The following is a 115,343-nucleotide window of genomic DNA, read 5'->3' as shown; positions in this document are numbered from 1 at the left end:
ATCTTTCTCGCGTGACTTTTTGGTTGGGTTAATAGCGGTTTGCAGAGCGCCCATCTCGCCACGTTTTTTGTCGATGAGGTAGAACTCAAGTTCTAAGGCAACGCATGGGTACTGATCTTTAGCGTGCAGTTTATCGAGCATGTCTTCGACGATATTACGAATGAATAGCGGACTTGGTTGCTCTGCTGTCTCATCCATCATACTTAACAGTATCTGGCCGACTGACTCTTTTGCTGTTGGCATCAGTGTGTCAGCAACAGGGAAACAGATGTTATCCGGCTCGCCTAGGTCTTCACCTAACCCTGCGCTCTCTACCACATTGCCTTTAGTATCGAGAGTAATAGTAGACAGCGGTAGTGCTACCCCTTTCGTTAGCTTCTCTAGCGCATTGACTGGGATTCTTTTGCCTCTTGGCGTGGCATTGATATCGGTGAAAATGAGATCAACAAACTCGATGTTGGGCCATTTTTGTCGAAAATTTTTAACTTCCTGTAGATACGATTCCATTGAGTTCTCCAACTAGCCTCTGTACAGCAAACCTAAAGCAACAAAAAATAAACAACTGAGTTGTATTGATAAGACTAAAGTCTAAAGATTTTGTTTTATTTGCTTAAAATACAATGGTTTATTTTGATTTTCTTTCAAGTTGTAAATTTTTTGAAAGATGTTTTTGTTAACTATTTGTAACAGCTGATCGGTTTTTGCTCAATATAATGAGCAAAATTAGCCGTTTTTTTGACCAAAAAAGAGGCGTTGGTCACGATTTGGTCAGAATATCGAACATCGGTGTTGATAATTTTGTACATGGTTTGTAGTGTGAGTGTTAAATAAATCGAGCACGGAAGTAACATGTCTACACAAAGCAAACCCATTATTGGAATTGTTAGCTGCGCGAAAGAGTTGGGTGGTTATCAAATACAAGCCGTTAATGACTTCTATCTAGCGGCAGTAAAAGATTTTGGCGGGTTGCCGCTGATGTTGGCGCCAGATATGTCGAGTGAAGATATCGAACGAATCCTTGAGATGTGTGATGGCTTTTTATTTCCGGGCAGTCACTCGAATGTTGCGCCACACCACTACAACGCGACGCATCAAGAGGCAAAGAAAGATGAAGCGCGCGACGAGCTCTCTTTTTCATTACTGCGCAAAGCCATTGATAAAGACATCCCATGTTTAGGGATCTGCCGTGGCTTTCAAGAGATGAATGTGGCGCTGGGCGGTTCGTTAAATCCGGCGGTTCACGATTCCGGCTTTAATGATCATCGAGAGATCCAAGTCGATGACTTTGAAGAGAAATACGCACCATCACATGCGGTACTGGTGCAAAAGCAGAGCCTTTTTGAAAAATGGCTGACAGAGAATCACTGGGAAACCACGGTCTTTTTTGAAGTGAACACCCTTCATAATCAAGGTGTTGACCAATTGGCTCCGCAACTGCAAGTGGAAGCGAAAGCCCCCGATGGTTTGGTGGAAGCATTTAGCCTTCCAGGACAAAAATTCTTTGTTGGCGTGCAGTGGCACCCAGAATGGAAAGCGAAAACCAATCATTTCTCACAAATTTTGTTCAAAGAATTTATGATGGCTGCCTCTCTATAAGTTAGGAGCCAGATAAATGGACAATCAAGAGATTGGTAAAAATATTGTTCAGTTACGAAAAGAACATGGATTGTCACAACGAGAATTAGCCGAGCGAGCTGGCATTACACATAGTGCTATCTCCTCTATTGAGAACGCTAAGGTCAGCCCTTCAGTGAGCTCGTTGCAAAAAATAGTGAACGTTTTTTCTTTGTCGCTATCGGAGTTTTTCACCTTTGAAAAGCCAGCCAGTGATGAAGTAAAGGTTGTCGTTACCCCTGATGAGTTGGTGGAGATGGGCAGTGAGTCCGTTTCAATGAAGCTAGTCACCAACGGCAGTAAAGAGCAGGTCATCGGGTTTTTAATCGAAGAGTATGCCCCACATGGCACGACTGGTGCGGCAGAAATTAAACATGAAGGCGAAGAGATCGGAACCATTCTTGAGGGTGAAATCACGCTTGAGTATAAAGACCAATCTTACGTCCTTAAACAAGGCGAGTCGTACGTCATTGATACAACTCAGCCGCATAAGTTTACAAATCACACAGACAAGGCTTGTCGAATGATAAGCGCGCATACGCCAACCACATTCTAAGTGGGCCTTGCCTTGTTGTGATAACAAGGAGAGCGTATGAAAACCCAGGAACAATGGATTGAATTACAAAACAGTCTAAACATCGAAAATCGAGCATTTATTAACGGCGAGTATACTCTTGCCATCAGCGGTCAAATGCTTGATGTCATCAACCCAGCAACGGACGAAACGCTTACAGAGATCGCTCGTTGCCAAGAAGAAGATGTTGATCTTGCGGTAACATGCGCTCGTCAAGCCTTTCAAGCAGGTGAATGGAGCAACAGCGCCCCATCTCATCGTAAAGCTGTCCTAAGCTTATTCGCTGATCTCATCGATGAACACCGTGAAGAGTTAGCGTTACTGGAAACGCTCGATACCGGTAAACCTATCAATCACAGCGTCTCTACCGATATCCCGGGCGCAGCAGGCTCTTTACGCTGGTACGCTGAAGCGATTGATAAAGTCTACGGTGAAGTCGCGCCAACCGAAAAAGATGTTCACGCCTACATCTCTCATCAACCTATTGGTGTTGTCGCCGCTGTGGTTCCATGGAACTTCCCTCTATGGCTAGCCTGTTGGAAGCTCGGCCCTGCGCTCGCGGCTGGTAACAGCGTTATTCTAAAACCATCAGAAAAATCTTCTTTAACTGCGATCTTCCTTGGCAAGCTTGCCAATCAAGCGGGTCTTCCTCGTGGCGTATTCCAAGTTATTACTGGCTTTGGTCATGAAGCTGGGGATGCGCTAGCTAAACACCATGATGTTGATTGCATTGCCTTTACCGGTTCAACCCGAATCGCTGGTCAGTTAATGGTTCGTTCTGGTGAGACCAACCTAAAACGCGTCTTTGCAGAGGCGGGTGGTAAGAATGCCAATATTGTCTTTGAAGACTGTGACGATCTTGACCGCGCAGCCGCTGAAACGGCAGGTGGTTGCTTCTATAACCAAGGTGAAGTGTGTGTTGCAGCAACTCGATTGCTGGTTCATGAAAGCATTAAAGATCAGTTTGTTGAGAAGGTGATTGAAGCGTCTAAAGCCTTCACGCCAAAAGACCCAATGGACACCACTTGTTCTATGGGCGCGCTTATCGATCAAGGGCATAAAGCCAAAGTGTTGGAGTACATCCACCTTGGTCAAACTGAGGGTGCAACACTGCGCTGCGGTGGTGATGTCGATGGCAAAGGTGCGTTCGTTGAGCCAACCATTCTCGACAACGTAGACAATAAAATGCGTGTCGCTCAGGAAGAGATTTTTGGCCCTGTGTTGTGCGTGATTCCTTTCAAAGATGAGCAAGAGGCGATTGCCATTGCTAACGATTCTAAATATGGCCTAGGTGCCGCTCTTTGGAGCAGCAATATTAATCGTGTTCACCGTGTGGCTAAGCAGCTTCAAGCGGGTTCAGTCTGGGTCAATAACTACAACGAAGGTGACATGACTGTCCCATTTGGTGGATTCAAAATGAGTGGTAACGGCCGTGATAAGTCACTGCATGCCATTGAAAAATTCACAGAAACCAAAACGACTTGGATTCGCCTACACCCTTAAGCCTGCTGACGAATAACAAAGGAATAAAGCAATGAATAAGCATACGGACTCGTTTTACGCGCACTCAGTACCAAACATGCCAGATTTCCCACAACTTCAAGACAACATCGAGTGTGATGTATGTGTAGTTGGTGCCGGTTTCTCTGGTTTATCTTCAGCACTGCATCTGGCAGAGAAAGGCTTCAAAGTGGTAGTGCTAGAAAGTGCGAAAGTCGGTTTTGGCGCAACCGGTCGCAACGGCGGTCAGATCGTTAACAGCTACAGCCGAGATGTTGATGTGATTGAAAGCCGTTACGACCAACCTCAAGCTAAAGCTCTGTGTGACATGATCTTTGAAGGTGGCGACATCATTCGTGGCCTTATCGATAAGTACGATATCGAATGTGATCATAAGCGCGGTGGCCTATTTACAGCACTAAACAAAAAGCAGCTCGCTGGCCTAGAGCACCATAAGAAAAACTGGGAGCGCTACGGTAATGACCAACTGACTCTGCTTGATGCCAATGAGGTAGAAGCGGCAGTCGGTACTCAGGTTTACACTGGTGGTCTGCTTGATATGCGTGGTGGTCACATCCATCCGCTAAAACTGGCTCTCGGTGAAGCAGCAGCGTTTGTCTCTTTGGGGGGGCAAATTTTCGAACAGTCTGCAGTAACCTCGCTAGAGAAGGGCGTAAACCCTGTGGCTAGAACGGCTCAGGGCAGCGTGAAGTGTAAATATCTAGTGTTGGCAGGTAACGCGTATCTTGGTGGTCTTGCACCGAATATCAGCAACAAAGCGATTCCGTGTGGTACCCAAGTGGTGGCGACAGAGCCGCTGACTGACGAGCAACTTAAGCAAGTACTGCCAAGCGACTACTGTGTTGAAGACTGTAATTATCTACTGGATTACTTCCGCCTAAGTGCTGATAAGCGCCTGCTGTTTGGTGGTGGCGTAGTGTATGGCGCACGTGATCCAGAGAATATCGAAGCCTTGATTCGTCCTAAGCTAGAGAAGGTTTTCCCTCAATTGAAAGGGATTAAGATTGATTACACTTGGACGGGTAACTTTCTGCTAACTTACTCGCGTATGCCTCAGTTCGGCGCATTCGACGACAACATCTACTACCTACAAGGTTACAGCGGCCATGGCGTCACTTGTACGCACCTTGCAGGCAAACTATTGGCGGAAGCCTTAACCGGACACGCAGAGCGATTTGATGCTTTCGCAGCATTGAAGCACTATGCCTTCCCGGGCGGTCGCCACTTCCAAATCCCATTCACGGCAGTGGGTGCAGCGTATTACAACCTAAGAGACAAACTGGCTATCTAATCCAGACACAGATAAGGAACATCGAATGAGTAGAGTAGTGAAATTTGCAGCCTTACAACTGACTAAGAGCTGGGATCTGGAAGATAACCTGAACAAAGCCAAGCAGGCGATTCGTGAAGCCGCGAGCAACGGTGCCAACGTAATTCTCCCACAAGAGCTGTTTGCGGCGCCTTACTTCTGTAAGAAACAAGAAGCGAAATACTTCGAGTTGGCAGAAGAGACAGAAAACTGCTTACTGATTAGAGAGATGAGCGCTCTCGCTAAAGAGTTGGGCGTTGTGATCCCAGTGAGCTACTTTGAAAAATCGGGTAACACCTTTTTTAACTCGTTAGTGATGATCGATGCGGATGGCACGGTACTCGACAATTACCGCAAGTCACACATTCCAGATGGACCGGGTTACAGTGAAAAGTACTACTTCAGCCCTGGTGACACTGGCTTCAAGGTTTGGAAGACTAAGTTTGGCACTTTCGGCGCCGGCATCTGTTGGGATCAATGGTTCCCAGAATTGGCTCGCAGCTTAGCTCTGCATGGCGCAGAAGCGATCTTCTACCCAACCGCGATCGGTAGCGAGCCACAAGACCCAACCCTAGATTCACGTGACCATTGGCAACGCACGATGCAAGGCCATTCAGCGGCCAACTTGGTACCTGTGATCGCGTCAAACCGCGTGGGTACTGAACTGGACGACGGCATTGAAACGACCTTCTACGGCTCATCTTTCATCACTGATCATACCGGTGGCAAGCTTGCTGAAGCTCCACGTGAAGGTGAAGCGATTATCTATGCAGAAGTCGATTTGGCCGCAACGGCGCAGGCTCGTCACTCATGGGGTTTATTCCGTGACCGTCGACCAGATCTGTACGGCAGTGTAGGCAAACTGGCGGTATAAGGGGGCACTATGCAGCTATCAACCACGCCTCGACAAGATGGCTTCTACTTTCCGGCTGAGTTTCAACCGGTGAGTGAAGTGTGGCTTGCTTGGCCAGAGCGAAAAGACAATTGGCGTGAACAAGCGCAGCCTGCACAGCAGACCTTTGCTCGCATTGCCAACGCGATTTCGGAAGTGACCAAGGTGTGCGTGGCAGTTAGCTGTAAACAGTTTGATAGAGCTCGTGCTTTGCTTCATTCCGATATTCGACTGGTCGAAATCCCGTACAACGATGCTTGGATGCGCGATATAGGACCAACGGTGGTAGTGAACGAGCAAGGCGTGCGCCGTGGCATCAGCTGGCAGTTCAATGCATGGGGCGGGGATTACAACGGCTTGTATGACAACTGGCAGCAAGACGATTTAGTGGCGAGTTCGGTGTGTGACATCATTGGCCTTGACTACTATCGAGCTCCGTTTGTTCTGGAAGGCGGCGCCATTCATACCGACGGCGAAGGCACCCTGTATACCACGCAAGAGTGTTTGCTTAGCCCAGGCCGCAACCCTGAGATGAGTCAGCAACAGATAGAAGCGAGCCTTAAGGAGTATCTTGGCATCGATAAAGTTATCTGGTTACCAAAGGGGCTGTTTAACGACGAGACCGACGGTCACGTCGATAATCTGATGCACGTTATTGCGCCGGGTAAGGTGGTGCTGAGCTGGACTGATGATCCAAGTGACCCACAGTTCGAGCTATCACGCCAAGCAGAATATGCACTTAAGTCGCAGACCGATGCTCAAGGTAGAAGTATCGAAGTGATCCGCTTGCCGTTGCCGGGGCCTTTGCACTACAGCGAAGTTGAAGCCAACGGTGTCGATAAGAGTGAAGGCATGGTGCGCGATGCGGGAGAACGCCTAAGTGCCTCTTATGCAAACTTTCTTATCGTAAATGAGTATGTCTTTTTACCTTTGCTCGATGATACAACCGACTCGCAAGCGATAGAGATACTGCAACAGGCAATGCCTGAACATCAGGTGATTGGGATCCCATCACGTGAAGTGTTATTGGGTGGTGGCAACATTCACTGCATTACCCAGCAGATCCCCGCTTAGCCATCATCAATTAAAATTACTAATAGCCGCGGATGACTGAATCAGTCAACAGAGAGCGGCATTGTTTAGCTGTCAAAAGGAATCACCATGCAACAAATTAACAACCAAACATTGCTGTCGTTTATGGTGTCGGACCAAGAGCAGGGCATTGCTGTCACTAACCCTGCTACTGGTGAAGTGTTGGGTTATGCCCCAGTCTCTTCAGAGCAAGCCATTTTAGATGGTGTTGAACGCGCGAGTGTCGCGCAAAAAGAGTGGGCGGCAATGCCTGCAAAAGCACGCGCAGCTCTATTGAACAAGTGGTATCAACTGCTGCTTGAAAACAAAGAAGACCTTGGCCGTTTAATGACGCTAGAGCAAGGTAAGCCTCTAGCCGAAGCGCAGGGTGAAGTGCTCTATGGCGCGAGCTTTATTGAGTGGTTTGCTGAAGAAGCCAAGCGTACATACGGCGAAACGATCCCTGCCCCAAGTGGTGATAAGCGCTTAGTTACGATTAAGCAGCCAATTGGTGTTGCATGTGCAATTACGCCTTGGAACTTCCCAATTGCGATGATCACTCGTAAAGCAGGGCCTGCACTGGCTGCGGGTTGCAGCTTCATCGTGAAGCCATCTGACTCGACCCCGCTGTCTGCGTTCGCTGTCGCTGAACTTGCGTACCAAGCGGGCATTCCGCGCGATGTATTGCAGGTGACTCTGGGAGAAAGTTCTCGCCAGATCGGTGCGATTTTTACTTCTCACCCACTGATTCGTAAGTTCTCGTTTACGGGCTCAACTCAAGTGGGTAGTGTTCTGATGCAGCAGAGTGCACACGATATTAAACGCACCTCAATGGAACTGGGCGGCAACGCGCCATTTATCGTGTTTGATGACGCAGATATCGACGCAGCCGTAGCGGGTGCGATGGCCTCTAAGTTCCGCAATGCAGGTCAAACGTGTGTGTGTGCGAACCGATTCTATGTTCACAGCAAAGTCTACGATGAGTTCGTGACTAAATTTGATGCAGCGGTTCAGCAGCTCAAGGTCGGCAATGGCTTAGACGAAGGCGTGAATATTGGACCTGTGATCAGCGAGTCAGCGAAAGCGGGCATCCAAGCTCTGATTGATGGTGCAATCGAGCAAGGTGCGCAGCCAGTTTCGGAAGTACCGAATCTTGATGGCCTGTTCATGCAGCCGGTCGTACTCAAGAACGTAACTCATGACATGCACATTGTCTCGCAGGAGATCTTTGGCCCTGTCGCACCTGTGATTGCATTCGATAATGATGAGCAATTGATTGAGATGGCTAACGACACTATCTACGGCCTCGCATCGTACTTCTACAGCCAAAACATCCATCGCGTTTGGAAGATCGCTGAAGCGCTCGAGTACGGCATGGTCGGCATTAATGAAGGTATGATTTCTACCGAAGTGGCTCCGTTCGGTGGGGTAAAACAGTCTGGTATCGGACGTGAAGGGGCAAAACAAGGTATCGATGAGTACATGGACATCAAATATCTCTGCTTTGGCGGCAACTAATTTAAGGACAAAACAATGACAAACCAACAACTACACCAAAGAAGAAGCCAAGTAATCGCTCAAGGTATGGGCGCACTTTACCCACTTTACGTTGATAAAGCAGAGAACGCCCATGTGTGGGACGTAGATGGCAATAAATACATCGATTTTGCTGCAGGCATTGCGGTAACCAATACCGGTCACTCAAACAAACGCATCAGTGAAGCAGTGAAAGCGCAGCTGGATAACTTCTCCCATACCTGTGCGATGGTAACACCTTACGCTTCGTTCGTTGAACTGGCGGAAAAGCTGACTGAGCTTGCGCCGGGTGAGTGCCAAAAGAAAGCAATCTTCCTAACTACGGGCGCAGAGGCAGTAGAGAACGCAGTGAAAGTGGCACGTGCTCATACTGGTCGTAGTGGCGTTATCGCATTCAAAGGTGGTTTCCACGGTCGTACTAACATGACAATGGGTCTGACAGGTAAAGTTGCACCATACAAAGCGGGCTTTGGTCCTTTCCCGAATGAGATCTTCCATGCACCATACCCAAATGCCTTCCATGGTGTGAGCACCGAGCAGAGCCTACAAGCGCTTGAAGACCTGTTTGCATGTGATATCGAGCCATCACGCGTAGCGGCTATCATCTTTGAACCTGTGCAAGGCGAAGGGGGCTTCTACAAAGCACCTGCTGAATTCGCACAAGGGCTACGTGAAGTGTGTGATAAGCACGGCATCATGCTCATTGCTGACGAAATCCAAACTGGCTTTGCGCGTACTGGTAAAATGTTTGCTACGGAATACCTAGGCATTGAACCAGACATGATGACTATGGCAAAAGGCATCGCAGGCGGTTTCCCTATCTCTGCTGTGGTAGGCAAAGCGGATGTGATGGACTCGGCCCTGCCGGGTGGCCTTGGTGGTACATACGCAGGTTCACCGCTAGGTTGTGTTGCGGGTCTTGAGGTTCTTAAAATTATCGAAGAAGAGCAGCTGTGTGCGAAAGCGATGGGCATTGGTGAGGTGGTTAATGCTCGTATGACTAAGCTTCAAGAGTCTGTACCTGCAATTGGTGAAATCCGTACTACGGGTGCGATGATGGCGATTGAGTTTGCTTGTCCTGAAACGGGCAAACCTCTGCAAGATCTCACTAAGGCCGTTATTAGCAAGGCACAAGAGAATGGCTTAATTCTGCTGTCTTGTGGTGTGAAAGCGAACGTAATTCGCTTACTGCCACCATTGACGATCGAGTCTGAGGTTCTTAGCGAGGGTTTGGATAAGCTCGAGAAGATCATTCTTGAAGTCGCGTAACTCAAGTTATTCATTTTAATTCAGAAAGAGCACCATTGAGTGCTCTTTTTTTGTGCGGATTTACAATGTAAATGGGACTTTTCATGAGTTGCCTAAGGTTTTTGGTTTCTAGAATATCTTTGCTCGCTGAGCACCTCTCTGTTGAATTAAATTTTTTTCTGCAAAGGTGCGTAGGGGAATTCAAAAAACACCCTGTTAAAAGGGCTTCTAGGTGCCTTAAATTGGCGATTTTGGGGTATTTTAAATGTTTGTTTTTAAAGGTTTTTAAAGTCGTGACTTGGTAGTGAACCAATGTTACGTTTCGGGGACGCAAATAAGGAGCGGCCATGAAAACCAAAAACCACACTTATCATCAGCACGATTTCTCTCATCAAGACCTTAGTTATTTGGCTTTTGAGTCCTGCACTTTTTTGGAGTGTAACTTTCATAGCGCTCAGCTAAAAGAAACCACGTTTAAACATTGTAAGTTTATTGAGACTTCCGACATGGAAGGGTGTCAGTTTAATTTTGCTGATCTGAGAGATGCGAGTTTTCAAGACTGTAAGCTCGCGATGGCCAACTTCAGTAATGCCAATTGCTTTGGTATTGAATTCAGGAACTGCGATCTAAAAGGCGCGAATTTCCATCGTGCTAACTTTGCCAACTACGTGACGCAGAAAGTCTTCTTCTGCTCGGCTTATATCACAGGCTGTAATTTGTCCTATACGAACCTAGAGAGCGCCAACTTAGAAAAATGTGAGCTGTTTGAAAACCGCTGGATAGGCGCACATTTGGTGGGAGCGTCGATGAAGGAGTCGGACTTGAGCCGCGGTGTTTTTTCAGAAGATGCTTGGACTCAATTTAGTTTCCAAGGCGCAAACCTATGTCATGCTGAGCTAGAGGGGCTTAACCCGAAAAGGGTGGATATGACAGGTGTTCAAATCGCAGAATGGCAACAAGATCAATTGCTTGAAGCTATGGGTATTGTGGTGATGCCGGACTAAACGTGCTGTGGCTAGTCTAAAATGAGCGACTTAAGCGCTCATTTGAGTTAGAAGCCTGCTAGTTAGAAACCTGCTAGTTAGAAACATTGTTGTGATAGTCAGGCTCAGACAGATTTTCAGCAAAGCCTATCTCACCGATGATATACAGAGCACTGCCAATCGCATCGAGAGTTTCATTAGAGTTTCTTTCAGGCACGTTAACTACAGTGATGTTGTCGAAATCATTAGAGGTCGAGTTGGTATCGAAAGAAGCGTAGTCGTTACACACTATGCTTTGGCAATCATGATGCTGCTCTGGTGCAGTGGGTAAGTTTTGAGTCGTTAGGTTCTGAATTGGTAGGTTTTGAATCGAATTGATATCAAATCCCCCCGGGTTTTCTGCACTTGAGCTGCCTGCACTTGAACCCTCTGTGCTTGAAGTTCCTGCACTTAGGGCGTACCCAGAATATACCAGCAACAACGGTGCAATCACTTTGATCATAAAACCTTACTCCATTCATCAGTCACGCCAATGATAACCAAAGCTAGTTTGAATTGCACAGTGTTTTTTATAAGTCGTGTTTTGCATTGTTTAGAGTCGAACAACCTAACGACTATCAACCAAAACTCCGACGCTAAGGTCGGAGTTTTGGTTAATAACGAAGTAATACCATCACGATATTAGCCAATGCTATCAATATGAATCACCACTGAATCGGGGCGCCAGTATTCGAATTCACAGTCCATTAATTCGCCGTCTTGCTTGTAGTTGACGCGGCAGATCTTCAAAACCGGTTGCCCCTCTGAGAGATTGAGTGCCTTGGCGACATGAGCGGGTGCAGAGGTGGGTATCACATCAAATCGAGAACGCTGAGTTTCGTAACCGTAGTTTTTCTTGTAGATATCGGTGAGTGACATCTTGAGATCGTGCGAGAGGATCTCAGGAAACAAACTTGCTTTAAGTACGTTCTCCACAAACAGCACTACTCTTCCGTCGATGTAGCGCAGCCGTTCAATGACATGAACTGGTGTGATGCTTTCCACTTTCAATGCCTTGGCATATTCACCAGCGGCCATTTCTGAGCGGGTATTGATAAGACGAGTCTCTGCAATTCGATTCTGATCGCGAATCATTTGATGAAAGTGAGAGCGAGATAGGGGGTTGTATCGGATACGCTCAGGAGAGACAAACCAACCGCGTCTATCCTCGCGATAGATTAGCCCCTCGGTCTCAAGAGAGATAAGCGCGTCTTTGAGCGTGATGCGAGTGGTAGCAAAGAGCTCACTGAGTTCTCTTTCTGAAGGAATCTTTTGCCCCTCTTTATAGATCCCAGACTGGATCTGTTCGCGGATACTGTTTTTGATTTTTCCTAATTGTGTCTCTGAATGGCTGTTGCCCGGCATTCTCATTGCTGATCTAGTCCATGATTCCTTGTTGTTACCAGTATAAGTCGGCTGTTTAACAGTAATGTGACAACAGGTTCTGGTTAAAAGTCGGACTGTTGAAACAGTTCTGCCATATAAATGCATTTGAACTGTCAAATAAGTTGCCATAAACCGTAACAATCCGCCTCTAGCATACAAAGTGAACTTACTGACCTAGTCCAGAAGGATAGAGACAATGAAAACTTTGCTTTGCCGTTCAACGCTATCACCATCAAAACTGATTGGCGCAACCTTGATGACAGCGACCATTTCAATGCCAGCGATGGCGAATGATGCTGACTTAGACGCACTAGTAAAAGCCGCTCAAAAAGAGGGCGCGGTTTACAGTGTGGGTATGCCAGATAGTTGGGCAAACTGGAAAGACACTTGGGCGGACCTAAAGGAAAACTATGGCCTAAAGCACCAAGACACTGATATGAGCTCGGCGCAAGAGATCTCAAAATTTGAGGCAGAGAAGCGCAATGCAACTGCTGATATTGGCGATGTGGGCTTTGCTTTTGCTCGCGTTGCAGTGAAGAAAGACGTGACTCAACCCTACAAACCATCAACTTGGGACGACATTCCTGAGTGGGCGAAAGACAAAGATGGCCACTGGGCCCTAGCTTACACGGGAACTATCTCATTCATCTCAAACAACAATCTAGTCAAAGACGCGCCTAAGACATGGAGTGATCTGCTTGAGGGTGACTACAAGGTGACGGTCGGTGATGTAGGTGTTGCCGCACAAGCAAATAACGCAGTACTAGCAGCCGCGTTTGCTAACGGTGGTGATGAAAGCAACCTAAAGCCCGCGATTAAGTTCTTTGGTGAGCTAGCGAAACAGGGTCGTCTGTCTTACACCGATCCAAATATGGCGAACCTAGAAAAAGGTGAAGTTGAAGTAGCGATCATGTGGGACTTCAACGCACTGAACTACCGCGACAAGATTGACCGTGAGCGTTTCAGTGTCAACATCCCTCAAGATGGCTCTGTTATCTCGGGTTACACCACCATTATCAATAAATACGCGAAGAACCCTAACGCGGCGAAGCTTGCTCGTGAATACATCTTCAGCGACCAAGGCCAAATCAATCTAGCTGAGGGTTACGCGCGCCCAATTCGTACCAACATCACTCTGCCTCAATCAGTACAAGACAAGCTTATTGCGAATGAAGAGTATGGCAATGTTCACCCTGTGACTGATTTCTCTGCATGGGAAAAATCAGCACGTCGTCTGCCACGTCAATGGCAAGAAAGCGTTCTGATTCACCAGCAATAATCCCCACTTGAGTAAGAGAATAAATCATGAGCAATAAGGTTATCCTTGTTGTTCTAGATGGACTGAATTATCAGGTAGCCCGCAATTGCATGGGCTACCTGAATGGTCTTCTAGAACTGAGTCACTCGTCCAGTAATCAGAGTGATTCACAAAGCCCATTGCAAGGAAAAATGCGCGCGACGCTTTATCCGATGCAGTGTGAACTGCCTTCTATGTCGCGCCCACTTTATGAGTGCATCCTTGCTGGGGTTCGCCCTGTGGAGAGCGGCATCGTTAACAACCAGATTGTGCGCCTCTCCAATCATGAGTCGATCTTTAGCTTGGCAAAAGCGCAGGGCAAAACCACTGCTGCTGCAGCATATTACTGGGTGAGCGAGCTTTATAATCGTGCGCCATTCAATCCGGTTCGCGATCGTTTTACTCATGACGAGAGTTTGAACATTCAACACGGCTGCTTCTACCACTGGGACCATTACCCAGATGAGGCGCTGTTTCTGGATGCAGAGCACTTGCGCTTAACGTATCAGCCAGATTTCTTGTTGATCCACCCAATGAATATTGACGATATGGGCCACAAGCATGGACTGGACTCTCGCCAGTATCGCAATAGTGCGCGTGGCGCTGATATCTTCCTATCGAACTACATAAAAGGTTGGATCGAAGATGGCTATCAAGTGATTGTGACCAGCGATCACGGCATGAACGACGACCTTTCTCACGGTGGTATTCTGGCTGAAGAGCGTGAAGTCCCATTCTTTGTGATTGGTGACAAATTCACGCATCAAGAGTGTCAGGTAAAACAGACCGATATCTGCGGCACTGTGTGCCAACTCCTTAATTTAGAACACAATAAATCTTACACTCAGGAATTGTTAGCACTATGAGCAGTCCTGCCATTACCCAAAAATCGAATTCACTAAACGCAAACGCGTCGAAACCTAAGGCCTCTTCTTGGTTCAAACGCTTTAAGCCCGCTTTATGGTTGGCGCCGTTTGCGCTGTTCTTCTATCTGTTTCAGCTAGCCCCTATGGTTTGGGTACTGATTAACAGCTTCTTTTACGACGGCGAGTTGTCGTTCGAAAACTACACCGAGGTGTTTGATTCTGCTTTCATGATGCAGGCCTTTGGTAATAGTTTGTGGCTGTCCGTGTGGTCGAGTGTGTTTGGCCTAGCGATTGCTACCTTATTGGTTTCTTCTCTGCGTCGCGTTGACTGTAAAATTCGCGACGGCGTGATCGCCTTTACCAACATGAGTAGCAACTTTGCCGGTGTACCACTCTCTTTCGCTTTCATCATCATCCTTGGTACCAACGGTGCGATAACCTTGTTGCTGAAGCAATATGGTCTATTGGGAGAGTTTGACCTCTACGGAAAGTGGGGCTTATTGGCGATCTATATCTACTTTCAAATTCCACTGGCAGTGTTGCTGTTATACCCAGCGTTTGATGCGTTGAGCGACGATTGGCAGGCAGCGTCTGCATTGCTTGGTGCGAAGACGTGGCAGTACTGGCTTAAGGTTGGTTTGCCTGTGCTATCTCCAGCGCTATTCGGCACTTTTATTATTCTGATCGCCAACGCGATAGGTGCTTACGCCAGTGTCTATGCACTCACTTCAGGTAACTACAACGTCATTACTATTCGAATCGCGAGTCTGGTATCTGGAGACCTGTTCCTTGAACCAAATCTAGCCGCTGCAATTTCTGTGATTCTGATGGCGATGCTGGCATTTATCACCGTGATTAACCAATGGCTTATCAGTAAGAGTTATGCAGGGAAGAAAAGCTAATGCAAAACGTTAATACTCGCTTTCATAAAACGGTGGTTTTCTCGATCGTTGGCATCATGATGATTCCAATTCTTGCCACGTTCGTTTACTCGCTGTCATCACGTTGGGGAGCTACTATTCTGCCAGATGGTTTTACTCTGGATTGGTACGTTAGCCTACTGACGGACCCTCGCTTCCTACAAGCGTTTGGTCGTTCACTGTTTATCTGTATCGCGGCATTAGCACTGAGTGTGGTGCTGATTCTTCCGGCAATATTTGTGGTGTTCTACTATTTCCCGAAACTGGATAAAGTAATGAATATCATGATCTTATTGCCGTTCGCTGTGCCACCTGTGGTCTCTTCGGTTGGCCTGCTACAGCTGTATGCCGACAGTGAAATTGCACTTATCGGCACACCTTGGATCTTGATTGGCACCTACTTCACCATTGCTCTGCCATTCATGTATCGCGCAATCGCTAACAGCTTTCAGGCGATCAATTTGCAAGATCTGATGGACGCTGCGCACTTACTCGGTGCGAGCACCACTAAGGCTTTCTTGTTGATTATTTTACCGAACCTGAAGAAGGGCTTGATGGCTTCTCTGTTCCTATCGTTCTCGTTCCTACTGGGAGAGTTCGTGTTTGCTAACATTTTGGTTGGAACACGCTACGAGACGCTACAAATCTATCTATACAACATGCGTCAGACCAGCGGCCACTTTACTTCAGCTTTGGTGATGACCTACTTCCTATTCATTTTCTTACTGACTTGGATGGCAAGTCGTTTTAGCCGTGGAGTCAAATAATGAGTTATGTAAACGCACACAATCTAACGAAAAGTTTCGGTGACAACACCGTTTTTGAAGACATTCAATTCACTATCGAGAAAGGTGAGTTTATTACCCTGCTTGGGCCAAGTGGTTGTGGTAAATCAACCCTGCTACGCAGCTTGGCTGGGCTAAACCCAGTCGATGATGGCCAAATCTGGGTCAATGGTGAAGACATCACCCACCAAGCGCCACAGCAGCGCGGCATCGGTATGGTTTTCCAATCCTATGCATTGTTTCCAAACATGACGGTGGAGGGAAACATCGCCTTTGGTTTGAAAATGAAAAAGCTGGCTGGCGACGAAATCAAACGTGAAGTAGCAAAAGTGATTGAGCTGGTGGACTTGAAAGGTAAAGAAACCTTCTATCCACATCAGTTATCAGGTGGTCAGCGTCAACGCGTCGCTTTAGCGCGTGCTCTGGTGGTGAAGCCACGTATTCTGTTGCTTGATGAACCGCTATCGGCATTGGATGCCAAGATCCGTAAGCACCTTCGTCAGCAGATCCGTGATATCCAAAAAGAGATGGATCTGACGACTATCTTTGTTACTCACGATCAGGAAGAGGCGATGATCATGTCCGATCGCATCTTCTTGATGAACAAAGGTGAGATCGTTCAGGCAGGCACACCTGAAGAGATCTACACTCAACCTGCCAATGAGTTTGTCGCTGGCTTTATGGGACACTACAACTTAGTACAAGCGAACAAAGCTAAGCAGTTGTTTGATATCGATACCGACTGGAAGGTCGCGATACGTCCTGAATCTATTTATGTCAAAGAGCAGGGAAGACAATACGGTGCACATATTTCAGCGCCAAAAACGGGTACGATCCGTAATCATCAGCTGCTGGGTAACGTGATTCGCTATCAAGTTGATGTGGATGAGTGTGAGCTCACTGTCGACCTATTAAATCGCTCTTCTGAGCGTCTATTGGCTAACGGTAGCCAACTAGAGTTGCTATTTAATCTAAACGAAATTCAGCCTGTGAGAGCCTAAAATGTCTAAGCCTTTGTATGTATTTGATATGGATGAAACCCTAGTCAACGGCGATGCTGCGATGATGTGGAATGAGTTCTTAGTCGAAAAAGGTATTGCGAGTGATGCAAGTTTTGTTGAAGAAGATCAGCGCCTTATGGGGCTTTACACCCAAGGTAAGCTGGATATGGAAGATTACCTAACATTCGCCATGCAGCCGCTTGCTGATATGACGACACAACAAGTGAATGCCTTGGTTGAGGAGTGCGTTGACACTAAAGTTCTACCTAATCTGTTCAAGCAGACTCTGCCATTGATAGAACAGCTAAAGCGCGATGAAATCGACATGTTGATCATCTCTGCCAGTGTGACTTTTTTGGTTGAAGTCGTAGGGCGTAAACTTGGCATTCCAGAGGCTCTCGGTATCGATCTGGTCGAGAAGCATGGCCGCTACACATCCAAAATAGAGGGCGTTCCGAGCTATCGAGAGGGTAAAGTGACGCGCTTAGAGCAGTGGATCGCTGCACAACCGACAACTTACTCAGGGGTTCATTTCTACACTGACTCGATCAATGATCTGTCTCTTTGTGAGTATGCGGATTATGCGTATTTGGTGAACCCATGCCCACGATTGAAGGCATTGTCAGATAGACCGAATTGGCAGATTCTGAATTGGGACTAGCGGCGATTGTGGTCGATTGAACAAAAAACTCCGACATTAGGTCGGAGTTTTTGTTTTGGGTGAGCGGTAAACTTAATATCTCGTCAATTGCTTTTAGGACGTCAACTTCATTCTCAAAATGAGAAAATCGCATCCAGTGTCGCTAACTTTATGAAATTAAACGACTAAATTTTAGGCACCATACTTGCTCTCTTCTACTTTACACATTTACAGTCAGTTGAGAGGGAAGATAATGAGAATATGGAATCCACTGGTTGCGGCAGGCTGCATGGTTCCCAGCCTAGCACTTGCATTAACAACGTCCGATTTTACTTTTGAATCTGGAGCAGACAGCTCAAATTACTCTGCCTTAGGTAAGCCCAACGATACCTATTCGATTGCCGGAACATTGCCTCATGACACGCTAGACAACGTCTATTCGATGTTGCCTGAAGGAACTTATATCAACAGCGCCTTCATCGCACCAGAGCGTTACTCTAATATTGATATTGATGACGAATTGGGTGGTGCCGAGTTCGCATCGGCAAAAATCACTTTTTTGAATGAAGGAGCGGGTTATCGAAACGCGCTCGGTTACTTTGTCTACGATACCAACAACCCGCCAGCTTCAATTGACGACATTACAGCGCATACCATCGTCTTTCCGAACACTTCAAAAGCCCCAGATGGTGAAATGGTCGAAGGTGACACCATCGACTTAGGCGTCGAATTGACCGCGGGTCAAACCCTCGCCTTCTTTGTAGTTCCCAATGGTTGGGGGTGGTCGGGTTCATACAATAACATTGCTTCACTTGGTAATTGGGGCACCCCTTTCTACAGTTACTCTGAACTTAACCCTGAGAACACGGCAAGTCTGCGAAGACATAATGTGGCCTTTATCGACACTGAGAATGAGTTCTTCGTATTGGGCTTTGAAGACCTAAAACGTACGGGGGGCGACCATGACTTTAATGACCTGTTGTTCACGGTTGAAGTGACTCCGTTTACTGCGGTGGATGGGGTTAACCCAGACGGTTCAACAGACTCAAAATATGAGCCATTGGTGCAGCAAGACAGCGACATCACCATCACCTCTGTTTATCCAAGTGGTAGTGATTATGCGACCATCGCATTCGAGGACAGATGGCCGTTGATGGGTGATTACGACTTCAATGATGTGGTGTGGCGTTACCAAATTACAGAGCAATTGAATGGTCAGCGTGAACTGAAAAACATCAGTTTTGACTATACGCTGCAAGCAATGGGAGCAGGCTTCTCAAACGGCTATGGTATCCATCTTCCGGGCGTTGACCCTAGTAACATTGCTAATGCGACTCTGACCCGTAATGGTGTTGCGGTTAGTCATTCGATTGTAAAGCAGGGTACTAGCGATGCAGTATTGATTGTTTCTGAGGACCTTAAAGAGGATCTTCAGAACCTAGGTGAACTTACTGAAAGTTGCACATTCTACAGAACACAAACCGACTGCTTGGCCACACAAAATGCTGGCGCATTGCAGTACCAACTCTATGTTGAGTTCACGACCCCAGTGTCGCGAGACATTGTCGGTTATCCACCTTACGACTCGTTTATTTTTGCTGCTCAATACATGTATCACGGTGACTTTACGAGCGAGGCTCCTGGGTTCACATGGCAGACTCATTTGAAGCAGTTCTCGGGTACCAGTGACATGAACAATGCTTTCTTCAATACCCATGATGATAAGTCTGACAATGTTGCGTCGTTTACCACTGAAAACAATATGCCGTGGGCGATAAACATTCGTGACGAGTGGGATCATCCGATTGAATACACAGACATTTGTGAGGCCTACCTAACCTTTGATGACTGGGTAGAAGCAAGCGGAGAAAACCATGGTGAGTGGTACAAAACCGCTGTAGAAAACACTTCAGTATCAGCAACGGGCGAATAAGGAGAGCATCATGAAAACATCTATCAAGTTAATTAGCCTACTTTCCATTTCAGCCCTGACTGCATGTGGTGGCGGAGGAGGTGGAGGTGGTGGCTCAACGGCTCAACCTGCTACCGCTCAAGATATTGTTGCCCAACGTGACTTTTCGTTTGATGTGGGTGAGAAAATTACCTTGTCGATCGATTATTCAGGGTCAACTAAGGGAGCGCTGCACCTCTATTCAGAAGCGGCGTTCGTAAAAGCTGATGGTGAAGTGATTCCAGATCCGGTTTCGCGCATTACTACGATCTACCCAGATCTTACTGGCGAGGTCGAACTTGAGATCAATACGAATTGGGACTCGCTATATGTGCGCTGGGTACCAATGGCCAGTAGCGAATCAGAGCAAACTTGGAGTATTCCTTTAGGGCAGCCGAGTAACAGTTACCACCTTACATTCTAACCTCCCATGATTTAACTCTAAATCACGCGGAGAGTGCCATTGGCTACTCTCCGTTTTTTATATCATTTATTTTCAAGGTCATCTGTTTTCGACTCTTTCTATTTTCAAGCCTCAAGTCTTCCCCTTTTTTCTGCTCATCTATTAAACAATCTTGCCTAAAACTATCGAGCAATAAACATCACACCTCAAATCTTTTGGATATTTATTTAGTGGGCGAATGATTGTATAACCTATTGTTTTAGTGCTTATTTTTGTTGTTTTTGCGTTTGTTTTGTAATTGCTTTGTTAAAATAATCATTTGAACCCTAACTAGTTTTCTGTCATTTTATAATTAATCGAACGTTCAATTAAAAATAAAAGGACCCCAAAATGCCCAAGGTAGGGATGCCAGATATCCGAAAACCGCAACTCGTACAAGCCACAATGGCGGTGATCGATCGTGTCGGTTTGCATTCGGCCAGTATCGCTTTGATCAGTAAACAAGCTGGCGTATCGACTGGGATCATCAACCACTATTTTGGTGGTAAGCATGGGCTGCTTGAAGAAACGATGCGCGAAATCTTGCGCCAATTGTCGGTCACTATCACTAAAGCTCTAAAAGAGTTACCCGCTAACGCACATCAACAAAGAATCAACGCCATCATCAACGGCAATTTCGAAGGCTACCAAGCAGAGAACAAGGTCGCGAAGACTTGGTTGGCGTTTTGGTCTTACTCAATGCACGACGCTCAGCTTAAAAGGCTGCAGCGTGTAAATGAAAAACGTCTTATTTCTCATTTGCTTATTGAACTAAAGGCACTTTTGGAGCCTGAGCAAGCTGAGTTAGTGGCGCATGGTATTGCATCGCTTATTGATGGCATTTGGCTACGTGGGACGCTCAACCCTGAAGGCATAGATGCCAACAAAGCACGCGCAATCATCAATGATTATCTCGACAAGCAGCTGACGTTTTACTCTCTGAATGTCGATTAACGCGTTTAACACCCGTAATTTTGAATGGGCCAGCTGAGCCTAAACATAAACTAAGTCAGAAACTCACATGGAAATGAACACTTTATACATAGATGGAAAAACGGTGGCTGCTACGTCTGGGGAAACCTTTGTCAGCACTAACCCTGCCAATGGTGAACCTATTGCGATCATTGGCCAAGCGTCTCAATCAGACCTTGAACAAGCGGTCGAATCGGCGAAGCGCGGCTTTGCTGTATGGTCTGCTATGAGTGCCGTGGAACGCAGTCGCATTTTGATGAAGGCGGTAGAAATACTTAGAACACGAAACGATGACCTTGCAAAGCTTGAGGTTGCTGATACAGGCAAGCCATTGCAGGAAGCGATTGAAGTGGATGTGGCCTCTGGCGCTGACGTAATTGAGTACTACGCAGGTCTTGCTCCGACTCTGCAAGGTGAGCAACAACCCCTGAGCGAAAGCCAGTTTTTCTATACCCGCCGCGAACCTCTGGGTGTGTGTGCCGGTATAGGTGCTTGGAACTACCCAATTCAAATCGCAATGTGGAAGTCGGCACCTGCATTGGCCGCGGGCAATGCAATGGTGTTCAAGCCTTCAGAAGAAACTCCCCTTACCGCACTAAAATTGGCTGAAATCTTTACCGAAGCGGGTCTACCAGACGGTGTGTTTAACGTTGTTCAAGGCGATTACCGAGTTGGTCAAATGCTGACGGCTCATCCAGATATTGCCAAAGTCTCTTTCACGGGGGAAACGGGTACAGGCAAAGCGGTAATGGCTGATAGTGCAAAGACGCTTAAGTCTGTCACCATGGAGCTTGGCGGTAAGTCGCCAATGATTATCTTTGATGATGCCAAGCTCGATGATGCGGTATCTGCCGCGATGGTGGCTAACTTCTACACCCAAGGTGAGGTGTGTACCAATGGCACACGAGTTTATGTGCATGAAAATATCTACCAAGAGTTTGTTGACCAGCTCAAGGCGCGTACAGAAAAGCTTGTGATTGGTGACCCGATGGACATCGAAACGCAAATCGGTGCGCTCATCTCCAAACAGCATCTGTCTAAAGTCCTTGAAGCGATTGAGACGGCTAAGCAGTCTGGCGCAACTCTGCTGACTGGCGGCTATCAAGTGACTGACAATGGGCTAGGTAATGGCAATTTTGTTATCCCAACCGTATTCGTCGATTGTGACGATGACATGCCTCATGTTCAGCAGGAGATCTTCGGCCCTGTCATGTCAGTGCTCAAATTCACCGATGAAAACGATGTGATTCGCCGTGCCAACGACACCCACTATGGCTTGGCTGCGGGGGTATTTACGCAAAACCTATCTCGTGCCCACCGTGTGATTCATCAAATGCAGGCTGGAATTTGCTGGGTAAACACTTGGGGTGACTCACCAGCAGAGATGCCAGTTGGTGGCTATAAGTTATCGGGGATTGGTCGTGAGAATGGCCCTGAAACCCTACTTCACTACACCCAAACCAAGAGCATTCTTATTGAGCTAGGCGACTACGCCAGCCCTTATGCATAACGCTTAACCTCTCACGGAGAACAGAACATGGAACAACGCTACGATTATATTATCGTCGGCGCGGGTTCGGCCGGCTGCGTGTTGGCCGATCGGCTCACAGCAAGCGGTCAACATAGCGTGTTATTGCTGGAGGCTGGTGGTACGGATAAGAGTATTTTTATCCAGATGCCGACGGCTCTTTCTTACCCGATGAACACCGAAAAGTACGCTTGGCAATTTGAAACTCAGCAAGAGTCTGGGCTCGATGGACGTCAGTTACACTGCCCACGCGGTAAGGTTTTGGGTGGCAGCTCGTCGATTAACGGCATGGTTTACGTGCGTGGTCATGCGTGTGACTTTGACGAGTGGGAAGAGAAAGGCGCAGCGGGTTGGAACTACCAAGCGTGCTTGCCTTATTTCCGACGCGCAGAAACATGGAATCAGGGCGGCGATGAGTACCGCGGTGACAATGGTCCTTTAGGAACCTGTAACGGCAACGACATGGCGATGAACCCGCTCTATCAAGCCTTTATCGATGCCGGCAAAGATGCGGGTTACCCAGAAACCAAAGACTACAACGGCTATCAGCAAGAGGGCTTTGGTCCTATGCACATGACGGTAGACAAGGGTGTGAGAGCCTCAACCTCTAACGCGTATCTACGTCGTGCATTAAAGCGCTCTAACCTGACGCTCATTAAAGGCGTGGTGGTTCGTAAGGTATTGCTAGAGCAAGAGTCTGACCAATTGAAAGCGACAGGCGTTGAGTTTGAAAAGTCCGGCAAGATTCAAACCGCTTCGGCTTCAAAAGAGGTGATCTCTTCGGCGGGGTCTATCGGTTCAGTTCAGTTACTTCAGCTATCTGGGGTTGGGCCAAAAGCAGTGCTTGAAAAAGCGGGCGTAGAGCTTAGGCATGAACTCAGCGGTGTCGGTGAAAACCTGCAAGACCACCTCGAAGTCTACTTCCAGTATCACTGTAATGAACCGATCACGCTCAACAGCAAACTCGGTTTAGTCAGCAAAGGCATGATTGGTGCGGAGTGGATTTTGACTCGCAAAGGGCTTGGAGCGACCAATCACTTCGAATCTTGCGCCTTTATCCGCTCTCGAAAAGGTCTGAAGTGGCCGAACATCCAATATCACTTTCTGCCTGCAGCGATGCGTTACGACGGCCAAGCGGCCTTTGATGGTCATGGTTTCCAAGTCCATGTTGGTCCCAATAAACCTGAGAGTCGCGGTACTGTCGCAATCACATCGGCTGACCCACATGCCAAACCTGAAATCATTTTTAACTACATTTCGACAGAGCAAGACCGTCAAGACTGGCGTGACTGTATTCGTCTGACGCGTGAAATCCTCTCTCAACCTGCGATGGATAAGTTCCGTGGAGAAGAGATTCAGCCGGGGGCAGATGTCACCTCTGATGAAGCGATCGATGAATGGGTAAAACAGAATGTCGAGAGCGCGTATCACCCGTCTTGCGGCTGCAAAATGGGCGCAGATGACGACCCAATGGCGGTTCTGGACGAAGAGTGTCGAGTGCGCGGTGTCGCTAACCTACGTGTGGTCGATTCGTCGGTATTCCCAACTATTCCCAACGGTAACTTGAATGCGCCAACCATTATGGTGGCAGAGCGCGCTGCGGATTTCATATTGGGTAAAACGCCACTGGCTGCAGCAGATGTACCCGTTTGGATTGCGCCTCAATGGCAAGAAACTCAGCGTGAAAATGAACCGTTAAGAGCCTTAGCCGACGAAACCTAATTACAAATCGAGAGTCGGTCGTGAATAAAGGCCGCAAAAAAGTATGAGTCAGAAACCACATCGACGTGGTGAAAAGGAAGAATAAAAGGAATCACTATGACAATTATCCGTACCGTGACCAAAAAGACAGTGGCCGCTAGCGCGATGAGCCTATTGGCATTAAACGCTTATGCAGCGGTTGAACCTCAACAGTGTGAGAACGTGCGCTTTGCTGATGTCGGCTGGACCGATATTACCGCAACGACGGCAATCACCACTGAGCTCCTAAAAGGATTGGGTTATCAGACCAAGACAGACCTGCTTTCTGTGCCTGTGACTTACTCTTCAATGGCTAACGGTGACATTGACGTTTTCCTTGGTAACTGGATGCCAACGATGGAAGGCGATATTGCTAAGTACCGTGAAGTGGGAACCGTGGAAACTGTGCGCGCTAATCTAGAAGGCGCGAAGTATACGCTGGCGGTTCCTAAGTATGTTTACGATGCTGGTGTGAAGAGCTTCGCCGATCTCGCTAAGCACGCAGACAAATTCAAAGACCGCATCTACGGCATTGAGCCGGGCAACGATGGCAACCGTTTAATCCAATCGATGATCGACTCAGATGCTTTCGGTCTGAAAGACTTCAGTCTGGTTGAATCAAGTGAAGCGGGCATGGTTTCACAAGTGTCTCGTGCGGCTCGTCGCAACCAATGGATCGTCTACTTGGGTTGGGCGCCGCATCCAATGAACAGCAATGTTGAGATGGAGTACTTAGACGGTGGTGACGACTTCTTCGGTCCAAATTACGGTGGCGCTAATGTTTACACTAACGTACGCGCAAATTACCTGTCTGAGTGTTCAAACGTCGGTCAGCTCCTGCAAAACCTAGAGTTCACTCTAGAGATGGAAAACGAGCTGATGGAAGCGATTCTTAACCAAAACGTTCAACCAAACAAAGCAGCTCAGCAGTGGCTTAACAGCAACCCACAGCAAGTGGAAGCGTGGCTTAAGAACGTGAAAACGCTCAAGGGCGATTCAGCTCAAGACGCTGTATCAGCATACCTAAAGCAAGTGAAAGCGTAATTAGAAGGAAATGGTGAGTTGCGTTAGCAGCTCACCATAGAAAAGGCAATATTGTGAATTTTATTACCGACAACAAAATCCCAGTGGGTCAATGGATGGAAGCTGGCGTCGACTGGCTAACCATCAATGCGGCAGGGCTGTTTGATGCCATCTCTATTTTTCTAGAGACGGTTATTCTGTTTCTGGTTGATGTGTTTAAGTGGATGCCACCGGCTCTACCGATTTTAATTACCGCGGCTCTCGCGTGGTACCTGCATCGTAAGATCTCACTGGTGGTCTTTGTTGTGGCGGCGCTGCTGACCATTCTTAATCTTGGCTACTGGCAAGAAATGCTGGAAACCTTTGTCCTCGTCTTTGCTGCGACAACGATTTCCGTATTAATTGGCGTTCCAGTGGGCATCATGGCGGCGCATCGTCCATGGCTCTATACCGTGTTAAGGCCGATCCTCGATTTGATGCAAACCGTGCCAACCTTTGTTTATCTGATCCCAACCTTAGTGCTGTTTGGATTAGGGATTGTGCCGGGGCTTATCTCGACCATTATCTTTGCCATCGCAGCACCGATCCGTTTGACTTATCTCGGAGTAACCAAGGTGCCAGAAGAGCTAATTGAAGCGGGTAAGGCGTTTGGCGCGAGTCGAATGAAACTGCTAATGAAAGTTGAGCTGCCTGCGGCTCTGCCAAGCATCATGGCTGGTGTCACTCAGTGCATTATGCTGTCGCTGTCGATGGTGGTGATTGCAGCGCTAGTAGGTGCGGATGGTCTAGGAAAACCAGTTGTACGCGCGTTGAATACAGTGAACATCTCTCAAGGCTTTGAAGCGGGTTTAGCGATTGTTCTCGTAGCGATCATCCTTGACCGATTGTGTAAAACGCCGAACCAGAAGGAGGCTTAATCATGAGTCATGACAAGCAAAAAATGGATGCGATTACCATTAAAAACCTCGATGTTGTGTTCGGTGACAATACCCAATTAGCACTTGAGAAGCTCGACCAAGGTAAGTCTCGTCAAGAGATCATCGATGAGACAGGCCAGGTAGTTGGGGTCGACAACGTGTCCTTGAATATTCAAGAGGGTGAGATTTGTGTGTTGATGGGATTATCCGGTTCTGGAAAGTCGTCACTGCTGCGCGCGGTTAATGGCTTGAACCCAATCAGCCGTGGCTCACTGGAAGTGAAGGATGGCGACAAACAGGTCGATCTTGCCCAGTGTGATGAAACGACGTTACGCCACCTTCGCACTCATCGCGTGTCTATGGTGTTTCAAAAGTTTGCTCTTATGCCGTGGCTTACCGTTTTAGATAACGTGGCGTTCGGGCTAGAGATGCAAGGCATGGCGAAAGACGCACGCCGAGCGAAAGCGCGTGAGCAGCTAGAAATGGTGGGTCTTGCAGAGTGGGAAACCAAGTTTCCACACGAGCTATCAGGGGGTATGCAGCAGCGTGTTGGTCTGGCGCGCGCGTTCGCGATGGATACTGACATTCTGCTGATGGATGAACCGTTCTCTGCGCTTGACCCGTTGATTCGTGCTCAGCTACAAGACGAGCTGATTACTCTACAGAACAAGCTTAATAAGACCATTTTGTTCGTCAGTCATGATCTCGATGAAGCCCTTAAAATCGGTAACAATATTGCGATCATGGAATCCGGCAAACTGATTCAACATGGTAAACCAGAAGAGATCGTACTTAAGCCGAAAACTGAGTATGTGAAGGACTTTGTTGCTCATACAAATCCATTGAACGTGCTCAAAGGGCGATCTTTAATGCAGCCTCTTGAGTCGCTAGAGCAGCAAGACGATAGCTGGAAAGTGTGCGCGAGCAAAGATGTGTGGGTAGAGCAAGTTGAAGGGGCGATCACCATTAAGGGAGAGAATGACCTTAACCTACATACATGGCAGGCGTCAGATTCGGATGAGCTTGATCTTGAGCCGTCAACCTTAGTTGTTGCCAGTCCTGAAATTGGTATGCGTGACGCAATCAAACTCAAACAACAGAGTGATTACCCAATCTTGCTGGTGGAGAACAAACAGTTGGTGGGCATTTTAGATGACAGCGAGTTCTATAGCGCGTTGACGGGCAATTTTCAGCTCAATAATGCGGCTTAGAAAATCGAATCTCCAGTCGCTAATCGGTAAATGAGAGAGCTCGAAATGGTTGTCTCATTTACCTCACAGTTATGTATCAATCGTGCTCTACCCTATGTGATTTCACAAAACTGCCACGCGACGCAGGTTTAGGGTTTGAGAAAAGATTGAGAATAGTCTGAACATAAGTACAATGCGGAAAAATCAATGAAGTAATCTATTAATTTACAGTGGAATTTCCATCTTGCTGGTAGCATAAAGGCGATGGTTTTCTTTGCATTGTAAAATCACTCACAGCATATAAGAACAAAGGTCTGCATCTTGGACAAACATGACGAAATCCTGGTCGCTATTCGCCAAATTATTCGCGCTATCGATTTACACTCGAAGAAGCTGAGTAAAGAGTATGGTTTGACTGGCCCTCAATTGATTTTAATGAGAGCAATCCAAGAGATGGGCAATGTGACGATCAAAGAGCTATCGAATCACACCAATGTGAGTCAGGCAACGACGACTACCATCATCGACCGTCTTGAGCAGAATGGTTATGTGCAACGTGTACGTAGTGTGTCGGATAGACGTAAAGTTCATGCGAATCTAACCGAAAAAGGTCAAGATCTGCTAAACAGTGCACCACCGCCACTTCAAGATAATTTTGTTAATAAATTCCAGAACTTAGAGCCATGGGAGCAGAGTCTACTTCTTTCTTCTATGCAGCGTATCTCTTCGATGATGAACGCAGAGGATATTGATGCTGCGCCAGTTCTTCAGCTCGAAGGCATCACAAATACTGTCAAAACGGACGAGTCAGCGAAATAACTAACTGAAGTATCAAGCTGAAGTAACTGTTTCGATTCGAATACAAGACCACGCATTTGAGCGTGGTCTTTTCGTTGGTGTTGAGTCTGTTCGGCTATTTATTCTTTGTCTCTTGTCGGTTCTGGAACTTAGCAATCAGACCTAATACATCGTCCTCGGTGACAGGCGTTCCATAGTAGTAACCTTGCAGGTAGTTACAACCCAAGCGAGTGAGGAAAGTTTCTTGCTCTCTGGTTTCGACTCCTTCAGCAACCACCTTAAGAGAGTAGTTTTTCGCGAGGCGATACAACACATTCACCATCTCTTGCTTGGATGGGTTGTTATTGAAGATCTGATCAACAAAGGATTTATCGATCTTTAGGGTATCGAACGGATAACGAATCAATTGGTTGAAAGAGGTAAAGCCAGTACCAAAATCATCGATGGCTAAGTCCACCCCAATCTTTTTCAGATCAAATAGCACGTCTAATTCAGTGGTTTCGTCAGGAACGAACGCCGTTTCTGTAACCTCGAATTCGATATTCTCGGCAGGGACTCCAGTGCTGATTAGCATACGATTGACGTCGGCAGGAAAGCCCGGAGACATTAATTCTAAACTGGAGATATTAATGGCAAATTTGAGTGAACTGTTTCCTCTGTCGATGAGTCTTTTGGCGGCCATCAAACCATTACTGATAACCCACATATCGATATCGCGGATAATGCCTGTACGTTCAGCACAAGGGATGAACTCATCCGGACCGATATTCTGCTTGGCTAGCTCAGGGCAGCGCAGTAGCAGTTCGAAACCACGTAAGGTTTTAGAAGGCGCATTGATTATGGGCATGAAAGAGAAGCAGAATCCGTCTTCGTTGAGTGCTTTAAGTAACGTCTGCTCGATAAGTTGCTCTTTGGCGACGACTTCTTCGAGATCGGAGTTATAAAAGTAGTGGCGAGCCTCAGACTCTTTCGCCACATACATGGCTCTATCTGCTTGAATCATTAAAGAGTCAGTAGTGAGGTTCTCATTGTGTTCATTGATTTCAACTACACCCAAACTGATACCTACGCGATAGCGTTGATCCCCAAGGAAAAAGTTGGATTCGAACTGCGCTTCAATGCTTTCAAGTACGCTCAGAATATCGGACAGGCGAGTTATGCCGTAGGTGTATATCGCGAACTCATCGCCACTGAGTCGAGCAAATAGGTAAGATTGAAACAGGCGGCCCCGTGAGCGTTGTAAAATTTGTTGAGTTGAGGATGCAAAGCGTACTAAGAGCTCATCACCTGCATCGTGACCATAGTTGTCATTCACAGCCTTAAATTTATCGAGGTCGATGTAGATAAGGTAGCTGGTACCGTGATGATCTTCAGAGAGTAGCCTTTTTAGGTTCTGCATGAAGAAAGTACGATTATCAAGACCAGTAAGCGCATCGGTTTCCACAAGGGTTTTGACGCGTTCAAATACCGATTGATAGCTTGGATCTAATGGGTCTTCCTTGTTTGGTTGAGCATCTTCATTGGGTTTTAGTGCATTGAGTTCTCTAGTGTATGCCTGAAGGGGCTGTAGCACCTGTCTATAAAATAGAAAGTAGCCGCCACTAATTAGGAACAATGTAATGGCTAAGGTAACGCCCCCTATCGAAATCTTGGCTTGGTTGAGTTGGCTTTGGTAATTTTCAGGGAAAACATGCAGGGATGCTGAGATGAAAGGGTCCATGTGTTTGAAAGCGACGCCGTCAGAGAAGTCCACTTCCATTTTCATCGCATGGTTATCGAAGGCGTGATAGTTAGTGAGCGCAACCACTAACGGTTCCGCCTCGTGGGGTGAAAATATGCTTCGTTCTTGGCCTGTTAGAAAGCGGTAGTCAAAAGAGAACCCGAAGGGTAGCTGTTCCTTCAACGTCGCTTTGAAGCCGTCGAATACAGAAATTGGTAATATGAGTACTGCAATGCGGTCCTGGTAGCCTTCCAAAGTGTGAGCGGTAACAGCGTATAGCTTGCCATCGATGATCGAGAGCTTTTCTGAGTTGTTTGGATCAGTGAGGTAGGTGCGACCCGTATCGAGAAACAGCTGGTTCGATTGATGTTCTAAAGTTTGCACTGAGCTCGCAATGAGGTTGGAGTGTGAATCGATGATAGCAAATGAGTAGGAATTGTTGGTGTTGTAATCAAACCGTGTGCTACTAAGCTGTGTATCGATCGATGCAAACGCGTCGTAGACTGTTCGATTCAAGTCTGCGCGTTTTATAAAACTCTCTCTTTCCGCGATGTTGTTCAAGAAGGCTTTTTGATCCCTAAGCTCTTCTCCCATCTGCTTAACGACAAATTCAAGCTGTACACACCATTTACTTACGATTTGGTTTTTTATTTGCTTTTCGTAAGACAGGTAGTAAGCAATGCCACTTGAGAAGACAATGATGAAAATGGCGGGTATAAAAATGCGAGCGGCCTTGTTCGTTAAATCCATATAACACTCCAATCTCCCAGTCGTACTCCAAGGTTACTGACTGTTATGCTACTTTGCACATAATTGAAGTTAGGTTAGATCTCCGACCTTTGCAAAGGGATTTGAGAGAGAATTTAAGTCCGTGACTGAATATCACGTTTCTACTGTTTGAATTGTAAAGATAATAGATAGATTTATTAATTTTCAAAGTCTTATGGTACTTGGCTTGTTCAAGTAAGTGACTTTAATATCGGCTTTCGGAGTGTGTTTGAAAATTAAGTTGCCTTTCATTGGTGAGAGTTAAGCCTATCTCATTAAACTTATTAACTGCTGCAAGCGACTCTTTGATTTGGCGGGGCATTTTATAAAACCCCGCAGTGTAACTATGTTACTTTTGAGGGATACGCAACTCATGTAAATAATCGTATTTGTAATCATCCGAAGTACGTTTCTGTTCGTATACAGAGCAGTTAACTTTGACGGAGTCTTTATGTCGGCAAAAGAAAGAAATATCCCAACCCATAGAATTTCACGTTTCGGTAAGTTTGCGTCGCTGGCGACTCGTGTTGCCGGAAACGTACTAACTGAAGGGACAAAGCAAATCGTGCAAGGTAATCGGCCGAAAGCGCGCGACTTATTGCTGACACCACAGAATATCGGCCGTCTCACCGAGCAGCTTGCACATCTTCGAGGAGCGGCAATGAAGCTTGGTCAAATGCTGTCGATGGATGCCGGCGATGTTCTTGAACCGGAACTTGCGGACATACTAAGTAGGCTGCGCTCGGATGCGGACCCTCTTCCTTCCAAACAACTGAATCAGGTTTTGGAAAATTCACTAGGATCTGATTGGAAGTCGGAATATATCGCTTTCAACTTCAAGCCTATCGCGAGCGCCTCAATTGGACAGGTGCATCAAGCGTACAGTGACGCGGGTGATAAGTTGGCGGTGAAGGTGCAATATCCTGGCATTCGCAAGAGTATTGATAGCGATGTCGATAACGTTGGCACCTTGTTAAAAGTTGTCGGATTGATTCCCGAATCAGTGGATTACAAAGGCTTGTTGGAAGAGGCAAAAAAGCAGCTGCATGATGAAGCCGACTATCAACGAGAGGCGCAATTCGCGATACGTTACCATCAAGCGTTGCAGGCCGATGCTCATTTTGTTGTACCGAAAGTTCATCTACCGAGTTCTTCTGATGCAGTGCTTGCAATGGAGTTTATTGAGGGGCGATCGGTCGAATCGGTAGAGCATGCGTCACAGGAAACGCGCAATTTTGTTATGACGAGTCTGCTTGAGCTGCTGTTTAAGGAACTATTTGAACTCAAGATGGTGCAAACCGATCCTAACTTCGCTAACTATCTCTTCAATGAAAAAACTAACCAGATCGGCCTGCTTGATTTTGGAGCGACGCGAGAATACAGCGACAAATTCAGTAACGGCTATCGTCAGGTGTTTCGCTCTGTGATTGAAGGCGATGAAATAGGTCTTAATCGAGCTTTGGAAGATATAGGCTTCTTTAGCGACACCATTGTTGATAGCCAACGACAAGCGGTATTGAACCTCGTGAAAATGGCCTGTGAGCCTATGCTGGTCGAAGGTGAGTATGACTTTAAGGGCAGTGACCTTGCTAAGCGACTGCGAGAGGCGGGAACGATTTTGAGTATGGAGCAAGAGTATTGGCACACGCCTCCAGCTGACGCCTTATTCCTGCACAGAAAGATTGGAGGCATGTATCTGTTGGCTGCGAGAATTGGCGCCAATGTTAACATCCGACAGCTGGTTGCCCCTTATCTAAACAGCTGATAGCGGTACAAGTTGACGTGGCTGTTGGTGAGGTATCGAGAGTCGAGTAAAAAGTAAAAAGCAAAAAGGCCAGAACCTAACAGGATCTGACCATTCTTTGTTTAGCGTTTTACTTGCTCTACAATTTCGCGGGTCAAGCGAGCAACCTCGTCCCATTGCTGGCTGTCTACCAATTTCTTATCCACCATCCATGTGCCTCCGCAAGCAAGCACTTCTGGCACCGCTAAATAGTTATCGATGTTACCTGGTGTAATTCCGCCCGTTGGCATCAGTCGGATATTACCGTATGGACCAACCAATGACTTGACCATGTTAATGCCACCAGAAGCCTCTGCAGGAAAAAATTTAAGTGTTGTTAATCCCATTTCTAGAGCAGCCTCGACGGTGCTTGGGTTGTTCACCCCAGGGATAATGTCGATACCAATCTTTTGGCAAACCTTAACTGTATTTGGGTTAAAGCCAGGTGACACGACAAAGGTTGCGCCCGCCTCTTTAGCAGCCAAAGCTTGCTCACCATTGATGATAGTCCCAGCGCCGATAAGCATGTCAGGTTGCGCTTCGCGCAGTAGGCGAATGGCCTCAACCGCCGCGTCAGAGCGGAAAGTGACTTCAGCTACTGGTAGACCGTTTTCTGCTAACACTTTGCCGAGTGGAATAATATCTTGCGCGTTGTCGATGGCGATAACTGGAATTACTTTTAGTGCTTTTAATTGATCGTTAATAGTTGGCATGAGTTTATTTCTCGATAAGAGTAGAAAGATTGTCTGTGATAGATTGTGGGATTATTGCCCCATGATGCTGGATGACTAACCCAGCCAGCGCGTTACCATGTTGACACGCTTGTGCAACGCTTCCACCTGTTAGGTAACGTGCAAGGAATCCACCATTAAATGAGTCACCCGCAGAGGTCGTATCAACCACGTTGGTTACCGGTGTTGTTGGGATAGAGACAGGATCTTGGTTTGGATTTTCGCTGATCAAGCAGCCCTCAGAGCCCATCTTAACGACTACGATTTGTACGCCGAGTTTATGCAGTCTAGCAATTGTGTCTTGGGGCGTTTTGTCTTGCCAAATCAATTGTTCGTCATCGAAGGTAACGAGTGCAATGTCGGTCGCTTGATAAGCAAGTAAGTACGATTCTTGGGTTGCAGAGATGCTTTGCCAAAGTTTCGGGCGGTAATTGCTATCAAATGCAGTCTTAACGCCGTTGTTACGCAACTTGTCTATTTGGGCTAGCAGTTCAAGTCGGTCTGCGTCAGGCAAAATAGCCAGAGAAATGCCGCTGAAAAAGACCATGTCAGCATTACCAAGCTGAGTTATTACATCCGTAAATTCAGGGTGTTGAACCATATAGCGCGCCGCGGAGTCATTGCGCCAATACAGAAAGGTGCGCTCGCCCTCATCGTCCAATTGAATTAGGTAGAGCCCTGGAGAGCGTTTGGGGTCGCTTAGTACCAAGTCTGTTGATATCCCTTCACTTTGCCAACGACGGGTCATTTCTTGGCTGATTGAATCGGTGCCAAGCGCGGTTACGTAGCTCGTACGGACGTTAGAAAAATCCACATCTTGTTTGAGGCTGCGGTTCAAATATATCGCGGCGTTCAGTGTGTCTCCGCCATAGCTTTGGAGCATGTTGCCAAAGGGCGCACCATTTAGCTCAATCATGCATTCGCCGATGATTGCGATATGGGTCATAGAATAAACCTTAGAAAGAGAAACTTAGAATGAAGGTTAGAGAAGTAAAGCGTGATCATCAGGAGCGACGATCACGCTTGGCTCGTTCAACCCCACAGTGGTGAGGCTGGGGGATTTACTTATTGTCGAGCTTTACAAGTAGCATTGTCAGAACATAAGAGAGTGCGAATACACCTACTACGCCCATCAGTGCTTGAACAAAGTTCTGAGTACCGCTAGCTAGGTAAGCAGGTAAGCTGAATACCGAAGATAGAATGTAGCTCGTTAGGTGAGTGTCAATCGTTACAGAGATAGCACCGAATACGCCCGCAGCTAGACTCGCAGTCATCATTGCTTTGGTGTACTTGGTTAGAACACCAAATAGAGCCGGCTCTGTGATACCTAAGATAGCTGTGACACTTGAACCCGCAGTAATTGAAGACTGCTCTTTAGAAACATACTTACGTTGTTTGTGCCAGATAGCCATGGTTGCGCCCGCAATCGCCATGTTACCCAGACACATGATTGGCATTAGCAGATCCTTACCGTACAACGCGAAGTTGTTGAGGCTGATTGGAGTCATGCTATGGTGGATACCAAACACAATCGTGATCGGGCGAGTTAGACCAAAGATAAAGCCTGTTAGCGTAGGCGAGATCTCAAGCAGTGAGCTCATCACCCAACCAGCACCGTTACTTAGCCAGATACCTGCAGGACCAACAAAAGAGAGGGTGATTGTTGAAGTCACGGTAAACGCAAGTAGAGGGGTAAATACCGGTTTCGCTGAAGAAGGTACTAGTCGGTCAACCAGAGGGGTCACCTTAGACAGCAACCAAATCGCTAAAATAGCGGGTACGATCGCCCCGCCATAGTTCAGCAGTTCGATAGGCACAACACCAAGTACTGTTAGCTCTGGCGCAGCGCCAGCGTCTTTAAGTAGTGTTGCCTTCTCAACCAGCAGTGGTGCCAGCATGGCTGAAGAAACTGCTAGTGCGATGTACTCATTAATCTTAAACACCTTAGCTGCAGAGAAAGAGACCAGCATAGGTAGGAAGAAAAACACAGCTACAGAGATAGAGCGGAAGAAGTACACCGTATCTGAGGTTTCGGAGATAACATTGGTCGCGATAAGCCCTGATAACAGACCCATCAGCATACCGGCACCCGCGATAGCAGGAACAACCGGACCAAAGATACCGGCGACGATACGCATAACGTCTTGGAACAGTTTGCCTTTTTCTATTTCGTCAGTGACAGAGTCGTGAGCTTGTTGTGTGCCTGACAGCGCGTTAAACCATTTTTCAACTTCTACGCCGATGATCACTTGAGTTTGACCCTGTTGGCTTACCATGCCTTTTACGTCTGAAATCGCTTTGACAGCATCTTCATCAGCCAAAGACTCATCTGCCAATTTGAATCTCAATCGAGTCATACAGTGAGTGATACTCACAATGTTATCTTCACCGCCAAGAGCAGAGACTAATAACTGTATATTTTCATTAAAACTTTTCTTTTTGGGTGATGACTTTGAGTTATTAATAACAGCATCATTCTTTTCAACAATTTGCATACAACACCTGTTACTGGGAGATATTTAACTCGAGCAATCATAGCGATAAGCGTTTTTAATCCAATGGGATAAAAAGAGATCCCAATCACAATTAAATTTCTAATAATTTATTTTTTACCATTTTTCGGCAATTGGTATGTTTTGTTTGTGAAAAAAAATCACTTAACGTACCAATTATTTTTGACCAAAATTTAGCGCTTGAAATGTGGTTTTTAACACGGTTAGATAATAGGAGTTGACAAAGTTTAGGTTATTTAATTGTGAAAGAAACTATTATATCTGACGTCCAATGCGTTATTACAAAACCGGATAGACATAACCTCATTACCGTAATCGTTGAAACGAATGAGGGGGTGACTGGCTTTGGTTGTGCGACATTCCAACAAAGACCATTGGCTGTAAAAACCATGGTTGACGAATATTTAAAACCTATTCTCATTGGAAAAAATGCCAATAATATTGAAGACTTATGGCAAATGATGATGGTCAATGCATATTGGCGCAATGGTCCTGTTATTAATAATGCGATATCTGGCGTTGATATGGCATTGTGGGATATCAAAGCAAAACTTGCTGGCATGCCGCTGCATCAACTATTTGGTGGTAAGGCTCGCGATGCTATTCCAGTCTATACACATGCGACCAGCGATACGATGGAAGGTATTTATGACCTAGTCGATTCATTTTTAGATAAAGGCTATCGTCATATACGTTGTCAATTAGGCTTCTATGGTGGTGTACCGACGGAGCTACATGCGACTCAAAACCCGACTGAAGGATCGTATTACGACCAAGATCAGTACATGGACAATACCTTAACCATGTTTAAGTCGTTGAGAGAGAAGTATGGCAATAAATTCCACATCTTACATGATGTGCACGAGCGCCTATTCCCAAATCAAGCTATTCAGTTTGCCAAAGAGGTTGAGCAATACAAGCCTTATTTTATAGAAGACATTTTGCCGCCAAACCAAACGGAGTGGCTAGATAACATTCGTAGCCAAAGCTCGGTATCATTGGGCTTGGGGGAGCTGTTTAACAATCCTGAAGAGTGGAAATCTCTGATTGTTAATCGCCGTATTGACTTCATCCGTTGTCACGTTTCACAGATTGGTGGAATTACACCAGCTCTGAAATTGGGGCATCTATGTCAGACCTTCGGTGTGCGTATCGCATGGCATTGTCCGCCAGACATGACGCCAATTGGCGCAGCAGTAAACACTCACTTAAATGTGCACTTACATAATGCTGCTATTCAAGAACATGTGGAGTACAACGCTAACACTCATAAAGTATTCCCGAACGCAGCAGAACCCGTTGATGGTTACCTATACGCTTCAGAGATCGCTGGTATCGGTGTCGAAATGGATCATGAAATGGCACAGGAATTCCCAGTGATGTACCGTCCTCACGAGTGGACACAGAGCCGACTCCCAGATGGCGCAATTCATACACCATAGAAATTACCTTCAAATCAAATAGCCACGTTCAGTGGCTATTTTTTTATGTAAAGTTCTTATAAGTAATGTTTAGCTTTATCAATGAATAATAGCCTCTTCAAAGCTTATGCTCTTCACTAGAAAAACCTATACTTTCCCATTGTTATCAAGCAGTTTCTAATAACGTTATACCAGATATATTATTAATTTGACTATAAGTATCCCTGTAGTGTGGATACTCATATATCAACGTTCATTGTTCCGAACTTATTAAACTAAAAATGTTACTTCATTAGAAAAAGAGAAATATGAATATAGGTTGGTATCTATGCCAATCATATCCTACAAGCTAATTTCAATACTATTTTCGTTATGAAATTTGTTGTGCATATTCATTAATCATGGATTGGATTTATATTGATTTTCTGTGCAGAGGTAAACAATGATTTTTCACAATTTATACATTATCTATTTTTGTCTTATTAAATAGATAATGTTTTATTTTATCCATTTGTTTTTATGTTTAAGTTATTGAAAGTAAAGGGTTTTAATATAAATGTAAAACAGTGATTTAGGTCTGCAAATATAATTCCATAGCATTGTGAGCGCTTAGTTATTTCGTAAATATACGTCGTAGAAATTAAGTCGAATACTGTCCATAAACTTCAACTTGATTATCAGAAAGTTGCTATGCAACACATTACTATAAAATGCTATATAGGGTTAATATGAAAAGCACATTCAAGCTGTCTTTAGCTGCGGTACTGGTTTCATCTGCAATGGCTGCCAATGCAGGTATCGCAATTGTGGATAATGAAGAGGGGAACTTCTCAGTTGGTGGTAACGTTGAATTGAACTTTAACTACCAAGATAGAGAGTCAAACGAAAACGGCGATGCAGAGTTCAACCAAGATGGCCGAGTTCTGATTGAGTTCGCCGGTGAGAAGTACACCACAAGTGGTCACTATGTAGGAGTAAAGGCGCAGCCTCTATTCGAGAGTACGGGTAATGTTGCCCTCGATGATGCTTATTTTGAGTTTGGTAAGAAAGATAGCTGGGCGATCAAAGCAGGTCGTTTTGAAGCATACGATATGTTCCCTGTCGGGTTAGATGTATTCCTTGAATACTCCGGTGATACTTCGAATGAGCTATACACTGGTGATAGTGCTTACGTATACCAGATGAAGGAAGCACGAGGTCGTGGCTCAGATGGTCAACTGATGTATAACCAGAGCTTTGGCAACCTTTACTTAGAAATCGGAACCATGATTGGTGACCGTTCAGATCTATTCTCTGATACTTATCACGGCACAGCCGTAGACCACGACAACGCGAAAGACTCGTTCCTTGTTCGTCCAGTTGTCGCGTATAACATGGGTGATTTTACAGTCGCGGCATCGGTGGAAACTAACCTAATTAGTGATGCGATTGTTGATGTAAACGGCAAGGACATTTCGGATCGTACCGGTTATGGTTTGACGGGTAACTGGAACCATGGTTCATGGAATGTAAACGCTAACTTTGCTTACCTTGATGCAGTTGATGAGACTAATGCCAGCGTTGGTTTGAACGCGTTGTATAACAATTTTGGCTTGGGCTATGTTTATGGTGCGAATGAGTATGACTCAACATGGGCACAAGGCGATGTAAAAGTGAACACAGGTTATGCGTCTTACGAGTTCCAAAACGTATTAGAAGTTGAGGATTTCTCTATCCTACTGGGCACTTATTACACCACGGTTGAAAACAAGACTAATAACGTAAGTGCATTCTCAGAAGATGATGACTTTGGTGCACGTGTACGTTTGTACTACGAGTTCTAAGAATTGCGCATAAGCAAATAGTAACAACCCGCCATCGAGCGGGTTGTTTTTGTTTGTATCGTGTAACTTGCCGTTTTTAAACTCGTTACTTCTTATCTCTGTAGCTCATGCTTTCGCTATTGAATGGTGTGTGATAGGTACATTGGTAGTTGATGTCGATAATATCACTGACGATAAACAGTTCACCTGATGCTAAGAACCCTCGATTGGTAATATTCATTGCCGCAGCGTTTTTCTTACAGCCAAGTAATTCAGCATCATCTTTCGAAACATTTACTGCTTGGTAGGTGGTGAGGTAGCTGTCGATTTCAAGCCCGATAGATAAGGCATGCTTTTGAATGGAGCTTTCGATGATATCGGCGTTCATCTCGGGGAATATATGAACGGGTATTCTTGCTTCTTCTACTTGTACCACTTTGTTGTTGATCAATCGTAGGCGTCTAATTTTCCAGATGTACTCATCATCTGTAAGTGAAAATATCTGCTGTTCGTGTTGATCAGGGAGAGCTTTATTAAGCTGAAGTTTTTTGTAGGAGATCTCTTCGAAGCTGTTCTCAGTAATTGAGTTGTAAACAAGCGGTGTGCCGATAAGTGCGGTATTAACGAAGTAACCTGAACCCACTTTAGATTTGACCATGCCGATCGCTTCGAGCTTAGCCAAAGCCTTACGAATCGTAAATCGAGACAGCCCATAGATCTCAGAGAGTTCTCGTTCTGCAGGGAGTTTATGGTTGATGCTGTTCTGGCAGATCTTACTAACAATATCTTGAACAACTAATTCATACTTCTTCATTCTCAGAACCCAAAAACACTCATCATGACTAAATTATAGTTAACTAAATCAGAGACTCAGCGCACTGCCTCTGGTTCAAAATTCTAACACATAAGGTGAAACAGCATGTTGGGAAATCACGCTGGAAAGTGATCAAAAACCGACCTTAACTAGTAAAACCAATATTGTTACTAATTGAGATACACGGATGAATAAATATCAACTTAGCTTGGCAACATTCTGTCTGAGCACGCTACCATTTTTGGCTAACGCGTCATCATGCCCAGATATATTAAAAGGCTCACAACGTCTCTTGAACTCTACTGATGAGGTTAACTTGTGTGAGGAATTTCGTGGCAAGACCTTACTTGTTGTCAACACAGCAAGCCAGTGTGGATTCACGTCTCAGTTTGGTCAGCTTGAAGCACTCCATCAGGAGTACAAAGATAAGAACTTCACAGTGGTTGGGTTCCCTAGTAATGACTTCCGTCAAGACAAAGGCAGCGAGGCAGACAGTGCCAAAGTGTGTTATCTAGATTATGGCGTCACATTCCCGATGATGGCGCGCTCTTCAATCTCAGGGTCTGAAGCCAACCCTGTGTTTAGTGAAATCAAGAAGCAAGCAGGCGTTGCTCCTCGATGGAATTTCTACAAATACCTGATTGATAAAGATGGCAATGTGGTAGGGACATTCGGAAGTTCGACTTCACCTTCAAGCGCTACTTTAGTAAATGCCATTGAGCAGCAACTGTAGGGAGGCGATATGTCACAAACAAGAAGCACCATGCTAAGGCTAGGTTATCTTGGCCTGATACCTTTTGCGTTCGGACTGTTGTTGATGCTGTTGGACGCCCAGTTTTTCTCTTTGGGAGCAGATCAGCTCTTTGTCAGCTACAGTGTTGTCATTCTGAGTTTCCTATCTGGTGTGTTGTGGGGCAGAGCTATCGACTACCCAGAACAAAGCTTGAGTCGTAAAGCGCTACTGCTGAGTAACGTATTTCTATTGATTGCGTGGGCTGCGTTATTGCAAGGAGCAGGCAGCACTACCCTAACAATTATTGTGCTAGCGGCAGGTTATATCGCAGTCTGGTTCTCTGAACACCAACTCAGGCCTCAACCTCAAAACCAACTACCTGAAGGGTACATGGGGATGAGGGGAATTCTCACATCCAGTGTCGTGGTAATGCATGGTGTTGCCTTGCTAAGTTAATAAAAACGGCCATCGAAATGATGGCCGTTTTTGTTGGTATGTTTAGCTACTCTGCTTATCAACATCGAGTCTGCGAATCAGCTTGGCAGGTGTACCACCATAGAGGCAATCTGGTGGCACATCGCTGTTGACTACTGAGTTTGCAGCGATGACTGAGCGGGCTCCAATGGTGACACCTTGATTGATCACGCAGTTACCACCAATCCAAGCATCATCTTCAACAATGATTGGTTGGCAAAAGGTTTCCCATTTACGACGGCTTAGATGATCCAATGAGTGGGAAGCGGTATAGAGCTGTGCACTCGGACCGATCATCACGTTGTTGCCGATCTTAATGTTCGCCCCGTCTAGCATTACCACATTCATATTGATGAAGGTGTCATCACCTATCTCGATGGTCTTGCCGAACTCGCAATGGAAGGGAGCGCGTACGATACTTTTACCGACTTTTCCAAATAGGTTGGCTTGCAAGCGGTCTTGCTGAGAGGCATCTGTACTTCGGTTAAATTCAGAGAGAGCATGCAGCGCATGAGTACGCATTTGGTCGATTTCTTGATCGGCGCCATCGAAGAGCTCGCCTGACAACATTTTTTCGAGTTCTGTTTTCATCTCTGTACTACTCATTAGTCAATATTGAATATAGGGTAACGACAAATAGGTAATAAAAAAGAGAAAAGCTTTCGCCTTTCTCTTCCTGATTTATCTTGCGTTACTCAAACCTAATTAGATTTGGTCTGCGAAGCTCATTAGGTGCTGTTTTACTTCATCTGAAGCAAACGCGTTTTCTACAGAGTATTTGTAGATTTGAGCGTAATCTTCTTTGGTTAGGTCGAACGTTTCACATACACGCTTAACTTCGTTAGTCATGGTTGTGTTCGATACTGTGCGGTTATCCGTGTTTATCGTTACCACGATACCGTCTTTCTGGAACTCAGAGATTGGGTGGTCGCTGAATTTGTGAATACATTTCGTTTGTACGTTACTTGTTGGGCAAGTCTCTAGTGCAACTTGCTTCTCTTTCACGATGTTGTACGCGTCTTCGTTGCCTTGGATGTGAACACCGTGGCCGATACGCTCTGCGTCTAGTAGAGTCACTGCATCGTAAACGTTTTGACCGTGCCATTGCTCACCTGCGTGTACTGTCACACGGTAGCCTTTTTCGATAGCGTATTTTGTGTATTCTGGGAATTCTGCACAGAAACCTGGTTTCTCACCGCCTGCGATATCAAATGCGACAACGCCTTTACCTAGGTAAGCTTGACCTGCATCGATCACGTCTTTGATAGAGTCTTTCGGGAACATACGAAGAACAGAAAGGATGTAGTTACCTTTGATGTCGTACTTCTCTTCTGCACGCTTCATGCCTTTCACAGCGCTTGCGATGATCGTATCAAGTGACAGACCTTTGTTTACGTGAAGAATAGGTGCAAAACGCACTTCAAGGTATTTCACGTTCTCAAGAGCTGCGTCTTCGTAAAGCTCGTAAGAGATACGCTCAATCGCTTCTTCAGTTTGCATTACTTTAAGCGGCAGAGAGAAACACGCTAGGTACTCATCTAGGTTTTTACAGTCTTCTGGCACAGTAAGAGACTCAACTACGGCATCACGGTCTGCAGGTAGCTCAATATCGTATTGCTTTGCAAGATCAATGATGGTGTCTGGACGAACGCTTCCGTCTAGGTGGCAGTGAAGATCAATCTTAGGGAGTGCTAGAAAGTTCATGAGTATTCCTTAGTTCTATTATTCTTGAGTAGTTAACTCATAGGTTATATGGGTCTAAATTACCAACTTCATGATATGATTGAAAGTGACATAAAATCATTTTTGATGTGAATCTGAGGAATATCATGGTTGATGTGAAGCGATTACTGAAATGCGATATGAATCTTTTGCTCTGCTTGCACGTTTTACTCGAAGAGCGCAGTGTAAGCAAGACCGCACAGCGAATGTTTTTGAGCCAATCAGCAGTGAGTAAACAACTCACAAAACTTCGGACTTTGTTTGATGATCCTTTGTTCGAACGTGAGTCTAAAGGTCTGTTTCCAACGCCCAAAGCACTGGAAATTGCCCCGAAAGTGCATCAGATATTACTCCAAGTTGAGCAGCTTACTGTACCAGAGGACTTCGACCCTCTTGGTAGTGAGCGCACCTTTAACATTGATCTCGTCGAGACGGCCTATACCGCTATCTACCCCAAGTTTATGCCTAATGCGCTTGCGCAGGCTCCAAACATCACCATTAACAGCACGACGTGGACGGGTGAAACCTATAAACGCTTGTTAAAGCGAGAGGTGGATTTCGGTATTGGTATTTTCGAGCTAGACGAGCGCGCCAGCACGCACGTTCATAGTATTCCTTCTGATCTCAATTACGTTGAGCTACTTCAAGATTATTCAGTCTGCTTGATGCGTAAAGATCACCCTGCATTGAAGGAAGAGTGGAATCTAAACACTTTCCTTAAATATCGACACATTCAGTTGGTGACGGGTGGGGTAGGCGACTGGTTATTGCTAGAAATACTGCAAGCGAAGCAGCTCAAGATTAACAAGGCGGCTAACGTCTCTGATATATCGAGTGCAGTAAAGCTTTGTAAGCAAAGTGATCTATTGATGTGTTATCCCTATAACTCGGTAAGAGACTATATCGAGAGCGGTGAATTGGTGATGAAACAGATACCGATGGAGCTGGTGCCGGGTGGTCTATTCTTACTGTGGCACCGTTACTATGACTCTGAGCCAAGCCATAAATGGCTCAGAGAGCTCATCATCGAACAGACTCGATAACAGTCTGATTTTTTGAGCGTGTCTGCACATCAAAACAGAAGATTGAAAATAATTTAATTGTTTTTCGTCTTTTGGGATTAAGCGACGTCTTACCTAGGGTGTCCCTAGCAAATAAAGAAACAATATGAAAACCAATACTCCTGTGTTAATCCCGCAACAGCTTGTACAAGAAGCTTGTGAATGGGCAATTATGCATGGCGTCGCGTTCCGACAAGCGGACAATACAGCGCGACACTGTCCGTTTAGCATCGCGCCGATGACCATGACACGCGACAGCTTTGAACTCTTAAAACGTGTTGTCCCATTGATCACTAAGTTGATCCACAAAGTGTCGGAAGATCATGACTTTTTACAAGCCTCTTTGAGTGATATGGCCAAAGCCGATCCTTTTTTTGGACGGTTGATGGCGCTGCACCGACAAGCTCATGGTGATGCTACACATCGTCAGTTTCCTGCACGCAGACCTTTGTTATTAATGCGTACCGATTTTATGGACGACCGAGAGCATGGTGCAAAAGTCGTGGAGTTTAATGGTATCGCGGCGGGGATGGGACCCTTTGGTCAAAAAGCGACGGAGTTGCATGCGTTTTTACAAAACCAATGGCCGCAACATTTCTCGTCGTGGTTAGAAGCACCATGGGCTGTACCCGCTGAAAACAGAGGGCTGGAACAAATGGCGCTGGGTATTGCGAATGCGGCGCAAAAGGTCAAACACCATTTTGGTGAGTCGGGAAAACCGACATTCTTGATGGTTGTGCAGAACAACGAAGATAATGTCTACGATCAACACTTGCTAGAGTTAGAGCTGCAGAAATTAGGTGTGAGAACAGTGCGTCGCACGTTTGAGCAACTGAGCTGCCAACTCAGCAGTGGTCGTGGTCAGCGCTTAGAACTTAAAGACGTGGGTGGCGTTGATGTGGTTTATTTAAGGGCTGGGTACCAATACTCCGATTACTGGATTCCTGAACTCAATGAAGATGTATGTTGCCAAACGCTCAGTCAAACTCGTCTGTTTATAGAACGACACTACGTGGCAATGAATGCCACCATCAGTCAACAACTAGCAACCAGTAAGACGATGCAAATGCGGTTGACCATGATGCCTGCCAGTGAATACCTGCGTTGGGGACTAACGCTTGAAGAGGCGGAGTTGGTTCAGAGTGTGCTGGCTGATATGAAGCCTATCAACGAGGTGACAATTACATGGTTCAACCAACAAGATAACAAGCATGACTGGGTGCTGAAAAACCAAGGTGAAGGTGGTGGTCACTGTGTGTTTGGCGCAGAGGTATCGAAAAAGCTGCAGCAACTACAACCAAGCGAGTACGATGCTTGGGCGTTGATGCAGAGGATCTATCCTCATGAGCGCGATAAACCAACTCTAGCGGTTCGAGAGACTCGGCCAACCTTGGTGAACGATTTAGTCAGCGAAATTGGCTTGTTTAGCCTCTATTTTGAGGGGGAACCGATGACGCAAATGAATGGCTACGCTGGCTATTTGATTCGTAGTAAACCCGCCAGTGAAAACGAAGGTGGTATCCACAGTGGACAAGGGATCCTTGATTCACTGATGCTGATTGACGAGCCATAAATTACCTCTCGATGAAATCATTCAAGAAGCCAAAATCTGTGCGTGGATTTTGGCTTTTTCGTTTTTATCCCCGCTCAAATCAACATGATGTGGCGAATCTGGATTACACAATTATTGAATCGTGAACGAAACACCGCTATTGACAAGGGTAGAATGATCGCTCTACCCTATAGGTAGAACAACCATTCTACCTTTGTGAGTGCGTTGATGTATTTCCTCTGAAACGTATTGAGGTTGCTCTATGTTGAAAGAACAGATTGCCGCAGCTCTTGAAGTTGCATTTAGCCAACACGGTTTTGCTGAGCCAAGTGTTGCTCAATTAAAAACAGCTTGTGGTGTGAGCTTAAGAACCTTGTACAAACATTACCCCTCCAAAGAGGCGATGATTGTTGGAGCTCTTGAACATCGTCACCAGCGCTATTTAAGTCTGTTACTCGAAGAAGCACCGCAAAGCGCTGAAGAGAGCATCGAGCACGTATTTACGCGACTTCAAAATTGGATGGAAGAGTATGCTCCACACGGTTGCTTGTCGATGAACGCGATTGCTGCGTTTCCTGACAATGAGTTGATCAACCAAGCCGTACTCGACCACAAACATGAAGTGCGAGCGCTGCTAGGACAGTTGAGTTACAACGAAGCGTTATCTACCCCACTATTTCTATTGCATGAAGGCGTTTCAAGTGCATGGCCTGTACTCGGCCAAGCAGCCGTCGCTTCTGCGAAAAGCACAGCTAAAACGCTGTTAATTGAGGATTCATTATGAGTTTTGATGTACCAGCAACGATGAAAGCCGTTGAGATGTTAGGCCATGGCGGAGAAGAGATGCTGCAATACCGAGAGGATGTTGCGGTTCCAACGCCCGCACCTAACGAAGTACTGATTAAGGTGATGGCGGCGGGTGTTAACAATACCGACATTAATACGCGTATTGGGTGGTACTCGAAGAGCGATGATTCTGATGATGCCAGTTGGTCTGGTGAATCTTTGAAATTTCCACGAATTCAAGGCGCAGATGTGTGCGGTGTTATCGTTGCAGTGGGTGAGCAAGTTGATGAATCTCGTATTGGTGAGCGTGTGATGATCGAACCATGTCTAACAGAAGTGTACGGTCGAGAACTCCCTCAGCCTTGGTACTTTGGCTCTGAGTGCGACGGTGGCTTTGCTGAATACACTAAGGTTGCATCTAAACATGCTTACGCGGTTCAAAGTGAGCTGTCTGACATTGAGCTCGCTTCATTTCCTTGTTCCTATTCAACAGCAGAGAACATGCTCACTCGTGCTCAAGTCGCTGAAGGTGATCGCGTGTTGATCTCGGGTGCTTCTGGTGGTGTAGGCTCTGCCGCGATTCAGTTGGCTAAAGCGCGTGGCGCGTATGTGATTGCGATAACCAGTCCGAGCAAGAATCAACAATTGTTAGATCTCGGTGCGGATGAAGTGATTCCTCGAGATGCGAACCTCATTGAGGCGCTTGGCGAAAACAGTGTGAATGTGGTGATTGATTTGGTGGCGGGTGAACAGTGGCCACAGTTCTTGGAAATGTTAAAACCAGGCAGTCGCTATGCCGTCTCAGGCGCAATCGGCGGTGCGATGGTAGAGCTAGATGTGCGCACACTTTATCTTAAAGACCTAAGCTTCTTTGGTTGCACAGTGCTTGAGCCTGAAGTGTTCCAAAATCTGATTAATCGCATCGAAAAACAACAGATTCGCCCGATCGTGGCTCAGTCTTTCCCATTGGCTGATATTCATCAAGCACAGCAAGAGTTCTTGAAGAAAAACCATGTCGGTAAGATTGTATTGGAAGTCGCGCAAGGCTAAAGATAATCGACTATCTACAGAAATCACAAAGGGGCTCATTGGAGCCCCTTTATTGTTTTTACGTAACTGCCCGTTTCTATGAGTGCCTGTTACGCAACGTTAAGTTCAGCTGCTTTGGCTCTGATTGTTTCGACAATCGCTAATGATTTTGGCTGTGTTAAGCGTTGCTCACTGCGCTTCTCAAAAGTCTCAAGATCGATGATTTCTGATCGCAACAGAGATTGCAGTTCGCTCAGGTAGTTGGCTTCTAGCACGGCAATGGCTAATGGCGTTGCTGCAAACTTCTGTGATTCCTGATAAGCGATAGCTAAAAGTACCGATTCCGGTAGCTCCCAGAACTTGGCAAGTGTGTAGGTCAGCTTGATGGAATAGCTGTTGATCAATCGCTTAAAGGCGGTGGAGTTCGGCGGAACACTCGGGTCAACATGACGGAATGCTTCTATCATCACTTGGAAGATGATCATTTTGCCTAAGTTACGAATAAGCCCGACAAAGTAGGCCGTTGACTCGTCTTCGTTCGAAGTGCTGTCTTTGAGTAGTTCTCTCGAGTAGCAGGCCGTTTGCAGGCTGTGATCCCAAATCTTCTCACCAAATTGTCGCCAGTAGATATTCAGTGTTGGGGAGAACTCTTTCAGATAGGCGTTAATTACACCCTCAATCAGACCTTGTGAGCCCATATTCATGAATGCGGTTTTTAGATCCGTAACCTCTTTTTCAGAGCGGCGATAGCGTGCGCTGTTTGCCAGTTTGATCATATCAGCTGCCATGCTTGGCTCTTTATCGATGACTTTCAATAGAGTTTCAACATTGAAATCGTCACTCTTTAGTTCACTCATTAAAGTCGTGATCGAAGCAGGCATGACTGGTAGTTCATTGAGCAGCGCCTTTGGCGATAGAAGTAGTTTTTCAATACGTGCTGCAACGAAATCACTGAATGGATCTGACTCCGTATTCAATCGAGATTCCCCAAACAGATAATTCAGAAAATCCGCGTCATGCGGGCTGAGAGGTTTATCGGCTCTTAACGTGTGCTGAGACGTTGCTGTTTGAGCGACTTCTGACTGCTGCAGTTGAGATTGGCTTTCAACATTGTTTGCTGATTCTTGAGAGGTTTTTGATGGTTGCCCCTTTAAAGAAGGGAATAGTGTTTGCAACACCCTTTTAAACATTGAGTGGGATCCTAAAAGAAAAACATAATGCGAATAGGCTAGGGTATGTTGACCTTTCGTGGCTAAGTTTTGCTAGAAAGATCAACACGTCCCAATACCCACAATTATCTCATAGGTAATGCATAAATTAAATCAATGAAAGTTTTACAGATTACAAACCCTTACGCATGGTTACTTAATTGTTAAAGGCCGTCGGCTATAGTGCGCCCGAGTGTTAATAATTAAATAATCAATAACACCGTATTGGGATAATAATTTAGAGAGAGATTTTCATGCTTGTCTTTACAGCAGATTCATTAAACTTGGTTTTGGACTTACTAAAAACAGCCGATTACGCGCAGCACAACATTTACTTTAATGACGGCCAACACCAGCATCAGCTGGTCGGTTTTGAAGTGAAATTTGAAGATTTTGAGTGCAACGGCATGTTCCAGCGTTTGGAAGTGGGCTACAAAATGAAGATGTCTTCAGCAGAGTTGGTTGAGTTCTGTTTTCACAACGGCCTGCTGAAAATGGAACCGATGAAAGCTGTCGCACCAAAGCATGATATCGGTACACCGTCCAAAATTGCTGAGTACAATTTCTAGTAATTCGTGCGAGAAAAATCTTTTATTCAAGCTGGGTAACACCTGCCCAGCTTTTTCATTTACGCACTTCCACAGCACGTCTCTTCTTGTTTCAGGCAATCATCGCAAACACAATTTATCTCTAGTTGTGGACTAATCACGGTAAAGCCTTCTTCTCGCGCATTGGATTTTAGATCCATGATCAGTTTAGGATCGATGGTTTGTTCACTGATCTTGTCACACTTAGAGCAAATGAAAAACTGAGGGATGCCGTGTTCATGCTCACAAAGGATATGCGAGCAAGCAATGTATTTATTGGACACCTTGAGCTTATGGGCCAAGTGCTCCTTTTCTAAAAACTCAAGAATACGATAGACGGACATGGCCTGAATCGTCTTATCCAAATGATCTCGGCAGTAGTCAACAATGTCATAGGCAGAGAGTGCTTTTCCTGATCCAATCAGAGCACGAAGTACTAGGCGCCTTGTTGCCGTTAGCTGTTTGCCACGCGCTTTAAAGTTGTTTTCGACATGTTTGATTTGAGCTTCAGTATCGACGAGCTTTGTCATTAAACATTTCCATTATGAGAGCTATACATATCCATAGATTGTTATGTTATATCATAGCTTTTGGTGTGTCCGAAGAGCAAGCAAATGCGATATAAAGCGTGTCCTAGATGGCGTTCTTGTTTAAAACAGGAACCAAATAGAGTTGTGATAGCAATGAGCTATTAAGAGATGGAGGAATCGGTAATAGGAACGAGGAGAGGAGGTATCACCGCCTTACAGGCAAACGGCAAGGCAGTGATTGATAACTTTATTGCTCAGTCAGTGTTAACTTCCAATCGCTGAGCGCTTTAATGTGTTTAGGACCAATGCCACAGCAACCGCCAATGATGGTTGCGCCCAGTTGGTACCAACGTTTTGCATAAACTAGGTAGTCTGCTGGAGACAGTTCTCGCATACACTGTAGAGTATCATTCGCCTCATGTTCGCTGCTGATCGGTGCAAAATTGTTTGCATAAACACCAATCTCAATTGTGCTGCTTAATTCACCCAATACCTGCTTAGCGTCTTTGATTGCTTGTTCCATCACTTCCGGAACTGAGCAGTTAAATAGCACCGCTGCTGCGTCGGATTGAACCGCCAGCTTGATAGCATCGGTCACGGCTTGCCCTGATCGCAGCGTTGCTGCAGAGCCCGTCTCGTCGCTCAGGCTGAACGCGTAGTAGCAAGGCTTGTCTGACTCTTTTAACACGTCATGAATAGCGCTGAATTCTTCCAAACTGCATAATGTTTCGACCATCCACAAATCTATGTACGGTGCTTGTGCGTCATACAAAGTTTGCACGATAGGCTTTGCTTGCTCGGACTTGAATAGATCCGGTCGGTAGCTGCCAAAAGGTGGTGGAATCGCGCCCGCAACCATTACTGTGTGATCCGCAGACTTAGCGGCGGACTGTGCAAGTTTTCCAGATAACTCTGCGAGTTCAAAGCCTTGTTCAGAAAATCGCTGCTCACCGAGGTGGAACGGAACACACGCATAGCTGTTGGTGATGATCAGCTCAGCACCGGCATCGATAAAGTGCTGGTGGGCTTGGGTAACAAATTGTGGGGCTTCGATAAGTGCTTGAGCACTCCAAAGTGGCTGTGAAAAAGGAGCGCCAATCTCTTTGAGCTCCCTGCCCATACCACCGTCTAATATTGTGAGTCTGTTCATAGTCATGCTCATATCCGTGACAGAAATTCTTGCGACACCATATCAGACACGATGGATGAAGACTACGTTGCCGTTGTGCTCGAATTGAACTTTTGTTTTGTCTGACACCGGGTAGCGGCTTATGGCTGAGGGATACGATAAAAAGGAAGGAAGATAGCGGCACAATTCGTACCGCTGTTTTCGATTAGGCTTTGGCCTCTATGAGGCGATCTAATGTTTCTACCAGTTGTTGGTTTTTATAGTCATCAAGAGCATCGGCGTGGGGAGGCTTAAATAACCCTGAGTCATTATCAAAGTATTGGCCCGATGCATCAGCAAACTCGTCTGATAATGCCGCGCGGCATAGGATGTCTGCACCGATGGCTAAGTCGTTGCCATCTAAGCCGTAGGCCTCTTTAACCAGTTTACTGCCTAAAAATGAAGCGGGATTGACAGCAATAATTGATGGCCCATGTCCTGCCAGCGATTGAGCCAATTCCATTGACCACATATTAAGAGCGAGCTTGCTCTGTGCATAAATGGGTCCGTGAATATCACCCGCATTAGGGCTACTTAAGGCATTAAGGTCGACTGGGGCTTGTGCTGCTGAAGATAGATTAATGATGCGACCTGTGGCATCGAAAAGGGGTAGCAACAAGCGAGTAAGTCGATAGGGGGAGATGGTATTTACTACAAAACGCGTATCTAGATTATCTTTGGTGGTCACTTCAGGGACGCGGTATACACCCGCATTATTGATCAGAACATCGAGCTTACGATGATCACGGATCACCTGTTGAGCAAACTGTTCGACCTCGGCCAATACCGACAAATCAGCAAGGTAATGTTCAATGTTAGCCTGCTTAGAGAGGCGACGTAAGCTGGCAGCAACACGCTCTAATTTGGCGCGGTTTCTACCGTGAATGAGTAGGTGGTGTCCTTGTTGAGCCAATACTCTTGCGGTCTCCAAGCCAATCCCATCGGTTGCTCCTGTGATAAGAATTATTTTTTGCATTATTAACCCTTCAAAAAATAGCTGGAGAGATTCTTATAACAAAGATCATCTGCGCAAAGTTTTTGTCGTGTCACACGGTTACAGAGCAAAAGTGGTTAAATAATGCACGGATCACGAATGGTGCAGGGATTATATACAAAACGTTGAAACTCATTCAGGAATGTTGGCGGTTATCTTTCTCTGTGTGCTCCGTATACTGCATGCTGAGAAAACAGAACAAAGAGCCCAACTATGCCGCTAAGCCTGCCAACCACTCTGCGCATTGTGATTGAGAAAACCTTGCCGTTAACGGTGGGTGTTTTTGCGATCATGATGGTTCAACTAGTGGACTCCATTTTTATTGGGATGCTAGGTGTCAATGAACTCGCGGTGCACGGTATCACACTACCATTTCAGGCTGCGTTTACTGGTGTACAAGTTGGAATGGGGGTTGCGGCCACCTCGATCATCTCACAGGCGGTTGGCGCAAGAAACAGCCGCAAAGCCAGCTCTATGGCGACATTGTCGGTCGGTGCGGGCATGGTCACCATCGCTCTACTTTGTTTTGTCCTGATCTTATTTAGTGATTGGGTGTTCCATTCGTTTATTGCTGATGTGCCACCGCAGCAGTATCAATTGTTGCTTGCCGTGTTCAATCAGTATTGGCCAGTTTGGTTAATGAGTGCACTGAGCGTTGCGCTACTCTACTTAATGACCTGTATCTACCGAGCCAATGGTGATACTAAAACCACAGGCAGCATGTTTCTTGGTGCGAGTATCGTTAACCTGATCCTCGATCCGATTCTGATTTTCTGGCTCGATATGGGAATTGTTGGTGCAGCGGTCGCCTCAACCTTGGGCTACCTGACTTGTTCGGTTTACATGCTTATTAAAGTGCAAGGCCGTGGTTGGTTTGGCTTGTCTGATGCGAGCATCGAACAGATCAAACAAGATGCTTCTGAGTTGGTGAGAACCGTGATTCCAACCACCATGAATCAGATTTTGCCGTCAGTCAGTGCTTTTTTCACCATGTGGTTGATCGCTCACATGGGAACCAGTGAAATGGCATTTTGGAGTCTATTGTCACGCGTTGAGAGCTTTGTTTTGGTGATGTCGTTGGCACTAACCATGTCGATTCCTCCCATGATTGGCCGTTACCTTGGTGCTAAACAGCATCATCGAATTCCAGAATTACTGAAAACATCGGCGCTGTTCTTACTGACTTTCCACTTGGTGATTGCGGCTGTTTTAGCTCTGAGTAGTGGCTTACTTGCATCCACGTTATCGGATGAAGTGACTATACAGCACTGGTTTGAAGTTAGTTTGCTGTTCATCCCATTTAGCTTCGGACCACTGGGATTGTGTATGTTGGTGGCGTCGGTGTTCAATGCGCTGGGCTTACCTAAACAGGCGTTAAATGTGTCGTTTGCACGTCTTTTCATCTTCTACATTCCAGCATTATGGATCGGTGCTTCTACGGGAGAGATGATATACGCGGTTGTTGCAGCATCATGCGCGAATGTGCTGGCGGGTGGTTTTGCGTGGCTGCGATTAAGCCGTTACGTTAAAGAGAATATCGAAACGAAATCCACTAAAACTTCATGCCAAAGTGCGTTGAGAACGGAATGCTAGGGCTTACTCTGAAGGGATAGCGGTGATTTTCTTAACCGTTATTCAAACTGTGATTCAACAAAAACGGCCTCTAATACAGAGGCCGTTTTGGTATTGATATGAATTAGGGCCTAAAGCCTATGAAGGCTGTTTGGCTCTTCGTCTCTTGGCTGCTTGAAGCATCGCGTAGGGTGATAAACCAGTAACGAGCATGGTGCCTATGATGACAAAGATAGAGCCAAAGATGGTATTGATACCGATGTGCTCATCTAGGAATAAGTGTCCCCACAAGATACCAAATACGGGGATCAAAAAGGTCACCGAAAGTGCAGGTGATGGCCCCAGTTCATTAATTAGGTTGAAGTAGAGTAGGTAAGCCAAGCCGGTGCAGACTGCGCCCAATAAGATCACCGATGTGGTGATGGTTAAGTCTGGTGCTTCTCTTACAGGAATAAAGAAAACAAATGGCAGAACTAACAGTACTGATGCCCACATGCTGCCATGTGCGTTGCTGAACGCTTCCACCTTTGGTGCGGTTTTGGTGTAGTTAGAAGCGATGCCATAACTGAGCGCTGCACATACTGCCGCCCCAATTGGAATGATTGCTTCGCTGCCAATATTGACTGCATCCCAGCCAACCAGAACTCCCACACCTGTAACACCAAGCCCAAGGCCTGCAACCACACGCTTTTCGAGTGGAGTTTTAGTCCACACCGCGCCGATGATGGCCGCCCAGATAGGCGCTGTAGAGTTAAGAATCGACAACGTTGAGGCATTCAGCGTTTGTGCTGCGTAGGCGAATAGCAGAAAAGGCAACGCCGTATTGAACAGTCCAAGTATAAAGAAGTGCCGGGTATGCTCAGTAAACTTGAGTGTTTTCTTTAGATAAATCGAGACGATCAGCAGTGTTAGCGCGGCAAAAAGTACGCGGGCTTCGATCAGCATAGCGGGACCAAGCGGTGTGGCGGCTATCCGCATAAAGAGAAAGGAGCCACCCCAAATAGAGGCGAGTATCAGTAGTTTAGCGAAGCTTAGCATGGCGTATGACCTGACCGTTCAAAAAAGCGACTATGGAGCAAATAGTCTCAATACACAAGCTAGTGTTACAAAAATGTTGTTCAGCTCATCTTCAAACTTGGCGATGCTAATCTAGGAACAAAGTAGCCTTATTTTGTTCTGTTTAATGTTCCGGTTTCTTACCCTAATCTATTTGTCGTTGATTGAATGATTAGGAATAGATGCCATGAAAATCGAACACATTGCGATTTGGACGAAACAACTAGAAGTGCTTAAACGCTTCTACCAAGATTACTTCGGCGCCACTTCTAACGAGAAGTATCACAATCCGACTAAGGGCTTTTCGTCTTACTTCTTGTCTTTCGATAGCGGTAGCCGATTGGAGATCATGGAGATGGACTCAGTACCTGAGTCGAAAGATGATATCTACGATCAGTTCACTGGGTTTATTCATGTAGCGATTTCATTGGGCTCAGAACAAGCGGTTGACGATCTAACCCAACGCTTGGTTGAAGACGGTTATGAGCGTTTAGATGGCCCAAGAAGAACTGGCGATGGTTATTATGAGAGTTGCGTTCTCGATCCAGATGGCAATCGACTAGAACTTACAGTCTAAAAGGAGCTATTCTCAGTTGATAACATATCAACTCGGATACTTTTATGCGTAAACCTCTTATTAGTCTTCTAGGTTTATCTCTGCTGGTCGGTTGCCAGACGACCAACGAAGTGGTTGATGAGCCGATTGGGTACTTGGGCTTCCAGGATGGGCAGGTATGGGCAATCCAGTTCAACGATTGTGGTGTTGTTAATTACGTCGAAGCGAAAAAATATCAGTGGCTTGATCGTTCACTTGAATCGATAAGTTGCTACCAATTCACGCCCCAACAAACCATGCCAGCGGTTTCTATATATGAGTCTCCAAATATGGACAGCCAGCCGATTGAACAGGTTTTGCGTTTTAGTGAATTACAAGTATCCGAATCGGGCTGGGGTACTTTTCCAAGCGTTTATCAAATCCAAGATAATAACTGGGTTCGTCTGAAAGAAGGTTGGATCCACCTGTCTGTCGATGATCTTAAGCTGGTTCAGTTCTATCCTGGAGAGCAGAACACTCAATACAAGCAAGCGCATGATCAGTACTATTTAGAACATTAAATAGAGATTATCCTATTTAAAATCATAGTCTTATGCTGTCATCTCATAGAGAGCCGCGAGTCAATATCGTGGCTCTTATTGTTTTCATGTCAGTTAATCTTCTCACTTAGATCAAAAATGAATAAAAACTGTTGGGCTTCGATATTTTAGTTTTTGAACGCTCGTTCTAATATAATTCTATTGATGTCAACTGAGCCTATGTTCGGTTGTCTTTGTAAAACAAACAGGATAAAGACGATGAGCAATTTTAAATTTCATACTATTGAAACAGCACCAGAAGGCAGTAAAGCAATTCTTGAAGGCGCCCAGAAACAGATGGGGATGATCCCTGGCCTTTACTCAGTGATGGCTGAGTCTCCAGAAATACTTAATGCGTACAAAGAGCTGCATCAGCAGTTCACGAATAGCTCCTTCGACGCAGAAGAGCTCACCGTTGTGTGGCAAACCATAAACGTTGAACATGAATGTCACTACTGTGTTCCGGCGCATACTGCGATCGCACACTCAATGAAGGTAGATCCTGCGATCACTGAAGCGCTGCGAAACGATGAAGCCCTACCAACTGAGAAGCTGCAAGCTCTAAAAGACTTCACGCTAAGTGTGGTGAGAGGGCGAGGTAATGTTTCTAAAGAGGAAGTTGAAGCGTTTTACAGTGCTGGCTACGGACAGAAACAGGTTTTAGAAGTGATTCTTGGCTTGTCGCAAAAAGTGATCAGCAACTACGTTAACCACCTAGCTGAAACACCTGTGGACAAGGCATTTGAACCATTTGCTTGGAAAAAGTAGTCCCCAGTTGCCGGACTAAATCTCTTAGTCCGGTGCTTTTCATCTCTCAAAATTTTTATTCCCTTGTCAGCACTTCTATTCTCCTTAATATCAAAGGTATACCGATCACTTGGCTCATAAACTTGATCTCTATGATCAAATAAACCTCAAAAACCTATTGTTGAAACCGGTTTCAAGGTGTATCTTTATTGCGTCTTGAAATCGGTTTCAGAGTTGCAGCTTTTAAGTTTGTTACCTTAAACCTATCTATTTCCTAGCGAATAACTTGTAGTGAGTGATGGTATGAATAACGAATTTCCAAACGATTTTTTATGGGGTGGTGCGGTTGCTGCACATCAGCTAGAAGGCGGCTGGGATGCGAATGGTAAAGGTGTGAGCGTTGTCGATGTATTAACAGCAGGCGCGCACGGTGTACAACGTCGAATCACCGATGGTGTAATCGATGGTGAAAACTACCCTAACCAAGTTGCTGTGGATTTCTACCATCGCTACAAAGAAGACATTAAGTTATTTGCTGAAATGGGCTTTAAGTGTTTCCGTACCAGCATCGCGTGGACGCGTATTTTCCCGAATGGCGATGAAGCCGAACCGTGTGAAGCGGGCTTAAAATTTTACGATGACCTGTTTGATGAGCTATTGAAATACGATATCCAGCCAGTAGTGACGCTGAGCCACTTTGAAATGCCTTACCATCTAGCGAAAGAATACGGTGGCTGGATTAACCGTAAAGTGATTGATTTCTTCGTTAAGTACTCAACCACGGTGATGGAGCGTTACCAGCATAAAGTGAAGTACTGGATGACGTTTAACGAGATCAATAACCAGATGAACACCTCGGCGGACATCTTCGGATGGTTATGCTCTGGCGTGAAGTTCCCACAGTGCGAAAAGCCGCAAGAAGCCATGTACCAAGCGGTGCACCATCAGTTTGTTGCGAGCGCATTGGTGGTAAAGAAAGGTCATGAGATCAACCCAGATCTTCAGATCGGTGCGATGTGTGCGATGGTGCCTTTCTACCCTCGCTCTTCAAAGCCAGAAGACATCATGGTGGCGCAGCAAGCGATGCGTGATCGCTACTTCTTCTCTGATGTCATGGTTCGTGGTCACTATCCAAGTTACGCCAAGCGTGATTGGGCACTGAAGGGCTTCAATATCGAAATGCAGCCTGAAGATGAGCAAATCCTAAAAGAAGGTAAAGCGGATTACCTCGGCTTTAGCTACTACATGTCAAATACCTTGGACTCGTCTTCTCACCAATCAACAGAAGAAGCGATGGACGGTGGTCATGAAAACTCAGTAGAGAACCCGTTCATCAAATCGAGCGATTGGGGTTGGCCGATTGACCCAACAGGCCTGCGTTACTGCTTAGCGTCTCTTTATGAGCGCTACGAAGTGCCACTGTTCATCGTTGAGAATGGTTTTGGTGCGGTTGATACCATCGAAGAAGATGGCAGCATTAATGATGACTATCGTATCGCTTACCTTGGCGATCACATCAAAGAGATGAAAAAAGCCGTTGCGATTGATGGCGTTGACTTGATGGGTTACACCCCTTGGGGTTGTATTGACTTGGTATCGTTCACCACAGGTGAGATGAAAAAGCGTTACGGTTTCATTTACGTAGACAAACACAACGACCAGTCAGGAACACTAGAGCGCAAACGCAAGAAGTCGTTTGAGTGGTACAAAGGCGTGATTGCATCTAACGGTGCCACTATTTAGAATGCCTGCAATTAAACGGCAGCGAGCGTTGCCGTTTCACTAAGCAATACAATTAGCTGGCTTAGGTCGGCTAGTTTTTTATAGAAGGGTAAGTGAATGGTAACCATGCTTGATGTTGCGAACCGCGCTGGCGTCTCGAAATCGACAGTCTCTCGCGTGCTGAACGGCAAGAACATCGTAAGGCCTGTCGTTGCCAAGAAGGTCTTTGATGCGATTCAGGAGACAGGCTATCGACCAAACTTGTTGGCTCAACAGTTGGCGACCAAGAAGACTAACTTCATCGGCTTTGTCATTACCAATGAACTGTTCAACGGCCCTTACTTCTCTTCTTTGATGTATCACGCCGCTTCTTACAGCGAAAAATCCAATCATCAGTTGGTGATCACCGATGGTAAACACAGTGCTGAGGACGAGCGCAAAGCCATTAACTTTCTGCTCGATATGAAGTGCGCCGGGATCATCATTTACCCGCAATGCTTGAGTGAATCTGAAATCGCGCAGATCATCGAGAGTACTGACACTCCCATTCTTGTACTCAACCGCGAAATGCCATCTTCACCTGAACATGCGATTACCACAGACCACTATCAAAGTGCTTGTGTGATGATGGAACATATCATTGAGCAAGGCCATCAGCAGATCGCGGTGATCCGAGGAAAATCAGGGTCATCGACAGACGAACAGCGCTTCGCCGCTTATCGCGATACTTTGTTGAAACACAAGATTGCTTATGACGAATTGAGAGTCGTACAAGGTGATTGGACAATGGAGAGTGGTTATACCTCAGCGCAGGAACTGTTGGCCAACGATGTCGCTTTTACCGCAGTAGTTTCGGAAAATGATGATATGGCGATCGGCGCGATGAAAGCCTTTCTAGAGAAGGGCTACAAGCTACCTCAAGATATCTCTATCGTGGGCTTTGATAACAGCAAAGTGGGTGAGTTTTTAACGCCTAGCTTAACCTCTGTGAGCGTTCCACTAGAGCAGATGACGCAAAAGGCGATTCTGAAAATCGTCGGTGACTCGGAGCAAGCAGATGCCATCGACACCACTGGTAGCCTTGTCATTCGAGACTCGGTACTCAGTCGCTAAGAAACTCGATTTAAAGGAATGCCTAGAAGGTTCTGGAGTGAATCACTTCTAGGCTGGGGATGTTCGGTAGAGTGTTGAGATTAGTGAGCCAGCTTGGCGATGATTTTGCCAACCGTACGCTGGTTTCTCATATCCAGTAGCGCGTGACCAATCTCTTCGAGAGCAATTACTTTGAGGTTAGGAACGACAACGTCACCAGATTCAACCAAAGCATTAACGGCGTTGCCTGCGTCGATTAAGGTTTTCATGCCTTTAGCACCATTCACATGACCTGAGCCTAGGCTAAGCTGGTGGAAACTGAGACCTTTAAGGAAAGCATTGTCGTAGCGCTCAGGTGCCACGGTTTGCACTAACTCCACCATTTCGCCTTCAAAAGCCAATACATCAGCCGCAAATTTGTCGTTGTCGCCGCCGACACAATCCAGCGCAATATCCACACCTTGGTCTTGAGTAATCTTCATCACTTCTGCAACGACATCTGAGCAGCGGTAATCAATGGTGTGAGTCGCACCAAGCTGACGAACCGCTTCATGATTGGCTTGTGAGCAAGTCGTAATTATGGTTTTCACACCAAGTGCTTTGGCAATTTGAATCGCAAAGCTGCCCACGCCACCTGAACCACCAGTGATGAGTAAGATCTCTTTGTTGCTAGCGTGCAGTTTATCCACCAAAGCGCGGTAGGCCGTCCACGCAGCACATGGCAGAGAGGCGGCTATTTCTGGGGAGGTGTTTGGATGTGGAACCAAAGTGCGAGCGTCTTGAATGGCGAGTTCTGCAAAACCACCATGAGCGCGTCGCATATTGCCGTGATACAACACTTTGTCACCCACTTGCCAATTTTCTACCTTGCTGCCGATCGCGATGATTTCACCTGAAACGTCTAAGCCACCAACAAATTGATCGTCCATGTTTGGCACCATTTCATGCCAAAAGTTGATTTTTGCATCTACGGGGTTGAGTGCGACAGCCACAACCTTAACCAAGACATCAAATTCACTTTCTAAATTGGGTGCTGGGAGTTCTGACACTGAGAATGTATCACTCGATTTTTGGTAGGTAATTGCTTTCATTATCGCCTCTATTCCATGATCTATTATCACTAGAATAGCGTGCATTTCATAAGTTGATAATTATCGATTGTTTAGCCTACCATTACATTTTGTTATTAGGTTATAGGGAAGATTCAGCCTAATTATTGGTCGTCGGTTAGTTATTTTTATTGGCAAAATTGAATCGCAAAAGTGTGCGTGGCGTTGATTATTGTGTCAGTACAAGCCTCTATAATCGGCGAAAAGTTTTTGGTAAGTAGATAAAGAATATGAAAACAGAAAAACAGAAGATGTTGGCTGGTGAGCCTTACTTAGCATGGGATGAAGAGCTGTACGCAGAACGAATCGAGTGTCGTAAGGTTCTACAAAAGCTCAACAATAGTATCCCAGACAGTGACGAGTGGCGTTCTGCCATTGACACCTTGATCCCTGACTCTGAAGGCGCTTATTTAGAGCCACCATTCGGATGTGATTACGGCTCAAACATTAAGCTGGGTAAGAATTTCTACGCCAATTTTAACTGCGTCGTTTTAGATGTAGCAGAAGTGACGATTGGCGACAATGTGTTGTTCGCCCCTAATGTACAAGTGCTTACCGCAGGTCACCCATTGGATGTGAAGAGCCGTGTTGATGAAGGCGTTGAGTTCGGTACGCCAATCTCGATTGGTGACAATGCTTGGATTGGTGCTGGTGTGATCATTTGCCCCGGCGTGAACATTGGCAAGAACAGTGTGATCGGTGCGGGCAGTGTTGTGACCAAAGATATTCCAGACAATGTGGTCGCAGTCGGAAACCCATGTCGAGTTTTAAGAACAATTGATAACGATTAATAGCACCATCAAATAGACAAAGCCCGAACCTAGATTCGGGCTTTGTTTTTTCTATTCTAGCTAGATGCTAGATGCTAGATGCTAGATGCTAGATGTAGCGACTTGTTGAGCCTGCTTCTTGTCTAATAGGCCACTGAATCGAGTCAGTGCTAGTGCAACTAAGACAATCACAGTGCCAATCCAAGGTGTGTTCATTAAGCCAGACTCTGCGACAATGATACCGCCTCCCCAAGAGCCCAGTGCGATACCTACGTTGAAGGCTGCGATGTTCAAGCCTGATGCTACGTCTACTGCATCTGGCGTGTATTTCTCTGCGAGCTTAACCACGTAGACTTGCAAGCCTGGAACATTACCGAAGGCAAAAGCACCCCAAATCAAAATAGTAGCAACTGATGCGTAAGGGTTAACTGCCGTGAAGTTAAACACAACCAGTACAGCAGCTAGACCAGAAAAGATAACCGTCAGCGCTTTGATTGGCCCCATTTTGTCAGCCATCTTACCGCCCCAGATGTTACCTACCGCGACTGAAACACCGTAGACCAACATGATTAGGCTTATGGCACTTGAGTCGAAACCAGACACATTTTCTAGGATTGGAGCAAGGAACGTAAACGCGGTAAATGTGCCGCCATATCCCAGTGCTGTGATTGCATAAACCAACAACAGTCTTGGCTGAGTCAGAACTTTTAGTTGAGCTGATAACTTAGCCTCTGGTGGCTGTTTTAGGTTGTTAGGTACCAATAACGCACTTCCGATCAGAGCAATTAAGCCCAGTAGAGCCACGATCAAGAAGGTCGCTTGCCAGCCAAATGTTTGACCAATATAAGTGCCCAGAGGTACGCCAGTCACGAGTGCTACCGTTAGACCAGTAAACATAATCGCGATAGCGCTTGCCGCTTTCTCTTTGGCCACCAATCCCGTTGCGATGGTTGAGCCAATAGAGAAGAACACACCATGAGCCAAGCCCGTTAATATACGTGCGGCAATAAGAGTGTTGTAGCCAGGTGCTTGCCAAGCCAGCAAGTTACCCACCACAAACAGAGACATAATGGTGAGCAGTACCAATTTTCGATTCCACTTACCGGTAAGTGCAGTCAATACTGGCGCACCAACGGCAACCCCCAGTGCGTAGAGGCTAACTAACAGACCTGCAGAAGGTAGAGATACGTTGAGATCGGCTGCCATAGTTGGTATTAAGCCAACGATAACAAACTCTGTGGTTCCTATGGCAAAGGCGCTGAGCGTCAGTGCAAGTAAAGCTAAAGGCATAATTATTTCTCTCAAAGGTGATTCTTAAAAGTGGAGCCGATTTGCTGGCTCGTTTTGTTGGCGAGGATTATGAGAGAAATGTCCTTTGCTAAAAACAGTGTGATTAACAAATTACTTTTGTTATAAATGCAATAGTTGTTCTGTTAATGGCTTAGGAGATTCCCGTGTTAACGCGATCGGATGATTTGGAAATTATGCTTACTGTTGTTGATAGCGGTGGCTTTTCTGCAGCGGCGCAGACGCTTGATATTCAGGTAGCGAGAGTCTCCCGAAGTATTAGTAAGATAGAGAGTCAGCTGGGTGTTTCCCTGTTCAATCGTACGACGCGACGTGTAGAGCTAACCGAAGAGGGCAGGCAGTTTGTCGACTCGATTCGAGCCGGTTTAAGGATCATTCATGAGGCAGAAGAGGAGATTGTTTCGCGTGGTGAACTTCCCAAAGGCCGGTTACGAGTAGACGCAGCCAGCCCGTTTGTATTTCATCAGCTCGTTCCTCTAGTCAATGAATTCAATAGCGCTTATCCAGACATCGAGCTCGAACTAACCTCAAACGAGGGGTTTGTTGACTTGATCGAGAAGCGAACTGACGTGGCAATACGAATTGGTCAGTTAACCGATTCGACGCTTCACGCTCGTCCATTGGGTAAGAGTTTGCTCTATATAGTGGCTTCCCCTGAGTATCTTGCTAAGCGCGGAATCCCTCAAAAGTTCGAAGAGCTCTCTAGCCATCACACAGTCGGCTTTACTGGCGCCAAGGTGCTTAATCACTGGCCACTCCCAAACCAAAACTATGTCGAACCAACCATCACAGCCAGTAACGGAGAAACGGTGCGCCAGCTTGTTCTTGCAGGCAATGGTATCGCTTGTTTGTCTGGTTTTATGGTCCATCAAGACATCGCAGCAGGACGACTCATCCCTGTATTAGAGCAGGAGAAGCTGACCAACACAGGGCGTGAAACAATCAATGCGGTGTATTACAAGTCTTCCTCTGTCTCTAAACGCATCTCTGCTTTTATTGACTTTATACAACCAAGGTTGAGTTTATAGTTGGGACTTCCAAGGCCTCTATTTCATTAACGGAATGATCACTGAAGCCTGACTCACATTGATGGTTGGCTTTTGTGACGATTTCCCTCAGCCAACGATGTCCGGCGTCATTGTGACGTGCTGGATGCCAAAACATAGCAACCTTAACGCTTTCGGAAATGAAGTCACAAGGGATGAGCTTCAAGTTTGAATCTCTTAGATATTTGCTGAGTAGGCGTTTGGGAAACAGACTGATGTGATGGCTATTTTCGATCACACTCATCATCTCCACTATGCTATTAGCACTCCAAACGATATCACGCTCCCCTAGGATCTTTTCATAACTCAGCCCTTTGTCGTGTAAGTAAGCTTTCGTCTGGCTCGACGTGGTGTGCACGACATGTTTTTCGAATAAAAATTGACTCTCAGATACGGTAGAGGTCGTTAAGCGAGGGTGGTCCTTGCTGCACAATACGCATAATTCCTCTTCCAGTAACTCTTGAGACTTAAGCCCTGAGTATTGTCCAAAATCGATATCAATTGATAAATCATATTGGTTTCTGAGTAACGATCGCATATCAGCGTTAGACAAATTTGAATCCGCTTTTACAGTGACGTTGGGCGCTTCATTGAATATAAGCTTGGAGACGGTAGGGAGCAGACTCAATCCGATGACTGACACCGCGGAGAGCATGAAATTTCGTGAACTGCTTTCAGGGTTAAAGTTAGAGAGAGGAGGAGTGGTGAGCCTAATTTGATGAACTGCGTCGGCAAGTTGTGGGTAAATACTTTTTGCTAACTTACTGGGTGAAACGCCATGGCTTTCACGAAAGAAAAGGGGATCATCGAACAGTATCTTGAGCTTATGGATGCTTTGACTAGCCGCTGATTGGCTAATGTTGAGACGATGTGCAGCAGCACTGATACTTCGCTCTTCCATGACCGCAATGAAGATCGGAATTAGATTGAAATCGGAATGTTTCATAAATCGACGTAAAGTAATGGCTGTGAAGGGTATCGTTTGCCTAGTCCGTAAATTGATGACCGGCTGAGATAACGTTTCGTTGAGAGTATTACAATTAAGGCGCTGTTTTGTAGACTTTGCAGTCATTTATACAAACGCGAGATCATGATATTTAAAAGTTGTTGCGTCTAAATGTAACTCTGCACTAAGTTTCGGCCTTGTCTTTTAGCTTGGTAAAGCATCTCATCTGCGATTGAAACAACTTCTTCGACGGGTTGGTTTGGTAACAATACCGCCAAGCCTAGTGACGCTGAAATCCCTCCCATAGACATAATCCGAAGTTTTTCATCTTTAGCGATTCTTTCTCGTAGTCTCTCTGCTAATTTTTTGGTATCGGAAAGAGTTTGAGATTTAACGATGACAATGAACTCATCGCCTCCGATGCGGTAACATTCGTCATTACTGCGAACATTTTCGGATAGAATTTCTGCCACTCTGATGAGGATTTCATCACCGGTAGGGTGTCCATACTGGTCATTGATATCTTTAAAGTGGTCAAGGTCGATAACAATCACCGAGATACATGGGTGCTTTAGGTGCTCATGCTTCATTCTAACGTTTGCTGATTGTAGATAGGTTCGATTTTTCAAGCCGGTCAGAGTGTCAGAAGTTAATTTGATGTTTGTATTGTGTTGATACTGAGCAAAAGTAGCCAACAGAATATAGCTAGCAAGAATAAGCAATAGAATCTCTAAAAGGCTCTGCATTTCATTTTTCAGCTCGATGACTGAACTTGTCACATCATCGAAGACGAGCACATTACCATCGAGTGCGGGTAGAGGTACTTTTATCAGGTGGAAGTAGCGATTTTTCTGTGAATCCAATTGGTGCAAGTTTAATGAAAGTAGGGATATAGGCGTTACTTTCAGCTGTGAAGTGACTTCAGAACTAAGCGATGCAGAAGAGGAGAAGGTAACGCGAATAGGATCGCCTGAAAGTAGAAAAAATCGGTTACTGCGGTCTTGAAGAATTATGTTTCGCGCACTAGAAATCGGCATTTTTGCAAAGTGATAATTTAAGGTGAAGCGGTTTCTTGCTTCTTGCAAAAGAGCTTGTCCTACTCTTCCTGTAACTAACGTTTTACTTTCTAAAGTTGGATCTTCCTCAAATCTAGTAATAATCTCTTTGAAAATAGAGAGGTTGTATTCAACATTATTGTCAATGAGATTTGAAATTAATTCTTCTCTTTTCTTTTTCTCAACCTCTATTGAATCCACTACACGACTGATACTGCTATAATGGAGACACGACACTAGAAAGCTAATGCCAAAAATTAACATATTCCTTTTAATAATAAGAAAGTTAAGGACACTCATAGCTGCCAGTTCTCTTGTCTAAAGCAAATGAATTTTTACTCTACTTAAGTTTTTATTTAATTCTCTTACGAATAAACTCCTCGGTGATGGCAATTCATGGTCCATTGAGCCTGAGAGAATCGGGATATCAACTGATTCTGACTACGACAGTGAGTTTTATGAAGAATACTTTTAATTTGAGTCCGTACCGTTTCCTTTGACACATTTCGAATACTAGATATTTCTGGCCCAGTAAAACCTTTTATCAGTAGTTCCAAAACGTTGAATTCTGACTTTGTAAGTGTAGAGGTAACATCTACGCTTTTAGGCTCTGAGTACTTTTTCCAGAACTGCATCATAGTGTTATGAGCAACCCATGAATTAGACCATGCAGTCATGATATTGGATACAAGCTCCAACTGCTTAGTTTGATGCTCAGACAATGATTCTACGCTGTGGAAGATAGCAATCATTGTGTGTTCATAACTTAAAGGGGAGAAGATGGAATATTTGCTGAGCTTTTTAGTGATGATGGATAACTTCTCGTGGTCAAATATTCGATTTTCCAATACGTTGTCATAAGTAAAGTTTAAGGTATTTTTCTGATTGTATAACGTTGACTCAATATAAGTTTCAATGCTCTCTGAGATTCTTTTGCTGATGGATATTCGTTTAGAAAGGCTTTCTAAACTTTCAAAAATGATGTCCATTCCTTCAGACACTATGATAAGGCTAACATGCTCAATTCCGACTTTTTCTAATCCTTCGCGTACCTCATTTTCCAGCTCATTTGGAAAGCAAGGAACAATTGGATTTTTAAATTCGTTATTCGTTTTTATATCCATATAATAGCCAATGTTTACTTTTAATTATATTTTTTGCATGTTCACATTAATTCATTTGAACGGGTTAAAATCATCACCCTATTGGGTGAGGTTTTTAATGGAATCTTAAAAAGTGAACAATTAAATGATTTAGATCAAAATAGATTATATTCTCTACCTTTTTTATGATTGACCAACTATAGTGATTGTTCAATGCTATATTTCTAATATCAGATATAAGCTGGGTGATAAGTTTGTTTATGTCATGATTTAGCAATACATCATGCTAATTTTAAAGTTTTCTAAAGTAACCTAATACATTACTAATTATGGTCAATATAATGGACTGAAATTGGGAAGTGACTTTCAATTCCGCCTATATTTTTGTGTGAATACCACTCAATAGTTGCTCCAATCCTTATGTTCTTGCATCCGGATACTGGTAATCGACCCTCCCAGTTGTTCAAATTGCTAGTGAAATCCCCTATGGAGATCGAGCTTGCTTTGAATGACTTCAAACTTACTTGGGTTGGCAGCTCAAGTTGAAAGCTCTGATTAGGTTCGCCACATAAATAGAACAGCGCGGGTTTAATACGTTCCAAAGCTCTCATGTTCCTTTCGCTGACTTGTCCGGAGGGAGAAATTGTAATCGTACCTTTTAGGTGTCCATCTCTGATGAGTCTACCAAAATCGAAACTTTCGACCTGTTTCAATTGGAGTCTCTTTAGAGGGCGGTCTGTTTTATCAGTAGAAGCGAATGCATCAGGTATGAACACTAAAAGAGAGATGTATATAATCAAAGCGTTTATGGTTTTCATAACAATTCTCCCGATTCGTTCACGGCTCGCAGTATGTTTTCATCCGGATCATTTATGACAGACGAATCGTAGAGCCAAGGCGTCATGCACTCTTTGCTAAGGATGCATGGGTCTGTTAGTGCATGAAGGAATGCTTCAATATCTTCAATCTCGTTATCAGTTAGAGTGACCGAAATTGGATGTTTCTGTTCAAACGCCTGGCGTGCAGCAAGCGACTTTTGGGTTCGTTCTTTAGCCAAAGGGTAGAGGTCCATACAACTCTCTAAGCGAGATAATTGGGAGTTTTCACACCATTGATGTTCTAGAAAATACGTAGAGGATGATAGTGTTGGGTTGGCAGAGTAACTAATCACTTCTTTTAGAGTGTTGAAACTCCCAGCATGACCGTAAGGGGCTGTATGAGTCACGTTCAGCAGTGTCGGTGTACGGAACTTGTAGATGTCTTCAATATCATTAGTTACTCGGTATCTTCCAAAATCATCGGTATTTCCATTACGGTCTGCAACGCCATCTCCCTTTCCATGACCAATTTGTGGGAACCCTAACGGGTGGAACTTTTCATCGGAAAACAAAAGGCCACTATGGCAACTTACGCAGTGTGCACCTCCATTTTGTTTTTCTGCATAGAAGAGAATTGCCCCGTGCTTTTGTTGTGTTGTGAGTGCAGATATGTCCCCTTTTAAGTAAGCAAACCATGGGTTATCAACAAAGAGCATTGTTCGTTGGAATGCACTTAGAGCCAATTGGATGTTTGCAGGGGTTATTACTTCACTTGCGCTGGCCGATGGTTGATTAAAGGCAGCACGAAACATATCGGGCCAATGACTGAAAGTAAGCTGTGGATCCCCTTGTTCTGGGATATCGGCCAAACGTTTCGCTAGATGCTCCCGTAGTTCATCGTTTGTTGCTGTTGATTTGAAGTGCCCACGCATCTCCTCTGATGAGGTTACTGGGAACGCTGCTTGGGCAAATAGGAGTTCGTCACCTGCGTTGAGATCAGGCTGGCCATCAGGGGTGTTAATTTGTTTTAGCCCACCGTTGCTGACAACTTCGACACGCCCGTCCCAGAACAGAGTGTGCTCCCAAAGTGCGATATTGAAAACGGTCAGTGCATTTCTAGGTACTGCTGGTGCTGAATGGTCACGGGTTGTTCTTCCCAACCCTAACAGATCTGGGAGTTCTGCACCTACGCCTACGGATAGATTCAGTTCGTCTCCCCCGCCAAGCAGTGGGTGGTGACAAGTCACACAAGCGCTATCCTCCTCTCCGCCAAGTGATTTACTGTAAAACAAAGCTTTCCCCAATTGGCTAATTGGGGAAGCTATGTCGGGAACTTGCAAATTTCCTAACGGTTCAACGGACAAGTTATTATTTTCTATGAGTAACTGAAGTTGTATATCTTCATTACTCATTGCCTCTATGTCCGAGCAGCCAGCAATAAAGATCAGAAGCGTATAAAGAATAATGGAGTTAAACAGAGCTATTTTTGAATTTGTTTTTATTACTGTAATTAAACTAAACATAGCGCAACCTTAACTTAAGATAATTGCCACGTTTAAATTCTAGTTATTCCGAATTAATTTAAATCACCCAAAAAGGGTGATGAAAATTCAATGGATGATTTCATAATTCCTAATGTCAACAGTTTGATTGACATAACAATAAGTCGGAAATAAGGAAATTTATCATGAAAACTAAATATCTCATTGTCAGTATCGGTGTGGCTTTCGCTTCTTCTTCATTTTTCGCTAACGCTGATTGGGACTCATCAAGCGCAGATGCAACTGTAACTGCAGATGTGTTAAACCAGCTTACAGTGTCAGCACCAACAAATGGTAACAATGGTGCACTTGGTAAAGTGTTAATTGATACACAAACAAAGGCGCAGTTAGACTTCAACGTTGAAGCAACGAAAGATTATGAGCTTCAATTTCAAGCCACTGTTGCAGAAGGTTGCCAGGACATTGGAGATGCTATGGGAGAGGATGGTGCTGTTGTGCTTGATAAGCCAGATGCCTATAACATGACTCCTACGGAAGATGACTTCATTGAACCTGTTCACTATACATACCATTCGCCTAAAGTCGCTAAACTTGGCGCTGAGTGCATGGTTAATTTGGCTGCAACATATATGTGATGACAAGCTAATTGACATTAATAGCGCGAGATTGCGTGATGTGAAACGTGAAGAAGCGCAGATAACATTAAGGATAGTGTTATGAAAAAACTATTAATTGCTATAGCCGTTGCATCATCATTTCCTATGCTTGCAATAGCTGAAGATAACGCTGACTGTGAAGTCGGTGGCGATGTTTTAAACCCTATTTCGTTAACCCAAAGCCAAGCGGCTTCGTTTGGTAAGTTTCCAGTTTCGAGTAAAGATCGTCATATCACTTTAAGTACTGATGGGAAAGTATATGAGGGTCTTTGGTTTTTGAAATCTGTGCCTGCAATTGGCTCTGTACCGGGTCAATTCAAGTACAAAGGAACAAAAGGGCAGCGTTCTCAAATTGATATGGGTGCATTCGCGAGTTGTACTGGTGGTATTGCTACATCTGAGGTGGCAGCAATATACCGTGCCCCTGTTGAAGGTGAAGAGTGGTGGAAATGGCCTTGGGAATATAACGGTGAGAAAGAAGAGTTCTCATTCCCGGTTGGTGTCACCATGCGTATCGAGGGTGGTAAAACAGGCCATATAAACTGTAGCTATACACTAACAGCAAAATATATTTAATCCATTAAAGGAGCTTCAATCTATTGAAGCTCCAATTCTATTACTTATAACTCAATATTACGCATATTAAGGAAGTATTATGTTTAATAAATACGTAGTTATTTTGTTTTTATTCTGCTTTCCTACAGTTATTCATGCTGGTGTCAGTTTAAGCCATTACCGAATAGAGTTTGAACCTAACCAGAGATTACAGCATTTATATTTATTTAACCCAAGTGAAGAAGCTCAGACTTATCGTATTAGTTTCGTAGATATGGAGATGAGGCCAGATGGAAGGCTCGAACAATCCGAGGGTGTCAAAAATTCCGCAAAGCAATATGTAAGAATATCGCCTCGGCAGATAAAAATTGCCCCAAATGGAAATCAAACCATTAAATTGCTAGCTAGAAATAGCCATAGATTAGATGTGGGAGAGCTCAGAAGTCATCTTCTGTTGACTGAGGTTCCTAAAGAGACGGCCAACGATATTAATCAAGCACTTGAAAACAGTTTGGGTGATGATGAAGTGAGTGTTGGACTGCAGATGACGACGTCCTTATCTATTCCTGTCTTCGTTCGAAAAGTCCCATCAACCAATACCCAAGTAGCTTTAGATTCGTATTCTTTTATTAAAAAAGACAATCAGTTGTCATTAAACATGCAGTTCAATCGATACGGTAATACCAGTGTCTATTCTGACATTGATGTATACGCTGGTAAGGATAGCGAGCCTATTGCGATGCTCAGAAGTATGGGCTTTTATTATCCACTTCCTCAGCGCATGGTTAACTTGAATTTAGATAAATGGGATGGCCATAGTCCGTTGAAGTTAGTTGTTAAGAGACATGGAACAGAGCAGATCTTTGTTAACGAGGATCTCAGTTTAGTGTCAGCTCTCGCTGCTATACATTGATCAGCGGGGTCGGCAGCCATGCGGCGGTTTTGGGCGGGAGTGATTAACGGTAAGCAGAAGTCACTTTTCGCTCTTTTTTCAAAGCTGCTAGTTCTCATTACGTTATGGCTCATATGTATCACATCAGCCCAAGCGATCGCTAATGAGCTGATAGATGATGAGCCCATAATTTTGGAACTACACCTTGCAAGAAGAGTGTTGAATGAAGCTGTGTTGGTTTATCCAAGAGAGGGGACACTGCTAATCCCATTAGGAGAGCTATCTCGTTCTTTAAAGCTAGCGATTGATGTTGATCCGAGTGTAGGTGTGGCCGAGGGTTGGTTTGTTCGAGAAGACCAGAGCTTTTCTTTAGATCTTTCGAGCAATGAAGTGATTGTTAATGACGATATTTACATCCTATCGGATGCTGATTATCTGAACGAGTTTGATGACATATACATCAAAAAGGCTCTGATAGAAGAGTGGCTTCCTATCGATTTAGACTTAAAACTGTCAGATTTAGCTCTGTACGTGAATTCAAGAACGCCACTTCCTTTGGAACAGCAAATAGAGCGTGAGAAAAGGGCAAGAAATCTGAGTAACAACAGTACCAATCAAGCGACATATCCTTTGATTGAAGGGGAGTATCAGTGGCTTTCATTTCCATTAATGGATATCACGCTCGATACCTATCTTGATTCGCAGAATCGCTGGGATACGGACTACAGTGTGTTTGCCAGTGGAGATTTAGCTAAGCTAACGAGTGAGTTCTATCTTGCAGGTTCGATCTCGGAAGGAAGTATAACCAGTAGTCGTTGGTCTTTGGGGAGACGCCATCCAGAAGATACAGGTATTTTAGGTACGACAGAGTTTCAGGTTGGTGATGTCTTTACACCTAGCATAGAGCATATCAGTAGCAGCTCTGAAGGTAGAGGCGTGTATTTAGCAAATACAGATTTATCGAGTGCGACAGAGTTTGATAGAACGACTTTACGTGGCTCATTGACAACGGGTTGGGAAGTAGAGCTGTATGTTAATAATCAACTAATAAGCATGCAGACAGCAAACGATCGGAATGATGGTTTATATGAGTTTCCAGACGTCAATTTGTTGTTTGGTCGCAATGAGATAAAACTTGTTTTTTATGGCCCAGAGGGGCAGCAACAAGAACAAGTTGACGTGATCTATATCGGTTCAGAGCAGCTAAGCCCGGGGAAATGGTCCTATCAAGTCGGGGTGAATCAAGCCGATGTTCCAGTCATTGATCTAACCAGCGTTGATCAATATTCCGATCCAAATGGAGAGATGCATTTCAGCACACGTCTTGAATACGGGGTTAGTCAGAATCTGACGATGAATTTTGGGTATGTCTCGCTCTATGATCAAGATGACCGTTTGCGACAGAACATGTTCAGTATCGGCGCTACTGGAGGGTTTTGGGGGCTATATAATCAAGTTAATTGGTTAGTAGATAATGACCAAAATAATGGGTTGGACTGGCAACTTCAAACTCGCTTGCTTTCAACTAACGTTAACCTCAAACATTTAGAGTTGTGGGGGTTAGATACACAAGATTTGCCACGTGATGTCTATGAGTATGCCCGTCAATCTGAAGTTCGGTTAGATGACAGTTTTGGTCCTCTAGGACTCAGTTTGACCGTTGGCCGTGAAGAATTGGAACAAAGGACGGATACGGACTATGCAAAAGATCAATATAGCGTAGAACAACGCACCTCACTTTCGACTAGCTACTTTCAAACTTCAAACACTTTAAATTACGAGTTGTACTATTCGCGTGAGAGTCAATTTAGTGGGGATGTTGCGCTTACCAAACGTCTATTTGATTGGACCTTTAGAACATCGGTTGATTATGACTTAGAGCCAGAAAGTAACATTACTAGTTACAGCTTTGATGCAAGCTGGCGTTCACCCAACGGATATAGTGTTGGCGTAGATACTAACTATGATACAGAGAGCGAGAGTACTGACTACGGTTTTCGTGTTAGCAAACGATATCAAAATATTGACTTCGGTATTGAAGCCAATGGTGATGATGAAGGCGACTACGACGTTCATCTTTCGGTGGCGTTTAGTTTGGGTTATGTCGATAAAACTGATCATCTATATGTCCGATCGGAAACGTTAGCAACGACAGGTGGGGTAGAGGTTCGAGCTTTTAACGATTCAAATGGCAATGGAGTATTTGATTCTGACGAACAACTGCTCTCAGATATAGCGTTCAACAATGGCGAAGTCACTGAAAGTGGGGTGCTGTTGATGACGGATCTGAGTACCACCGAAAGCAAAAACATCTTTATTGATGATCAAAAAATGCAAGATCCTTATTTATACCCAATGATTGAGGGGCTGAGTGCTTTAGGACGTCCCGGTATTATCCAAACTTTTGATTATCCTTTTATTGCCACTGGAGAAGTGGATGGTGATGCCTATTTATTCAAGAATGGGGAGTTTCAACCGATCGCTGGAGCAAAACTTCAACTGGTCGATCAGAAAGGACGAGTCGTCAGTGAGCGAACCTCTGAATATGATGGCTTTTTCTTTATGGATAAAGTCCCTTTAGGTGACTATCGATTGAGGGTTGACCCAGAGCAGGTACAACGCCTCAACCTAAAGCCAATTCCCGAACACCAAATATCTCTAAAGAACTCTGGGGACTTTGTTGGGCCAATTCGAATAGAGCTTGTTGTTAACAACTGATCGTCTAGATTATTTCATAAATGCTTCTAGCTAGTTCAATGGAGCGAGAAGACAAAGGCTGTTTATGACGAAATTTTGGTAGCCTACTAGACCCGTTACAGCTGAGATACTTTATTGATAAATGCATGCCGAGAGTGGCAATCGGTTTTCATCATGATGTTCTTGATATGAGTTTTTACCGTGTTAAGGCTAATAAACATTTGTGAGGCAATTTGTTTATTACTGTACCCATGCAATAGGTGGTGCATGACAGCTTGCTCTTTTTTGGTAAGGTCAAAATTTTCAGAGACAGTCTGAATAAACTCTTGGTGATGATAATGATCTATTGTGTTGATGATAAAGGAGTCTAACGCTCGACGTGGGAACCATAAACCACCATCTAATGTAATATTAATGGCTTTCATCAAGTCGTTTTGAGTACGCTCACTATTCAATACCCCTCGCCAACCATGTTGTAAGTGGTCTATGAGTACTTCGACTTGATCGTTAGGACTGTCCACCAGTAGACATATGTCATTTGAACAATTCTGATTTGGGTATTGTTTAAGAAATTGCGCTGCCAAGCTATCGTGCACCAGAAAGAGGTGTTGATGATTGCCTTTCGTGCAAATGGGAACCTGGTAAGGGGGCTTACTTCGATAACAAAGACAGATATGCTGAGTAATGTCTGTTTCTTGAAGTGGGGTAAACCCAAGGATATGAAATACGATGTGATTTTCTGGCGCTGTAATTTCCATATTAACTCGCTGACGTCTTGTCGTTTTATTCATTTACATACTTCGTTCCATATCATCATATTTTTATGTAACAGTGTTCACATCACCCACTCGGGTGAGAGTTTCAAGGGACAGCGAGTTACATTGTTTTAGATCAATTCTTGCCCTATAAAAAATCCCGCACATAGGTGCGGGATTTGAGTGGTTTTATGTGCTCTAAGATGTCACATCGCAATCAAAGATCAGTTCTTGGTGTGTAGGACAATCACTTCATTTTGGTCAAGGTTGAACGTCGCGCTGCCGTTAGCTACCACAACTTGGTCACCACCTAGCACGTTGTCGTACGTGCCGTTTGCCAAACCAAGGTTAATGGCATTCACTGAAGTTGAGTTACCTAGGTTCATCGCTACCACGACAACGTCGTCTCCCGCGTTACGCTCATAAACAAGCACATCGTTACTTATCCAACGTTCAATGTAAGAACCTTGTTGGATGGCGAAGCTCTCTTTACGCAGTTTACTGAGCTTTTTGATCATCTGGTATGCCGGTGTTGTCTTGTCGAAGCTCGGCATCATTTCACGGTTGTACGGGTCGTTACCTTGCTGACCAAAGCCGTTGGTCGTGAAGTTCGCTGCGTAGTGCTCTGTACCGTAGTAGATACATGGAATACCACGAGAAGTCATGATGAGAGCCAAACCTAGCTCCAAACGATCTTGTGCGAATGGGATGCTTTGTCGACCGCCCCATTTGTCTTTGCCTGGACCAAAGTTAGTGGCGTCGGAACGTAGCACAGTCGAAAGGCGTGGTGCGTCATGGTTATCCAAGAAGATCACTTGCCAATCACTACTTGTGAACTTCTGATCTCTCAGCTTCATGTAGTTGTTAATGGCGTACATACCAGTGCCATGATGGCCAAGCAGAGCGTTCTCGATGGTGTTTCTTAACCCGAAATCAAGCAGCGCAGAGCCTGAGGTGTTTGCGAAATCGATAGATGCGAAGTTTGAGCCTGTTGCGTCAGCACCAGAGTCCATCCACTCACCAAAGAAGTAGAAGTCTTTTCCTTGGCTATGCTTCGCGTATGCGTTGATTTGACCGGTAAAGTCTTGGATGAACTCTTTATCCATATGTTTCACCGCATCAATACGGATAGCATCCACGCCTAGGTCGACCCAGAATTTAGCACCGTCAATTAGGTACTGACGTGCTGGACCACCTTTTCTTTGGTCGAAGTCGGTTAAGTTAAATAGGGTCTTGTTTCGAACGGCCCACGCATCGTTCCACTCCCAATCTTGGCCGTTGGCCGCGATCGCACCATTACGGTGGTAATAGCCACTGCTGTCGTTGTTGTAGTCGGCAAGACGAACGCCATTTTTGTACAGAGCACCGTATTCACCTTCATCATCTGGGTTGGAGTGGTTAGGTGCGTAGTCCAGTACCAGCTTCATGCCGTAGCTGTCCATCTTCTTCTTCAGCGCTTTAAAGTCGTCAACCGTACCTAAGTGCTCGTCTACTTTAAAGAAGTCACGTCCCCAGTAACCGTGATAACCCGCACCACCGCGGCTGTCAGGCACGTTAATGTTGTCAGCTGGTGGAGTGATCCAAATCGCGGTGATTCCCATGTCGTGCAGGTAATCGAGCTTTGCTGTTAAGCCTTTTAAGTCACCGCCAAAGTACTTTTTGAAATCCGACTTGTCTGCCGAATACATATTCGCGCCTGTTGATGTATTATTGCTTGAGTCGCCGTCATGGAAGCGGTCAAGAAACACGAAATACATGGTTTCATCACGCATATCGAACGGCAGTTTTTCATGAACAATAACGGTGTTGGTGTCGTCGTAAAAGTTGATCTCATAGGTTTTGTTTGGATCGACAACATAGTTATTAATCGGATAGTTCTCTGACCAATCACCAAAGCGGTCGACTTTAAAGCTTGGTGGGTTGTTGCCGTCGCCAGTATTGAATTTCTTAACAATTTGCCAATGGTTGGGTTTGACCTTCACCATGGATTCGCTTTGCCAATCATTGGCTGTGCCGCGGAAGTACGCTTGATTCCAATCTGCAGCGGCAGGTAGAGAAGCGAGCAATACTGAAAGAAGTACTATTTTGTTCTTCATTTTATCGTCCTGTTTCACTTGTTAGATTTATTTGGGGTGCACAAAGCCGATCCAGATATTTTCTGAATTAGACTTAATTATTAGGTTTTAAATTTTTTCGAAAAATATAAGCCACCCCAACACATCAAATAAGAGGCAGCTTTCGTTCAGCGATTAGATATTTATAGCGTTAGGTTCTTTTCTGTTTCTGCATCGAAAATATGACAGAACGCGGAATCAAAGTTAAAACGAATATTTTTACCGATATCTGATGTGGATATGGTTTGGTTATTTACTCGAGCAACCACTTCGTTTTCGCCGATTCTGAAGTATAGGTATTTCTCATTACCCAAGTTTTCTACAACTGTTAGCTCACCGTCGTGCACATTAATCGCTTCGTCATCGTTCGCGAGGTTAATGTGTTCAGGGCGAATGCCTAGGCATACCGGTTTATCAATGTGATTAAGAAGCTTCTGCTGCTTATCTTTTGGAATGATAATGCGTGCCCCCGGAGCGAGCTCAACGTAAACATCATCGCCTAGCTGGCAGAGCTTAGTATTGATAAGGTTCATCGCCGGAGAGCCAATAAAGCCAGCAACAAATTTGTTTTCAGGGTAGTTGTATAGATTGGCAGGCGTATCCACTTGCATGATATTGCCCTGATTAAGCACGCAGATACGGTCGCCCAACGTTAATGCTTCGGTTTGATCGTGCGTTACGTAGATCATGGTTGCTGGGTTGCCTTCCTCTTTTAAAGATTGGTGCAACTGGGCAATCTTAACGCGCATCGAAACACGTAGCTTAGCGTCTAAGTTAGATAACGGCTCATCGAATAGGAACACATCAGGCTTACGCACGATGGCGCGACCTACCGCAACACGTTGACGTTGGCCACCCGACATCTCTTTTGGCTTGCGATAAAGCAAGTCCGTGATCTCAAGCTTTTCAGCCGCTTCTTCAACGCGTTTTTTGATTTCGTCCTTTGGTCGCTTCTGCATTTTTAGGCCAAAAGCCATGTTGTCGAACACGGTTTTGTGCGGATAAAGCGCGTAGTTTTGGAACACCATCGCGATGCCACGGTCTTTCGGTGGGAGATCATTGACGACTTTGCTGCCGATACGAATATCACCACCAGAGATGCTCTCAAGACCAGCAATCATTCGCAGTGTGGTCGACTTTGCGCAGCCCGACGGACCGACAAATACCATGAACTCACCTTCATGAATGTCTAGGTCAATGCCATGCACAGCTTTGAAGCCATTGTCGTACTCTTTTTCTACTTTGCGTAGGCTAACTGTTGCCATTTGATACTCCGCATAGGATTACACAATCAAGTGAGTTAATTTGACGATTCACCTGATGTTATTAATTAAAAATTGTTGATTCAGAAAGACGTTTTCGACTGACAGCGACTTGCTCAATAAACAGAATGAGAGAGCGAACATTAGGTATTCGCTCCCATCTATTTGTGCTTATTTACAAGCTTTTAGTAGCGCTCGAACGGGCTTTTTGTCCTGGCCAACTTCGATACTCCACAGGTATTTGCCATCTTCAGGAATGGTGACGGTAGTGTTTTTTGCAAAGCCGCCTCGTTTTAGCTCTTTCTCGTAACCTGCAACCATCTCTTTACCTGCTGCGGTAAATTGCGGATTCCAGCTCATCGTGGCGAATTGTAGGCTGACGTTGCCTGCTTTCTCTTCGCTCACTACTTGGTAGATACCGTTGCCTTTGTGAGACATTTGACGGTTTTCCATGTGCATCCACTGGCCATCTGGGAAGGTACCAACAACATAGAGTGATGGCTTAATTGGACCACGCTCTTCAACACTTGGTAGGTTACAGTCAGCAAAAGGACCGGTAGCCATAGCTTGTGCACCTTCAGTGCTGTCTGATGTGCTAGCACACCCCATCAGTGCTGATGAGAGCAGGGCAGTAAGCAGAAAAGTACGTTTCATCGTCAATTTCCTTTATCTTATTCGCGTTATATTGTTAAGTTTCGACTGGTTTCATAATCGAAAATATGACCAAAATAGGTATCGAAATTAATGCGAAAAGACTTTCCGATATCACTTTGGCTAATTAATCTTTTTGTTCTGAATAGTATTTCTTTGTGACCAATGGCTAACAGGATTTCAAAGCTGTTATCGATCTTTCTATAATCAATGAGTTGACCGTTGATGGTATTAAGCTGCTCGTTGTCTTCTGCTAAATAGACAAAATCAGGTCGAATACCAAAATAGACTCTTTCATCGATGTATGAGGACAGGCACGCTTGCTGCTGCTCGGGTATATTCAATGATGTACCCGGTTCGAGCTCGATATACAGTTCTTTGGTATTTGATCTAATGTAAGCATCGACCATGTTCATGGCTCTGTCCGTCATCTCTATTCCCATTAGCGTTACAAGCTGAACAAACGTGCGAAAAAACCTTTCGATTCGGTTGGAGTTTCCGTTTTATCTTGGTTTAACTTTTTGTTGGTCAGCTTATTGAGTGTTGCTAGGTTTTTGTAATAGCTACGAGCATCCTTTGCTGGGTATCCGAAGATATCGCTATTGGCTGGGAAAGAGTGGCTCACGCCAGATTTTGCTTTGATCACTGAGTTCTTGCCGATGGTTAGATGGCCTGCTGTGCCAGCTTGCCCATGAACAATCACATTGTCTTCTAGGGTGGTGTGCCCAGCGAAGCCTGTTTGCGATACAAGTAGGCAGTGTTGGCCAATCTTACAATCATGGCCAATTTGAACTAGGTTATCGATTTTAGTGCCTCGACCAATCACAGTATTGCCTAGCGTGCCTCGGTCGATGGTGTTGTTGCATCCAATCTCAACGTCGTCTTCGATAATAACGCGGCCAATGCTCTCCACACGCTGGTATCGAGTCTGCTTACCTGTCATGTATTCAAAGCTGTAGTTGCCAATTGAGTTGTTTGAATCAATCGTGACATTGTTGCCAATGATGGTGCCCTCTTTGATCACTGTATTGGCATGAATTGCCACGTTGTCGCCAATAGTGACGCCGTTCATAATCTTTACACCGGGCATAAAGTGGCAGTTCTCTCCGATTTGGCAGTGCTTACCAATGTAAACATCTGGGATATCAGAGGTGTTGCCTTGATCAAACAGTTGGTACTTATGCACCTTATAAAAGCGCATCAGCTGGTTAAGTTTATCGGCATCGAGTTCATCAATAATGATTTTTGTCTTTGCCGAAGATTGCAGAATCGCTCGCGGCCCAATAATGACGTCTGCTAAAGTTTCAGAAATGCCTTTTAGATCTGATTTGGCGAATACAATCGCAAGCCCACCTTTTTCATCGCTTGAAACCGGACGAATCAGCGATATTTCTATCGTGTCATCACCAACGATTTCTCCACCAACGACCTGAGCTATCTCTGAAACTTTGAGCATATTATTCGACCTATCAATTAGTTAGAAGCGATATAGAGCTTGTAAGAATAGTGTGTTCTGTTCAACTACTTTTTCGTCACCAGCGTATTGCGCAGCGTTCGACGTCTCAGTATCTTTCGCCCATTCGTATTCAGCTTTCATTAACCAGTCTTCACCTACGGCTTGTTCGTAGCCGATAGTCGCTTTACGAATGTCTTTGAAGTAGTCGTCGTTGCTGCCGATACCGTTGGTTTCGTTTTCACCGATACGAGCTCGAACATACATGGTGCCAGCATCATCAAAGCTGTATTGCACAATCGGTTCCACGTACTTCTCAGTGAAGTCACTGACTTTCTTGCCGTTGTTTTCGTTCTCTTTAATTTGGTAGAAGAACTCAACGCCCAGTTCCCAGTTACCTAAGCGCTTGTATGGTTTGAACAGTAGGCTGTAGCCTTCCTCTTTGATTTTGCCCCACTCACTCTTATCTTCATCATTCAGTAGATACTCGAGGTTAGAGTAGAAACCAGCACCGAAGTCATTACTCCAGTAGGTAAGGTAAGGTCTAAAGCTGTGTTCAACGGTAGTATGTCGTAAACCGTTTGTACCAGATGTGCTGTAGATCTGACTGCGCGAGTATTCGATGTCATAAACAGAACCTACTCCCCAACCTGAACCAAAGTTGAAGCCTTTGTCGATAGACAGCAGGTGGATGTACCCATCTTCCGTTTCGCTGTATCCCGATTGCTCTTTTTTACGATCTTCTAGCTTAAAAGCGTAAAGGGTCGAGAAGTTCCACTTAGAGTTTCGGTAGAACAGGCTTACCACTTCATGCGTACGAGTCTGCTCTGTTGATTCAGTTGCGCCCCATTTAGCCCAGTCAGTCGTCGTTTTGTATTCGTATTCAATTGACGATCCAACATGCCCACCAAATTTCAAAGCGTCATCAAAAAAGGTGTCTTCAGGAGCAAAGCCTCGATCGCTAGCAAAAGCAGTGGTACTCACAAGCAAAGTGTTGGCTATCACTACAGACAATAATGTTCGTTTCACAGTATTTCCTTATTATTCCGGCATTGGATTTATTTCGATAATTCTGGCCATGAATTTAGTAGTTCACGTTGAACGCCTAATTATTGTTCTTTATTTATTTTAAATTTTCTTCCCATAGAAATTGGTTATGTGATCCCGCTCACTCTCATGCGTGAATTTTATTGATCATCATCACGAATAGTATTGTTTTCATCGATATAGCTATCAGGATGAGCTTATTTCTTGCTGTAAAGCCTGATACGGACTGGTGTTGTATATAATCATGCGCATGGTTAGCAATTACGTATTTATGGTGATCTAAATCACAAAGGTGTTTCTATTTTGAACAAATCGTATTGACTTGTTTAAGGTGAGATATAACCTAGTAGTATCTTATGGACTACTAAATTTAACTTGTGCGGTGTGAGTATGAAAGAAAAGCTATTTAGAACAACGCTATTGGCCTCGCTATTGATGTCTGGGTTGGCTAGCGCTGAAGAGATAACACCAGAGAAAGGTGCTGATCTGCTCATTTGGACGGATAAAACAACCGTTGAATACATGGAGTATGCAGCAGACTCTTTCAATAAAGAGTTCGGCTACGATGTCGACTTTTCGTTTCGTGGACTCGCACCTATCGACTCTGCTTCTCGCCTAATTCAGGATGGTGGGTCAGCTCGAGTGGCTGACGTGGCAGAAATTGAGCACGACTTACTAGGGCGTTTGGTGGTTGCTGGCGGCGCGATGGAGAACCTTGTTTCTGCAGAGCGAATCGATAGTACCTTTATGCAAAATGCCATCAGCGCTTCCAAATCTGAAGGTGTGAGCTATGGTTTTCCGGTCAGCTTTGCCACCACTGCTCTCTTCTACAACAAAGATTTGCTTCCGAAAGCTCCAGAGAGTTTTGAGGAGATTATTGAATTTTCGAAATCATTTAATAACAAGCAAGAACACAAGTATGCGTTGCTTTGGGATATCCAAAACTACTATGAGTCTCGTATGTTTGTGACCTTATACGGCGCTTACGAGTTTGGTAACAACGGCACCGACGCTAAAGATATCGGTATTGACTCAGAAGAAGCGCAAAAAGGGCTTGAGGCAATGAAGAGTCTACGCGTAGCCAATAGTTCCAACCCAATTGACATGCGTAACCCGCAAGTTCGTCGAGGCCTCTTTGGTGAAGGCAAAGTGGGTGCGATCATCGATGGCCCGTGGGCGATTCAAGGTTATAAAGATTCGGGCGTAAATTTTGGTGTAGTACCAATGCCAAAGCTGGAAGGTCAGCAGCCACGTACCTTCTCAACCGTTCGACTTGCGGTGGTCTCTTCTTACACCGAATACCCACGAGCGGCGCAACTGTTTGCTGATTACCTATCGACAGAAGCCATGCTTAAGAAGCGTTACCAAATGACTCAGTCGATTCCACCTGTTCAAGCTGTGATGGAAGAGATCATCGTTAATGCGGATGAAGCGACTTACGCCATCATCACTCAAGGTTTCTACTCTGACGCGATGCCTTCACTGCCAGAGATGGGCTTTATCTGGTCGCCAATGGCCAGCGCTATTACCGACTTATGGGTAAATGATAAGTCACCAAAAGCCGTTCTTGACCGCGCTCGTTCAATTATTACTGAACAGATTGAACTACAAGAGTAGAAGAGGACCTATGTTGTTATCTGAGACTAAGGCAGCCCCTAGGTTGCCTGCTGCTCTCCTGATTATGGGGAGCACACAGATTTTAAAAGGTCACTGGTTGAAAGGCGGGATTTTTCTCGCCATCCAATTGGTTACACTGCTGATCTTCCCTGAACTTATGGAGTCGCTTAAAGGCCTTGTGACCCTAGGTGATGTCGCTCAAGTGCGTAAAGGCTTTACCATCACACAAGGTGATAACTCGATCTTTATGTTGGTCGAGGGTGTGATTGCACTGCTCTACTCATTCTTGTTTATCTGTTTGTACGTATCAAATGTACGTGATGCGAAGCTTACTCAGACGTCAAAACTGTCTTTGAGTGAGCAACTGAAAGATATCTACGATCGCAAGTTTGCGTTCATTATGTTGTCGCCCGCGTTTATTGCGAGTATCGCGTTCATCATCATGCCGATCATTATTACGGTGATGGTGTCGTTTACTAACTACTCAGCACCACACCATATCCCACCAAAGAACTTGGTGGACTGGGTTGGATTTAAGAACTTCTTTGCTCTGTTTGAACTGAAAATCTGGTCGAGCACATTCTTCGGCGTCGCGTCGTGGACGGTAATGTGGGCATTCTTCGCAACGGTATGTACCTGTGGTTTTGGCTTCTTGCTTGCGTTGGCGTTGCAGAATAAGAAGATTAAAGCGAAAAAGGCATGGCGCTTTGTCTTCATTCTTCCTTACGCAATCCCTGCTTTTGTCACTCTATTGATGTTCCGTTTGTTACTCAATGGCATTGGCCCAGTTAATGCAGCACTCAACAGCTGGGGTTTTGATTCGGTCGCTTTCTTATCGGATCCCTTCATTGCCAAGATTACCGTAATTGCGGTGAGCGTTTGGGTCGGTGCTCCTTACTTCATGCTGTTGATTGCAGGCGCGTTGACCAATATCCCTGAAGATCTATACGAAGCGAGTGAAGTGGACGGTGCGAGCAAATTCCAGCAGTTCTGGGAGATCACCTTACCTATGGTACTTCACCAAGTTGCGCCATCTTTAGTGATGACGTTTGCCCATAACTTCAACAACTTCGGAGCGATTTTCCTACTGACCGAGGGTGGACCAATCAACCCTGAATATCGCTTTGCAGGGCATACCGATATCTTGATTACTTGGATCTACAAACTCACTCTCGACTTCCAGCAGTATCAAATCGCGTCGGTTATCTCGATTGTGATCTTCTTGTTCTTGTCGGTGATTGCGATTTGGCAATTCCGTCGTATGAACTCATTTAAAGACGATGTAGGTATGTAACATGGATAAGTTTATTGGCAAGGTTGGTACAGCCGTTGTTTATCTGTTCTTAACAGCAAATGCGCTTTTGGTTCTGGGGCCGGTTATTTGGACTGTGCTGGCATCGTTCAAGGTAGGTAACAACCTTTTCAGCTCCTCTTTTACGGGTATTGAATTTACCTTGGACCATTACCGAGTGCTGTTCAACGATACTCCGTACTTTGAGTGGTACAAAAATACCTTCTTCTTAGCAACGGCCAACATGATTATTTCGTTGGTTGTGGTGACTCTATCGGCGTTTATCTTCTCTCGTTATCGTTTCAACGGTAAGCGAAACATCATGATGAGTATCTTGGTACTTCAGATGTTTCCAGCTTTCCTTTCGATGACGGCGATCTACATTCTGCTTTCCAAAATGGGGCTGATTGATACCTATGCTGGGTTGTTGTTTGTCTATGTTACAGGCTCTCTACCTTTCATGATCTGGCTTGTTAAGGGCTACTTCGATGCGATTCCAACATCGCTTGATGAAGCGGCAAAGATTGATGGTGCAGGGCATATGACCATTTTCTTGGAGATCATCCTTCCGCTCGCTAAGCCTATTTTGGTGTTTGTTGGCTTGGTGTCGTTCACAGGTCCTTGGATGGACTTCATATTGCCAACTCTGATCCTAAGAAGTGAAGATAAGATGACTCTGGCTATCGGAATCTTTAGTTGGATCTCCTCTAACTCAGCAGAAAACTTCACCCTCTTTGCAGCAGGTTCTCTATTGGTAGCCGTGCCAATCACCTTGTTGTTTGTTGCAACACAAAAACACATTACAACCGGCCTCGTCAGCGGTGCAGTAAAAGAATAAAAAGCTAGGAATACACAATGATTACAAAAAGTGCGCTTACACACTCGGCAAAGAGTGCGGACAGTTACGCCTACGATAATGAGACTTTGCATCTGAGATTGCGTAGCGCGAAAGGCGAAATCGAGCGTGTCGCTCTATGGATAGGTGACCCTTACCACTGGGCTGAAGGCGGTTTAGATGGCGGTAACCTTGGTGGCAGTGATGCTCATGGTTGGGTTGGGGGTAACGAAGTCCCGATGGTTCACGAAGGTGAAACTGAGCATCATGACCACTGGTTTGCTGCTTTTAAGCCGCCTAAGCGTCGTAGCCGATATGGATTCATTCTTTATGGTAAGGATGGTGAGAAAATCTTGTTTGGTGAGAAGCGTTGTGCGGACTTATCTGATCCTAAGAAGGCGGAAGTTGAGCTAAGTAATTTAAGTAACTTCTTCTGTTTTCCATACATCAATCCACGCGATGTTTTGAACACACCGAGCTGGGTGAGGGATACCGTTTGGTATCAGATTTTCCCGGAGCGCTTTGCGAACGGCAGACCAGAGATATCGCCAGCCAATGTCCAGCCATGGGGCACCGATCCTAAGTCGGATAATTTTATGGGCGGCGACCTATGGGGCGTGATCGAGAAGCTCGATTACCTGCAAGACCTTGGTGTGAATGGCTTGTACCTATGTCCAATCTTTACCGCTAATGCCAACCATAAATATGACACCGTTGATTACTACAACGTGGATCCTCACTTTGGTGGCAACGAAGCGTTCAAAGCCTTAGTTGAAGCGGCGCATCAGCGTGGTATGAAGGTGATGTTGGATGCGGTATTCAATCATATCGGTGCTCAATCACCACTTTGGTTAGATGTTGTCGAGAAAGGCGAAAAATCTAAATACGCCGATTGGTTCTGGGTGAATCAGTTTCCAGTTTATCCTGATACGCCCAAAGATCAGTGGGACTTTTGGAATCTAAACTACGAAACGTTTGGCAACGTGGCAGAGATGCCAAAACTCAATACCGAAAACGAAGAGTGTCGCGCTTATCTGCTTGATGTCGCTCGCTATTGGGTTGAGGAGTTCAAAATTGATGGTTGGCGCTTAGATGTGGCAAACGAAGTTGATCATGCCTTTTGGCGCGACTTTCGCACCGTTATTAAGGGCATCAATCCGGATTGCTACATTTTGGGTGAGATCTGGCATGAAGGGATGCCATGGCTACGCGGCGATCAGTACGATTCATTAATGAACTACCCGCTAACACAAGCGATCACCGACTACTTTGCTTTGTCTGCGATGGATAAAGAGGGCTTCGTCAACGCGGTCAATACGTCGTACCTGGCTTACCCAAGAAACGTCAACGAAGCGATGTTTAACTTGCTCGATAGTCATGACACGACACGTATCTTGTCTCTGTGTCAGGGCGATAAGCGTCGTGCCAAATTGGCCTACTTGTTCATGTTCACTCAAGTAGGTGCGCCATGTATTTACTACGGTGGTGAGATTGGTATGGATGGCGGCCGTAGTATGGGTAGTGAGAACAACCGCAAGTGTATGGAGTGGGATGAAGCGAACCACGACTTGGACTTTAAAGGCTTTATTCAGCAGCTCATCGCGATGAGAAAGAACAACCCAGAGTTTAATCAACCCAACCTAGAATGGATTCCGGTTGAGGATGAAAGCTGTATCGCATATCGACGCTCTGATTACTTGTTCATTCTTAATAATAGTGATCAGTCAAAGTTCATTGAATTAGATGGACAAGTTCACGCGTTGGATGCGTTTGGCTACGTGATTGAAAAAGCGTAGTTAGCATGAGTGAGTCTGTTGTTATGGGGATCTCTATCGATCCCCAATCTATCCATTCTGTTACGAACACCTCTTCAGGGCGAGAGGTGTATCGTAATGTCCAAAACTGTCCAGATGATTTACTCAAACTATCGGAACGCTTGAAGCAGCTAGTTTCAAGTAACGTCTGGCGATTTGGCAAGGTAACGACAGTCGTCATTAGTGTATGTGAGCACCTACAAACCTTCTCTAATGGTAGAAACAGTCGGTTGTCGCAGGTTAACGCGGCACAGCTCGCCATAGACCTAAGCAACCACTTCGGTTTTGATTGCTCTGTAGTGAGCACTTCACAAGCCGGCTTGGCTTCAGACTGTAATATTCTCGATGTTGATAATGGCTCGGTTCTGAGCTTGTCGCTCGACATTGGCTGTAGCTTAAGTTTCTACAAAAATGGCAAATGGTCAGCTCAATCATTGTGTCGTCATTGGGCGCATTCACCCCTTCCCGATTTCCAATGGTTAATTGACGGTTTAACGCCAGTATGCCGCTGTGGAAGAGAAGCGTGTATTGAGCAGTTCTTATCAATAGAGGGTATTGAACGTCAATATCACCAAGTGGTGCTCCAAGACCGGTCTTTGGCCGATATCTTTTCTGGTGTGGAGGAGGGCGATATCCATTCCACTCGGGTATATCGAGCCTTCATCGATCAGTTGGCACGCAGCCTATTATTGCCAATCGAAGAACTGGCTCCCAAGCAGCTCGTTCTTTCTGGATTTGCAACCACATACCCTTCACTCAATAAAGAGTTGAGGGTTGCTTTATCGCGGTATCACTCATCAGATTCGCTACCTGTCATTTCTCAAAACTCGCAGGATAGCTTCGTATTTGCCTACGGCGCGGCTCTTATGGCAATAAAAAATAACAACAATCATTTACGCTCATAGTTGCAGGAATGGTAACCTTAGCAGGAAGAAAGTATTGAATAGTTTCAGAGGACAACCCGTGTCAGAGTTAGTGATCAAATTAATGGATTTTGGATTCACCAAAACCGATGCACTTGTTTACATTAATTTGCTTAAGAATGGTCGTGCGAGTGGGTATAAGATTGCCAAGGAGATCTCTCTATCTCGCTCATCCGTCTACTCATCGATTGATAACCTATATAACAATGGTTATATCTTTATGTCCGATGGTGACACCAAAGAGTACGAAGCCAAATCACCGGAATTGATCTTTAGCCAAATCGAAAAGAAGACCGTCGAAAATATCAATATTCTTAAGACTGAACTGTCAAAGATGATGCTTCAGGAAGAGAAGGAGTTCGTCTACAACCTGACTGGATTCGAAAACCTTCTTCAGAAAGCGAAAGAGATTATTAATCAAGCGAATTTGGAAATTTACCTCAATACCGATTTCAATCTGAACCTGTTTGAAAAAGAGTTGTGTGATGCAATTGAGCGTGGTGTTCGAGTAATCGGCTTTTCGTTCAACAAGATGGCCAAGCCGCACGACAAGATTGAGTTGTACTCTCGCTCAGAAAACGAAGAGACAGAATATCCTTCCCACCGCTTTATGTGTGTTGCGGATATGAAGTTAGCGCTGATGTTCTCACACCGTGAAGAAACATTGGGTTTATATTCAAATAACCGACTGATTGTTAAGATGATTGCTGAGCACATCCACAGTGATATTTATCTTACTGAATATGAGCGCCTAGAGCCTGAGAAGCGCGTTCGCGTTAATACGATTCACGAACAGCATAACTCTATGGTTCTTGATGACCTTAAGAAGCAATAATGCAGAAGCCGCGTATCAACGCGGCTTTTTTGTGTCGAATTGGAGCTATGAATTGGGTTAAAACCCACCTGCCCATGCATCGAAATCGTCAATGTTCTGCAGCTCTTCTCTGCTTCTTGGTGCAGGATAGTAAGGGAGTGCGAGTCTGACTTCTGATGGTTGCAGTTCCCAGTCTGGTGTCATTTTCAGGCGTTTCAATTCGCCATCTAGCCTCACGAACATGTAGTAACCATCGGCGTGTGTGTTGGCGTAGCTGGCAATGGTGGCAACCTCTCCACTAGGGAGTTTCACATCGCGTCCTAAGGGGTAGAGTTGGTGAAGTGCGAAGCTGACTTTTGGGTCTTGCAGCTTACCTTGCTTAAAGCGTTCTAAGCCAATGGCTGTCGATGTTGTGCGCGGTTTCCACCCTGTGAGAAACAGTCCGCTTAACGTATCTTTGAATGGCTTACCCTTACGAATGCCTTCATTGCTAATGAACTGAACGAGCAGTGAATCTCCCGATTCTTCTATGATTTCAAGAAATTGTTCACCAGTGCGGTCGACGAGGAGCTTCATAAGGAACAGTACCGTTTGAGAAATGTAGCTCAAATGGTACTGACAAAATGATTGACTTAACAGGGTGTCATGTTGTTATTTATTGATGTACCACATGGAAACGTTCAAGAACCAGCGTCATATCCTCTTGCGGCTCAATATTGAGTTCAGCGCATTCCTTGGAAAAGAAATTCCAATGCGCCTCTCTCCACCACTCTAGAGACAAATCACCTTCACCTTCTGCTTTGGCAAACTCATCAGTTACCTCGTTGTATGGGCACTGAGTGACGGTATCTATTTCTATAATGCACACCGGATTGCCATGCCAATCGACAACCACTTGCAAGTGACCAACCGTAGGCATCGGCTCTTCGCCAGACTCGTACCAGTAAGCCATGCTGCAGGTCGCGGTTTTCTTACCCTGCTTGATAAGCTCAGCACATAAATTGGCATTGTATTCGTCGCCGCAAAAGTAGTCAGAGCTGAAAGAGTGATACTTATTACGTGTTTGTTCTGGGAGTGAACTGAGGAAATTGTCTAAGTAGCGTTGAGATCTGTCGTCCATGAGAGCCTAACTGATTGAAAAATTGGGTTTGTAATAATTCACTCAAGAATATCACAACTCGGTTAGGCTCAGATGAACTTCTAACGTTGAGGCTTAGCGTTTTCTAATGAAATGACTTTGAACAATCTGACCCAAGTAAGTCTCACTCTGTTTCAGCTCAAAATTGAGAGGGGATTTGAGCTCTCCAAACAATGGAGAACCACCACCAAGTAAGATAGGAATCGTGGTGATGAACATCTCATCAATAAGGTCTTCTTTTAAGAAGTTCTGAATCGTTACGCCGCCATCAATGTAAAGATCCTTTAATCCTTTCGCATTGAGATCACTAATGATGCTGCTGAGCTCTCCTTGAACCAAGAATACCTTGCCTTCAAGTTCTGCGGGCACCTTCGTTAGTGTATTGCTAAGCACATATACTGGCTTGGTATAAGGCCAGTCGATACCAAAACTCAGAACAATGTCCATTGTATTACGGCCCATAACCAGAGCATCAACACGTTCCATCAGCGCGTTATAGCCTAAGTCATTGTTGTCTGGATTAGGCACTGAGTGCAGCCAATCAATGCCGCCTTCTTTGTCTGCGATGTACCCATCAAGGCTGGTTGCAATAAACACAATATTCGACATCTTTTACTCCAAATCTAAGCCAGAGCTTGGCTTCTTGTTAAAGATAAATTAAAATATTCTACAGTGTAGAATTAAAGTTTATGGAGAGATCCCATGAGTGTCAAGGATCAAAAACGTGGTCGTCCCAAGGTGGGGGATCGCCAACTCAGTGCTGAAGGCATTCTATCGGTCGCAAAAGTCATGATGCGAGAAGACGGGAAGACCCCAAGTATTCGTGCACTGGCGAAGCAACTTGGCGTTGATGCGATGGCTATCTATTACTACTTTAAAAACAAGAATGAGTTGCTTGAAGCGATAACTGTCTCGCTGATGCAGGATATTATTGAACCAAGTGAACAGTTTGATTGGAAAGAGAATATCTACCGACTGAGTGTCAGTTACTTAACGATTCTGAATGATCATCCAGGGTTACTGGAGACGCTGTTAACGATGAAGTCATTGGGTCCAGTAGAAGTGTTTAGCCAACGATTTGAAGCGTCTATTGAGCCTCTTTATTTATCAGAGGCGCAGACCAATACCGCGCGAGATTTACTGGTCGACTATCTTCACGGGTACGCACTGGCGCTTAACTGTAATCCAGACAGAACAGAGATAACCGCCGAGATGATAGAAAAACCGATGGAACTGTATTACCTAGCTTTAACGGCGCTTAGTTAACGGAATTTGACTTCACAAACTGACCAGGGGTCATGCCATATTGGCTCTTGAACACGCGTGTGAAGTGGGATTGGTCATTAAAGCCAAGTTGGTGGCTGATTTCGGCGATGTTGGGGTTGTCTGCGCTGAGTTTGGCTTTGGCTTGCTCCAAACGCTTGTGCATCAAGTATTGGTAAGGCGTTTCACCAACCAATTTTTTAAACTCGCGTAGGAAATAGAACTTACTGCAGTGTAGTAATTCTGAAAGGTCATCCACTGAAATAGTTGAGCCGATGTTTTCAGCGATGTAGTGATCGATTTTATCAAGCTGACTTTGATCGAACTTAGATGCGCTCTGCTGAAGGTTTTGTAAGTCTTGGTAGTTAGAGTAGTTCTGGATGTAGTGGTTTGATAGCAGTGCCAACAGCCCTTGCACATATGCCTGCCCGTTACGTCCCTTGTTCATCACTTCTAAAATAAACAGATCGATAATGCCCTTAATGGTTGGATCGGAAATGTTGTAGTTGTTCAAAAACTGCAGCTTCATTTTTCCGACATTAAGTGGGCAACTTTCCATAAAACGCTTCTCTTCTATTGCCAGAATAATAAAGTGGCAAGGCTCCGAAATATCATGAGTGAATGGCGTCTTAGGTGGGTTGATCCAAATATCATCAGCGACGGCTTTGATGGATGTTAAGTTTTCACCATCGCCGACCTTCCAGCTCAGCTCTTTGTCGAGCGCCAATGCGAAATAGAAATAAGGGGTTGAGACGTTATTTGGGTAGAAGTGAGGAGAGCGCCCCTTTTCCAGCACAATCCCATCCCAACTAAGGGCGTGATTTGAAAACTCGATATCTAAAACATCACCACAATCGGAGAGTTGGCCGGTTTCATGTTGAATGAATTGGAGTTGAGATTTCATATTTCACACTTGGTAACTTGGGTATTTGTCTCATTAAAAACCATCACGGTTGTTCTCGCAATATCCTCGCTTCAATTGATCGTTATTGAAGAGATGACCGATCTTCCGATTTGCTTTCATCGTAACTAGTTATTCTTGCCTATAATTTTAGGCTCATGAACTGTTGCATATGGAGAGTAACTGATGATCACACCACCGAATACTAACCACACTTATCCACGCTCGTTCAGTCATATTGGTATTTCGGTCCCTGATTTAGAGGCGGCCGTTAAGTTTTATACCGAGGTGTTAGGCTGGTACCTAATAATGAAACCCACAGAGATTCTGGAAGATAATTCAGCCATAGGGGAAATGTGTACCGACGTTTTTGGCGCTGGGTGGGAAAGATTCCGAATCGCCCATTTATCTACGGGAGATCGTATTGGCGTTGAGATTTTCGAGTTCAAGAACCAAGAGAACCCTGAAGATAATTTTGAGTATTGGAAAACCGGTATATTCCATTTCTGTGTTCAAGACCCAGATGTGGAGGGGTTGGCGGAGCGTATTGTCGCGGCTGGTGGTAAAAAACGTATGAAGGAACCGCGCTACTATTACCCAGGCGAAAAGCCTTATCGAATGATCTACATGGAAGACCCGTTTGGCAACATATTGGAAATCTACAGTCACAGCTATGAACTGCATTACTCGGCTGGTGCCTATTGATAGTTGCTGTCTGTAAGTATTGAAATGTTATTAAAAAGCGCCCGACTGCTTGCTCGCAGCCGGGCGCCTTGTTTTATATGAGAACTAATTTGTTTTTTGAACCAAAGTGCGTTGAGAACCAATTTACGTTGAGAACCAATGTGCTATGGAGAAATTAGTCTCTGATTAAATTCTTAAACTAGAGTCGCGCCTTTAAATGCACCTATTGGGGCGATTTGGTCTAGCTTGTCTAAGATCTCTTGGCTTAGAGTCACTGACAAGGCTTCTAGGTTTTCGTCTACTCTTGACGTTTTACGGCTACCAGGAATCGGAACGATGTTGTCACCTTGCGCGACCAACCATGCAAGAGCGAGTTGTGCTGGTGTTACCTGATACTCTGCCGCGATGACTTTAATCTCTTCCAAGCGCTGCAGGTTGCTCGTGAAGTTGTCACCCTGCATTTTTGGGTTATTGTTTCTAAAATCACCCTCTTCCAAATCTTTAACTTGGCCAGTAAGGAAACCTGCACCTAATGGAGACCAGCACACGAGCGCTGCACCAATCTGATTAATGGCTGGTAGAATATCTGTCTCTGCTTCGCGTCGGAACAGTGAGTACTCATACTGTACCGCTGCAATCGGGTGGATTTCATTTGCTTCTAATACTTGCTCTGCAGTGACATTAGAAAGACCGATCGCTTTCACTTTGCCTGCTTTCACAGCATCGGCCATCGCACTGACAGTTTCTGCTAGAGGGACATTCGGATCTAGGTAGTGTGCGTAAAGCAGGTCGATTTGCTCAACACCTAAGCGTTCTAGGCTGTTATCAATTGCGCGAGCGACGTACTCTTTGGTGCCATTAATGGTCAATGGGAAACCCCAACCTGTGTCTAGCTGGCTACCTGTTTGGTCTTCTTCAAATACGATGCCGAATTTGGTCGCAATAAAAGGTGCAGTTTCTGTCTGTGCAACGGCTTGCTTGATGAGGTCTTCATTGTGACCGGCACCATACGCATCCGCAGTATCGATCATCATGCCTTGCTCAATCGCATGTACTAGAGTGTTTACCGCAGACGTGTCGTCACTCTGGCCGTAGTAACCTTCCAATCCCATTGCGCCGTAACCGATTTGTTTGATGTTTTGAAATAGCTCTTTAGACATGGTCTCTCTCCAGTACTTGTATTCGATAATCGGCGTGGTGTTCGCCTGACTTGGTAACAAGATTAGCAGTGGTCACGTTAAGAGGATTGAAAGATCTTGCTCGGGGTTTGGTAATTTATTGCTCGGGTTTGAATTGATTTTTCTCGTCTTGTCATATATCGGAGTCATTAAGACTTTGTTCACGGTTCTGGTATTGAGCAAAGTCTATGGTTGAGCGCGTTGCAGCCGTAACAAGGGTTCACAAGTACGGTGGAACAACGGGAGCCGAGATATTGGCTCCCATTTATTGCGCAATCAGTGGGGGAAAGTGGAAAGTTTGGTATATATTTCATTAATAAGGACTTATAAACTTGCCCTCTCCGGAACCGCTAGGGTTTTAGATCAACCACCATTAAGGAATGGAATTAATGCTTGCGCTTAAACGCATCAGTGTCTCTTTGTTACTCATTGCTACATTAGGTGGCTGCTCTTCGTTACCAGAACAAGTCAATCACGTCCAAGAATCGGTTGTCGCCCCACAACAAGGCGCACTTTGGAGTGTGAGCCAGCAACATCCTGCTCAACCTGATGAAGCCGGTGACAGCGCGGTACTGATTCAAGAGGCGGGTTGGGATGCTCTGTCTCAACGTTTGGCATTGGTTGAAGCCGCAGAATATACCATCGATATTCAGTATTACATTTGGAACTCCGATGCCACGGGTGGTTATTTGGCTAGTCGACTGCTTGCCGCTGCTGATCGCGGGGTAAAAGTTCGCGTGATGTTAGATGACATCAACTTGAACGAAAGGGAGCCATTATTGAATGCGTTAGATGCGCATCCGAATGTCGAGATCCGCATTTTTAACCCTACCCCTAGTCGTAGTGGTTTCTCTAAATGGTTCAGCTTCTTGTCAGATTTCTCTCGTCTAAATCGACGTATGCACAACAAATCCTTCACTGTAGACGGTGTGTTCTCGGTAGTAGGTGGACGCAATATTGGTGACGAGTACTTTGATTATTCCGATGAAATTAACTTCAGGGATCGCGATGTTCTCGTCAAAGGCGGTGTGGTCGGTGAAATCCAATCGAGCTTTGTTGAGTATTGGAATAGTGAATGGTCTTATCCAGTGTCTCTACTCAGTGAGGATAAAGCGCCAGACCTATCATTATTAGAGGGACTCAGTACGCCAAGCTACGTTAACTATCCATCGTTACCAGAAGGAAAAGAGCAAGCGAATGTGTTTCTTGACCAACTAATGGAAGAGATGGTTTGGGTCGAAGCGCACTTTGTTTACGACCGACCAATTCCGGTTGACTCAGGTGAAACTGATCAGCCAAAAGAGACGGCGGTGATGTTAGGTGAACTCGCGCAGACATCTCAGCAAGAGATCTTATTGGAGTCAGCCTACTTAGTATTTGATGATGGTCAGCTTACCGAGTGGCAATCTCTCAATGATAAAGGTGTTGAGATTAAAGCGTTGACCAACTCTATGGCGTCTAATGATTTAGTGACCAACCATTCGGCTTATGCAGGTCGTCGACAAGAGATGTTAGAGCACGGCATTGATCTGTTTGAGTTGAAGCCGGATTCAAAGTTATGTGAAGCTTCAACGAAAGATGCAGAAAAGTGTGCTCCCTATGTTGCTTATGGTCTGCATGCGAAATCCGTGGTGTTTGATAAACGAATTGCCAGTATCGGCTCGTTTAACTTCAACCTTCGTTCAACGTATTTGAATACAGAGTCTATCTTGCTGATCGATAGCCCAGAAGTGGCGGGTGAACTGGCTTCGACGATCAGCGAAGCAATGAACATCGATAATAGTTGGCGTCTTGATCTAGAAGATGGCGATGTGCGTTGGTATTCCAGTGATGAAAGCTGGACCTCGGAACCAGAAACGGGCCAATGGGAGCGCGCGCAGTCTGGATTCCTACAGTTGTTACCGATAGAGAAGTATCTATAGAACGGTCAGACTGGATACGTTGGAATAACTACTAAAAAAGGCTCCTAACTAGGAGCCTTTATCATTTATATGTATGCGTGCCTTAGAACTTAACTTGGTAGTTCAAAGTGTAAGTACGGCCGCGGCCACGGTAGTCATAAGCTGCTGATTCGTAGTGTGTTGCGTATAGAATCTGTGCGCGCTGACCCCAAATAGTGGTGTAGTCTTTATTAAGTAAGTTTTGGATACCAAAACCTAGGCTACCGACTGGTAGTTGGTAAGTACCAACAAGGTCGAAGACAGTGTAACCATTGAGCTTGTTGTCGCTGTCATCTTCGTAGTCAAACATGGTTTGGCTCTGAACTTTCAGAGATAGGTCAGCTTCGTACCAGCCTGCCCAAGCGTTCGCTTTTGATGTGCTCGCTTCACCTGCTGATTGATCTTCCCAACCATCATCGCCTTTCACTTCTGAAACAACGTAGTGGCCAGATGCACCCAGCTGAACGTTTTCATGTACCCAGTAAGAAGCAAGCGCCTCTAAACCATAAACACGTTTCTTATCGTCGATCTCTTCGATCAGCAGCGTGTTTTTGTTGTACTTAACATTCTTGTCAGACTGAGAGTAGTAAGCCGCAGATTGCAGGCTTAGGTCACCAGTGTCTAAGCGGTAGCCAAGTTCAAAGCTGTTGGTCTTGATGCCAGACATCTTAGAGTCATTCACATTGATGCTGTCATTAAGCGTCCAGTGATCGCCCACTAAGGTGTAGTTGCCTTGACCGTAGTATTTTGCCGGATCGGCTAAATCGAAACCTTGTGAGAAGTTGGCCCAAACTTGTGAATCACTGTTTAGATGATAAACCGTACCTAAGTTGAATAGACCAACACCGTAATCCGTTTCACCGCCGGGAACTGTATCTGCACTGGTTCCGTTACCTGCTGCGATTTGCTTTTGTTGTTGGTAGCCAACGAAGTCGTCAATGGTGTTTTTCATGTATTGGTAACGGAAGCCACCCTCTACAGACCAGTCATTCGTGACATCGAAACCAGCTTGAACAAAGCCTGCGATAGAGGCGACTTCAACACCTGGATAGCGTCCGACTTCAGCGAAAGTCTTGTTGATCAGGTTACCCGAGTTGTTAGCAATCGTCGGATCGTAAAGTGCTTGGTTGCTTTCAAGCGTATCTTGGTAAGCGTCTACACCATAAACAATGTTGAAGCGGTTGAAGTCTTTCGCAAGTGCTGCCTTTAGCGAGATCACATCGGTGATTTGCTGACCAGAAGATTGGAAGTAAGGCGTATAAGTTTGGTCTTCTTTACGATATGACGCTTCAGCAATCAGCTGGTGGCCGAGGAACTGTTCATCAATGTATGACGCGCTGAGCATGATACGCTCAGTGCCATGTTCTCTATCCGAATCAAAGCCTTTACGAACATCCACGAAGTCACGGCCAACAATGTACAAACCGTATGGAGAGTCTTGTTGGCTATCGTAGTACTGCGCCAGGAAGTTGAGCTTTTTGGTCTCAGAGACATTGACGCCAACCGTCGTTAGGAAGTCGACAGTTTTATTGAATTGCAGAGATCCTTGAGAGATGTCTGGTGTAACGATATCGCCATTCGCGTCAAAGAAGCCCTGAGTTTCTGTGTAGATAACTGACGAGCGTGCTTGAACGGTTTCATTGCCGCCCGAGATCGATTGTCCAACTTTGTAGTCGAAATCTTCACCTGAGTTGAAGCCTGATGTACCGCCAACAAAAGATTCAAATTCAAGCTCTTCGCCATCTGCTTTTTTGGTGATGATATTAATCACACCGCCGGAAGCACCAGCACCGTAGATTGACGTTGCGCCCGAAAGGACTTCAATTCGTTCAATGTTAAATGGGTCGATAGAGTCTAGGTGGCGGCTGATTTGACGTGAAGATTGCAGCGATACGCCATCAATCATCACCAGCATCTTTCTGCCGCGCAAGTTTTGACCGTAGTTAGTACGGGCACCGCTGCTCACATCCAATGATGGGATAGCGCTTGCTAGGATTTCTCCTAAAGACTTACCACCACGGTATTCTTGTTCAATCTGCTGTGGTTCGATGTACCAAACAGTACCTGGAATATCACTAATGGCTTTTGGGGTACGACTAGATACCACAACCATTTTTTCGTCGGTCGAGTAATCTTGAGCTTGGGCTGTGAATATGGAACTTACCGCCGCTACTGCTAGAGCGACTGTGGAAAGTTTGAAACTTCCTTTTTCGGTTTTCATTTTATTCTCTGCAATTATCAATGAAAGGCTGCACACATTTCTTGGGCGTGATGACTTTATTTTTATTGTTTTTATTGAGAATCAAACGGTTGAACCTAGATCAAGCACATGCTTGTTTTTGCATTTGATTCTAAATAAGAATTATTATTATTGTGTTTTTGTTGCGAAAAAACAATATGTAAATGCGATTTATTTTCAAATGCAACAATAGGCGAGCAGATGATAATTGGTCTTTTTAGTTTGGGTTTGATTTAAATTATTGATTTGTTTGTTTATTTTTATTTTATTGGGGCGGGGTGGTTAGGGCGGCGCAGTGAAAGGCCACCCTGTTGTTCAGTTGTTTTTTAGAGAAATACTACTGATGATTTGCTCTCGTTGTTCTTGAGATACATTCATCACATCTTGGTAAGTACGCTTCATCACGCGTACATCATTCTCAAGTAGCTGAGCGAGTTTCTCCGAAGCTGCTTGGTTGTTCCCATCTAAAACGAGTTCCATGATATCTAGACGTCGTTGACATGAACGGCTGACTGAAGATTGGATGTGCATAGAGACCAAGTCGGTCGCTTTACGCAGTCGATTTTGTTGTTGCATCATACCGAGCAAGAAGCGGTTACCGGAGCTTGCTGCAAGAATTTCGTGGAAGTCTGCACTCAAGGTGAAAAGTTGGCTAGCGGTGATTGATTCTGGATTCTTGATAGCATGAACATGGCGTTCGCGACACTTTTCCAGTGCGTCGCGTTTTAGTTTCCACGTTGCTTCAAGCAGACCAGCAGGTTCAAAAATCAAACGGCATCGGTAACTTTCGGTGTGTCTTTCAAGGGAGTTGAGTACACCATCCAGTTGCCACTTGTAGCCTGGGCTGCGTCGGAATATTGCATCGTTTTCCAATAATCTGAGTACTGACTGGACTTCACCACGATTGGCATCATAGCGTTGCTGGAGTTCATTTTCCGAAAATGAATCGCTGATCTCGCCGAAAAAGATGTCCATGAGTAATTTTAGATAAAGCTGTTCTTGACGGGCTTGCTCTTGATTGTTTTGCTCGCCAGTTTCGATATCACATGCATCGATCTGCAACACAAACCCCTTGTATGGAACAGATTTAGCCACACCTTGATCAGACAAGTGTTTGAGCACTGCTCGCATAGGAGTTCGAGAGACTTCAAACTGCTGAGCAAGAGAGGATTCATTCAAACTGCTTCCCGCCACGGCGTTCTCCTCTTTGAGCCGCGTTACTATTTTGAAGAGTAAATCCCGTTGAAGGCGTGTGATTGCTGATGTGTCCATATCGTCCAAAACTGTTCAGGGTAGTGTGAAACCTAAGGTCGGTTGTTGCGCCTAAGGCAGGTGGTTGCGCTCATGGTAAACATAAACACCAGCGAATACCATAAATTGTGTTTTTGTTGCAGAAATACAAAGCGTTGTTTCGAGAAGAAAAAAGCCCAGTGATTTATTGGTCACTGGGCTTGCTCTTTGAGTATTGGTTCACGAAATCTCGTTAGCGTCTCATCAAGTAGAGGAAGTAACCTCCACCAATCAAAGAGGCGAGTAGGCCCGCCGGGAACTGCCACGGGAACCAGAGTGTTCGACCAATCCAATCAGCACAAATCATGATAATGGCGCCGAGTACGGCAGCGGTAAGCATTTGAGGCATGGCTCGATATTGGTGAAGTGAGCGGGCCATATGGGGAGCCAATAGACCGATGAAACTCAGTGGACCGATTACAATCGTACATAACGTGGTAAGTGCCGCCACGAGCAGCAACAAAGCTAAGCGTACTAGAGTCGTGTTCATACCCAAGCTAGTTGTGGTGACTTCGCCTAGGTTGATGAGCTCTATCCAGCGATGCAGCGACAGTGACAATGAACCGATCACCAAAACGCCGACGGCAAGCAGAGTGACATCACTCCATGCGACAAGGTAGGTGGAGCCAGATAACCAAGTCAGTAGTGCGGTGGCGTTCTCATTGCCAGAGCTCACAGCGATTCTGAGCAGCGCATCCAATCCAGCACTTAATGCAATACCTGTCAGCAAGGTTTGGGTCGGCGCAAAGTTGTGTTTACGCCCCATCAGCCAGACCACACCAGTCACCGATGCTGCGCCTAATGTTCCCAATAACATCTGCTGTTCACGCTCAATCGCACCACCCATCAAGGTACCGAGTACTAGTGCTAAAGCAGCACCCGAACTGATACCGAGAACTTCTGGGCTAGCCATTGGGTTGCTTGATATACGCTGAATGATAGTGCCAGCAAAGGCCAATCCAATACCGGCAAACAGTGCAACAAGTACCCTTGGTAAACGAAGTTCAAGCAGAGATGGACTTAACTCTATGCTCCAACCTAGTTGGTTTCGCCCGAGTGTGATTGAAACCGCACATACAACGACGAGTACCAACAGCATGGCAGCAAGCACCTTGCCAGTGGCAACATGTTTGAAATGTTCAATGTGTTCACCGCGAGTTTTTAGTTCGGAGTTCAATTTAGTGCGTTGTAGCAGCCATAGCAGGAAAGGTGCGCCAATCAGAGCTGTCATGGCTCCCGTTGGCAGAAGTTCACCACCTACGCCAGAAAAGGGTTGGATCATTAGATCGACGGTTAGCAAGATAGCCGAACCAATGAAGCCACTGGTTATGATCTGTTTGGCAAGTGCTCGCACGCCGAGCATACGTGCGATGGCAGGTGCAACAATCCCGACAAAACCAATAATTCCCACTTCGCTTACGACTGCAGCTGTGATGAAAATTGCCAGTGACAAGCAAAGAAGTTTAACTTGTTTGATGTTAACGCCCAGGGATGTCGCGACATTATCGCCAAACTGAAGTGAGGCTAGGGGGCGTTGTAGCATCAGCAGCAGTAACGTAGGAAGGCAGACCAAAGGTAATAAAATCTGGGTACTGGTCCAATCGTTTTGGTTGAGTACGCCTGCTCCCCAGACAAACAAACTAGTGAGCTTTTGCTCATGCAGCATGAGTAGCATGGTATTCAAGGAACCCAAAAACAGGCTAACGACCATACCTGAGAGCACCATGTGCAGTGGTGAGTAACCACGAGTTGAGCTCAACAGGAATACCAAGCCGGTAGCTAAACATCCGCCGATGAAGGCTGGAATGAAGCTCGGAAAATTCAGGCTTGCTGGTAAAAACAGAATTCCCAGCACCATGCCTAACTCTGCGCCCGCTGCTACACCTAGTGTTGTCGGAGAAGCAATTGGGTTTCGCAGCACAAACTGCATCACACACCCCGCGACAGCAAGAGCAAACCCGCAAAGCAGGGCGACGGTGATTCTGGGTAGGTAGGTTAAATGAGTAATGATGTGCTGGTAGTTGGTGGAGTCATACTCAAACAAGGTGTCCCAAATGAGCCTGATCCCTTGTGAATATGGGGCGGTTATCTGAAGCAATGAGCCGATCACCAAAACAGCAGTGACGAGTAGCCCTGCTGTTTTGATTCCAAATACGCCGACTTTTGGCGGTGAAGCGTGAACTGAGATCATGGTTGCTGATTTAAAGGTTTGTTGGTCAATTGCTCGGTGATGTGATCGCTAAATCTTTGTGCTGCAATCAGTCCGCCAAATGTCCAGATAGCCGGAAGTTCATAAACCGAATCATTGCGAGTGAAAGCCATCGCTTGCCATAGTGGAGAACTCGTCAGTTTTTTGCGCTCGTTGTCGGTAAGCGGGCCGAAAATCATAACGTTAGCCTTTTGGTGCTCGGCGAGTTTCTCAATTCCAGCGGTGCTGAACCCCCAAAGGTTGGTTTGCTCATTCCAATCGTTTTTTAGTGCCATGGCTTGGATTGTGTCTTGAGCCAATGAACCTTCACTATGAACTCGCAACGTTTTGTCATTGATAAAACGTGTGAAAAGAAGTGGTTGAACAGAGTTACCTGCCGCACGTATTTGCTCACCGTTTGCTGAAAGGCGTTGCTCGGTTTGGGCAATCACCTGCTTTGCTTGAGCTTCACGTTCAAACAGTTGGCCTAATGAGCGTGTTACCGATTTTGCCGATTCTAGGGGCTGCTTCTTCTCACTGTAGATACTGTAAACCAATACCGGTGCGATTTTGTTAAGCGGTTCATAGGCTGCGGCCATGTGCTTGCTGATCAAAATGACATCAGGTTGAAGTTTGGTGAGTAGTTCTAGATTAGGCTCTCTGCGAGAACCCACATCGACAGCCTGTTTGTTAAGTTGCGGTTGAACAACCCATTGTTTGTAGCCCTCTGCATCAGCAATACCTTCGAGATCGACACCTAAACTTAGAACGGTTTCAGATAGAGCCCAATCCAGTGCGACTATTTTCGTTGGTGTGGTTTCGAAGCTAGTGGTGCCCATCTCATGAGTCACGTCTAAGGCATGAGCATTGAGACTGAAAGTGCACACAAGCAGAGTAAAGAATTTTTTCACAACACGTTCCTTTTCTTATGGGATGTAGCTGATCGGTTGACCTGTTATTGGATGACTGAAAAGTGCGAGCTCCATACCGTAGATCTTGGTGAGCGTCTCTGGAGTCATCATTTCTTGAGGGGTACCTGACGCTATGACTTGACCAGAGTGCAATGCAATCAGATGGTCACTGAACTTAGCGGCCATGTTTACGTCGTGCAGTACCATGATTACGGTCAGACCTAATGACTGGTTAAGCTCGTGAATTAATGCCAAGAGCTCGTGCTGGTGAGCAACATCGAGCGCCGATGTGGGTTCATCAAGTAAGATGCATTGGCTTTGTTGGGCTAATAACATCGCGACCCAAGCACGCTGCCTCTCGCCTCCCGATAGTGTGGCGACGAATCGTTGAGAAAATTCGCTTAATCCTACTTTCTCAATCGCTTCATCGACGATTGCGTAGTCATCTTTGCTGTAACGCCCAAATGCGCCTTTCCATGGATAACGACCAAAGCAAACTAACTCACGTACCGTTACACCATCGGTAATCGGTGGGTGCTGAGGTAAGTAAGCGACTTGGTGCGCAAACTCAAGGTGACTAAACGACGAGAGTGGTTTTTGATTAAAGGAAACTTGCCCCTGAGTAGGACTATTTTGACGGCTTAATAACTTAATTAAAGTCGACTTTCCGCACCCATTATGGCCGAGTAATGTCGTGACTTTTTTAGGCTCAAAATTCAGGCTCGTAGGAGAGAGAATTGTCTTACCGTCGATTTCAAATGATGCATTGGTAAGCTGATACATAATGAAATATGAAGTTGAGTTATAGGTAAAGAGCCGTTAATGTTAGCACAATGAAATTAAAATGATAATTATTCACATAATCAATAATAACAAATTCTGATCTGGCGTTTTTCATTTCGAGTTTATTTACTCTTATTTACGCCCTTAAATTATGCTAGCAATAAATAATAAAAAGTTTCACTTAATGTCGATTGGCCTTATTTCCGCCCTGATGGGAATTGGGCAAAATGGGTTACTTGTATCACTGCCATTTTTGGTAGAGCAGTCGGCCTTTGAACTGCCTACATGGTCTGCTCTGATTGCTGTGGGCAGTCTGCTCTTTCTCCCATCAGCCCCGTTTTGGGGGCGATATAGCGATAAACATGGTCCAAATCGAGTGGTTATCCAAGCACTAGCGGGAATGACCATAAGTTTTCTGTTGCTTGCTGTGTTCTCTATGTTGAGCCTATCGGGTGATATTAATGTAACGTTATGTTTTTTAGGGTTAATTATCGCAAGGGTGATTTACGGATGCACTGTGTCTGGAATGGTACCTGCGAGCCAGCATTGGGCAATAATATTGTGCGGAGAACAACATAGACTAAAGGCGATAACAGCGGTCAGCATTGGATTAAGTAGTGGACGATTATTGGGGCCAATTGTTTCTATTTTTGCACTAAAGTTGAATCCTTTTGCACCGTTATTTTTGATGGTTTTGTTGCCATTTGTCGCCCTTATTTTTGCGTTAATAATGCCTATTCCAAAGGTCGAGTCCTCTATTTCTAATAATATAAAACGCGAATCTTGGTTACCTAATAAAAGCTTATCACCGTACCTTATTACTGGGCTGCTACTTTGTGCATCGGTTGCGTTATTGCAATACAGTTTATCGCCTTTGATCTATTCATTTACTGAATGGCCCTCAGAGAAGCTAAGCGACGCGATCGGTATTTTATTGAGCATCAGTGCTTCAATGACACTGTTTTCCCAAGTGTGGATTGTGAAAAAAGAGAAGGTGACGCCTCGAATGATGTACTGGGTTGGCTCAATCGCCTTCCTAGTCGGGATGTCGTTGTTCACCATTCCTCATTTGTTGGCCTTTGGGCTGGCGATGGCTGTGACCTCCGTTGGCGCCGCATTACTGGTGCCTGCTTATACAGCGTCAGCAACAGATAAGTGGAGCAGCTCGCCGGGGACGGTGGCTGGTTATATCTCCATGTCTCACACCATAGGTTATGGAGTGGCGGCGATGTTGGCATTTAGCGTTGTGATTGATCCACTGTACCCGATTTATCTTTGTATTGCTTTTTCAGGGGTGATCGTCACTTTGGCATTGTGGACAAGAGGTGAGAGTAAGAAAAAAACCGCAGAAACGGATGTTTCGAGACAAGCTTGATAAGAGATATTTGACTATTTTGAAGCATAACCCTTGGCACATAAAGAGTGGTTATAGTCGTCATAAGTGGAAAATTAGAGTAGACCAACTAGGCTAAATGAAAACGCTAACCCTTTCATTTTATAAATAACATGGTCGTTGCTATGAAGAAACTAACTCTCTTGTCAGTTGCTATTTTTTCCACTCTCTCTTTTTCATCTTTTGCCAAAGATTGTGATTCATCACTGTTGCCTTCTTGGAAGGACAGCGCCAGTAAATCCGCCATCGTTAAATTTGTTAAGCAAACGAATAACAAGCAGGCCGATACCTATGTACCAGTAGAAGAGCGTATCGCTGTTTTCGATAACGATGGCACGCTTTGGTCTGAAAAACCGTATTACTTTCAACTAGCATTCGCACTGGATCGAGTTAAAGAGATGGCATCTGAGCATCCAGAGTGGAAAACAGAAGAGCCATTTAAATCTGTGCTCGCTGATGACATAAAAAGCGTTCTGTCGAGCGGAGAAGAGGGGTTACTCAAACTTATTCTAGCGACCCACTCTGGAATGACGGTGGAGCAGTACCAGAGAGATGTCGACCAGTGGTTAGCCGTCGCCAAAGATGAGCGGTTCGACAAAGCTTATACCGAGCTTACCTATCAGCCAATGAAAGAGATGCTGACTTACCTGCAAGATAACAATTTTAAAACCTACATTGTGTCTGGTGGCGGTGTCGATTTTATGCGAGTTTGGGCTCCAGAAACTTACAATGTACCAACGGAACAGATCATCGGTAGCGCACTCAAATATAACTACAGTTACAACGATGGAAAGCCAACGGTTGTAAAAGACTCTTCTATCTTAACGATTGATGATAAAGCAGGAAAAGTCTCAAATATTCAGCATATTATTGGCAAAAAGCCGATTCTAGCCGTCGGGAATTCAGATGGCGATCAAGCGATGATGCAGTGGGCGACTAGCCAACCAAACTCAATGGCGATGATTGTTCACCACACCGATGCGGAACGTGAGTGGCAGTATGACCGTGAATCCCATGTTGGACGTTTGGATAAAGCACTTGATGAGGCGAACCAACGTGACGAATGGGTGCTAATCGATATGAAATCGGATTGGTGTCAGGTGTACTGATGGTGTTGTTAAAATGGGATAGCATGGCTGTCCCATTTTTATCATAAATGTTTAAAGCGACATTAGCCTCGAACTTGGCTAGGCGTCGTCCCAGTCCAGTTGCTATAGGCTCGAATAAAAGAGTTAGTCTCTTGGAATCCTAATAAGAAAGAGACCTCAATGATTGGCAGCTGCGTTTGCTGTAAATAATAGTCGGCCAACTCCTGACGTACTTTTTTGAGTACCCATTGATAGCTGTAGTTCTCTTCCGATAGCTTTCGTTGCAGAGTTCGCTTACTCATGGCTAACTGTTTTGCCACATACTCAATACTGCTCTCTCCTTGCGGTAGAGAACCAACCAAAACCGTAGAGACACGATCAAGTGTGGTGTTTTCTGCCTGCTGCGCTTCCAATCTTTGCTTTAGCTCATTATCAAACATATTGAGCATCGCCTGATTTTGGGTCAGGAAAGGAGCATTAGCATCGGTGGCTCTGAAACGAATCTGAGCCAAATCCCCTTGTTGTATTTCACATCCAAAATACGTTTCGTATGCTGCGAGATGGTTAGGTAAGCCTGGCAACACCACCTTCAAAGGCTGAACGTGTGTGCGAGTCGCCATTCTCGCTAATTGCGTCATGAAGACCATTTCAGTTAGGTTGAGTGTTTTGGGTAACTCCCCCTCGTACCCATAGCAACCAAACGTAAGCTGCGTCGCAGTATTGTCCTTTTCGATATCGAGTATCATCGGCCCAATTAATGGTTTGTAATCGCGCAAGCGCACTAGTGCAGCGTTGAGATTATCACTGCACATTGCGGCATAGATTGGTACATCACATGATTCAAAACTCAGTACTTCCGCAAGTTTGAGTGGCATTTCTGTTCCATGAGATGCGGCTTCGATGCCATGCCAAATTCGGAAGTATTGGGCAGGAGTTAGTTGCACTTTTGGTTGCTCAAAGAGCCCTTGAGGAAGACCTGCATGAGCCAGTATTTCGTGTACATCCAGACCTAGATCATTAAAGAGTACTTTCCAATTGGGTGGAATGGTGAATTTACTGGCTCGTTTCATCTCTTTTGCCTCACTTTAAAACAGGTTTAGTTCTTTTCCATCGCTTGACGAGAAATCTTAAGCGCGGTCTTGCGTGGCAAAAGAGGGATAATCCAATTAATCATAAATTTAAGCGGTGCCTCATTGAAAGCGACAAGCTCACGCTTTTGCATCGCTTCATAACCGCACTCAGCGACGGAACGTGCGGATTTAGCATTTTTCCAGATGTCGACACCATCGAGATTACCAGCTTCAACAAAACCGGTATCGACCGCTCCAGGGCATAGGGCGGTGACACTGATGTTGTGGTCTTTGACCTCTTCCGCTATCGCTTGGCTAAATGAAGTTACGTACGCTTTGGTTGCGTAATACACTGCTTGCAATGGACCGGGCATGAAAGAAGCGGTCGATGACACGTTAAGGATTTGGCCATAATTGCGCTCAACCATGCCTTGTAAGTAAAGGTGGGTTAGGTTGGTCAGAGTCACCATATTTACTTGCATCATGGATTGTTCATCAACTAATTCTCGCTCTGCAAACTTACCGTGCCCACCAAAACCCGCGTTGTTGATCAGTGTATCAATCTGAAGTTCTTTAGCTTGCGTGTAATTAAATACTTGCTGAGCGGATTCGGGTAAAGATAGGTCTTTTGCAATCACCTCTACATTGACCGAGTAAGTATTTTCCAATTGTTGCTTAAGAGCGTTAAGTTTGTCTTCTGAACGAGCGACGATGACTAAGTCATGGCCCTTTTCAGCATGAATTTTTGCGAGTTCTAAACCAATGCCGTTTGATGCGCCTGTGATAAGTACTGTTTTTGTCATGATGCTACCTTTGTGCTGTCTCGTGGTGTGTTCACATATTAGCCACTGCAGCGATCTAGGTAATATCCGATCACGACAACAAGCAATCTGATCGCGCCAACACATAGTGGCATGCGGCGACACACTGAGAAGAATGAGTTGGTATGAGGTTCTCCCGCTATCTCTTAAATCTGTCTTTTTTACACCTCGATGAAAGTTTTTCCGCGCTAGCTAGGTCGAATATAAGTGGAGTCTATGAGTTGTGTGTTTTTAAAGCTCTATTGAATGAATATGGAGGTCAAATTATGAAGTGGTTTTTTCTATCTCTAACTATACTGTTCGCCGCTGGGTGTCAGTCTACTGCGTCGTCTTCAACAGAGGATGACAGCGTCTGGGTACATACAGGTGGTTGTGATAACTAACTTTTCTTTGTTCTTCTCTGTCGCAACGGCATAAATACCCTCACTTTCTGCTGAGGGTGTTTTATTTTAAATCTATAAACTGATTCCATATTTCTGTCTATTATCAATCTAATTCCTCATTGTTAGACTTCTCCGCAATAAAACAGCGCTCCGCCGATTGGGCATCATTTAGAGCGCGTAACTGGAGACACCACTATGCAATATGAGGGAAAAATCTACCGCCCTTGGATTGAGGCTCGCAGCATCCTGATTCAAACCACACTCGGATGCAGCATTAATACCTGTACGTTCTGTAGCATGTTTGATGATAAGCGCTTTAAGGTGCGTGATATCGAGGATGTGTTTAAAGATATTGAAGAGGCACGTCAGATATACCCATACGTTGAGTCGATTTTCTTAACTGATGGCAATGTTATGGCAGCGCGCACCGATTACTTGTTGAAGGTACTGAATAAGCTCAAGTACACCTTTCCAGAGAGCCAAAGAATCTCTTTGTATAGTGGGTTGAACGATTTTCGTCGTAAGAGTGTTGCAGAGTTGAAAGAGCTGAAAAGTGCGGGTCTTGATATGGCTTATTGCGGCTTAGAGTCTGGCGACCCAGTGGTGCTCGACCGAATTAAAAAACGCATGAGTCAAGAGCAAGCAATTGAAGGTATGGCGATGGCGAAAGAAGCAGGTATCGAAGTACTGCTGTCGTTTATCTTCGGCTTAGGTGGTCGTGAACGCTCTAAAGAGCACATCATCGAGACCACACGTATTCTGAACATCACCAAGCCGGAACACATTGCGCCAATGGCCCTTGCGATCCAACCGGGAACCGTGATGGAGCAAGAGGTCAAAGACGGTACGTTCATTATGCCGACACAATTGCAAATCCTTGAAGAAGAAAAGTATCTACTTGAAAACTTAGAGATAGATACTTTCTACTGGGGCGATCATGGCAACAATATTGTGCCTCAGAAAGGATATTTGTTGGATTCTCGCGAGCAATTCTTAGCGCGCGTAAACCACGCCATCGACAGCAATCCGATGGCTGCACAAAACATCATCCAAACCTATTCTTGGTAATGAGGCAGGCGGGAGCGAGGCGTTCGCTCTCGTCTAATTTTAATACGATTTGCGTCTAAATATTGTTCGATGCTGTGTGCTGGATCTCATCGTTTTTAGCACTCAGTTGCTAAGGTATTTATGACACATTCTCTAATTTCAGCCTGAAGGCTCTACAAAAGGAAAGAGGTCTCTATGCTAGGTGAAAACCACTCTCTTGTTCATGAATTCCCAGAAATGAAAGATAAAATTGCTCAGCTTGCAGAAGATAATGAAAACTTTGCGACTGACATGAAAACCTACAACGACTTAGATAAAGAGATTCGTAAATTGGAGCTAAACGGCTCGCCGATTGAAGATGGTCAAATGCACCAAATGAAGCACGACCGTTCAGTGCTTAAAGATTCGCTTTATGCGCGACTAACCGCTTAACCAAGACAGTGATAAAGCAAACACAATGAATAAGCTCCTTCGGGAGCTTTTTTTGTGTCTGAAGTAGCAGAACTTGTACGGTATAGAGATTGTATTACTTCGAAAACCAAGCATAATAATCAGTATTAAATTATAACTTTCAAGTTTTTGTTGGTAATCAGATGAATATTGAACACCTGAAATTGTTTGTTCGCTTAGCTTCGACTCATAACATCAGTATGGCTGGGCAAGAGCTCGGGCTGTCACCAGCGGTTGCAAGTTCGCATATCAGTAAGCTCGAAGACAATTTGGGAGTACGCCTTGTGCATCGTACTACCCGTAAAGTGTCATTGACTGAAGAGGGGCAAGCATTTCTGCCGCATGCCGAAGAGGTGTTGTCTAGCGTAGATGCCGCTCGTTCAGCAATTGGCGTCGGCAGTGACTCTCCAACGGGCACGCTTAGGGTAACGGCATCGGCATCATTTGGTCGCTTGCACTTGGTGCCTGCTTTGGCCGGTTTTATGGAAGCTTACCCGGGCCTTAAGGTTGACTTGAGATTGTCTGACACAGTGGTCGATATGGTCGAGGGTGGCTTTGATATTGCGATTCGTATCTCTGAGCTCAAAGACTCTTCTTTGATTGCTCGAAAGCTTGCGCCGGATGATCGTATTATCTGTGCCTCTCCTGATTACTTAATCAAATATGGTAAGCCAGTCACTCCTCAAGACTTAAACGATCATCAGTGTAACAGTTTGATCGGGCTTGAGAACTGGACGTTTCAGACTGAGACAGGGCCTGTCACTGTAAAAGCGAATGGTCCATTTCGTACTGATAATGGTGAGGCTCTGAGAGATGCTGCTATTGGCGGAATCGGTCTAGCCATTGCCTCAACATGGTGTGTTTACGATAAGCTAAAAAGTGGTGAGCTTGTTCGCGTGTTAGACGACTACCCGCTCACCTCTGAGCCATCTATTTGGGCTGTCTATCCTAGTTCGCGTCTATTGGCGCCGAAAGTGCGTGCATTCATTGATTACTTCTCTGAGCATTATGGGGCGCCACCCTACTGGGATATGTAGTTTCAGGATGACAGTTAAATGTGAAAAGCCCGCATAGTAGCGGGCTTTATTGTATTCGCTGTTCGTAATTCGCTTAAGCTAGCTTCTGTGCAAGCGTGTGTTCAATCGACTCAACCACCAGTTGCGATTTATTACCATGAATGGCATCTGGATGTGGGTTTGCAAATACTCCATTATCGTTATCGAAATATTTGCCATGAGCGTTCGCAAACTCATCGGATAGCGATGCGCGTACCAAGATACCCGAGCCAATGCTTAAGTCACCGCCCGCAATTCCGTAGGCATCTTTTACCATTTTACTGCCAAGTAGTGATGCCGGGTTCACCGCCACAACCATTGGACCATTGTCTGCTAACTCGGTTGCCATTTCGCGAGTCCACATAGTGATAGCGAGCTTACTTTGTGCATAGGCTTCTCCATCTGACAGTGGTTTACGACCTTCTAGCGCATCAATACTCACCGGCGCTTGAGCTGCAGAAGATAGGTTCACCACTCGGCTAGAGCTGTCTAACAGTGGTAGTAGTCGCTTGGTTAAGTGATATGGTGCGAGAGTATTTACCACAAAGCGCACATCCAAATCATCTGAAGTGATTGGGTTTGGCGTGTTGAAGACACCCGCATTATTAATCAGCACGTCGAGTTTTGACTGCTCTGCTAATACCTTGCTCGCCAAGGCTTCTACGTCCGCCAATATCGATAGATCCGCCACATAGCTTTCAATCTTTGCTGTGTCTGAAATGTTCGCGAGCTTTTGTTCAACGTCTTTTAATTTTTGTGGATTGCGACCGTGCAACAGAACGTGATGACCTTGTTCAACCAGTGTTTTTGCTGTTTCAAAGCCAATGCCATCAGTAGCGCCTGTAATCAGAATAACTTTTTGCATGGTATCTATTCCTTATTGAAACGCTGAGTGAGCAAGCGTTTATGTGTTTGGTTTCGTTGAGATAAAGCATAGCAAGGTTTTGAAATGGTGATAATTAACGGGCTGATGAAAACACTCTTTAGATTTCGTTGAAAATAAAAAAGCTTAGTCGGGGGAAGACTAAGCTTTTGCTTGCTCGAATTAGCTAGGTGCTGTTAGCTCACTTGAGAAAAACTCACCACTTTTTGCTCAAGTGTCGTCTTTAAGTAGTCCGTCACCATCTGTTGCTCTTCATCGCTCATGTATAAGCCAAGTTTGGTACGACGCCATAACATATCTTCTGAAGTTTGAGACATCTCTTGCGTGATCAAGTAGTCGATTTCACGTTGGTAAACACCATGTGCTTCCGACGAGAACTTCTTACCAAGATCTTCTTCACAAGTTGCACCTGCGAGTAGATCCCAAGTCTGAGTACCAAACTGCGTGATGTAACGAAGCAGTAGACCTTTTGAAGCCCAAGGATACTTAGAGTTCATCATGTCAGCCAATTGTTCGCGACTGCAGCTAAAGTTACCACCTGGTAGCGTATCGGTTGCTGTCCATGCTGGCCCCATATTCGGTAGGAACGGTTCTAGCTTTTTCAATGCCGCTTCACCGAGCTTACGGTAAGTCGTGAGCTTGCCACCGAACACCGAAAGCAGTGGCGCTTGATCAAGTTCAGCATCAAGCTCTAACGTGTAGTCACGCGTGATCGCCTGTGGTGAGTCAGACTCGTCGTCACAAAGTGGTCTCACGCCACTGTATGTCCAAACCACATCTTCGGTAGTTAGCTGCTGCACAAAGTGTTGGTTAACAATATCGATTAGGTAATCGACTTCATCATCCGAGATAGCAACTTCGCGAGGATCGCCTTTGTACTCAACATCTGTTGTACCGATGATCGAGAACTTATCTAGATAAGGGATCATGAAGACGATTCGATTATCTTTGTTTTGAAGAATATACGCTTGAGGCTCATCGTGAATACGTGGCACGACAATGTGCGAACCTTTGATCAGGCGAATATTACGTGGAGATTCTTGTTCAAGACCATCATCAAAGAACTGTTTCACCCAAGGACCCGCCGCATTCACAAGGGCTTTCGCTTTACGTTCGAATGTTTGATCTGTCATTACGTCGCGAATCGTTACAACCCATACACCGCCTTCTCTGCGTGCTGCTTCTACGCGACAGTAGTTACGGGTTTCAGCGCCATTTTCTTTCGCCGCAAGTACATTCAGCAATACCATTCGAGCATCATCTACCCAGCAGTCTGAGTATTCGAAACCGACTTTCATTTCAGGTTTCAGTAGGCCTGATTGCGCTAGGTTAACTGTCTTACTTGCTGGAAGCGTAGTTCGTTTCCCCAAGTTATCGTAAAGGAATAGGCCACAGCGAATCATCCACGCTGGACGCAAGAATGGGCGATGCGGTAAACGAAAGCGCATTGGTTGCGCGATGTGTGGCGCTTTTCTTAACAGAACTTCACGTTCTGCTAGCGCTTCTGATACTAAACGAAACTCGTAGTGTTCTAGGTAGCGTAGGCCACCGTGAATGAGTTTTGAACTTGCCGATGACGTTGCTGATGCGTAGTCGCTAGCTTCGTATAAGCCTACCGTTAGGCCGCGTCCAGCTGCATCGGCTGCGATACCTGCGCCATTAATACCACCACCGATAACGATCAAATCTAAAGTGGAGGATGAACCATTATTTGTATTATGTTGTTGAGCACTCATGATTTTGACCTCTTGGTGAGCGAACGAGCATTTTTGAAACTCATTGAATCCTACTTTAACTTTCGTTTTTGGTCACTATTTATTTTCGTTTATGCGCGTTTAATGTGATTTGAACATAAAAAAACCTCTATTCGATATCGAATAGAGGTTTTTATTAACAATTGATTAAAGTGTAGACTGGTTTTTTGCGCAAGCGAACATATCTGAGTGCAAATGATAGATTCGCGAAATCAATGTCTATTCTGAAGGGGCTGAGCGCGTTTCAATCACTTCCAGTGGAATTTCAGCTTCTTTAAGAATGGTGTGAATCTCTTCTGGTGGCTGCTGGTTAGTGAAAACCATGTGTGCTTGATTAATATTGCCTAACTTCACCATCGCATTACGACCGAACTTAGAGTGGTCCACTGCAATGAAGATACTGCGGCTGTTCTCAATGATGGCCTGTTTTACTCGCACTTCATGGTAATCAAAATCGAGCAGTGAGCCGTCGAAGTCGATGCCACTGATACCTAGGATGCCAAAGTCTAGGCGGAACTGTTTGACGAAATCGAGTGTCGCTTCGCCCATGATTCCACCATCTTTATTACGTACTTCGCCGCCAGCGAGGATTACCTTGATCTCAGGGTTTGCCAGCAGGATAGTCGCGACATTGATGTTGTTCGTCACAACACGCAACTGTTTATGGTTCTTATTGAGGGCACGAGCGACAGCTTCCGGTGTAGTACCAATATCAATGAACAGAGTCGCGCCATCTGGAATGTGTTTTACCACCTCGTCAGCAATGACGTCTTTTTCATTGAAGTTTAGCGTTTTACGCGTGTTGTAAGAGGTATTTTCAGAGCTTAAAGGAATAGTGGCACCACCGTGGTAGCGGCGGATTTTGTTGCTGTCTGCGAGCTCATTGAGGTCGCGTCGAATGGTTTGTGGGCTTACATCAAACTTCTCAACGAGTTCGTCTGTGCTGACGTATCCCTGTGTTTTCACCAGATCGACAATCTGCTGGTGCCTTGGTATCTGCTTCACTTACTGCTCCCATGTGCCTAGATCTTGATCTAGAACACCAATTTCGAAAATATATACTCGCTCTATTGTGCGCGAATTGGCGCGATGTGAGAAGTTTCTATGCTGAGTTATCGGGGCTAAAACGCAAAAAGAGCACGACAGGCGTGCTCTTTTGAGTTTCGTTTGGTGATTTTGGTTAAATCACCCCCCGATTTATAACGAATTAATCTTCGTTTTCTTCATCGTCGTGAAGCTCAGACCATACTTGTGCGCACTTGATTGCACGTTTCCAGCCTTTGTAGCGACGGTTACGCTTTTCTTCGTCATGGTGCGGTTCGAATGTGCGATCAAGAACGGCTTTGTCTTGAAGCTCATCGATGTTGTCCCAGAAGCCAACTGCAAGACCCGCAAGGTAAGCTGCACCTAGGGCTGTTACTTCGGTTACTTCAGGACGGTGAACTTCTGTATCCAGAACGTCAGATTGGAACTGCATTAAGAAGTTGTTCGCTACCGCGCCGCCATCAACACGTAGGTTGGCTAGCTTGATACCCGAATCTGCTTGCATTGCGTCTAGTACGTCGCGAGTTTGGTAAGCGATGCCTTCCAGTGTCGCACGAATGATGTGGTTAGAGTTAACACCACGAGTTAGACCAACAATAGTACCACGAGCGTAAGCATCCCAGTATGGTGCGCCTAGGCCAGTAAATGCAGGAACAACGTAAACACCGTTTGATGTATCTACTTTTGTTGCGAAGTACTCAGAGTCTTTCGCATCAGCCAGAAGCTTCATTTCGTCACGTAGCCATTGAATTGATGCGCCACCCATGAATACCGCACCTTCCAGTGCGTAAGCTGGTTCGCCTTTAGGACCACATGCTAGTGTCGTTAGTAGGCCGTTTTTCGATGTTACTTTCTCTTGGCCTGTGTTCATTAGAAGGAAACAACCCGTACCGTAGGTGTTCTTCGCTTGACCCGCTTCCACACACATTTGACCGTAAAGTGCAGCTTGTTGGTCACCCGCAATACCTGCGATTGGGATACGAGTACCGCCTTTACCACCCAAGTTAGTTTGGCCGTAAACCTCAGAAGAGCGCTTCACTTCAGGCATCATTGATGCTGGGATACCCATCTCGTCTAGTAGCTTGCTGTCCCAACATAGGTCGTTGATGTTAAACAGCATAGTACGTGATGCGTTTGTGTAATCTGTTACGTGAACGCGGCCTTGAGTCATCTTCCAAACTAGCCATGTATCGACAGTACCGAATAGCAGCTTACCAGCTTCAGCGTCTTCGCGAGCGCCTTCAACGTTGTCTAGAATCCATTTTACTTTGGTACCTGAGAAGTACGGGTCAAGGACTAAACCTGTATTGTCACGTACGTAATCTTCTAGGCCACGCGCTTTTAGGTCTTCACAGATATCAGCGGTACGACGACATTGCCATACAATTGCGTTGTAAACAGGTTTGCCAGTCTCTTTGTTCCAAACAATCGTTGTTTCACGTTGGTTGGTGATACCGATACCAGCAAGTTCATCACTGCGGATGCCTGCTTTCGCTAGTGCTTCAACCAGAGTTGAGCTTTGTGTTGCCCAAATCTCCATTGGATCGTGCTCTACCCAGCCTGCTTTTGGATAGATTTGAGTAAACTCTCGTTGAGACGAGCTAACAATGTTCGCATCATGGTCGAGGATAACAGCGCGAGAGCTTGTTGTGCCTTGGTCTAGCGCTACAATATATTTTTGCTCGGTCATGGTAAGAATCCTTTTTATTTCGTTATCTATATTTTAGTAAATGTTGGAAGGCTTAGGGGTTAAGCACGAGCTTGTTCAGCTTCTTCTTCTGTTTCACATTGATTCGGAATAGTACAACCTTGGCCCGTTGCAGGTAGGTATGCCGCGATGGCTTT

Annotated in this window: 106 protein-coding genes (2 of these 106 cut by a window edge); 60 read left to right on the top strand and 46 right to left on the bottom strand. The window is 45.2% G+C overall.

From position 1 onward, the window contains the following. A protein-coding gene (locus KI743_RS07715) for a glutamine synthetase family protein (protein WP_032553783.1) crosses the window boundary here: on the bottom strand, positions 1-507 show its beginning. The gene continues 837 nt to the left of window position 1, outside the view; only the first 507 of its 1,344 coding nucleotides appear in the window; its start codon is at positions 505-507; the stop codon falls past the left edge of the window. Between the two features lie 342 nt (positions 508-849). Between KI743_RS07715 and KI743_RS07710 the strand changes: the two genes are divergently transcribed. The 9 genes from KI743_RS07710 (at position 850) to KI743_RS07670 (ending at position 10,769) form a co-directional block, all read left to right on the top strand. Next, positions 850-1,596 (top strand): gamma-glutamyl-gamma-aminobutyrate hydrolase family protein, encoded by a 747-nt coding sequence (locus KI743_RS07710; protein WP_032553786.1) that lies wholly within the window; start codon positions 850-852, stop codon positions 1,594-1,596. Between the two features lie 16 nt (positions 1,597-1,612). Then, positions 1,613-2,170 (top strand): HTH-type transcriptional regulator PuuR, encoded by a 558-nt coding sequence (gene puuR / locus KI743_RS07705; RefSeq protein ID WP_032553788.1) that lies wholly within the window; start codon positions 1,613-1,615, stop codon positions 2,168-2,170. A gap of 36 nt (positions 2,171-2,206) precedes the next feature. Next, entirely contained in the window at positions 2,207-3,691 is a 1,485-nt protein-coding gene (locus KI743_RS07700; protein ID WP_285465838.1) for an aldehyde dehydrogenase, read from the top strand. A gap of 31 nt (positions 3,692-3,722) precedes the next feature. Continuing rightward, the gene (locus KI743_RS07695) at positions 3,723-5,000 is read left to right on the top strand and encodes an FAD-binding oxidoreductase (RefSeq protein ID WP_032553791.1); all 1,278 of its coding nucleotides are present in this window, start codon (positions 3,723-3,725) and stop codon (positions 4,998-5,000) included. A 25-nt stretch (positions 5,001-5,025) separates the two neighbouring features. After that, positions 5,026-5,892 (top strand): N-carbamoylputrescine amidase, encoded by an 867-nt coding sequence (gene aguB, locus KI743_RS07690; RefSeq protein ID WP_285465837.1) that lies wholly within the window; start codon positions 5,026-5,028, stop codon positions 5,890-5,892. 9 nt (positions 5,893-5,901) lie between these two features. Continuing rightward, positions 5,902-6,984: an agmatine deiminase gene (aguA, locus tag KI743_RS07685; RefSeq protein WP_285465836.1), complete on the top strand. Its 1,083-nt coding sequence runs from the start codon at positions 5,902-5,904 to the stop codon at positions 6,982-6,984. 87 nt (positions 6,985-7,071) lie between these two features. Beyond that, positions 7,072-8,499 (top strand): NAD-dependent succinate-semialdehyde dehydrogenase, encoded by a 1,428-nt coding sequence (locus tag KI743_RS07680; protein WP_032553797.1) that lies wholly within the window; start codon positions 7,072-7,074, stop codon positions 8,497-8,499. A 15-nt stretch (positions 8,500-8,514) separates the two neighbouring features. Continuing rightward, positions 8,515-9,786: a 4-aminobutyrate--2-oxoglutarate transaminase gene (gene gabT, locus KI743_RS07675; protein WP_285465835.1), complete on the top strand. Its 1,272-nt coding sequence runs from the start codon at positions 8,515-8,517 to the stop codon at positions 9,784-9,786. A gap of 326 nt (positions 9,787-10,112) precedes the next feature. Further along, complete coding sequence (locus tag KI743_RS07670; RefSeq protein ID WP_285465834.1) at positions 10,113-10,769, top strand: Qnr family pentapeptide repeat protein; 657 nt, start codon at positions 10,113-10,115, stop codon at positions 10,767-10,769. 73 nt (positions 10,770-10,842) lie between these two features. Here the strand turns inward: KI743_RS07670 and KI743_RS07665 are convergent, their stop codons facing one another. Continuing rightward, complete coding sequence (locus KI743_RS07665; protein WP_285465833.1) at positions 10,843-11,250, bottom strand: hypothetical protein; 408 nt, start codon at positions 11,248-11,250, stop codon at positions 10,843-10,845. A 179-nt stretch (positions 11,251-11,429) separates the two neighbouring features. Next, positions 11,430-12,158, bottom strand: a complete 729-nt coding sequence (locus KI743_RS07660; protein ID WP_285465832.1) for a UTRA domain-containing protein — start codon at positions 12,156-12,158, stop codon at positions 11,430-11,432. A gap of 211 nt (positions 12,159-12,369) precedes the next feature. On the opposite strand from KI743_RS07660, the gene KI743_RS07655 reads away from it, so the two are divergent. The 15 genes from KI743_RS07655 (at position 12,370) to KI743_RS07585 (ending at position 28,264) form a co-directional block, all read left to right on the top strand. Further along, complete coding sequence (locus KI743_RS07655; protein WP_285465831.1) at positions 12,370-13,452, top strand: ABC transporter substrate-binding protein; 1,083 nt, start codon at positions 12,370-12,372, stop codon at positions 13,450-13,452. A 26-nt stretch (positions 13,453-13,478) separates the two neighbouring features. Then, positions 13,479-14,336 carry an alkaline phosphatase family protein gene (locus tag KI743_RS07650; protein WP_285465830.1) on the top strand — a complete coding sequence of 286 codons (858 nt, stop codon included), beginning with the start codon at positions 13,479-13,481 and terminating at the stop codon, positions 14,334-14,336. Beyond that, positions 14,333-15,238 carry an ABC transporter permease subunit gene (locus KI743_RS07645; protein WP_285465829.1) on the top strand — a complete coding sequence of 302 codons (906 nt, stop codon included), beginning with the start codon at positions 14,333-14,335 and terminating at the stop codon, positions 15,236-15,238. The genes KI743_RS07650 and KI743_RS07645 overlap by 4 nt, the downstream gene beginning before the upstream one ends. Next, positions 15,238-16,023: an ABC transporter permease gene (locus tag KI743_RS07640; protein WP_150869822.1), complete on the top strand. Its 786-nt coding sequence runs from the start codon at positions 15,238-15,240 to the stop codon at positions 16,021-16,023. The genes KI743_RS07645 and KI743_RS07640 overlap by 1 nt, the downstream gene beginning before the upstream one ends. Next, complete coding sequence (locus KI743_RS07635; protein ID WP_032553809.1) at positions 16,023-17,042, top strand: ABC transporter ATP-binding protein; 1,020 nt, start codon at positions 16,023-16,025, stop codon at positions 17,040-17,042. Before KI743_RS07640 ends, KI743_RS07635 begins: the two co-directional genes overlap by 1 nt. A 1-nt stretch (position 17,043) precedes the next feature. Then, entirely contained in the window at positions 17,044-17,703 is a 660-nt protein-coding gene (locus tag KI743_RS07630; protein WP_285465828.1) for an HAD family phosphatase, read from the top strand. Positions 17,704-17,935: 232 nt separating this feature from the next. Continuing rightward, complete coding sequence (locus KI743_RS07625; RefSeq protein ID WP_285465827.1) at positions 17,936-19,615, top strand: LruC domain-containing protein; 1,680 nt, start codon at positions 17,936-17,938, stop codon at positions 19,613-19,615. Positions 19,616-19,625: 10 nt separating this feature from the next. Then, positions 19,626-20,057 carry a hypothetical protein gene (locus tag KI743_RS07620; RefSeq protein WP_285465826.1) on the top strand — a complete coding sequence of 144 codons (432 nt, stop codon included), beginning with the start codon at positions 19,626-19,628 and terminating at the stop codon, positions 20,055-20,057. A 369-nt stretch (positions 20,058-20,426) separates the two neighbouring features. Beyond that, positions 20,427-21,029: a transcriptional regulator BetI gene (betI, locus tag KI743_RS07615; protein WP_285465825.1), complete on the top strand. Its 603-nt coding sequence runs from the start codon at positions 20,427-20,429 to the stop codon at positions 21,027-21,029. A gap of 67 nt (positions 21,030-21,096) precedes the next feature. Then, positions 21,097-22,557: a betaine-aldehyde dehydrogenase gene (gene betB, locus KI743_RS07610; RefSeq protein WP_285465824.1), complete on the top strand. Its 1,461-nt coding sequence runs from the start codon at positions 21,097-21,099 to the stop codon at positions 22,555-22,557. 27 nt (positions 22,558-22,584) lie between these two features. Beyond that, positions 22,585-24,297, top strand: a complete 1,713-nt coding sequence (betA, locus tag KI743_RS07605) for a choline dehydrogenase (protein ID WP_285465823.1) — start codon at positions 22,585-22,587, stop codon at positions 24,295-24,297. Positions 24,298-24,393: 96 nt separating this feature from the next. Next, positions 24,394-25,359, top strand: a complete 966-nt coding sequence (locus KI743_RS07600) for a choline ABC transporter substrate-binding protein (protein ID WP_285465822.1) — start codon at positions 24,394-24,396, stop codon at positions 25,357-25,359. A gap of 53 nt (positions 25,360-25,412) precedes the next feature. Next, positions 25,413-26,255 (top strand): choline ABC transporter permease subunit, encoded by an 843-nt coding sequence (gene choW / locus KI743_RS07595; RefSeq protein ID WP_032553821.1) that lies wholly within the window; start codon positions 25,413-25,415, stop codon positions 26,253-26,255. A gap of 2 nt (positions 26,256-26,257) precedes the next feature. Then, positions 26,258-27,466, top strand: coding sequence for a choline ABC transporter ATP-binding protein (gene choV / locus KI743_RS07590; protein ID WP_285465821.1), 1,209 nt, complete (start codon positions 26,258-26,260; stop codon positions 27,464-27,466). Between the two features lie 300 nt (positions 27,467-27,766). After that, positions 27,767-28,264 carry a MarR family winged helix-turn-helix transcriptional regulator gene (locus tag KI743_RS07585; RefSeq protein WP_032553822.1) on the top strand — a complete coding sequence of 166 codons (498 nt, stop codon included), beginning with the start codon at positions 27,767-27,769 and terminating at the stop codon, positions 28,262-28,264. A gap of 94 nt (positions 28,265-28,358) precedes the next feature. On the opposite strand, the gene KI743_RS07580 is transcribed toward KI743_RS07585, so the two are convergent. Further along, a complete protein-coding gene (locus KI743_RS07580) occupies positions 28,359-30,713 on the bottom strand; it encodes a bifunctional diguanylate cyclase/phosphodiesterase (RefSeq protein WP_285465820.1) in 2,355 nt (784 codons plus the stop codon). Between the two features lie 469 nt (positions 30,714-31,182). Here KI743_RS07580 and KI743_RS07575 point away from each other — a divergent pair, with 469 nt between their 5' ends. After that, positions 31,183-32,496 carry an AarF/ABC1/UbiB kinase family protein gene (locus tag KI743_RS07575; protein WP_285465819.1) on the top strand — a complete coding sequence of 438 codons (1,314 nt, stop codon included), beginning with the start codon at positions 31,183-31,185 and terminating at the stop codon, positions 32,494-32,496. 101 nt (positions 32,497-32,597) lie between these two features. Here the strand turns inward: KI743_RS07575 and KI743_RS07570 are convergent, their stop codons facing one another. The 3 genes from KI743_RS07570 to KI743_RS07560 all read right to left on the bottom strand — a co-directional run bounded on the left by KI743_RS07570 (position 32,598) and on the right by KI743_RS07560 (position 35,740). Beyond that, the gene (locus KI743_RS07570; RefSeq protein ID WP_285465818.1) at positions 32,598-33,227 is read right to left on the bottom strand and encodes a bifunctional 4-hydroxy-2-oxoglutarate aldolase/2-dehydro-3-deoxy-phosphogluconate aldolase; all 630 of its coding nucleotides are present in this window, start codon (positions 33,225-33,227) and stop codon (positions 32,598-32,600) included. A 4-nt stretch (positions 33,228-33,231) separates the two neighbouring features. Next, complete coding sequence (locus KI743_RS07565; RefSeq protein WP_285465817.1) at positions 33,232-34,191, bottom strand: sugar kinase; 960 nt, start codon at positions 34,189-34,191, stop codon at positions 33,232-33,234. A 115-nt stretch (positions 34,192-34,306) separates the two neighbouring features. After that, complete coding sequence (locus KI743_RS07560) at positions 34,307-35,740, bottom strand: PTS transporter subunit EIIC (RefSeq protein ID WP_285465816.1); 1,434 nt, start codon at positions 35,738-35,740, stop codon at positions 34,307-34,309. 260 nt (positions 35,741-36,000) lie between these two features. Here KI743_RS07560 and KI743_RS07555 point away from each other — a divergent pair, with 260 nt between their 5' ends. Together KI743_RS07555 and KI743_RS07550 are read left to right on the top strand one after the other, a co-directional pair. Next, positions 36,001-37,200, top strand: coding sequence for an enolase C-terminal domain-like protein (locus KI743_RS07555; protein WP_285465815.1), 1,200 nt, complete (start codon positions 36,001-36,003; stop codon positions 37,198-37,200). A 707-nt stretch (positions 37,201-37,907) separates the two neighbouring features. Next, positions 37,908-39,002 (top strand): carbohydrate porin, encoded by a 1,095-nt coding sequence (locus KI743_RS07550; RefSeq protein WP_285465814.1) that lies wholly within the window; start codon positions 37,908-37,910, stop codon positions 39,000-39,002. An 85-nt stretch (positions 39,003-39,087) separates the two neighbouring features. Here the strand turns inward: KI743_RS07550 and KI743_RS07545 are convergent, their stop codons facing one another. Continuing rightward, positions 39,088-39,795 carry a GntR family transcriptional regulator gene (locus tag KI743_RS07545; protein WP_285465813.1) on the bottom strand — a complete coding sequence of 236 codons (708 nt, stop codon included), beginning with the start codon at positions 39,793-39,795 and terminating at the stop codon, positions 39,088-39,090. A gap of 187 nt (positions 39,796-39,982) precedes the next feature. On the opposite strand from KI743_RS07545, the gene KI743_RS07540 reads away from it, so the two are divergent. Both KI743_RS07540 and KI743_RS07535 read left to right on the top strand, forming a co-directional pair. Beyond that, positions 39,983-40,528 carry a glutathione peroxidase gene (locus KI743_RS07540; protein ID WP_285465812.1) on the top strand — a complete coding sequence of 182 codons (546 nt, stop codon included), beginning with the start codon at positions 39,983-39,985 and terminating at the stop codon, positions 40,526-40,528. Between the two features lie 9 nt (positions 40,529-40,537). Beyond that, positions 40,538-40,984 (top strand): DUF3429 domain-containing protein, encoded by a 447-nt coding sequence (locus tag KI743_RS07535; RefSeq protein ID WP_285465811.1) that lies wholly within the window; start codon positions 40,538-40,540, stop codon positions 40,982-40,984. A gap of 42 nt (positions 40,985-41,026) precedes the next feature. On the opposite strand, the gene KI743_RS07530 is transcribed toward KI743_RS07535, so the two are convergent. After that, positions 41,027-41,593 (bottom strand): sugar O-acetyltransferase, encoded by a 567-nt coding sequence (locus tag KI743_RS07530; protein ID WP_285465810.1) that lies wholly within the window; start codon positions 41,591-41,593, stop codon positions 41,027-41,029. 114 nt (positions 41,594-41,707) lie between these two features. Beyond that, positions 41,708-42,706 (bottom strand): adenosine deaminase, encoded by a 999-nt coding sequence (add, locus tag KI743_RS07525; protein WP_032553834.1) that lies wholly within the window; start codon positions 42,704-42,706, stop codon positions 41,708-41,710. A 125-nt stretch (positions 42,707-42,831) separates the two neighbouring features. Between add and KI743_RS07520 the strand changes: the two genes are divergently transcribed. The 4 genes from KI743_RS07520 to KI743_RS07505 all read left to right on the top strand — a co-directional run bounded on the left by KI743_RS07520 (position 42,832) and on the right by KI743_RS07505 (position 47,173). Then, positions 42,832-43,767: a LysR family transcriptional regulator gene (locus KI743_RS07520; protein WP_150869845.1), complete on the top strand. Its 936-nt coding sequence runs from the start codon at positions 42,832-42,834 to the stop codon at positions 43,765-43,767. A 124-nt stretch (positions 43,768-43,891) separates the two neighbouring features. Beyond that, positions 43,892-45,358 carry a glutathione synthase gene (locus tag KI743_RS07515; protein WP_285465809.1) on the top strand — a complete coding sequence of 489 codons (1,467 nt, stop codon included), beginning with the start codon at positions 43,892-43,894 and terminating at the stop codon, positions 45,356-45,358. A gap of 241 nt (positions 45,359-45,599) precedes the next feature. Beyond that, positions 45,600-46,121, top strand: coding sequence for a TetR/AcrR family transcriptional regulator (locus tag KI743_RS07510; protein ID WP_285465808.1), 522 nt, complete (start codon positions 45,600-45,602; stop codon positions 46,119-46,121). Then, positions 46,118-47,173 carry an alcohol dehydrogenase family protein gene (locus KI743_RS07505; RefSeq protein WP_285465807.1) on the top strand — a complete coding sequence of 352 codons (1,056 nt, stop codon included), beginning with the start codon at positions 46,118-46,120 and terminating at the stop codon, positions 47,171-47,173. The genes KI743_RS07510 and KI743_RS07505 overlap by 4 nt, the downstream gene beginning before the upstream one ends. Positions 47,174-47,262: 89 nt before the next feature. Here the strand turns inward: KI743_RS07505 and KI743_RS07500 are convergent, their stop codons facing one another. Then, positions 47,263-48,342 carry an HDOD domain-containing protein gene (locus tag KI743_RS07500; RefSeq protein WP_285465806.1) on the bottom strand — a complete coding sequence of 360 codons (1,080 nt, stop codon included), beginning with the start codon at positions 48,340-48,342 and terminating at the stop codon, positions 47,263-47,265. A gap of 272 nt (positions 48,343-48,614) precedes the next feature. On the opposite strand from KI743_RS07500, the gene KI743_RS07495 reads away from it, so the two are divergent. Then, a complete protein-coding gene (locus tag KI743_RS07495) occupies positions 48,615-48,929 on the top strand; it encodes a hypothetical protein (RefSeq protein WP_285465805.1) in 315 nt (104 codons plus the stop codon). A 59-nt stretch (positions 48,930-48,988) separates the two neighbouring features. Here the strand turns inward: KI743_RS07495 and KI743_RS07490 are convergent, their stop codons facing one another. The 3 genes from KI743_RS07490 to KI743_RS07480 form a co-directional block, all read right to left on the bottom strand. Continuing rightward, on the bottom strand, positions 48,989-49,477 hold the full coding sequence (locus KI743_RS07490; RefSeq protein WP_285465804.1) for a Fur family transcriptional regulator: 489 nt from the start codon (positions 49,475-49,477) through the stop codon (positions 48,989-48,991). 247 nt (positions 49,478-49,724) lie between these two features. Further along, positions 49,725-50,627, bottom strand: a complete 903-nt coding sequence (locus tag KI743_RS07485) for a homocysteine S-methyltransferase family protein (RefSeq protein WP_285465803.1) — start codon at positions 50,625-50,627, stop codon at positions 49,725-49,727. 184 nt (positions 50,628-50,811) lie between these two features. After that, on the bottom strand, positions 50,812-51,621 hold the full coding sequence (locus KI743_RS07480; RefSeq protein ID WP_285465802.1) for an SDR family NAD(P)-dependent oxidoreductase: 810 nt from the start codon (positions 51,619-51,621) through the stop codon (positions 50,812-50,814). Positions 51,622-51,852: 231 nt separating this feature from the next. On the opposite strand from KI743_RS07480, the gene KI743_RS07475 reads away from it, so the two are divergent. After that, a complete protein-coding gene (locus tag KI743_RS07475; RefSeq protein ID WP_285465801.1) occupies positions 51,853-53,232 on the top strand; it encodes an MATE family efflux transporter in 1,380 nt (459 codons plus the stop codon). Between the two features lie 117 nt (positions 53,233-53,349). Here the strand turns inward: KI743_RS07475 and KI743_RS07470 are convergent, their stop codons facing one another. Then, a complete protein-coding gene (locus tag KI743_RS07470) occupies positions 53,350-54,189 on the bottom strand; it encodes a DMT family transporter (RefSeq protein WP_263641661.1) in 840 nt (279 codons plus the stop codon). A gap of 265 nt (positions 54,190-54,454) precedes the next feature. Here KI743_RS07470 and KI743_RS07465 point away from each other — a divergent pair, with 265 nt between their 5' ends. The 5 genes from KI743_RS07465 to KI743_RS07445 all read left to right on the top strand — a co-directional run bounded on the left by KI743_RS07465 (position 54,455) and on the right by KI743_RS07445 (position 58,983). After that, complete coding sequence (locus KI743_RS07465; protein ID WP_032553847.1) at positions 54,455-54,844, top strand: VOC family protein; 390 nt, start codon at positions 54,455-54,457, stop codon at positions 54,842-54,844. A gap of 44 nt (positions 54,845-54,888) precedes the next feature. Further along, a complete protein-coding gene (locus KI743_RS07460; RefSeq protein WP_285465800.1) occupies positions 54,889-55,383 on the top strand; it encodes a hypothetical protein in 495 nt (164 codons plus the stop codon). Positions 55,384-55,620: 237 nt separating this feature from the next. Continuing rightward, entirely contained in the window at positions 55,621-56,169 is a 549-nt protein-coding gene (locus KI743_RS07455) for a carboxymuconolactone decarboxylase family protein (RefSeq protein WP_032553849.1), read from the top strand. A 282-nt stretch (positions 56,170-56,451) separates the two neighbouring features. Continuing rightward, the gene (locus KI743_RS07450; RefSeq protein WP_285465799.1) at positions 56,452-57,891 is read left to right on the top strand and encodes a 6-phospho-beta-glucosidase; all 1,440 of its coding nucleotides are present in this window, start codon (positions 56,452-56,454) and stop codon (positions 57,889-57,891) included. A gap of 96 nt (positions 57,892-57,987) precedes the next feature. Continuing rightward, the gene (locus KI743_RS07445) at positions 57,988-58,983 is read left to right on the top strand and encodes a LacI family DNA-binding transcriptional regulator (protein ID WP_285465798.1); all 996 of its coding nucleotides are present in this window, start codon (positions 57,988-57,990) and stop codon (positions 58,981-58,983) included. 80 nt (positions 58,984-59,063) lie between these two features. On the opposite strand, the gene KI743_RS07440 is transcribed toward KI743_RS07445, so the two are convergent. Then, a complete protein-coding gene (locus KI743_RS07440) occupies positions 59,064-60,053 on the bottom strand; it encodes a zinc-binding dehydrogenase (protein ID WP_285465797.1) in 990 nt (329 codons plus the stop codon). Between the two features lie 248 nt (positions 60,054-60,301). Between KI743_RS07440 and KI743_RS07435 the strand changes: the two genes are divergently transcribed. Beyond that, complete coding sequence (locus KI743_RS07435) at positions 60,302-60,862, top strand: sugar O-acetyltransferase (RefSeq protein ID WP_285465796.1); 561 nt, start codon at positions 60,302-60,304, stop codon at positions 60,860-60,862. Positions 60,863-60,943: 81 nt separating this feature from the next. On the opposite strand, the gene KI743_RS07430 is transcribed toward KI743_RS07435, so the two are convergent. Continuing rightward, the gene (locus KI743_RS07430; protein ID WP_285465795.1) at positions 60,944-62,131 is read right to left on the bottom strand and encodes an MFS transporter; all 1,188 of its coding nucleotides are present in this window, start codon (positions 62,129-62,131) and stop codon (positions 60,944-60,946) included. Positions 62,132-62,295: 164 nt separating this feature from the next. On the opposite strand from KI743_RS07430, the gene KI743_RS07425 reads away from it, so the two are divergent. Beyond that, a complete protein-coding gene (locus KI743_RS07425) occupies positions 62,296-63,177 on the top strand; it encodes a LysR family transcriptional regulator (RefSeq protein ID WP_285465794.1) in 882 nt (293 codons plus the stop codon). On the opposite strand, the gene KI743_RS07420 is transcribed toward KI743_RS07425, so the two are convergent. From KI743_RS07420 to KI743_RS07400, 5 genes are all read right to left on the bottom strand, one after another. Beyond that, positions 63,152-64,141: a LysR substrate-binding domain-containing protein gene (locus KI743_RS07420; RefSeq protein ID WP_285465793.1), complete on the bottom strand. Its 990-nt coding sequence runs from the start codon at positions 64,139-64,141 to the stop codon at positions 63,152-63,154. The genes KI743_RS07425 and KI743_RS07420 overlap by 26 nt on opposite strands. Before the next feature lie 167 nt (positions 64,142-64,308). Next, positions 64,309-65,397, bottom strand: a complete 1,089-nt coding sequence (locus KI743_RS24630) for a GGDEF domain-containing protein (protein WP_285465792.1) — start codon at positions 65,395-65,397, stop codon at positions 64,309-64,311. A 164-nt stretch (positions 65,398-65,561) separates the two neighbouring features. Further along, on the bottom strand, positions 65,562-66,320 hold the full coding sequence (locus KI743_RS07410; protein ID WP_285465791.1) for a helix-turn-helix transcriptional regulator: 759 nt from the start codon (positions 66,318-66,320) through the stop codon (positions 65,562-65,564). Between the two features lie 302 nt (positions 66,321-66,622). Next, positions 66,623-67,117 (bottom strand): DUF4402 domain-containing protein, encoded by a 495-nt coding sequence (locus KI743_RS07405; protein ID WP_285465790.1) that lies wholly within the window; start codon positions 67,115-67,117, stop codon positions 66,623-66,625. After that, positions 67,114-68,529, bottom strand: coding sequence for a cytochrome-c peroxidase (locus KI743_RS07400; RefSeq protein ID WP_285465789.1), 1,416 nt, complete (start codon positions 68,527-68,529; stop codon positions 67,114-67,116). Before KI743_RS07400 ends, KI743_RS07405 begins: the two co-directional genes overlap by 4 nt. A 275-nt stretch (positions 68,530-68,804) precedes the next feature. Between KI743_RS07400 and KI743_RS07395 the strand changes: the two genes are divergently transcribed. The 4 genes from KI743_RS07395 to KI743_RS07380 all read left to right on the top strand — a co-directional run bounded on the left by KI743_RS07395 (position 68,805) and on the right by KI743_RS07380 (position 73,440). Next, a complete protein-coding gene (locus KI743_RS07395; protein WP_285465788.1) occupies positions 68,805-69,254 on the top strand; it encodes a hypothetical protein in 450 nt (149 codons plus the stop codon). A gap of 81 nt (positions 69,255-69,335) precedes the next feature. Further along, positions 69,336-69,851 carry a hypothetical protein gene (locus KI743_RS07390; RefSeq protein WP_285465787.1) on the top strand — a complete coding sequence of 172 codons (516 nt, stop codon included), beginning with the start codon at positions 69,336-69,338 and terminating at the stop codon, positions 69,849-69,851. Positions 69,852-69,930: 79 nt separating this feature from the next. Then, the gene (locus tag KI743_RS07385; protein ID WP_285465786.1) at positions 69,931-70,743 is read left to right on the top strand and encodes a molecular chaperone; all 813 of its coding nucleotides are present in this window, start codon (positions 69,931-69,933) and stop codon (positions 70,741-70,743) included. Between the two features lie 39 nt (positions 70,744-70,782). Beyond that, positions 70,783-73,440: a carboxypeptidase-like regulatory domain-containing protein gene (locus KI743_RS07380; RefSeq protein ID WP_285465785.1), complete on the top strand. Its 2,658-nt coding sequence runs from the start codon at positions 70,783-70,785 to the stop codon at positions 73,438-73,440. A gap of 95 nt (positions 73,441-73,535) precedes the next feature. On the opposite strand, the gene KI743_RS07375 is transcribed toward KI743_RS07380, so the two are convergent. The 7 genes from KI743_RS07375 to KI743_RS07345 all read right to left on the bottom strand — a co-directional run bounded on the left by KI743_RS07375 (position 73,536) and on the right by KI743_RS07345 (position 80,683). Then, a complete protein-coding gene (locus KI743_RS07375; RefSeq protein ID WP_285465784.1) occupies positions 73,536-74,177 on the bottom strand; it encodes a response regulator transcription factor in 642 nt (213 codons plus the stop codon). Between the two features lie 221 nt (positions 74,178-74,398). After that, positions 74,399-76,270, bottom strand: coding sequence for an alpha-amylase family glycosyl hydrolase (locus tag KI743_RS07370; protein WP_285465783.1), 1,872 nt, complete (start codon positions 76,268-76,270; stop codon positions 74,399-74,401). A gap of 161 nt (positions 76,271-76,431) precedes the next feature. Further along, positions 76,432-77,553, bottom strand: a complete 1,122-nt coding sequence (locus KI743_RS07365; protein ID WP_032550633.1) for an ABC transporter ATP-binding protein — start codon at positions 77,551-77,553, stop codon at positions 76,432-76,434. Positions 77,554-77,721: 168 nt separating this feature from the next. Continuing rightward, entirely contained in the window at positions 77,722-78,204 is a 483-nt protein-coding gene (locus KI743_RS07360) for a glycosidase (RefSeq protein WP_285465782.1), read from the bottom strand. 26 nt (positions 78,205-78,230) lie between these two features. Then, entirely contained in the window at positions 78,231-78,632 is a 402-nt protein-coding gene (locus KI743_RS07355; protein ID WP_285465781.1) for a hypothetical protein, read from the bottom strand. A 17-nt stretch (positions 78,633-78,649) separates the two neighbouring features. After that, a complete protein-coding gene (gene lpxD, locus KI743_RS07350) occupies positions 78,650-79,657 on the bottom strand; it encodes a UDP-3-O-(3-hydroxymyristoyl)glucosamine N-acyltransferase (protein ID WP_285465780.1) in 1,008 nt (335 codons plus the stop codon). A 21-nt stretch (positions 79,658-79,678) separates the two neighbouring features. Then, positions 79,679-80,683 carry a porin gene (locus KI743_RS07345; protein WP_285465779.1) on the bottom strand — a complete coding sequence of 335 codons (1,005 nt, stop codon included), beginning with the start codon at positions 80,681-80,683 and terminating at the stop codon, positions 79,679-79,681. A 408-nt stretch (positions 80,684-81,091) separates the two neighbouring features. Between KI743_RS07345 and KI743_RS07340 the strand changes: the two genes are divergently transcribed. Genes KI743_RS07340 through KI743_RS07315 form a run of 6 tightly spaced genes read left to right on the top strand, consistent with a single transcriptional unit; the run spans position 81,092 to position 88,016 of the window. Next, entirely contained in the window at positions 81,092-82,318 is a 1,227-nt protein-coding gene (locus KI743_RS07340; RefSeq protein WP_032550627.1) for a maltose ABC transporter substrate-binding protein, read from the top strand. Positions 82,319-82,328: 10 nt separating this feature from the next. After that, positions 82,329-83,612: a carbohydrate ABC transporter permease gene (locus KI743_RS07335; RefSeq protein WP_150869870.1), complete on the top strand. Its 1,284-nt coding sequence runs from the start codon at positions 82,329-82,331 to the stop codon at positions 83,610-83,612. A gap of 1 nt (position 83,613) precedes the next feature. Then, the gene (locus KI743_RS07330) at positions 83,614-84,447 is read left to right on the top strand and encodes a sugar ABC transporter permease (RefSeq protein WP_285465778.1); all 834 of its coding nucleotides are present in this window, start codon (positions 83,614-83,616) and stop codon (positions 84,445-84,447) included. 17 nt (positions 84,448-84,464) lie between these two features. Beyond that, positions 84,465-86,240 (top strand): glycoside hydrolase family 13 protein, encoded by a 1,776-nt coding sequence (locus tag KI743_RS07325; RefSeq protein WP_285465777.1) that lies wholly within the window; start codon positions 84,465-84,467, stop codon positions 86,238-86,240. A 5-nt stretch (positions 86,241-86,245) separates the two neighbouring features. Further along, positions 86,246-87,163 (top strand): ROK family protein, encoded by a 918-nt coding sequence (locus KI743_RS07320; protein ID WP_285465776.1) that lies wholly within the window; start codon positions 86,246-86,248, stop codon positions 87,161-87,163. 58 nt (positions 87,164-87,221) lie between these two features. Beyond that, complete coding sequence (locus KI743_RS07315; RefSeq protein WP_032550620.1) at positions 87,222-88,016, top strand: TrmB family transcriptional regulator; 795 nt, start codon at positions 87,222-87,224, stop codon at positions 88,014-88,016. 57 nt (positions 88,017-88,073) lie between these two features. On the opposite strand, the gene KI743_RS07310 is transcribed toward KI743_RS07315, so the two are convergent. The 3 genes from KI743_RS07310 to KI743_RS07300 all read right to left on the bottom strand — a co-directional run bounded on the left by KI743_RS07310 (position 88,074) and on the right by KI743_RS07300 (position 89,742). After that, entirely contained in the window at positions 88,074-88,571 is a 498-nt protein-coding gene (locus KI743_RS07310) for a hypothetical protein (RefSeq protein ID WP_285465775.1), read from the bottom strand. A 79-nt stretch (positions 88,572-88,650) separates the two neighbouring features. Next, complete coding sequence (locus KI743_RS07305) at positions 88,651-89,115, bottom strand: ASCH domain-containing protein (RefSeq protein WP_285465774.1); 465 nt, start codon at positions 89,113-89,115, stop codon at positions 88,651-88,653. A 93-nt stretch (positions 89,116-89,208) separates the two neighbouring features. Then, positions 89,209-89,742: a dihydrofolate reductase family protein gene (locus KI743_RS07300; protein ID WP_285465773.1), complete on the bottom strand. Its 534-nt coding sequence runs from the start codon at positions 89,740-89,742 to the stop codon at positions 89,209-89,211. Between the two features lie 93 nt (positions 89,743-89,835). Between KI743_RS07300 and KI743_RS07295 the strand changes: the two genes are divergently transcribed. Continuing rightward, on the top strand, positions 89,836-90,399 hold the full coding sequence (locus tag KI743_RS07295; RefSeq protein ID WP_285465772.1) for a TetR/AcrR family transcriptional regulator: 564 nt from the start codon (positions 89,836-89,838) through the stop codon (positions 90,397-90,399). Here KI743_RS07295 and KI743_RS07290 read toward each other — a convergent pair. After that, positions 90,392-91,300 (bottom strand): AraC family transcriptional regulator, encoded by a 909-nt coding sequence (locus KI743_RS07290; RefSeq protein WP_285465771.1) that lies wholly within the window; start codon positions 91,298-91,300, stop codon positions 90,392-90,394. The genes KI743_RS07295 and KI743_RS07290 overlap by 8 nt on opposite strands. Positions 91,301-91,483: 183 nt before the next feature. On the opposite strand from KI743_RS07290, the gene KI743_RS07285 reads away from it, so the two are divergent. Continuing rightward, positions 91,484-92,002 carry a lactoylglutathione lyase family protein gene (locus KI743_RS07285; RefSeq protein WP_150869877.1) on the top strand — a complete coding sequence of 173 codons (519 nt, stop codon included), beginning with the start codon at positions 91,484-91,486 and terminating at the stop codon, positions 92,000-92,002. Between the two features lie 173 nt (positions 92,003-92,175). Here the strand turns inward: KI743_RS07285 and KI743_RS07280 are convergent, their stop codons facing one another. Further along, a complete protein-coding gene (locus tag KI743_RS07280) occupies positions 92,176-93,141 on the bottom strand; it encodes an aldo/keto reductase (RefSeq protein WP_285465770.1) in 966 nt (321 codons plus the stop codon). Between the two features lie 407 nt (positions 93,142-93,548). Here KI743_RS07280 and KI743_RS07275 point away from each other — a divergent pair, with 407 nt between their 5' ends. Continuing rightward, the gene (locus tag KI743_RS07275; RefSeq protein WP_285465769.1) at positions 93,549-95,081 is read left to right on the top strand and encodes a phospholipase D family protein; all 1,533 of its coding nucleotides are present in this window, start codon (positions 93,549-93,551) and stop codon (positions 95,079-95,081) included. 82 nt (positions 95,082-95,163) lie between these two features. On the opposite strand, the gene KI743_RS07270 is transcribed toward KI743_RS07275, so the two are convergent. The 5 genes from KI743_RS07270 to KI743_RS07250 form a co-directional block, all read right to left on the bottom strand. Then, positions 95,164-97,320, bottom strand: coding sequence for a TonB-dependent receptor (locus KI743_RS07270; protein ID WP_285465768.1), 2,157 nt, complete (start codon positions 97,318-97,320; stop codon positions 95,164-95,166). A 333-nt stretch (positions 97,321-97,653) separates the two neighbouring features. Beyond that, positions 97,654-98,610 (bottom strand): GntR family transcriptional regulator, encoded by a 957-nt coding sequence (locus KI743_RS07265; RefSeq protein WP_285465767.1) that lies wholly within the window; start codon positions 98,608-98,610, stop codon positions 97,654-97,656. Between the two features lie 211 nt (positions 98,611-98,821). After that, complete coding sequence (fhuB, locus tag KI743_RS07260; protein ID WP_285465766.1) at positions 98,822-100,819, bottom strand: Fe(3+)-hydroxamate ABC transporter permease FhuB; 1,998 nt, start codon at positions 100,817-100,819, stop codon at positions 98,822-98,824. After that, a complete protein-coding gene (locus tag KI743_RS07255) occupies positions 100,816-101,727 on the bottom strand; it encodes an iron-siderophore ABC transporter substrate-binding protein (RefSeq protein ID WP_285465765.1) in 912 nt (303 codons plus the stop codon). The genes fhuB and KI743_RS07255 overlap by 4 nt, the downstream gene beginning before the upstream one ends. A gap of 15 nt (positions 101,728-101,742) precedes the next feature. Then, positions 101,743-102,510, bottom strand: a complete 768-nt coding sequence (locus KI743_RS07250; protein WP_285465764.1) for an ABC transporter ATP-binding protein — start codon at positions 102,508-102,510, stop codon at positions 101,743-101,745. Between the two features lie 184 nt (positions 102,511-102,694). On the opposite strand from KI743_RS07250, the gene KI743_RS07245 reads away from it, so the two are divergent. After that, positions 102,695-103,885, top strand: coding sequence for an MFS transporter (locus KI743_RS07245; RefSeq protein ID WP_285465763.1), 1,191 nt, complete (start codon positions 102,695-102,697; stop codon positions 103,883-103,885). Between the two features lie 143 nt (positions 103,886-104,028). Beyond that, complete coding sequence (locus tag KI743_RS07240; protein ID WP_285465762.1) at positions 104,029-105,012, top strand: HAD family phosphatase; 984 nt, start codon at positions 104,029-104,031, stop codon at positions 105,010-105,012. Between the two features lie 62 nt (positions 105,013-105,074). On the opposite strand, the gene KI743_RS07235 is transcribed toward KI743_RS07240, so the two are convergent. Together KI743_RS07235 and KI743_RS07230 are read right to left on the bottom strand one after the other, a co-directional pair. Then, a complete protein-coding gene (locus KI743_RS07235) occupies positions 105,075-106,061 on the bottom strand; it encodes an AraC family transcriptional regulator (RefSeq protein ID WP_285465761.1) in 987 nt (328 codons plus the stop codon). A 26-nt stretch (positions 106,062-106,087) separates the two neighbouring features. After that, positions 106,088-106,864: an SDR family oxidoreductase gene (locus KI743_RS07230; RefSeq protein ID WP_285465760.1), complete on the bottom strand. Its 777-nt coding sequence runs from the start codon at positions 106,862-106,864 to the stop codon at positions 106,088-106,090. A 596-nt stretch (positions 106,865-107,460) separates the two neighbouring features. Here KI743_RS07230 and KI743_RS07225 point away from each other — a divergent pair. From KI743_RS07225 to KI743_RS07215, 3 genes are all read left to right on the top strand, one after another. Continuing rightward, a complete protein-coding gene (locus KI743_RS07225) occupies positions 107,461-108,333 on the top strand; it encodes a radical SAM protein (protein ID WP_285465759.1) in 873 nt (290 codons plus the stop codon). Between the two features lie 174 nt (positions 108,334-108,507). After that, positions 108,508-108,744, top strand: a complete 237-nt coding sequence (locus KI743_RS07220; protein ID WP_150869889.1) for a YdcH family protein — start codon at positions 108,508-108,510, stop codon at positions 108,742-108,744. A gap of 161 nt (positions 108,745-108,905) precedes the next feature. Beyond that, positions 108,906-109,799, top strand: coding sequence for a LysR family transcriptional regulator (locus KI743_RS07215; RefSeq protein ID WP_285465758.1), 894 nt, complete (start codon positions 108,906-108,908; stop codon positions 109,797-109,799). Positions 109,800-109,872: 73 nt separating this feature from the next. Here KI743_RS07215 and KI743_RS07210 read toward each other — a convergent pair whose 3' ends face one another. The 5 genes from KI743_RS07210 to KI743_RS07190 all read right to left on the bottom strand — a co-directional run. Beyond that, positions 109,873-110,682, bottom strand: coding sequence for an SDR family NAD(P)-dependent oxidoreductase (locus tag KI743_RS07210; protein ID WP_285465757.1), 810 nt, complete (start codon positions 110,680-110,682; stop codon positions 109,873-109,875). Between the two features lie 194 nt (positions 110,683-110,876). Further along, positions 110,877-112,436 carry a glycerol-3-phosphate dehydrogenase gene (gene glpD / locus KI743_RS07205; protein WP_152469938.1) on the bottom strand — a complete coding sequence of 520 codons (1,560 nt, stop codon included), beginning with the start codon at positions 112,434-112,436 and terminating at the stop codon, positions 110,877-110,879. A gap of 237 nt (positions 112,437-112,673) precedes the next feature. Further along, a complete protein-coding gene (locus KI743_RS07200; protein ID WP_032550593.1) occupies positions 112,674-113,459 on the bottom strand; it encodes a DeoR/GlpR family transcriptional regulator in 786 nt (261 codons plus the stop codon). A 202-nt stretch (positions 113,460-113,661) separates the two neighbouring features. Next, positions 113,662-115,188 carry a glycerol kinase GlpK gene (glpK, locus tag KI743_RS07195; protein ID WP_285465756.1) on the bottom strand — a complete coding sequence of 509 codons (1,527 nt, stop codon included), beginning with the start codon at positions 115,186-115,188 and terminating at the stop codon, positions 113,662-113,664. 59 nt (positions 115,189-115,247) lie between these two features. Further along, on the bottom strand, positions 115,248-115,343 hold the final stretch of the coding sequence (locus KI743_RS07190) for an MIP/aquaporin family protein (RefSeq protein WP_150869894.1). It continues 759 nt past the right edge of the window; only the last 96 of its 855 coding nucleotides appear in the window; its start codon lies beyond the right edge, outside the window; the stop codon is at positions 115,248-115,250.

It is taken from the genome of Vibrio sp. D420a, assembly GCF_030248625.1.
In the GTDB taxonomy this organism is placed as follows: domain Bacteria; phylum Pseudomonadota; class Gammaproteobacteria; order Enterobacterales; family Vibrionaceae; genus Vibrio; species Vibrio fortis_A.
This window is presented reverse-complemented; position numbering and strand designations above follow the sequence as displayed.

What these genes read in the sequence shown, in the direction of transcription:
- KI743_RS07710 (WP_032553786.1), top strand. Translation starts at nt 850, where the DNA reads ATGTCTACACAAAGCAAACCCATTATTGGAATTGTTAGCTGCGCGAAA.
- puuR (WP_032553788.1), top strand. Translation starts at nt 1,613, where the DNA reads ATGGACAATCAAGAGATTGGTAAAAATATTGTTCAGTTACGAAAAGAA.
- KI743_RS07700 (WP_285465838.1), top strand. Translation starts at nt 2,207, where the DNA reads ATGAAAACCCAGGAACAATGGATTGAATTACAAAACAGTCTAAACATC.
- KI743_RS07695 (WP_032553791.1), top strand. Translation starts at nt 3,723, where the DNA reads ATGAATAAGCATACGGACTCGTTTTACGCGCACTCAGTACCAAACATG.
- aguB (WP_285465837.1), top strand. Translation starts at nt 5,026, where the DNA reads ATGAGTAGAGTAGTGAAATTTGCAGCCTTACAACTGACTAAGAGCTGG.
- aguA (WP_285465836.1), top strand. Translation starts at nt 5,902, where the DNA reads ATGCAGCTATCAACCACGCCTCGACAAGATGGCTTCTACTTTCCGGCT.
- KI743_RS07680 (WP_032553797.1), top strand. Translation starts at nt 7,072, where the DNA reads ATGCAACAAATTAACAACCAAACATTGCTGTCGTTTATGGTGTCGGAC.
- gabT (WP_285465835.1), top strand. Translation starts at nt 8,515, where the DNA reads ATGACAAACCAACAACTACACCAAAGAAGAAGCCAAGTAATCGCTCAA.
- KI743_RS07670 (WP_285465834.1), top strand. Translation starts at nt 10,113, where the DNA reads ATGAAAACCAAAAACCACACTTATCATCAGCACGATTTCTCTCATCAA.
- KI743_RS07665 (WP_285465833.1), bottom strand. Translation starts at nt 11,250, where the DNA reads ATGATCAAAGTGATTGCACCGTTGTTGCTGGTATATTCTGGGTACGCC.
- KI743_RS07660 (WP_285465832.1), bottom strand. Translation starts at nt 12,158, where the DNA reads ATGAGAATGCCGGGCAACAGCCATTCAGAGACACAATTAGGAAAAATC.
- KI743_RS07655 (WP_285465831.1), top strand. Translation starts at nt 12,370, where the DNA reads ATGAAAACTTTGCTTTGCCGTTCAACGCTATCACCATCAAAACTGATT.
- KI743_RS07650 (WP_285465830.1), top strand. Translation starts at nt 13,479, where the DNA reads ATGAGCAATAAGGTTATCCTTGTTGTTCTAGATGGACTGAATTATCAG.
- KI743_RS07645 (WP_285465829.1), top strand. Translation starts at nt 14,333, where the DNA reads ATGAGCAGTCCTGCCATTACCCAAAAATCGAATTCACTAAACGCAAAC.
- KI743_RS07640 (WP_150869822.1), top strand. Translation starts at nt 15,238, where the DNA reads ATGCAAAACGTTAATACTCGCTTTCATAAAACGGTGGTTTTCTCGATC.
- KI743_RS07635 (WP_032553809.1), top strand. Translation starts at nt 16,023, where the DNA reads ATGAGTTATGTAAACGCACACAATCTAACGAAAAGTTTCGGTGACAAC.
- KI743_RS07630 (WP_285465828.1), top strand. Translation starts at nt 17,044, where the DNA reads ATGTCTAAGCCTTTGTATGTATTTGATATGGATGAAACCCTAGTCAAC.
- KI743_RS07625 (WP_285465827.1), top strand. Translation starts at nt 17,936, where the DNA reads ATGAGAATATGGAATCCACTGGTTGCGGCAGGCTGCATGGTTCCCAGC.
- KI743_RS07620 (WP_285465826.1), top strand. Translation starts at nt 19,626, where the DNA reads ATGAAAACATCTATCAAGTTAATTAGCCTACTTTCCATTTCAGCCCTG.
- betI (WP_285465825.1), top strand. Translation starts at nt 20,427, where the DNA reads ATGCCCAAGGTAGGGATGCCAGATATCCGAAAACCGCAACTCGTACAA.
- betB (WP_285465824.1), top strand. Translation starts at nt 21,097, where the DNA reads ATGGAAATGAACACTTTATACATAGATGGAAAAACGGTGGCTGCTACG.
- betA (WP_285465823.1), top strand. Translation starts at nt 22,585, where the DNA reads ATGGAACAACGCTACGATTATATTATCGTCGGCGCGGGTTCGGCCGGC.
- KI743_RS07600 (WP_285465822.1), top strand. Translation starts at nt 24,394, where the DNA reads ATGACAATTATCCGTACCGTGACCAAAAAGACAGTGGCCGCTAGCGCG.
- choV (WP_285465821.1), top strand. Translation starts at nt 26,258, where the DNA reads ATGAGTCATGACAAGCAAAAAATGGATGCGATTACCATTAAAAACCTC.
- KI743_RS07580 (WP_285465820.1), bottom strand. Translation starts at nt 30,713, where the DNA reads ATGGATTTAACGAACAAGGCCGCTCGCATTTTTATACCCGCCATTTTC.
- KI743_RS07575 (WP_285465819.1), top strand. Translation starts at nt 31,183, where the DNA reads ATGTCGGCAAAAGAAAGAAATATCCCAACCCATAGAATTTCACGTTTC.
- KI743_RS07570 (WP_285465818.1), bottom strand. Translation starts at nt 33,227, where the DNA reads ATGCCAACTATTAACGATCAATTAAAAGCACTAAAAGTAATTCCAGTT.
- KI743_RS07565 (WP_285465817.1), bottom strand. Translation starts at nt 34,191, where the DNA reads ATGACCCATATCGCAATCATCGGCGAATGCATGATTGAGCTAAATGGT.
- KI743_RS07560 (WP_285465816.1), bottom strand. Translation starts at nt 35,740, where the DNA reads ATGCAAATTGTTGAAAAGAATGATGCTGTTATTAATAACTCAAAGTCA.
- KI743_RS07550 (WP_285465814.1), top strand. Translation starts at nt 37,908, where the DNA reads ATGAAAAGCACATTCAAGCTGTCTTTAGCTGCGGTACTGGTTTCATCT.
- KI743_RS07545 (WP_285465813.1), bottom strand. Translation starts at nt 39,795, where the DNA reads ATGAAGAAGTATGAATTAGTTGTTCAAGATATTGTTAGTAAGATCTGC.
- KI743_RS07540 (WP_285465812.1), top strand. Translation starts at nt 39,983, where the DNA reads ATGAATAAATATCAACTTAGCTTGGCAACATTCTGTCTGAGCACGCTA.
- KI743_RS07535 (WP_285465811.1), top strand. Translation starts at nt 40,538, where the DNA reads ATGTCACAAACAAGAAGCACCATGCTAAGGCTAGGTTATCTTGGCCTG.
- KI743_RS07530 (WP_285465810.1), bottom strand. Translation starts at nt 41,593, where the DNA reads ATGAAAACAGAACTCGAAAAAATGTTGTCAGGCGAGCTCTTCGATGGC.
- add (WP_032553834.1), bottom strand. Translation starts at nt 42,706, where the DNA reads ATGAACTTTCTAGCACTCCCTAAGATTGATCTTCACTGCCACCTAGAC.
- KI743_RS07520 (WP_150869845.1), top strand. Translation starts at nt 42,832, where the DNA reads ATGGTTGATGTGAAGCGATTACTGAAATGCGATATGAATCTTTTGCTC.
- KI743_RS07515 (WP_285465809.1), top strand. Translation starts at nt 43,892, where the DNA reads ATGAAAACCAATACTCCTGTGTTAATCCCGCAACAGCTTGTACAAGAA.
- KI743_RS07510 (WP_285465808.1), top strand. Translation starts at nt 45,600, where the DNA reads ATGTTGAAAGAACAGATTGCCGCAGCTCTTGAAGTTGCATTTAGCCAA.
- KI743_RS07505 (WP_285465807.1), top strand. Translation starts at nt 46,118, where the DNA reads ATGAGTTTTGATGTACCAGCAACGATGAAAGCCGTTGAGATGTTAGGC.
- KI743_RS07500 (WP_285465806.1), bottom strand. Translation starts at nt 48,342, where the DNA reads ATGTTTAAAAGGGTGTTGCAAACACTATTCCCTTCTTTAAAGGGGCAA.
- KI743_RS07495 (WP_285465805.1), top strand. Translation starts at nt 48,615, where the DNA reads ATGCTTGTCTTTACAGCAGATTCATTAAACTTGGTTTTGGACTTACTA.
- KI743_RS07490 (WP_285465804.1), bottom strand. Translation starts at nt 49,477, where the DNA reads ATGACAAAGCTCGTCGATACTGAAGCTCAAATCAAACATGTCGAAAAC.
- KI743_RS07485 (WP_285465803.1), bottom strand. Translation starts at nt 50,627, where the DNA reads ATGAACAGACTCACAATATTAGACGGTGGTATGGGCAGGGAGCTCAAA.
- KI743_RS07480 (WP_285465802.1), bottom strand. Translation starts at nt 51,621, where the DNA reads ATGCAAAAAATAATTCTTATCACAGGAGCAACCGATGGGATTGGCTTG.
- KI743_RS07475 (WP_285465801.1), top strand. Translation starts at nt 51,853, where the DNA reads ATGCCGCTAAGCCTGCCAACCACTCTGCGCATTGTGATTGAGAAAACC.
- KI743_RS07470 (WP_263641661.1), bottom strand. Translation starts at nt 54,189, where the DNA reads ATGCGGATAGCCGCCACACCGCTTGGTCCCGCTATGCTGATCGAAGCC.
- KI743_RS07465 (WP_032553847.1), top strand. Translation starts at nt 54,455, where the DNA reads ATGAAAATCGAACACATTGCGATTTGGACGAAACAACTAGAAGTGCTT.
- KI743_RS07460 (WP_285465800.1), top strand. Translation starts at nt 54,889, where the DNA reads ATGCGTAAACCTCTTATTAGTCTTCTAGGTTTATCTCTGCTGGTCGGT.
- KI743_RS07455 (WP_032553849.1), top strand. Translation starts at nt 55,621, where the DNA reads ATGAGCAATTTTAAATTTCATACTATTGAAACAGCACCAGAAGGCAGT.
- KI743_RS07450 (WP_285465799.1), top strand. Translation starts at nt 56,452, where the DNA reads ATGAATAACGAATTTCCAAACGATTTTTTATGGGGTGGTGCGGTTGCT.
- KI743_RS07445 (WP_285465798.1), top strand. Translation starts at nt 57,988, where the DNA reads ATGGTAACCATGCTTGATGTTGCGAACCGCGCTGGCGTCTCGAAATCG.
- KI743_RS07440 (WP_285465797.1), bottom strand. Translation starts at nt 60,053, where the DNA reads ATGAAAGCAATTACCTACCAAAAATCGAGTGATACATTCTCAGTGTCA.
- KI743_RS07435 (WP_285465796.1), top strand. Translation starts at nt 60,302, where the DNA reads ATGAAAACAGAAAAACAGAAGATGTTGGCTGGTGAGCCTTACTTAGCA.
- KI743_RS07430 (WP_285465795.1), bottom strand. Translation starts at nt 62,131, where the DNA reads ATGCCTTTAGCTTTACTTGCACTGACGCTCAGCGCCTTTGCCATAGGA.
- KI743_RS07420 (WP_285465793.1), bottom strand. Translation starts at nt 64,141, where the DNA reads ATGAAACATTCCGATTTCAATCTAATTCCGATCTTCATTGCGGTCATG.
- KI743_RS07410 (WP_285465791.1), bottom strand. Translation starts at nt 66,320, where the DNA reads ATGGATATAAAAACGAATAACGAATTTAAAAATCCAATTGTTCCTTGC.
- KI743_RS07405 (WP_285465790.1), bottom strand. Translation starts at nt 67,117, where the DNA reads ATGAAAACCATAAACGCTTTGATTATATACATCTCTCTTTTAGTGTTC.
- KI743_RS07400 (WP_285465789.1), bottom strand. Translation starts at nt 68,529, where the DNA reads ATGAGTAATGAAGATATACAACTTCAGTTACTCATAGAAAATAATAAC.
- KI743_RS07395 (WP_285465788.1), top strand. Translation starts at nt 68,805, where the DNA reads ATGAAAACTAAATATCTCATTGTCAGTATCGGTGTGGCTTTCGCTTCT.
- KI743_RS07390 (WP_285465787.1), top strand. Translation starts at nt 69,336, where the DNA reads ATGAAAAAACTATTAATTGCTATAGCCGTTGCATCATCATTTCCTATG.
- KI743_RS07385 (WP_285465786.1), top strand. Translation starts at nt 69,931, where the DNA reads ATGTTTAATAAATACGTAGTTATTTTGTTTTTATTCTGCTTTCCTACA.
- KI743_RS07375 (WP_285465784.1), bottom strand. Translation starts at nt 74,177, where the DNA reads ATGGAAATTACAGCGCCAGAAAATCACATCGTATTTCATATCCTTGGG.
- KI743_RS07370 (WP_285465783.1), bottom strand. Translation starts at nt 76,270, where the DNA reads ATGAAGAACAAAATAGTACTTCTTTCAGTATTGCTCGCTTCTCTACCT.
- KI743_RS07365 (WP_032550633.1), bottom strand. Translation starts at nt 77,553, where the DNA reads ATGGCAACAGTTAGCCTACGCAAAGTAGAAAAAGAGTACGACAATGGC.
- KI743_RS07360 (WP_285465782.1), bottom strand. Translation starts at nt 78,204, where the DNA reads ATGAAACGTACTTTTCTGCTTACTGCCCTGCTCTCATCAGCACTGATG.
- KI743_RS07355 (WP_285465781.1), bottom strand. Translation starts at nt 78,632, where the DNA reads ATGACGGACAGAGCCATGAACATGGTCGATGCTTACATTAGATCAAAT.
- lpxD (WP_285465780.1), bottom strand. Translation starts at nt 79,657, where the DNA reads ATGCTCAAAGTTTCAGAGATAGCTCAGGTCGTTGGTGGAGAAATCGTT.
- KI743_RS07340 (WP_032550627.1), top strand. Translation starts at nt 81,092, where the DNA reads ATGAAAGAAAAGCTATTTAGAACAACGCTATTGGCCTCGCTATTGATG.
- KI743_RS07335 (WP_150869870.1), top strand. Translation starts at nt 82,329, where the DNA reads ATGTTGTTATCTGAGACTAAGGCAGCCCCTAGGTTGCCTGCTGCTCTC.
- KI743_RS07330 (WP_285465778.1), top strand. Translation starts at nt 83,614, where the DNA reads ATGGATAAGTTTATTGGCAAGGTTGGTACAGCCGTTGTTTATCTGTTC.
- KI743_RS07325 (WP_285465777.1), top strand. Translation starts at nt 84,465, where the DNA reads ATGATTACAAAAAGTGCGCTTACACACTCGGCAAAGAGTGCGGACAGT.
- KI743_RS07320 (WP_285465776.1), top strand. Translation starts at nt 86,246, where the DNA reads ATGAGTGAGTCTGTTGTTATGGGGATCTCTATCGATCCCCAATCTATC.
- KI743_RS07310 (WP_285465775.1), bottom strand. Translation starts at nt 88,571, where the DNA reads ATGAAGCTCCTCGTCGACCGCACTGGTGAACAATTTCTTGAAATCATA.
- KI743_RS07305 (WP_285465774.1), bottom strand. Translation starts at nt 89,115, where the DNA reads ATGGACGACAGATCTCAACGCTACTTAGACAATTTCCTCAGTTCACTC.
- KI743_RS07300 (WP_285465773.1), bottom strand. Translation starts at nt 89,742, where the DNA reads ATGTCGAATATTGTGTTTATTGCAACCAGCCTTGATGGGTACATCGCA.
- KI743_RS07295 (WP_285465772.1), top strand. Translation starts at nt 89,836, where the DNA reads ATGAGTGTCAAGGATCAAAAACGTGGTCGTCCCAAGGTGGGGGATCGC.
- KI743_RS07290 (WP_285465771.1), bottom strand. Translation starts at nt 91,300, where the DNA reads ATGAAATCTCAACTCCAATTCATTCAACATGAAACCGGCCAACTCTCC.
- KI743_RS07285 (WP_150869877.1), top strand. Translation starts at nt 91,484, where the DNA reads ATGATCACACCACCGAATACTAACCACACTTATCCACGCTCGTTCAGT.
- KI743_RS07280 (WP_285465770.1), bottom strand. Translation starts at nt 93,141, where the DNA reads ATGTCTAAAGAGCTATTTCAAAACATCAAACAAATCGGTTACGGCGCA.
- KI743_RS07275 (WP_285465769.1), top strand. Translation starts at nt 93,549, where the DNA reads ATGCTTGCGCTTAAACGCATCAGTGTCTCTTTGTTACTCATTGCTACA.
- KI743_RS07270 (WP_285465768.1), bottom strand. Translation starts at nt 97,320, where the DNA reads ATGAAAACCGAAAAAGGAAGTTTCAAACTTTCCACAGTCGCTCTAGCA.
- KI743_RS07265 (WP_285465767.1), bottom strand. Translation starts at nt 98,610, where the DNA reads ATGGACACATCAGCAATCACACGCCTTCAACGGGATTTACTCTTCAAA.
- fhuB (WP_285465766.1), bottom strand. Translation starts at nt 100,819, where the DNA reads ATGATCTCAGTTCACGCTTCACCGCCAAAAGTCGGCGTATTTGGAATC.
- KI743_RS07250 (WP_285465764.1), bottom strand. Translation starts at nt 102,510, where the DNA reads ATGTATCAGCTTACCAATGCATCATTTGAAATCGACGGTAAGACAATT.
- KI743_RS07245 (WP_285465763.1), top strand. Translation starts at nt 102,695, where the DNA reads ATGTCGATTGGCCTTATTTCCGCCCTGATGGGAATTGGGCAAAATGGG.
- KI743_RS07240 (WP_285465762.1), top strand. Translation starts at nt 104,029, where the DNA reads ATGAAGAAACTAACTCTCTTGTCAGTTGCTATTTTTTCCACTCTCTCT.
- KI743_RS07235 (WP_285465761.1), bottom strand. Translation starts at nt 106,061, where the DNA reads ATGAAACGAGCCAGTAAATTCACCATTCCACCCAATTGGAAAGTACTC.
- KI743_RS07230 (WP_285465760.1), bottom strand. Translation starts at nt 106,864, where the DNA reads ATGACAAAAACAGTACTTATCACAGGCGCATCAAACGGCATTGGTTTA.
- KI743_RS07225 (WP_285465759.1), top strand. Translation starts at nt 107,461, where the DNA reads ATGCAATATGAGGGAAAAATCTACCGCCCTTGGATTGAGGCTCGCAGC.
- KI743_RS07220 (WP_150869889.1), top strand. Translation starts at nt 108,508, where the DNA reads ATGCTAGGTGAAAACCACTCTCTTGTTCATGAATTCCCAGAAATGAAA.
- KI743_RS07215 (WP_285465758.1), top strand. Translation starts at nt 108,906, where the DNA reads ATGAATATTGAACACCTGAAATTGTTTGTTCGCTTAGCTTCGACTCAT.
- KI743_RS07210 (WP_285465757.1), bottom strand. Translation starts at nt 110,682, where the DNA reads ATGCAAAAAGTTATTCTGATTACAGGCGCTACTGATGGCATTGGCTTT.
- glpD (WP_152469938.1), bottom strand. Translation starts at nt 112,436, where the DNA reads ATGAGTGCTCAACAACATAATACAAATAATGGTTCATCCTCCACTTTA.
- glpK (WP_285465756.1), bottom strand. Translation starts at nt 115,188, where the DNA reads ATGACCGAGCAAAAATATATTGTAGCGCTAGACCAAGGCACAACAAGC.